Raw genomic sequence first — 115,343 nt, 5'->3', positions numbered from 1 at the left:
TCATGGTATCCGTGCTGATCGCATGAAGACCGGTACGCCTGTGCGCATTGACCGCCGTTCAGTCCACTTTGATGAGATGGAACCACAACCGGGAGAGACGGACTATCATCAGTTCTCCTTCTATGGTCCACATCGCCATCTGCCACAGTTGCCTTGCTGGACATGTAACACGAATGAGGAAGCGCACGAGGTGTTGCGACGTGGAGTGGCTGACTCTCCCCTATTCAATGGGCAGATTAAGAGTACAGGGCCACGCTATTGTCCTTCGATAGAGACGAAACTTGTAACCTTCCCAGACAAGAATAGCCATCCTCTCTTCCTCGAGCCAGAGGGTGTTGACACGAATGAAATGTATCTGAATGGCTTCTCTTCGAGTATGCCTTGGGATATTCAGTTGGAAGCTATACACAAGATTCCTGCACTGCGTGACGCTAAGATCTATCGTCCTGGCTATGCTATCGAGTATGATTACTTTGATCCTACACAGCTGAAGCAGTCTTTGGAGTCGAAAGTCATCGAGGGTCTGTTCTTTGCTGGGCAGGTGAACGGTACGACAGGATACGAAGAAGCAGGCGGACAAGGCTTAGTGGCGGGTATTAATGCTGCCCTACTCTGCGCAGGTAAGAATCCTTTCGTAATGAATAGAGACGAGAGTTATATCGGTGTGTTGATTGATGACCTTACTACAAAGGGCGTTGATGAACCTTATCGTATGTTTACTTCGCGTGCAGAATACCGTATTCTCTTACGCCAAGACGATGCAGATGCGCGACTGACGGAGCGTGCTTATAACATAGGTATAGCTAAACAGGACCGTTATGACTGGTGGATACAGAAAAAGGACCATATCAATCGTATCCTTGACTTCTGTAATAACACTTCTGTTAAGCCCGAGGTTGTCAATGGATTCTTGGCTCAGTTGGGCACTTCTCCTATCAAGGGAGCAACGAAGATAGTTGACCTTGTTGCACGTCCACAGGTCAACTTTGAGAACCTTTCGGCTGTTGTTCCAAGTTTGAAGGAGGCTATCGAGGCTTCTCCTAACCGTAAAGAAGAGATTGCCGAAGCTGCAGAAATAAAACTAAAGTACAAGGGATATATTGAACGTGAACGTGTGTTCGCAGAGAAGATGCACCGACTTGAAGATATAAAAATCAAAGGACACTTCAAGTATAGTGAGCTGCATGACCTCTCAACAGAGTGCCGACAGAAGTTAGAACAGATTCAACCGGAGACGCTCGCCCAGGCAAGTCGTATCCCTGGGGTAAGCCCGAGCGATATTAATGTGCTCCTTGTCTTGATGGGGAGATAATGTCTTCGGGTCTCAACAGTACAAAAATGTGAACAAGAGAGGCCTCAGATAAGGTAGAGAAAGGCCTCGTTTCACGTGAAACAATTGCATAAAACAAAACTATATAACAATCTGAAAATGAACAAAAAACTATTATTAGACAACCTGAGATATATCCCAGATTGGCCTATCAAGGGAGTTAATTTCCGTGATGTGACTACCCTATTCAAATCGCCAGAGGCTCTCAAGGAGATTACGGACGAGATGGTCGACTTATACAAGGATAAGGGTGTGACCAAGATTGTGGGTATCGAAAGTCGTGGCTTCGTCATGTCTTCTGCCGTTGCCACCCGTTTGGGTGCTGGTATCGTACTCTGTCGTAAACCGGGTAAGCTTCCTTGTGAGACTATTCAAGAGAGTTACCAGAAGGAGTATGGCGTAGATACGATAGAAATTCATAAGGATGCTATCGACGAGAACGACGTTGTTCTGCTCCACGATGACCTCCTTGCAACAGGTGGAACGATGAAGGCTGCATGTGACTTGGTTAAGAAGTTCAATCCTAAAAAGGTGTATTGTAATTTCATCATCGAACTCCATTCGGAATTTCCTAACAGCCGTGAACAGTTTGATAAGGATATTGAAATTAGCTCTTTGCTCCAATTCTAACAAACAGACTGTGATGAGAAACGTTCTTTCCTACCCCATATATATAAGGTGAAAAAGCTGAATTATATAAAAGGTGAGAATGAGATAAATTCAAATCAATGAGGAGCAGCCAACACTAAGGGTCGCTCCTCTTTGCTTTAAGAAGTTGTCCAAGAAGATAGAACTTGTCCTCCTAAAACAAAGATAAAGTCCCCTATTATCCTCGCTGACGCTTAGCAGGATTCATAACAACGTGAAACACGATTCATGTTCCACGTGAAACAAATCGTCTTAAAAGCCCTTTATACAAAGGAGTTACGCCAAATGAATAAAGAAGAGAACTTGAAGCGAATAGCTTACCTTAAGAACATTGTACTCAATATGCCAGAGAAACCGGGTACATATCAGTTCTATGATAATGAGAAAACAATTATCTATGTGGGTAAAGCGAAGAACCTTAAACGGAGAGTATCATCTTATTTCCATAAAGAGGTAGACCGTTTCAAAACGAAGGTGTTGGTTTCTAAGATTCACGACATCTCATATTCTGTTGTTAAGACAGAGGAAGATGCGCTTCTAATAGAGAACCAACTTATCAAGCAATACAAGCCGAAATACAACGTGTTACTCAAAGATGGCAAGACTTACCCAAGTATTTGCGTAACGAATGAGTATTTTCCTCGTATCTTCAAAACACGTACTATCAATAAACGCTATGGTACTTTTTATGGTCCTTATAGCCATATTGGTAGTATGTATGCTATTCTTGATATTATTAAGAAGGTATATAAACCGCGTACTTGTCGTTTCCCTATTACGAAAGAAGGTATCGAACAGGGTAAATACAAACCTTGCTTAGAATATCATCTACATAACTGTGGTGCGCCATGTATCAATAAACAGAGTTATGAAGATTATCAAGAAGCAATAAAACAAGCACGAGAAGTATTGAAGGGAAATACGCGTGATGTTCAAAAACTCCTCAAACAAGAAATGGAAAAGTATGCCGAAGAATTGCAGTTTGAGGATGCAGAGATATGTAAACAACGTTATCTGGCTCTCGATAACTTCGCAGCAAAAAGCGAAATAGTAAGTTACACGATTACAGATGTTGATGTTTTCACTATCGTAAGTGATGATTCAAGAAAGAATGCGTTTATTAATTTTATCCATGTAACTAATGGTGCAATTAATCAAAGCTTTACTTATGAATACAAGAGAAAACTCGATGAAACCGATGAAGAGTTGCTTAACGAGGCTATACCAGAGATTCGAGAACGCTTCAACAGTACTGCAAAAGAGATAATCGTACCCTTTGATCTTGACTTTAAGGTAAAAGATGCGGAATTCTTCATACCTCAACGTGGTGATAAGCATCATTTATTAGAACTCTCTGAGATGAATGCTAAACAGTATAAGTTCGACCGATTAAAACAGACTGAGAAGCTTAATCCTGAACAGAAACAGACTCGCTTGATGCGAGAACTGCAAGAAAAGCTGAAATTATCGAAGCTCCCTTACCACATAGAGTGCTTTGATAACTCTAATATCTCTGGTTCGGACGCTGTCGCAGGATGTATTGTTTATAAAGGGATGAAGCCTTCTAAGAAGGATTACCGTAAATATAACATCAAGACAGTGGTAGGTCCTGACGACTATGCGTCCATGCAGGAGGTCGTAAGACGACGTTACAGCCGTATGCAAGAAGAAGGAACTCCCCTACCCGATCTCATCATTACTGACGGTGGAAAGGGTCAAATGGAGGTTGTTAGAGAGGTTATTGAAGACGAGCTCCACCTGAATATCCCTATTGCCGGACTGGCTAAAGACGACCGTCACCGCACAAACGAACTCCTATTCGGCTTCCCTCAGCAAACAATAGCACTCGACATCAAGGGCGAACTATTCAAGGTTCTTACACAGATACAGGACGAAGTGCATCGTTTCGCTATCTCTTTCCATAGAGATAAACGCTCTAAATCACAACTACACAGCGAGTTGGACGATATAAAAGGTATCGGACCGAAGACAAAGGATGCATTATTAAAGGCTTTAAAGACCGTGAAAAGAATCAAAGAAGCTGATATTCAAGTACTTACAAACGCCATCGGAGCAAGTAAAGCAACCATTGTATATAATTATTTCCATGCCAATCAGTAACTAATTAAAATAAATATTGTACATTTGCGATATGAGAACTGTAATACAACGGGTCACCCAAGCGTCTGTTACTATCGGTGGACAAGTAAAGTCTTCCATAGGGAAAGGATTACTGATCCTATTAGGCATTGGGAAAAACGATACTGAAGAAGATATAAACTGGCTGGTAAAGAAAATCATAGGTTTGCGTATTTTCGACGATGAAATGGGCGTAATGAACCGCAGCATCATGGATGTTAATGGTGAAATACTCGTCGTCTCACAGTTCACACTCATGGCAAGCTATAAGAAAGGGAACCGTCCAAGCTGGATTCATGCCGCCCCACACGAGCTCTCTATTCCACTCTATAATCGTTTCTGTGACGCTCTAAGCGAAGCTATAGGGAAACCAGTAGGCACAGGAGAGTTCGGTGCTGACATGAAAGTAGAGCTCCTCAATGATGGTCCTGTAACAATCTGTATGGATACAAAGAATAAGGAATAGAAGGCAGATACCTTATTTCCACACATTTAATAGATACTGATTAAAGTGCTTTGAAGGCAATATAACAGCCAAAAACAACGATGGATTCGATGATTTCTTATCGTTATTACCAACAAAGACTGCAAACCCTATGTTACCTTTCAAGCACAGAGAAACTACGTAAAACATTCATCCAATAAATAAAGAAATCATAGACAATGACAATAGAAGAAGCACAACAAGCCGTTGACAAATGGATAAAAGAGAACGGCGTACGCTATTTTAGCGAACTAACAAACATGGCCTGCCTCACAGAAGAGGTTGGCGAATTGGCACGTGTAATGTCCCGTACCTACGGAGACCAAAGCTTCAAAGAGGGAGAAAAAGCAAACTTAGGAGAAGAAATGGCTGACGTTCTATGGGTACTTCTATGCCTCGCCAATCAAACTAATGTCAATCTCACAGAGGAACTACGCAAGAGTTTCGACAAGAAAACTATCCGCGACAAGGAAAGACATAAAAACAATCCTAAGTTGAAATAGGTCTATTATAGCCGATAAAATAGACTATAATATAAATACCAAGGGTCATTTAGGGGAAAGAAAAGGCTGGTCTTGGCAACAACAAAAGCTATCCTTAAATTTAAAGGATGGACACAACGCACGTTAAAGAATGCAAGTACACCTCTACCCCACCCTCATTCTATACAGAACTAAAAATAAACAATATAATTAAAAAGAATCATGGGAACAATTAAAGACACTGTTTCAAAAGACATCCAAGCTCAGAAAGCCGCTGGGATAGTCGAAAAGAGCGAGTACGAGCAAGCCTTATCTCAGTACAACCTTAACATTACTGACGAGGAAGTAAAGGCAGCTGTAACAAAGATAATAGCTGAGAAAGTATCAGAGAACGACAATCTCGAAGTAAAGAAATTCCTATTGGGTAGCGTTGAACTTACAACCCTCAGCACAACAGACACAGAAGAGAAAGTACTCGAAATGGTAGAGAAAGTGAACCGTTTCGACAGTGAGTACCCTGATCTTCCTCATGTTGCAGCCCTCTGTGCCTACCCTTGTTTTACTAAATTAATGGCAGACAGCCTTGAAGTAGACGGTGTTGACATAACAAACGTGACGGGTAATTTCCCTTCATCCCAGACCTTCTTAGAGGTAAAAACCATAGAGACAGCACTCGCAATAAAGGATGGAGCAACTCATATAGATATCGTTATGCCTGTAGGTAAGTTCCTTTCTGGTGATTACGAGGGCGTATGCGACACCATCAATGAGCTTAAACAAGTATGTGGAGACGTACCGATGAAGGTTATTCTTGAGACTGGTGACCTTGGCAATGCACGTGCTATCAAGACCGCCTCCCTCCTCTCAATGTATGCTGGAGCAGACTATATAAAGACAAGTACAGGCAAGGAGAAGATTAGTGCAACGCCTGAGTCTGTTTATGTAATGTGCCAGGCTATTAAGGAATATTACGATAAGACAGGCATACAGATTGGTTTAAAACCAGCCGGAGGCATAAATACAGTAATGGACGCAGTCATCTATTACACCATTGTTAAGGAACTTCTCGGTGAGAAATGGCTCACCAACTATTGGTTCCGCATGGGTACCAGCCGTCTGACTAACCTATTACTAAGTGAAATTATCGGTACTGAGACCAAATTCTTCTAACCTTTTCTATCATCTTGTCTATGCAAAGCAATAGCATAGACAAGGATAAGGTAAAATAAAAAGAACTATCAAGGGGCATCCACAAGGCATGCCCCTTTGTTGTATATAAGCATGAAAGAAAACGACAAATAAGCCAACCTTTAGAAAAGAAGAAATTTGATTATATTTTATAATATAGTCTATAATATGATTATATATGGTTTATATTATCGAAAAAAGTCGTAAAAAAGACCATAGAAAACCGTCCGTAAAAGAGGAGAAAAGGCCAAGAAAATTACACAAAAATAGTAAGAACAACTATAAAAAAGCATCTCCTTTACCCTTGTGTAGAGTAAATAAGACAACACAGAAAAGCCTTATAGAACTCACTAAAGAACATTATTAAAATTAGATGATAGTCAAATAATATCATTATAAGCACATATCACTATCAACTAATCAATAGAATATATTGTAAAAGATGATGATCAGCACTGATGTTAAACCATCTGTCTCCTTATGTAAGGCTATTCTCCTTATCTTACAAAGTCCTAACACGTATATTATCAACAAATAGTCCTATAAATATTAGACAACAGCTACATCTATAAAAGGTATCAAAAGAAATTCTCTTTATGAGATGTATTACACATCAACATAAAGAGAATCCATTATAATCACCCCAAAAAATAACCTTATTAACGATGAAAAGGGACTTTTTAGTATTGCGATAGCCTAATTACTTCTTCCTTTTAATAACATAATCAAGGTAAGCCTGCAGCGAAGACCGAATACTATCACTCTTCACATAGTTATCAATGAAGGTCTGAGCTTCAGCATGAAAGTCCCACATACGACGTTCTGCATATTCAATACCCCCGTTTTCCTTCGCAAAACTCACCATTTTGTCGATTTCATCGCGTGTCACTTCACGTGACTTAACCTTACGAGCTAAATTCAACATATCCTCGTTTTTTGTCGAATTCAACGCATATATAATAGGTAGGGTAAGTTTCCCTTCCGCCATATCATTCCCCGTTGGTTTACCAATCTCAGCCTCAGAGTCATAATAATCAAAGATATCATCACGAATCTGGAACACTATTCCGAGGTGTTTACCAAATAGTCTTGCAGCTTCAACCTCCTCTTCAGAGGCATTGGCCGACTCAGCCCCGATAGCAGCACATGCTTCAAAAAGCGCAGCCGTCTTACGTTCAATAATCTTATAGTAGACCTCTTCCGTGATAGTCTTACTCTGAATATTAGAAAGCTGAAGAATTTCTCCATCACTCAACGTACGCCCTAACTCCGCCAAACGCCGTACGATAATCTCAGCATGCGTGTAACTAACATGTAACAAGGCCGTTGAGAGAACATAATCACCCACCAAGACAGCCACCTTATTATCATAGTCAGCATTCACACTTGCCTGTCCCCTGCGTGCATCAGCTTCGTCGACAACATCGTCATGAACAAGTGATGCAGTATGCAAAAGCTCCAATCCCACAGCTGCATGCTGTGTTGCTTGAGAGACCTTACCAAAGTTCTTAGCCATCAGGAGGATGAGAATAGGGCGCATACGCTTCCCAGCACGTTGCTTAATATGGTTAAGTACCGTCTGCAACAAGCCATCCTCATGGTCGAGAGCATGATTGAAAAGGTCGATGAAATCGGCTAATTCTGTCTCAATTGGCTGTTTTATGAGTGAAAGAGTATCCATTTTTGACTTGAAATTTGATACAAATTTACTCATTTTATCGGAGATTATGGAAGAAAATTAGTAATTTTACAGCATAAACAGAATAATTAGTTATGTCGAAACTCTTTCTTATTGATGCCTACGCGCTCATCTATCGTTCCTATTACGCATTCCTTAGGAACCCTCGTATAAACTCGAAAGGACTGAATACATCCGCTATCATGGGCTTTTGTAACACACTTAATGAAGTACTTACAAAGGAGAGTCCAACGCATATCGGTGTAGCCTTCGACCATGGAAAGACTTTCCGCCATGATGCCTTCCCTGAATATAAGGCACAACGAGAGGAGACGCCAGAAGACATCAAGCTCTCTGTGCCTCTTATCAAGCAGATACTTGAAGCGATGCACATCCCTATTCTACAGGTAGATGGCTTTGAAGCTGATGATATCATCGGTACTGTAGCAACACGTTTTGGCTCCGATGGAATCGAGACTTTTATGCTTACGCCCGATAAGGACTATGGTCAACTCATCGGTCCTAACGTCTTTATGTATCGTCCTCGCCATGGTGGCGGCTATGAGATAATAGGAGAAAAGGAGGTAGGAGACAAGTATGGCATCCCTACCCCAGCCCAAGTCATCGATCTCTTGGCGTTGATGGGCGACACAGCCGACAACTTTCCAGGTTGTCCGGGCGTCGGTGAAAAAACAGCAGCCAAGTTAATTAATCAGTTCGGAAGCATTGACAACATGCTTCAACACACCGACGAGATAAAAGGTAAACTACGTGAGAAAGTAGAGAATGCCGTTGAAGACATAAAGATGTCTAAGTTCCTCGCCACGATTCGAACTGATGTTCCGATGCAACTCGATTTGGATGAACTCAAAGTAGAGCAACCTGACGAGGCAAAATTGCGTACGATATTTGAAGAGTTAGAGTTTAGGACACTTATTAACAAGTTTCTTAACAAAGGTGAAGTAAAGTCAAAAACCGACAACAATCAGCTTGATTTATTTGCAGAAAACACGGCCAATGAGTCAAGTGAACCCGAATTTGCGAAATATGAAAGCATAAAAACAACTCAACATGAGTATCAACTCATTGAAAATGAGGATGAATTACGTCGAATATGTGACTTTTTTATTACAAAAGAGTTTGTTAGTATAGACACAGAAACGACCTCAACCGATGCAATTAATGCTGAATTAGTAGGTTTAAGCTTCTCAGCTGAAGAAAGCAAGGCCTTTTATGTCCCCGTACCAGCCAATTACGAAGAAGCGTTAAAAGTCGTTCAAATATTCAAACCGCTGTATGAGTGCGACAAAATCATGAAAATCGGACAGAACATCAAGTATGATTATGAAGTGTTAACCCGATATGGTGTGACCATTCAAGGTAAGATGTTCGACACGATGATTGCCCACTATCTCATCCAACCAGAGTTACATCATAACATGGACTATCTGGCTGAGACCCTTCTTGGTTATCAAACGATACACATAGAAGAGCTACTCGGTCCGAAAGGAAAGAAGCAGAAGAATATGCGCGACCTCTCTCCTACTGACATCTATGAGTATGCAGCGGAGGATGCAGACATCACCTTGCGACTGAGAAACGTACTTGAGCCTCGATTAAAGGAGCTTGGCGTCGAAGAACTCTTCTGGAATATAGAGATGCCTTTGGTCCGTGTATTAGCAGATATGGAACTAAACGGCGTCTGCTTAGACACTGAAGCACTGCAAGATACGTCAAAGATATTCACTGAACGTATGAAAGAATACGAGCAGGAAATATACAAGGAGGCTGGTGAAGAGTTCAATATCTCAAGTCCAAAACAAGTGGGTGACATCCTCTTTGGTAAGTTGCAGATTATGGACAAACCTAAGAAGACAAAAACAGGACAATACGTGACGAGTGAGGAGGTGCTTCAGAGTCTTGAAAATAAAAGTCCTATTGTACGTAACATACTCAATTACAGAGGAATAAAGAAACTTCTGAGTACGTATATTGATGCTCTTCCAAAGTTGATAAACCCACGTACAGGACATATCCACACATCGTTTAATCAGGCACTTACAGCCACAGGGCGACTCTCTTCGAGTGATCCTAACTTACAGAATATACCTGTACGCACGGATGATGGTAAGGAGATACGTAAGTGTTTCATTCCAGAAGAGGGCTGTATGTTCTTTTCAGCAGATTATAGTCAGATAGAGTTGCGCATCATGGCCCACCTTTCTGAGGACGAAAACATGATGGAAGCCTTCCGTGAGGGGTATGACATCCATCGTGCAACGGCTGCAAAGATATGGCATGAGGACATCAATAAGGTCACTGACGCACAGCGAAAGAAGGCAAAACAAGCCAATTTCGGTATTATTTATGGTATCACCACCTACGGACTTGCCCAGCGCATGGACATCTCAAATGCCGAGGCAAAAGACCTCATACAAGACTACTTCCGCACATTCCCAAAGGTACAAGCCTATATGGAACATGCGAAAGAGGTGGCAAGAGCCAAAGGCTATGCTGAAACACTCTTCCATCGCCGCCGCTATCTGGCTGATATCAACAGCCGTAACGCCACCGTACGTGGGTTTGCTGAGCGTAATGCCATCAACGCACCGATACAGGGAACGGAGGCAGATATCATCAAAGTAGCAATGGTACGCATCTGGGAACGCTTTAAGAAAGAAGGAATCCGCTCAAAGATGATTCTTCAGGTACATGATGAACTTAACTTCTCCGTCTACCCTGAAGAGCGTGAACAGGTGGAGCGCATTGTCATTGAAGAGATGCAGAACGCATATCCACTGAACGTCCCACTGATAGCTGATGCCGGATGGGGCAAAAACTGGTTAGAAGCACATTAAAAAGAAAAGGCCTCCCCCTGTCCCTCTGAAGGTAGGGGAAGGCTTACAAAAAGAGGTATAAGGAGTATATAGAAAATCAAATAATGCTTCTTTTATAGACTATAATAAGTATAATAATAGACTATAATAGTCAACTAAGCATAAAGAAAAGGCTTTATTACGTCCTTATAAAGCATCCCCATGAGTACTGATAAGGCCAATTAGATAGCTAAAAAATAGGCTATACTGTCGCAAAAGAAAAGGATTAAGACCCTACCCTACCCCTTTCATCGAATTTTGTTCATGACAAGAAAGAATTATTTTCACGACAAGAAATATTTATTTTCATGAAGAAAAGTATTTTTCTTCATGAAAATAAATTAGAGAGGGGGGCTGAAAGATGAGAATAAAGGAGGATGAAAAGTCACCTTACTAATCATGCACAGAATACAAGGAAAGGGTCATCATGCAGCTTAAAAGCAGTGTTAAAATATAGAAAAAGGCTACTCGTTTAGCTTTTTTGGCGTAATTTTGCAATTTAATCAACCAGAGAAATTGAATGAGTCTTACTAATATAGTAAACAAGTTGTACTTCCATCCACGACGTAAGGAGCTTGAGCACTACCTCACGGATGGAGAGGCTATCCAGCGGGAAGTCATGCAATACCTCGTTGAACGAGCCAAGGACACCGAATACGGACGCAAACATCTCTTCTCAACGATAAAGTCATACGAAGATTTCACACAGAACATTCCAGTCAACACATACGAGGAATTGAAGGGTGACATCGACCGTATGCGCCATGGAGAACGCAATATTCTATGGCCAGGACAGGTGAGATGGTATGCTAAGTCGTCTGGTACAACAAACGATAAGAGTAAGTTCATTCCCGTTTCCCACGAAGGATTACAGACCATTCATTACCAAGGAGGAAAGGACGTTATCGCTTACTACCTTAGTAATCACCCAGAGAGTAGACTCTTCAACGGTAAGAGTCTTATCTTAGGTGGGAGCCATTCTCCAAACTACAACTTATACAACTCACTTGTAGGCGACCTAAGTGCTATCCTCATAGAGAACATCAATCCACTCGCAAACCTGTGTCGTGTACCTAAGAAATCAACAGCTTTACTGAGCGATTTCGAGGTAAAACGCGACCGAATTGCACAGGAGACTCTCAAGCAGAACGTGACCAATCTATCCGGTGTTCCGTCTTGGATGCTCTCTGTCATAGTACGTGTTCTTGAATTGAGTGGTAAACAACACTTAGAAGAAGTATGGCCTAATTTAGAGGTGTTCTTCCATGGTGGCATTGCCTTCACACCCTATCGTGAGCAGTATGAACAGCTCATTACCAAGCAAGGGATGAACTATATGGAGACATACAATGCTTCTGAGGGCTTCTTTGGAATACAGGATGACCCAACAGACAGCAGTATGTCGCTCATGCTCGACTATGGCGTATTCTACGAGTTCTTACCTATGGACGAGTTTGAAAGCGAACATCCGAATATCGTCCCACTGTCGGGTGTGGAGATAGGGCGCAACTATGCGATGCTGATTAGTACTGCTTGTGGCCTTTGGAGATACGAGATAGGAGACACAGTACAGTTCACTTCGACCAATCCTTATAAATTTGTTATCACCGGAAGAACCAAGTATTTCATCAATGCCTTTGGTGAAGAGCTCATCATGGACAATGCCGAGAAGGGTCTCGAAGCCGCTTGCAAGGCCACTGGCGCACAGCTGTCTGACTACACAGCAGCCCCAATGTATATGGATGCGAAGGCTAAATGTCGTCATCAGTGGCTCATTGAGTTTGCGAAAGAACCCTCTTCACTTGACGAGTTTGCCAAAGTTCTTGATGACAAACTACAAGAGGTAAACTCTGACTATGAGGCGAAACGTTTTCATAACATTACCCTTCAACCACTTGAGATAATAGTTGCACGCAAGGATCTCTTCAATGACTGGCTCAAAATAAAGGGTAAGCTCGGTGGTCAACATAAGATTCCACGCCTTTCAAACAGCCGTAACAACCTTGAAGAACTACTGAGTATGAACCAGCAAAAGACTACAGAGTAAAAAGGATAAAACAACCTTTATGAGGTAAAAAGCAAAAGGGTAAACAAGTAAAACCAGCGATATGAAGAAACAACAACAGAGATATTGCCAAGAAGTTATGGGTGGAAGGGATGGCCTTTCAGCTAAGGTTAGTCCTTACCTTGCGGTGTTCTACCAACCAAAGGTTTTACTTCTTTTCCTTTTTACCATACTCCTTTTAATGCTGTCGTCCTGTGCGAAGATGAGACAACCAGATGGTGGATGGTACGATGAGACCCCTCCAAGAGTGTTGGCTGCCTCCCCTTCTGAACGAGCAACTGATGTAAACAGTAAGAAGGTGAACATCTATTTCAACGAGTTCATCAAGTTAGACAACGCATCTGAGAAGGTTGTCGTATCGCCTCCACAGATAGAAGCACCCGAAATAAAGGCTACAGGAAAGCATATCACAGTGAGTCTGCAAGACAAGCTACAGCCAAACACCACCTACACCATCGACTTCTCTGATGCAATATCAGACAATAACGAGGGCAATCCATTAGGGAATTACACCTACAGCTTCTCTACTGGCGATCATATTGACACACTTGAGGTGTCTGGCTACGTGTTAGAAGCAGAGAACCTGGAGCCTGTAAAGGGTATTCTCGTGGGTCTTTACAGTAATCAGAACGACTCTGCTTTCGAGAAACTACCTATGCTTCGCGTCTCACGTACCGATAGTCGTGGTCGCTTCAGCATACGAGGTGTTGCCAAGGGAGACTACCGCATTTACGCTTTACAGGACATGGACGGTAACTATAGGTACAATCAAAAGAGCGAGAAATTGGCCTTCACGCCCGAAGTCATTATGCCTTCATGGAAGCCAGACATACGACAAGACACGCTCTGGATTGACTCTTTGCATATTAAAGACATCAAACAGGTGCCTTACACCCATTTCCTTCCAGATGATGTGGTGCTGAATTCCTTTACACCTACACAGACTGACCGTTTCTTCCTCAAGTCTGAACGCAAGGAGCCAAACTACTTCACGCTCTTTTATAGCTATGGTGATGCCGACCTCCCGCAGCTTAAAGGACTCAATTTCAATGCTAAAGATGCCTTCATAACAGAGCCAAGTCTGAACCAAGACACCATCATCTATTGGCTTCGTGATACGGCCCTTGTCAATCAAGACACGTTGCGAATGCAGATGACCTATAACATGACGGACAGTATGGGTAAACTTGTGCCTAAGACAGACACGTTAGAGATACTCTCAAAGGTGCCCTACGCAAAGCGTCTGAAGCGTCAACAAGAAGAGTACGACAAGTGGTTTAAGAAGCAGGAGAAGGCCAAAGAACGTGGAAAAGACTTCCAAACGGCTATGCCAGTCACACCTTTAGAGGTAAGATACAATGTCTCCTCGCAAATGGACCCAGACCAAAACCCAACGTTCGAGCTCCCTACTCCACTTGAAAAGACCGATACCTCCAAGATACATCTCTATGAGAAGATAGACTCTATGTGGTATCGAGCGAAATACAGCTTCGGTGCCGAACCTGGTAGACCACGGTTAATGAAACTCGTCAGCACCTGGGATCCGGGTCATGAATATAGTCTTGAGGTCGACTCAGCAGCCTTCACGGATATCTATGGAAAGGTGTCTGCAAAGTATAAACAGGGCATCCGTATCCCGTCAATAGACGAGTATGGCACGTTGATGATGACCTTACAGGGCATGGAAGGTAAGAATTGTCTATTGCAACTACTCAATGAAAGCGACAAGCCAGTGAAGGAGACGTATGCAAAGAACAATCAAGCGACCTTCCACTACGTAAAGCCTGGGGTCTACTACCTACGTGTCATCGTCGATGAAAACGACAATGGTAGATGGGATACAGGTGATTATGCGACCCAGCGACAGCCCGAAGCCGTCTATTACTACCCCAAGTCTATCGAGTGTAAGGCCAAGCGTGACGTACAGGGTACGTGGAATCCGCGTCTACTCCCACTCTACAAGCAGAAGCCGGGAGCCATAACAAAGCAGAAGGCTGATGCCCAGCGCAAGATAAAGAGGCGTAATGCCGAACGCGCTCGCAGTCTTGATATCCCTCTACCTGCCGACCTCATCAACACAGCTCATTAGAGACAATAGAAATAATAACGCACGAAACGCTGGTTTATCACAACCTATCAATACCCATAAACGCCCTCGTCTATCCCCTACTCTATTAAGTTTTAGGGTCGACGAGGGCATTTTTAATTCTTATATATATCCCTGTGTAATGGTCAAACCAATTATCTACATATCGTCCAAAGATAAACAACCAAGACTTAACTTATAGGTCCGAAGCTCTGAACAGTTCTGCAATAGATTATCTACCTTAGCCCGAAGGATAGCCTCGTCATATTTGTTAGCATTGCGTTTCACCTCATACACCCATGCAACCTTATCTATTTCGTTCACTGCAATAAGGTCTATTTCATTCTCGCCCTTGCGGTCCCAGTACTTTCCTATCCGTGTATAATCACCTGTCTCACGCAGTTTACGCTCAAAATACCTTTCTAACATGAAGCCTTCAAGCATGTTGATATCACGTTCGATAAGGCGTGCAAGTTGCTTCAAAGCACCATTCTCAACGAAAGCCTGATACTTGAAGAAGAAACGAAACCACAATGTAAGAAAATTATCGCATAGTGTGTAGCGCACCTTCCGAGAATTACTCTTTGCGAAAATAGGCTGATGACGTTCTATCAAACCATAATACTTCTCCAGTCGTTCAAGGTAGCTTCCAATGCCACTGGACTCCATTCCGATCTTATTCTCTATCTCTTTACGCATAAGTTGACCCTCAGATATACAAATAAGAATAGAAAAGTAAATGGAATAATCAGCCCCAAACTCCTCTATCAAAACGTTCTTACCCTCATTGATAAAAGGCGAATTGACCTCCGTAAGCATACTGTATATCGTCTTTCTTACCGTCCGCTTGTTATCCATCAGTAAACTGATATACCATGCTACCCCGCCCGATACAGTGAAGAGTGCCAACAAGTCCTCTGCAGTATAGGATGGATTAAAGTCACGAAGAATCTCCTTTAAGGTGTCAGTAGTAAAAGGCTGCAGATTAATAATGCGTCCTGCACGTGAGAAAAGTGGCTCTCTACTATCCTCAAATAGCTTATGCATCATCGAATAAATCGAACCACTAACTATCAAATTAAGGTGACTTCCACCCTTATTCAAGTCCCACTCACGTTGTAACTCACTGAATATAGAGGAATTAACACGCCCGAAGTCCTGAAACTCATCGATGATTAAAGTGAAAGCACGTGTCTTAGACAATTCCATCACATGATGAAAGAGCTTTGAAAAAGATGTATATCGTCCAATAGGAACCTGCAGTGTCTCTTCTATCACAGCACGAAAATCATCACACAACAGTGCTTCCGACTTACGTGCTACGAAGAAATAAAGCAGCGTAAGGCGCTCTCCACTCTTCAAGGTAAGCTCGGTCTTGCCAATACGTCTACGACCAATCAGCACCGTCATTTGGGCCTCTTGGTGGCTCAATAGCTCTACATCAGAGAGCAGTTTTAGTTCATTAATTCTATCATAAAACCTCATAAACATTCCTTTTTAGTAATAGCTATTACCGTAATAGTCATTACTTTATTTTGCAAAGATACTCTCTTTTATTGATAAAAGCAAGTAAATCAGTTACTTTCAACCCTCATCAATATTGCATACAAGTATCAACAAACACCTCGAAATAGGCTTTTAGGTGTGATAAAAGTAAGGTAAACAACCCATAAGATTTCTTTTCATGAATTTATTTTCATGAAAAAAAATATTTTTCTTCATGAAAATAAATATTTCTTGTCATGAAAAAAATTCTTTCTCTTCATGAAAATAATTCGATAAAGCGTATCAGTTCAAGTTTATATCACACTGTTCGGCTATTGAGTAAACATGGGGAAAGAGACATCAAAAGACCTATAAGGAGTGCTTAGGAAGCCAAAGAATAAGACAGACAGCACTCAATAGGAACCATTAACATGGCGTTAAAAATAGAGAAACAACAACATATCCGTCCTTGTCAAGTGTTACCAAGAAGATAGCATACATACGAAGATTGCGATTTTCAGCTTTCTTTTGTCTTATTTCAAGCGTTTTATCTGTTCGCCTTCAGCATACCAAACACCATCACAACCGGTTTTCTCAGCCTTTGGAAGCAAAGATTTCAACTGATTTCTGTTTGTTATCTCTTCGTTAAGGATAGTTTTTGGCCATTGATAACCAGTCTGTTGAGGGACAGAATAACCCCATCCAAAAGCCTCGAAGGGAATCACCCAGAAAGAAGAATATTTTGTTTCGCCTGTATTTAAATGTATCACCATCACCTTGTTTACTGGTCGGTCGCATTGACTAACGATACTCTTTGCCATCCGTTCGCCCGTATTTCCCGATAGCCAAGAGGCATAACCGTGATGGAGTAGGGTAAAGGTAGCTGTCAAAAGGTAGAGCAAAGCTGATAAAAACAGGGCTTGTCTGTTCTTAATGCGTTCGCATAGTAGGGCTATCATCAGCGTTACAAAAGGCAGGACAGCATAACAGTGCATCATTGAGAAGACTGTCATAAGATTTACGAAAGCCCCAATAAAGAAAGATAAAAGCAGTACTACGAGTGTTTTCTGTAGCCTAAAAGAACGCAGTAGGAGCCAAAGAAAGGGTAGGGGGAGGAGCCCTGTGATTACAACAACTACAAGATGGCGATGTTGCGAATGGATAAGACTGGCATAATCGATAGGGTAGAAGGACATTCCTAACAGTAAACAAAGATTGCGTAATAGCTGTTTTGCAGTAAAAACCATGTACGCATTGTTCTCAAAATGAAAACTATCAGTCAGCAAAATACGGCAAACAAGATAAAAGACAAACACAAGACAGCCACAAAGAAGCTGCTTTAGCGTATGCTTAAAACAGTCTTTTCCTGTACTCCACACGACGAAGGGTGGGAAAGCAAACCAAATATAGCCTGACTCTTTAGCGAAGACAGATAGCAGAGAACAGAGTAACCACAAGGCAAGCTTTCGATATCCAAACAGGCTGATGTAGCTATATAAGGCAAGAAGTCCCCATAGAAGCGAATAGACTTGGTTTAGTGAATCAATATTTAGGACCGCCCCCAAGGTGCCTGACGACAAATAAAAGAAAACGACGGATAGGTTGCGTGACAACGTACTAACCCTAAACCATTGCAGAATCCTATAGACCAACCATGTGTTAAGGATATGCCCCAATAGGATGAAAAAATGGTTTAAGAAGGGAAAAAGTCGGTAATTAAGTCCGAGAAGATGCCCAAAGAGTACATCAAAAGGGCGCCAATAATTACCATCAGGGAGCAGATTTTGAAGCGTAAGAGGCTCTGTCTGCGGTACGGTATAGTAGGTCCAATCATCAAAGGTAGGCTGAAGTTGACAAAGCAACAGCAATGCCAACGGAGCAGTCAGTAGTATCCAAAAGATTGGGTTACGCCCTATCTGTCCTTTCATTGACATCATCAATTAACGATTGCGACCTTACAAACGGTTCCGTTATCGCCATTCTCATCGGCAGTCTGTACCATATAAACACCTGATGCAACACGCTTTCCGTTCCTATCCTTACCATCCCAAACGAAAGAACCACCATTGCTGGTACCTTCAGCAACGAGGACTCCATTCGTTGTTACAATCTTCACATTCGCATTCAACGACAAACCAACTATCGTGATGGGCCCTGTATAACCTGGTTTCACAGGATTTGGGTAAGCGTATGTAGTCTCATCATTAGGCGAGTCAACAGCCCTTGTAGCATCACTCATATAGGAACAGAGACCATTATCAGTAGCAAAGAACACCTCACCAGTGGCGTCATTGAGGGAAATAGACTGAATAGTGTTAGAGAGTAAAGGGCTGTTAGTAGTGGTAAAGTGCTGCAACTGCGTCATATTATCCGCACTGATAAGATAGACACCATTGCCCTTCGTACCAAACCACTTACGTCCTCCGCCATCAACAGCCATAGCAGTAATATCCAAGCCAGCAAGGAGATAGTCTGCAAGATTGGTTCCATCGTTACGCGGAACCTTAACTTGTATGAAGCGATAGTTCTCTTGGTCGTTCATTTGAGACCGCTGAAGGACCATCGGACCAGCCGTTGTTCCCACCCAGATATTGTGTTCTAAGTCCTCTGCCCAGCAATGAACAGCAGTAATATCGACGTTAGAACCGTCCTCATTGACAAATCGAGTATAAGCATTAAGTTTATCTTTTTTAGGATCATAAGAGAACAATCCCGGTTGAATCCAGTAGTCATTACAGAACCAAAGGAGGTTGTGACTGTCCAAACGCATCTGTGACAAGCCAGAGAGCCCCACACCATCTTTCATCAGCTCAGGTTTACTAAAGGATGTCATCAGCCCATCTTTTGACACACGAATAAGGTTTTCTTTCTTCGTTTGGTTATTGAGTACCCATAGATTACCATCTCTATCGTAAGCCAGACCATAGACAAGTACATATTCATTCCCAAGCTGTTTACCTCTGTCTATGGCTCCTTGTAGAATGCTATTATCCTTGTTATAGAAGGCTACCATCTTACCCAATCTGAACTCATAGAGGCCTGTTCGTGTACCTACAAACACATGATTACCATCATGAGGGTCTATCGCCACGGCCTTTGTCCCTATATAGACATAACCCGTTCGAGTCGATAAATTATCCTCGAAAAAGGTCCATTCATCACCCTCTAACACCTGTACTATACCTGGATTCTCCCAGTTATTAGCAGTAGGATTAAAGTTCCCTCCGGTACCATAAAGACGGTTATTAATGAAGGTAGTCCATACAAAGGTGTTACGCTCTGGACCGCCGGGACGAAGCGACTTAGCCTGTGCCAATAGGGTAGCATCAACACTTCGTGACCGCTCTACAAACCCTCCTACGTTCGTCCAGTTGTTTCTGTCGAGGAGATTAGCAGCCAAGTCAGCACGATAAAGTCCCTTACTACGACTGGCAGCATAGATATACTTGCCCTCAATATAGCTGTAATTAACAGGGAAAAAGAGCTTATAACTATCGCTTATCTCCGCCTTAGAAACATTGAGTTTGGCAAGTCCAAAACCCGTAGAAAGGTAACAATAGCCACCATACATATCAATACCATTAACAGTCTTGTCCTCCATTGAGGTCTTTAAGTAGTAGTCTGGCACATTAAGAACATTCCCTCTCTCGTCCAGCAGGTCGATATTATTATCCGAATAGACGATAACCAACCTACGAGCAGACTTGTTCCAGCCTATAAACCGGATATCCGTATCGTTCAAACCATTGACCTTATCGTAGGTCTTTATACTCTGATCGTTCTTGTTATAGGTATAAAGGCTATTGGAAGCAAGCACATACAACTTGTTACTTCCTTCTTCAACCCACTGTACATCACTGTAAGCAAGATAATTCTTCCATGTTCCTACACCGCCAGCAAGGGCATTACAGTAAGCTAACAAGATGAAAGCCGCAACTAAGAGATATCGTTTTATTGTCATAGAGTATTCTTTTCGTGATGGATATAATACATCAGTTTGTATACATTAAACAAGAAAATACTGGGATTATTGCCTTGAAGATGTTTCTTTATGCGTTGTCCTACAAGGAAATAAGCTGCATTAACCAGCTTTTGTAGGTGTAGTTTCTTTATTTTCTCAGCAGTTTCAAGCAGTTTAGAATAACCTTTCAGTTGGTTACGGAAGGTATATAGTGTGCGAAGAGACTGTTCTGTTTTATCTAAGAACTCACTGTTTGATTCAAAGAAATCAAGTGTTATGGGGTTATCAATATGTGTGATTGCTATATGATCCATGGCAAGTGACTTACCAAAGAGTACATCTTCATAGCCGTATTGGACGAAATTCTCATCAAAAGAATGTTCCGTCATGATGTCTTTATGTGCTAAGAAGTTTGTCGTACGAAAGTGTTTTGTAGCATGACACTGCCTGTCTTGCGGTGTATTCTTCTGTTCATACGCCTTCTCATAGCGGTATCTAAGGTTGTCTTTCCACCTGTTTAGGTCTCCTCCTATCCTTATTCCACCTACAACAACATTCCTTTTGGCCTGCAGATAACGATGAATAAAGTGTGAATTGTCTAATGTTAGATCTCCATCTATGAAGAGAAACCACTCTCCTTGTGCTTGCGAAATAAGGAAATTACGGATAGCTGAACGCCCAACGTTCTGCTTTCTTGTTATATAACGTACCCCATCCAACCTCTCTATACGTAAGTTATGCTCTATATAGCTTGCCACAGAAGAGCCATCATCAGCTACAATAATCTCAAATTCAGTACCACATTCCACGCACTGTCGCTGTAACTCTGTCACCAAAGCTACACAGCTGCAATTGTAAACGGGAAGAAGAATAGACAACATAACGGCTATCAAATGATTAAATACATATTCCTTATAGGCGATACTTACGCTATCTGGCTCCAAAGGAAGACTTATCAAGATGGTTGACATAGTCCTCCTCTGCCTTTATAACAGCCTATTAATGGTATAGAGAACTCCCGCCTTCAATTTTTTTTCATGAAAATAATTCGATAAAGGGGATTTCTCAAAGTGTAAAAGGCTCTTTTTAGCATTTTACTTTCCTACCTCCTCCATTCTTGAAAAGCCTCTTTTCACCTCTTATTCTTTTAGTTTTTCAGCGTTATCAAGTACTCTGCTAACTTCTTTACAGCCCTTGCACGATGAGAAATCTGGTTCTTTATCTCCTCACCCAACTCTGCAAAGCTCTTGTCATAACCCTCTGGAATGAAGATAGGGTCGTACCCGAAGCCCTCTGTACCATGCTTCTCTGTAGCGATTCTACCCTCTACCTTACCTTCAAACTGATGTTCTACACCATCAATGATAAGTGAGATAATGGTGCGAAAGCAGGCTTTACGATTGGCTTTCCCTTCTAAGTTTGCCAATAGCTTACGCATATTCGCCTCGCTATCGTGGTCGGTTCCCTCTGCATAACGAGCTGAATGTACACCGGGTTCACCACTGAGCGCCTCCACCTCAAGTCCTGTATCATCAGCAAAACAGTTCTGACCGTAATGTTCAACGACGTAAGAAGACTTCTGACGTGCATTCTCTTCCAGTGTTGCTCCAGTCTCAGGGATATCCTCATGACAGCCTATTTCAGCCAAGGAGACGATTTCAAAGTCCTTTCCAAGGATGTCCTTAATCTCCTCGAGCTTATGTTTATTATTCGTTGCAAATACTATTTTCATCTTCGTAAATCCTTTCCTTACTATGAAAAAACTATGTTATCACATCAAGACCCTTGTCAACACGACAGGGACCCACCACTCATGTGCTCGCAAAAGATTACAGCCATTGAACACACGAGTCATGTGTCCCTGTGGTATAGCATGTGGAACACAGCCCTTCTGCTTATTTATTTCTGTTCATTCGCAGGCTTTTTCATGGCTTCAGCCAACTTCTTTTCCTGCTTTTTCATTTCCTTTTTAGCCTTAATCTTTATCTGATCAAAGCCTTCACCATAGACACCGATAACCGAACTCTGGCTTACAAAGGCGGTAGGGTCAACCATCTTGATGATACGGAAGATAGTTTTACTCTCGTTACGCTTTGCCAACAAGCAGATAACCTTCATATCATTGCCAGTATACCAGCCGTGTCCGTCAAGGATAGTCAGCGCATGCTCGGTCTCCTCAACAATCGCTTTGGCTATTTCTTCATGTTTCCAAGAGAAGATCATGAACTGTACTGACTCGCGCCTCATATTCATCACGTGGTCTAACATAAAACACTCGATGAACATCGTACAGTAACCAAAGACCATCTTATGCAAGCGTTCCATGACATCACCAAACTGAGGAAAGAACAAACAGCTACCCACAATCAGAATATCGACGCCCATTAAGACTTGTCCTAACGAGATATCATGATACTTATTGACGCAGGCAGCAATGATATCCGTACCTCCCGTACTTCCATTATTTAGGAAGACAATAGCCAATCCCGTACCCGTTAGACAGCAACCTATTATCAATGACATAAAAGCCTGGTCCTCACCAAGCATCTTGACCAAGTGCCCTGCGGAATCTTTCGGCATCAAGTCCTGTGCAAAGATAAGCATAAAATAAAGGGCAAAGATGGCATAGATGGTCTTCATCAAGAACTTAAAGCCCAATATCTTCAGTGCAACAATCAGCAAGGAGACATTGATGATGATATAAGTGTTTTGTATCTTAAAGCCTGTAGCATAGTAGATAACAGCCGACATACCCGTCACTCCGCCCGTAACAATCTCATAAGGCATGAGGAAGATGGTAAAGGCTGCTGCATAGATAAGTAAGCCAACGGTCAAGAAAAAATAATCTTTGGCTTCAGATCGGATAAGTTGTTGATCAATAGTCATAGGCTCTTAGAATGGTTATAATGAAGAGGATGTATCGAAACACAGCTGTAGCGGTTCTTCACAAACGCACCTCACTTTCGTAGATGGCTCCCGCTTATAGAGAAACAAGCCAACAGCCCTGTTTCCATACAGCCTCTTCTATGGTTTATTGAATAGTTATTTGCAAACGATATTGATAATCTTCTTCGGCACAACGATTATCTTTACGATTGTCTTACCGTCGATATAGTGCTGGCTTCGTTCGTCTTCTAAAGCCTTCTTCTCAATATCTTCCTTCGTTGCATCAGCTGGGAAAGTCATCTGGAAACGTGCCTTACCATTGAAAGATACAGTCAGCTGCACCTCATTTTCTACGAGATAAGACTCGTCCCATGCTGGCCATTCAGCATCGAAGACACTCTTTGTCTCACCACCCAACTGCTCCCACAGTTCTTCTGCCATGTGAGGTGCGAATGGAGCGATGACAATAACCATCTTCTTCAATAGTTCACGATTAGCACACTTCTGCTGTCCGAGTTCGTTGACACAAATCATAAACGCTGAAACAGCTGTGTTGTAAGAGAACTGCTCAATATCGCCTGTCACCTTCTTGATAAGCTTATGAACGCTCTTCAATGAATCCTTTGAAGGCTCATCATCGTTGAGTTCCTGCTGATAAAGCTTCCAGAACTTCTTCAAGAAACGGAAACAACCATCGATACCATTGGTATCCCAAGGCTTACTTGCCTCTACAGGACCAAGGAACATTTCGTAAAGACGGAGTGTGTCTGCGCCATACTGCTCAACAATAACATCTGGATTGACAACGTTGAACATTGACTTTGACATCTTCTCTACCGCCCAACCGCATTTGTAGGTGGGGGGTGTTGGGTGGTGGGTGGTGATGAGATCTGATGATGATGTACCATCTTCGAAGATGAATTCAGCATTGTTATACTCTGGACGCCATGCCTTGAAAGCCTCAACATCCAATACATCAGCATGAACGATATTGACATCAACATGGATAGGAGTAGTATCATACTTGTCTTTCTGACCTAAGCTGACAAAGACTGGTGCCTTTGAGTGGTCGTCAGAATTGATACGATAAACGAAGTTAGAGCGTCCTTGGATCATTCCTTGGTTCACCAACTTCTCGAAAGGCTCCTCCTTACAGCTGCAACCACAGTCGAAGAGGAACTTATTCCAGAAACGACTGTAAATCAAGTGACCTGTTGCATGTTCGGTACCACCGACATAAAGGTCTACATTCTGCCAATACTCGTCTGCCTTTTTACCCACAAGTGCTTCGTCATTGTGTGGGTCCATATAGCGAAGATAGTATGCTGAACTACCAGCAAAGCCCGGCATCGTATTCAACTCCAATGGGAATACGGTCTTATCGTCAACCAATGACTTCTCAACAACCTTACGCTCAGCCTCATTCCAAGCCCAAACCTTTGCACGACCCAATGGTGGTTCGCCGCTTTCTGTTGGTTCGTACTTGTCGATTTCAGGCAGTTCAAGAGGCAAACACTCCTCTGGTATCATGTAAGGCATTCCCTGCTTGTAATAGACAGGGAATGGTTCACCCCAGTAACGCTGGCGTGAGAAGATAGCATCACGCAGACGATAGTTCACCTTCACACGACCGATACCCTTCTCAGTAACAAACTGCTTGGTCTTGGCAATAGCCTCCTTCACCGTAAGACCATTGAGAGAGAAGCCGTCCATGCTCTCTTTTCCTGCAGCAGGAGAGTTGGTTACGATTCCTTCCTTTGCATCAAAGCTCTCTTCTGAGACATCAGCACCCTCAATCAATGGGATGATTGGGAGGTTGAAATGCTTTGCAAAGGCATAGTCACGACTGTCGTGAGCAGGTACAGCCATAATCGCTCCTGTTCCATATCCAGCCAAAACATACTCTGAAATCCAAATAGGAATCTGCTCGCCAGTGAATGGATTGATACCGTATGAGCCTGAGAAGACACCTGTTACCTTACGGTCAGACATGCGCTCCAGCTCTGTGCGCTTCTTTACATACGCCAAATACTCCTCTACCTCAGCCTTCTGAGCCTCTGAAGTAAGCTCTGCAACGAGTTCTGACTCTGGTGCCAATACCATGAAGCTAACACCAAACATCGTATCAGCACGCGTGGTAAAGATCGTGAACTTACCCTCTTTCTGACCTCCATCTGCTACTGGAGTCTGGTACTTGAATTCAACCTCTGTACCCTCAGAACGACCAATCCAGTTCTTCTGTGTCTCTTTAATAGAGTCAGACCAGTTGACAGTCTCCAATCCATCAAGCAATCGCTGTGAATAGGCAGACACACGAAGACACCACTGCTTCATCAACTTCTGTACGACAGGATAGCCTCCACGCTCACTCACACCATTGACAACCTCGTCATTGGCAAGCACTGTGCCGAGTCCCGGACACCAGTTTACCATCGTCTCACCGAGGTAAGCAATACGATAGTTCATTAACTTCTCCTGCTGTTCCTGCTCGTCCATGCTCGACCAGTCACGTGCTGAGAAAATCAGTTCCTCACTCTGTGCGACATTAAGGTTCAGTGTTCCTTCTTCCTCAAAGTGGCGAACAAGGTCCTTAATAGGCAATGCCTTCTGTTGTGTATAGTCATAATAAGACTCGAACATACGCTCGAAAGCCCACTGTGTCCAGTGATAATAACGTGGGTCACAGGTGCGTACCTCACGATCCCAGTCGAAACTGAAACCTATCTTATCCAACTGCTCACGATAACGAGCAATGTTCGTGTCGGTTGTCAGCTGTGGATGCTGACCCGTCTGAATGGCATACTGCTCAGCAGGAAGTCCGTAAGCATCATATCCCATAGGGTTCAACACGTTGAAACCCTTCAGTCGCTTATAGCGTGCATAGATGTCACTTGCAATATAACCCAATGGGTGTCCAACGTGCAATCCAGCTCCTGATGGATAAGGGAACATATTAAGCACATAGAACTTCTGCTTGTTCTCGTCTTCAACAACTTTGTAGGTCTTATTCTCAACCCACTTCTGTTGCCATTTCTTCTCAATGTCTATGAAGTTGTATTCCATTCTTATTTTCTATTATAACTAATGTGCAAATTTACAAAAAGTTTCCGTAAAACACTTCGTTTCGATGGGAATTATAGAACGAAAAAATATAATATTCTTTGTTTACTTAGGCTAGAATAAACCCTTTATAACGATAAACAGCTCTTATCTCAACTGCATATTGCATAACTTTCACTCCTCCGCACCACCCGTGCGAAGCGTTCGCACCATTGGTGCGGAGCCTCAGCACCACTTGTGCTAAGCCTCAATACGTCAGTCGTTAAGGGTAGGGACAGGGCGTTTTGTTGTTACATTAAACCATTGGTAAGGCTCTATTGACATACAGATATAGACAAAATCTTATCAAACCCCTATTAATCAATATATTAAAAGAGGATTCATTCTGTTTAACAATCTACTTTCTAACCGAACACTATGCACATTTCTGTATTGTAATCTTCTTGCATATTAATAAATAAAAAGCACTAAAAAGGATTAAAATATGGGACATAAGGACAAGAATGTAAAAATACTTTTGAAATAAATTGCAACTTATTAAGAAAAAACATATATTTGCATCATATTGATAACTATAAACTTAACGCTTTGACTATGTGGAATAAATCAATACTATTACTCACTGCTTGCATCTCTGCAACAGCCCTATCAGCCCAGAATACAACTAAAACAGACTCCACAAAGACACAGAAGTTGGAGGAAGTCGTCGTAGCACAAAGGCGCCAGCTTATCAAGAATGATATTGACAAGCTAACGTATGACGTGCAACATGACAAGACAGCACAGACAAAGACGACCTTAGAAGTACTCAAGAAAATACCCCTTGTCACCGTTGACGGACAAGAAAACATCAGGGTTCAAGGCTCTACAAGTTTTAAGGTGTATAGGAACGGACATCCTGACCCAAGTCTTTCAGGGCAGAACCTTAAGGATATTCTCAAGGCAATACCTGCTTCTACGATCAAAAGGATTGAGGTTATCACTGATCCCGGTGCCAAGTATGATGCTGAAGGGACTACAGCTATCCTCAACATCGTCATGATGAGCAATACTAAACTACAAGGAATATCAGGCAATGTAAACTCTGATGTCGACACTCACGGCTCTGTAAGGCTTGGTACTTATCTAACAACAAAGGTGGGAAAGCTTACGACATCCGTCAATTATAACTATGCAGATCAGAACAAGAAACAGACAGAAAATTATAGAGAGGAAGCCTACAACTACGTTAAGACTGGCGAACACACGCATGAATATGGTAAAAACAGCACGGGTGCAACAATACATTTCGGCAATATCAATGCCAGTTACGAGATTGACTCACTCAATCTGATGACCGCATCAACCAATTTCTTCGGCTATAAAGCCGATGCTAACACACAGAGCACGAATGAACGGTGGGACAAGAATAACCAACTGATTTACAAATTCAATAATGATATGACCACACCGGGTTACTCATATGTTAATCTTGGAGGACGTTTTGACTATCAACACAAGACCCATTTAGATGGAGAAGTGCTTACACTCTCTTATATGTTAGCTGCCACACGACAGCACACTACATTCCGTCAGGCATATAGCAATATGGTAAACTTCCCTGTCAGCTATACAAGTTACGACCGGAACACCCGTGAACGCTTCACAGAACATACCTTCCAGATTGACTATGTACGACCATTTGGAAAACACCATAAGATAGAAAGTGGAACAAAATATATCCTTCGTTACAACAATAGTACGTCATTAATGGACTATCAAGGGACTACCCCTGACATGGAAAGTAAGTTCAAGCATAACGCACAAGTGGCTGCTGCCTACCTCTCATATATCTTCACCGCTGGCAAATGGGCTGCCCGTGCAGGATTGAGATACGAGTTTACTCGCATGAAAGCATCCTATCCCGATGGTAGTAATGCCGATTACCATGCTAATCTCAATGACTGGGTACCATCAGCAAGCCTACAATACAAGATTAGCGATGGTCAAACACTGAAGTTTAGCTATAATACCAGCATCAACAGACCTGGCATCGGCTATCTCAATCCAGCCATCATTAGCACACCAACGGCAGTCTCTTTCGGTAATGCAAACTTAGGAAGCAGTCGCAATCAAAAGCTACAACTTGTGTATATGTTGGTTACTTCAAAACTTACTTTGCAATTAAGTCCCTATTATTCATTTACCAACAATGGTATAGGTCGTATCTTGTATGAACAGAATCGTAAAGATGTTTCTACCTTTCAGAACATTCTGAAAAGTAAAATATTCGGTATTTCATCCTACACAGAATGGACTCCATTAACTGGAACATCGTTTACACTCAATGCTTCCATGCGTTATGCCCGAATCACCTTACCCACACCTTATCTCAAGAACAGCGGATGCGGTGGTGGTATCTACTTTAATTGGGAGCAGAAAATACCATGGAAATTAACGGTGACAACCAGTATTGGAGGTGAATATGGCAACAGAGTTTACAATCCGTATGCCATTGAGGGGCATTGGTTCTACTATGATTTCACCTTGACACGTCGCTTTTTAAAAGATAAGCTAACAGTATCTTTATCAGCAGAATCACCTTTCATCAAAGAAAGATCAAGTACCTATCGTATCGTTCGAGGCGATTATACTGGTTATGAACGCTCCGTTATGTACCCTCGATACTTTAATATCGGATTTTCATGGAGCTTTGGTAAGTTAAAAGCAAACGTTAAGAAGGCAGAACGAAGCATTCAGAATGATGACTTAGTGGGTGGAGGAAAGAAGTAGAAACAGATCGTTAGGACTGCATACACAGCAACTTAACGCACCTATTTTTAGGTTCTTCCGTTAAATGTGTGGATACTTTTCGTATCGCTTTAACGGAAGAATCGAAGTTACTCATTAAACAAAAACCATGGCTAAGACAATCAACTTTATGTCCTCTTATCATCCTCTGACATTGAAAATCATTTCTTTTTAGACTTCGAAAATAGGTAGATAAGGATTTGAAAAATCATTACATAATTTCAAAGAAAACATCAATAAATAACGGCAAAAACACATATAAGAAGCAGGTTTGCAACCATAAGGAAATCAATCAGTTATAAAGTAATAAGTAAAAGGTGCTTAATTGGACTTCAAAAGGGCGTTAGTAAGGGTCTTAAAGGGCGTCTTCTGCAAGCCAAAAGGGCGTCTTTTAGAAGCCAAAAGAGCATGTATTCAAAATCATGATGTGAAAAGTTATGACAAAGTAACAGGCTATTAGCCCTATTAGGCTTATTAGGCTAATTAGCCTAATAAGCCTAATAGGGAATAAGTGGTTTGTAGAAGGCAGATAGACATCACTTGTTAACCCGTCAATCCGTTAACTCATTAACTTTCTGCCACTATCTTTTGCCATTATAATAAAAAGGAGTATCTTTGCGAAAGACAAATATAGATACCCTTTAGACAAGTATTTCTCCTCCTTCTCTACTCGAAAGAGAGGAGTAAGAGTGGATATTTTACGCTTATGGCAACACATCCTTTATGGTCTGACGACTACTGGCTACTACTCCTACAGCTTTATCTTAAAAAGCCAGAGGGAATGAAACCGATGTATTCACGTGCGTTGGTAGACCTCAGCTTGGAACTACACATACCACCAAAGAACCTCTATGAACAGCTTTTTAAGTTGCGACACCGTGATATGCCCATCATTCATCTGATTTGGGAGACGTATGGAGAGAATACAAGAAAGCTCAACAAAGACGTAAAGAAACTGCGTTCGATGAAGGGATTTGGCCAACCAAGGGAGTTCTACGATGGTGTGAAGGTGCGTGAAACATTTGAACATGACTTCCTTCCAGTGGCCGACGACACAGAGCTGAGGCCCTTCATGCTCATTATGATTCTCGACCTTTATTTCCGACTCACCCCTATTACGATGGTTGAGGAGACACCAGAGGTCATAGAACTGGCCAAGCTGATGAAAATAAAACCACGAATGATAGTTGAGGTGATGGATGTGTTTCAATTCTGCGACCCTTATCTCAATCGTGACGACCTCCTTATCTCCCCTTTACTACCATCTTGTCAGGAGGTGTGGAACCGTTATGGAAATGATAACCCACAGAAACTTTCTGCCTTAGCAGCACAATTAAGGGAATATTTCACTTGATTGTACTTGTTTTTTAGTACTTTTGTAGCACAATTCAGGTAAACAATGGCACAGGAACAAGTACAGATTCAGACCCAGAAACAGCAACAGGTGCAGCGTCTCTCACAACAGCAGATGCTGCAAGTAAAGTTGTTGGAGATGCCACTGACAGAATTAGAGGAAAGTGTTAATGCTGAACTCGACGATAATCCTGCCTTAGAAGCAGGAGGGGAGGAGACCGATAGCATTGACAACAACGATACTGTAGAGCATTCAGAAGACGATGATTTCGACACACTTCAGGAACGAGAAGAACGACAAGATGCGCTCGACTCGGCACTGGAGCGTATGCGTTCGGATGATGATCTTCCTACATACGATTCAAGACAGCAACGAAATAATGCTGAATATGAGGAGATTGTGTATGGAGATACAACATCTTTCATCGATAAACTCAATGAGCAGGTGGGAGAAAGAGAGCTTACTGAAAGGCAGAAGAGTATCTTGGAGTATCTTATCGGTAGTCTTGATGATGACGGACTCTTGCGAAAAGACCTCGATAGTATCAGCGATGAGTTGGCAATCTACTATGGAATTGATGCGTCAACTAAGGAATTAGAAGAGGTACTGAAGATTCTGCAGGACTTTGACCCAGCTGGTATCGGTGCAAGAGACTTGCAAGAATGTCTCTTGTTACAGATAGACCGAAAGGTCGAGAACGGTGAGTGGGAGAAAGACAGTCATCTGTATAAATACATCTACAACATCCTTTCACATCATTTCGATGCTTTCAAAAAGAAGCATTGGGATAAGATTCAAAGCGCACTGTCGCTGTCTGACCTTCAAGTAGAGGCGCTACAGCGTGAGATTCGTAAGTTAAATCCGAAGCCGGGGTCGTCTATGGGGGAGACACAAGGACGTAACCTGCAACAGATAACACCTGACTTTATCATTGACACAGAGGATGATGGTACTGTTACTTTCAGCTTAAACCACGGCAATCTACCAGAGTTGCACGTTTCGCAGGCCTTCAACGATATGATGGAGACCTACCGAAACAACAAAGCTGGTATGAATCGACAGGAGAAGGAGGCGTTGCTTTATGCCAAAGAGAAGGTGGAAAAGGCACAAGGATTTATCGAAGCGGTAAAGCAAAGACGCCATACCTTACAGGTGACGATGAAGGCTATCATCGATATTCAGCGTAAATTCTTCCAAGATGGAGATGAGGCTGACCTCAAACCAATGATTCTTAAAGACATTGCCGACCGTACAGGATTAGACATCTCTACCATATCACGTGTGAGCAACATCAAGTATGCACAGACACGATGGGGTACATTCCCTCTGCGTTTCTTCTTCACTGATAGCTATACAACGGAAGATGGCGAGGAAATGTCTACTCGTAAAATCAAGTTGGCACTCAAAGAAGTAATCGACAAAGAGGACAAACGTAAGCCGCTCAGTGATGATGCGCTTGCAAAGGTGATGAAAGAAAAGGGCTTCCCAATAGCTCGCCGCACTGTTGCTAAGTACCGCGAACAACTCGGATTACCTGTGGCAAGACTGAGGAAGGAGTGATGTAATTAGGTGTTGGATGTTAGGTGTTAGGTGTTAAAGTATGAACGAAAAGAACATTATATTAACAGCAAGGGTTGTGAGTATGGTTCTCACACCATTCTATTTACCCGTTGTGGGCATATTGGCTATCTTTACTTTTAGCTATCTTAGTATGTTCCCATGGCAGGCAAAGCTGTCGTATGTCTTTTTGGTTTACGCTTTTACAGTGCTTATCCCTACCTTACTCATCCATATCTACCGTGAGTACCATGGTTGGACACCTATCCAATTAGGACAAAGAGAGCGAAGAATGGTTCCTTACGTGATTTCTATTCTTTGCTACTTCACGTGCTTCTATATCATGAACATCCTACACCTGCCTCACATGCTGACCTCAATACTCATCGTGGCATTGGTGATACAGATTCTATGTGCTATCATTAACGTGTGGTGGAAGATATCAACACATACGGCAGCTATCGGTGGTGTGACAGGTTCTTTGATAGCTTTTTCACTGCTATTCAACTTCAATCCGATGTGGTGGCTTTGTCTTACGCTCATCGTTTCAGGCTTTGTAGGTAGCAGCAGAATGATTCTCAGGCAACATTCATTGGAGCAAGTGGCATCGGGTTTCTTCTTAGGTATCATCTGTTCGTTCGTTACTATCATCCTTATATAGAATGTATAAGGGTCGAGAAGACTACCCACTATGAAGAAATAAACGTCTGACTGACAGAGAGGAGGAACTCTCTTAATAAGATATACATACAATACAAATAAAGAATATACACTTAATACATTAAGAATATGAAGCCATTAGTTAGTATTATCATGGGTTCTACAAGCGATCTACCTGTTATGGAAAAAGCTTGTAAGTGGTTGGAAGAACAAGAGATTCCCTTTGAAGTGAATGCTCTCTCAGCCCATCGTACACCTGACGCAGTAGAGTCTTTTGCCAAGGAAGCAAAAGGTCGTGGCGTAAAAGTTATCATTGCTGCGGCTGGTATGGCTGCTGCTTTGCCTGGAGTTATCGCTGCTTCAACACCACTCCCAGTAATTGGTGTACCTATCAAGGGCATGCTCGACGGTCTTGATGCTATGCTTTCTATCATTCAGATGCCTCCTGGAATACCCGTTGCGACCGTTGGCGTTAATGGAGCACAGAATGCTGCTATCCTCGCAGCAGAGATGATTGCACTCGGGGATGACGTTATCGCACAGAAAGTTGACAGCTGGAAAGCTTCATTAGGACAGAAGATTGAGAAGGCAAACAAGGAGTTGGCCGAGCTTAAAGACTATAAGTTTAAGTGCTAAGACTGTCCCTAACTTCTCCTGAAAAGGAGAGTTACTACGGAAGACTATAATTGTCAAGGTCGTTACCACTTATTACCTCTTATTTTACCCCTTCTCTCGAAGGGGCTAAGAGAGGTGTGATATCATCTCAAAAGGGCTTGGGGAACTGCCCCATTATCCATATATAACATGATAGATTTATTCAACTTTGAACGAAGAAAAACCTCTGTCACCCATGTTGGTGCACTCAACATTGGTGGAGAGAACCCTGTACGCGTACAATCAATGACAACTACTTCTACGGACGATACCGATGGAAGCGTTGCACAAGCTAAGCGTATCATTGATGCAGGAGGAGAACTTGTACGCCTCACAACGCAGGGAAAGCGTGAGGCAGAGAACTTAAAGAATATCAATGCACAACTACGTGCAGACAATTATATGGCTCCGCTCTGTGCGGATGTTCACTTCAATGCGAATGTAGCAGACGTTGCTGCACTCTATGCAGAGAAGGTTCGTATCAATCCGGGTAACTATGTCGACCCTGCTCGTACGTTCAAAAAGTTAGAGTACACCGATGAGGAATATGCACAAGAGCTACAGAAGATTGAGGACAGACTGATTCCTTTCATCAATATATGTAAGGAGAACCACACCGCTGTACGTATTGGTGTCAACCATGGTAGCCTCTCTGACCGTATTCGTAACCGTTATGGCGATACGCCAGAAGGTATTGTAGAGAGCTGTATGGAGTTCCTCCGCATCTTCCGTAAGTATGACTTCCATGACATTGTCATCTCTATCAAATCCTCAAACACGGTTGTTATGGTTCGTTCCGTACGCCTTCTTGTGGCTGAGATGGACAAGGAAGGTATGCACTATCCGCTCCATCTTGGTGTTACCGAGGCTGGTGAAGGTGAAGACGGACGTATTAAGAGTGCCGTAGGTATTGGTGCCTTACTCGCTGATGGTATCGGTGACACGATCCGTGTATCACTGAGTGAAGAGCCAGAGTGCGAGATTCCAGTGGCTAAATACCTTACTTGGTATCTTCGTAGACATGAGAAACATCTCCTCATCCCTGCCGAACAGTATGCTGACTTTGATTATCTCCATCCTAACCGACGTGAGACAGTGGCTGCAGGCAATATCGGTGGCGAGAATGTTCCTGTTGTTATTGCCACTCGAAAGGCTGATCAAGCAACTGCCGAGGTATCATCACCAGAGCTACCAAAGCCCGACTATATCTATGTACAGGGTGAATTGCCTGAGAAAAGGGCAAAGAAACAGAAGTATATACTTGATTATGATGCCTATTTAGACCTTGCCAACAGTGGTAAGCAGTCCTTAGAGAATGTCTATCCAATCTTCCCTGTGACGGGAATGCCTTTCATCAGTGCGATAAACAGTGATGTTAAGTTCCTCGTATTAAAGTTCGGTACACCTTCAGAGGAGTTCCTTGCTTGTCTGAAAACACATCCAGAGGTGGTTGTGGTATGTATGACAAGCCATCAGAACCGCCTTGGCGACCAGCGTGCATTGGCGCATCAACTGATGATAGCAGGGGTAAAGAACCCTATCATCTTCGCCCAGATGTATCAGCATTCAACTACCGAAGAGAAGGAAGAAAGCAGTAACAGCCAACAGGCTGAGACAACTACGGCTAAAGAGAAGTTCCAATTAGAGGCTGCAGCAGATATGGGTGCACTCATGATGGACGGACTTACTGATGGTATTTGGCTGATGAACAATGGCAACCTCTCACAAGAGGATGTTGAACAAACGGCTTTCGGTATTCTTCAAGCAGGTAGATTGCGCATGGTAAAGACCGAATACATCTCTTGCCCAGGCTGTGGCCGTACGCTCTACGACCTCCGCACGACGATTGCCCGCATCAAAGAAGCTACCAAGGGAATGACAGGACTGAAGGTAGGTATCATGGGCTGTATCGTGAATGGTCCTGGTGAGATGGCTGATGCAGACTATGGATATGTGGGTGCAGGACCTAAGAAGGTGAGTCTCTACCGCAAACAGGTATGTGTTGAACATAATATACCAGAAGAGGAAGCAGTCGAACACTTGCTTGCACTTATCAAGTCAGACCAAAACAAAGCCCAAACCAAGGATTAAGGTTTGATAGACAAAGGTCATCATCAGCGTAGGTCGCGATCTAACCAACGGTGGGAGCGTCCCTCCCATCTCGTTTCCTACCATGGTGCTAACGCCTAATACAAGTGATGCTAACGCTCAGTACCACCCCGTACTAAGCATAGACACCAATAGTGCAGGGGCCTAACACCATTGTAATCAATGGTTCACTCCATGCTACGACAGCCAATATTGATACAATATCAGTCAATAGTTTAACTGTCAAAAAGCATGCACTTTGTAGGAGGCGATAACAGACAAGAGGCTTAAAGATTGAGAATAAATAGTAAATAAAGATTAGATAATCAGACTGAAAACGACGATTAATCTGATTGAAAGATTGTACCAACTGGGCTAATTTGCCTAACAAGCGCAACAATACACCCACGTAACAACTTGATTTACCGATATTTATCCTCAATGTTAAAACTAAACAAAGTACGAATGTAGCGTAGATTCTGCTTGTTTCTTTCCTTATAAAAGACTATCTTTGCACTATGAAGATATTGGAGGAGATAAAGAAACTATGCCTGAGTCGCTACAACCTGTTCGTTATTGGCGTACAGGTAGCCATTTATGTACTTCTTGTTTCTATCTGGTCGTTGGTGATTATGTTGCTTGAACACGATGTCAAAGCAGCAAAAGAGTCAATGTGTGTCAACTCCTTTGTACTCTTCTTACTGCTGATAGTCTTCATGGTCAATTTCTATCTACTTGTTCCTTACCTCTTTGAAACGAAGAATAAGACCAAACACTGGGCCTTCTGGATTATCAACCTACTGTTCATAACTTTGTGGAACCACCATATCTTCAGCATATATAACGAAGACATGCCCAATGCTCCTATCCGAGTAGGGTTCTATCAGTTTGGTGTTATGTGGATGATCCTCAACTATACGATGGTAGTTGCTGCTATCTTCGTAAGGTATTATATCCGACATAACATACTGAGAAGGCAACTTAGAGAGGAAAAACAGAAGATGACAGAGGCCGAATTGGCATGGCTTAAGAACCAACTGAACCCTCACTTCCTCTTTAACACACTCAATAACATATCGTCGCTCACCCAGACAAGTCCCAACAATGCCCAAAAGGCTATCGAACAACTGTCTGAACTGCTGCGCTATGCACTCTATGAAACGCAGCCGAAGGAGGTGAGTCTGAATGGTGAGATAGCTTTCATCAAGAACTATATCAACCTGATGAGAATACGGTATGGCAGTAACGTAGAGATAAAGAGCCAATTCGTCATCCATAACTCACAGTTGCTCATTGCGCCATTAGTATTCCTTACGCCCGTAGAGAATGCTTTTAAGCATGGTATAAGTGCAAATAAACCATCGTTTGTCCACATCTCTATCACAGAAGACAACGGTAAGATAGTATTCCTTTGTGAGAACAGTAACTATCCAAAAAACGACACTGACAAGAGTGGAAAGGGTATCGGATTAGAGAATATGTACCGCCGTTTAGAGCTGATTTACCCTGATAGGTACCACATTGAACAGCGTATTACACCAGAGGTTTACCACCTCAAGATTATTATTAAGCCGTAAGATAATTGCAATCAGCACTCCCTCTCACAATTCATCACCACCCATCATTCAACACCAAACACCCATCACTCCAACACCCAACACCCATATAAACAATTCATCAACACCCAACATTCACCACCCAACACCCATCACCCTATCCCCACCCATGTTACTCCATAATCAAACACAAGCTATTCAGCGCATGAACACGCTGGCCAAGGAAGGTAAAGACTTTATCTTTATCATCAATTATAAAGCCGATAGCGCCTACATAGAGGAATTTACGAACATAGACCCACGTGAACTGCTTTTTTCTTTCCCAACTCTTTCTAATATACCAGAGGCCGAAAGCTATAGCAGTGAGGCTGTCGAATGGAATACTGAACCACCCACAAGAGAAGACTATGAGCACCGCATCAATCTTGTCAAGCAAAGAGAGCGTGAAGGCGACAGCTATTTAGCCAACTTGACCTGCAAGATTCCCATACGAACAAACCTCTCTCTGCATGATATCTTTATGCGATCAAAGGCGTTATATCGCTGTTGGATGAAAGAGAAATTCGTTTGCTTCTCCCCTGAAATATTCGTTCGCATCAATAGAGAAGGACTTATCAGTTCCTTCCCAATGAAGGGTACGATTGATGCAACACGCCCTGACGCTGAGAAGGAACTGATGGAGAATAAGAAGGAGGCGGCCGAACACGCTACTATCGTTGACCTTATCCGTAACGATCTGAGCATGATAGCAGAGAAGGTGCAAGTGAAACGCTATCGATATGTCGACCATCTGACGACTAACAAGGGTGAAATCCTTCAGACAAGTTCGGAGATTACAGGACAGCTCCCTACAGACTATCGTGAAAACATCGGTACGCTTCTCTTCCGTTTGCTCCCTGCTGGCTCTATTACAGGTGCTCCTAAGCCTCGTACAATGGAGATTATTGATGCGGCTGAGGGGTATGAAAGAGGCTTTTATACAGGTGTGATGGGTTGTTATAGCAAAGGACAATTAGACAGTGCAGTGATGATTCGCTTTATTGATCAGGATAAAAACGGACAGCTCCACTACAAGGCTGGGGGTGGCATTACGGCTCAGAGTAATAATGATGACGAATATAAAGAGGTGATAGAGAAGGTTTATGTGCCAATATATTGAGACAATAAGGGTGGTAGACGGCTGTGTCTGTAATCTTGCCTACCACGAACAGCGGATGAACCGCACACGTAAGGAAATGTTAGGATTGACAGAGCCATTGCGTATAGTTGACCTTCTGCAGGCTGTTAGCTTACCGATGGAATGCTCGAAGCTACGCTTTGTCTATGATAGAAAGGGCATCCATGATATCACTTGTACACCTTATACCTGCAGAGAAATCCGCTCCTTGCACCTTGTCTATGACGATAACATTAGCTATCCCTACAAGAGTACTGACCGCTCGGCACTTAACGAACTAAAAAAACAGCAAGGCGACTGTGACGAAATACTTATTGTTCGTAACAATCACCTCACAGATACATCCTATACTAACATTGCTCTCTATGATGGCGAACAATGGTTTACACCCTCTACACCACTCCTCTGCGGTACAATGCGGCAACGACTGCTTGATTGTGGACTGCTTCAAGAGCGTGAAATCAGTGTTTCAGACATCCCTAACTATCAGTATATAAGCCTCTTCAATGCCATGATTTCATTGGGAGAAATTATCCTTCCTATTGATAGAATTAGGTAAACAGCGAATTACTTTCACGACAAGAAATATTTTTTTTCATGACAATAAATATTTTTTTCATGAAGAAAAATATTTTTCTTCACGAAAATAATTCGATAACAACAGTTGCCTTTATGACCAAAGTAAGGGAGAACCCTACTCACAAACCTACTTTTTAGCGCTTATCTACGTGACTTAAAATACATGAAAATAAGTATAATCGCAGCGAAAATGATAATCTTCACTATAAGAGAAAAGATACGTCTCGACTTTTCTCGTGGGTCATAAAAATCGCCACTTATGGTTCCACGCTGTCGACATGTGCTACTATCATCTGGAAAGATGGTACTTTCTCTACTCCTATCTTTGCTTGGATTAGAAAGATACTTACCCATATAAGCCTTATATGCCACCTCTTTTATCTCTCGTTTATTTGTTTGCTGTAAAGCAGTATAACGGCTTGCAAAACGCTGATAGAGTGGGTCATCGGCTCCACGCACCATCTTCATGTAGTTCAGTTTACCCCTCAGAACAGCATTAAGAGGTACACAATGCTGATGACCCTTTGTCTTTCCATGCTGCTGCCTGTAGCTCTTCCACGCAGCCCGACAGGCATCTTCATAGCCATAACGCTCCCAGATATACAGCAAGGAACGGATTTCACGCACATAACGGCGGCTTACATTCACCTTTTCAGTTACCATCAAGCCTGTTACCTCCTGCCGCTTTCCACGGCGTTGTAGGTGGGTTTTCGCTTCGTTCAGTCGGAAACCATAACGCTCAACGATAGCCTTAACCTGCTGTACAAGCTCTCCCTGTGGACGAAGGACGTCTGTATCAGCACTGAAAGTGAGGTCATCAGCATAGCGGGTAAAGGTAATTCCTTGTGCAGCAGCTATGCTCGCTATCTCCTTATCCATCTCCCGACAAATAAAGTTCGACAGTGTTGGCGATGTAGCAAAGCCCTGTGCCAATACCTCTTCATTGTTCTTTGTTCGCACAGTAGCCAATCCAGAGATGAGTTTTGCAGCCAATGACGAGAAGCCAAAAGGCTCTGCCGTCAGACAGTCAGCCACCTGCTGGCGTGTAATAGTGGGGAAGAAATCCTTTAAATCAAGGTTTAGAATATAACGTTTTCCCACATGTGGACGTGCATTATCAACCACAGAACGACCACAGACAAAGCCAAACGCCCAAGGAGTAGGCTCATCATAGGTTTGCAGCACTATATTCAATGCCTGTAAGACACCACGCAGAGCTCCTTTCGGAGCAGTAATCTCACGATAGCCACCGTGCTTCTTACGAAGTCGGAATGTCTTGCAACGTCGTTGGACATTATTGGTATCAGCAAAGAAACTAAGCTGCTTCCCACGAAAGTCAGAATATATTAATGGTTCTTTCAGTTCGTTCAGCAGTGTAGCAAGTTCTTTCGAATCATTTAAATAACGCAACCGATTCTCAAAATCAGCCTTTGTGTATTCTCTTCCGTTTACTGTTCTGGTTGCCATAGTGCGCTTGTTCTAAACAAAAAAATAGGAACGCTGTAAGGGAATTACTTTTATCGTGAACCTTCGTTAACGATAGTAACGATACTTCGTATCAAACTCCAGCGAATACGCCAGAAACTACTTCTAATTCTTTCAGACGTTCCTATCTGTGGCAAAGATAGATATTAATATCAGAACATCAAAACTTTTCAAGCATTAAATCATATCTATAAGGCTATTTATTAGGTGTTTGAAGACTGACTATCACGCCTTACTCACTAAAAGAGAAGAATGTTAGACAGCATTAATCCTTATATCTTTTATCCTTACTCATCTGTTTATAGAATGTAATCATGATGTTGTTAATCATTGATAACTAACACTTTAAGCGGGGAGAATAACCTTGTTTGACAAATAAATAAAAGCTTCAAAGACTTGTATCTATGGGTATAAAACAATACTTTTGCACTCGAAAAAGAAAGAATTTTAGCTCTACAGTGTAGTTTTTAACCCACTACGTGCGTCTAAAAGACAAAAAACAACCTATCAAAAGATGGACAACCTACAAAATGAACAAGACTTCTCGCGAATCGTAAGAGAACATAAAAGTACGATTTATACCGTATGCTATATGTTCTCGAAGAATGAAGACGAGGTGAACGACCTCTTTCAAGAGGTATTGATAAACCTTTGGAAGGGTCTGCAGAACTTCCGAGGAGAAAGTGATGTACGCACGTGGATCTATCGTATCAGTCTAAACACCTGCATCTCATGTGACCGAAAGAAACGGAAACGGAAAACGATTCCACTTACGATGAATATCAATCCTTTTACGGATAGTGATGAAGACAGCCGACAGGTACAGCAACTTAATCGTCGTATCAGCCAGTTAGGACCTTTTGACCGAGCCATTATCCTGCTTTGGTTGGAGAATATGAGCTATGAAGAGATTGGCGAAATCGTCGGTATCAGTACTAAGAATGTATCTGTAAGACTGTTTAGAATTAAGGAGAAATTAAAGAAAACGAATGTAACAACAGAGGAGTAGGGGAGAAGACTGTTAATATTATTGGCCTAATTAGCCCTATTAGTCTAATTAGCCTAATATACCCAATAACCTACAAGACTTAACAATCATATTAAAAAGAAAACTACAATGGAAACAAAAAATACAGAGTTAGAAGAAATGCGACAGCAGTTAGGAATACTAAAGAGTAAACTTGACAATCAAACACTCGTCAACGATAAGCTTATCAGACAGTCAATGCTCAATAAGATGTCGTTTATGAAGAAGTACACATGGGTGTCATTCTTAGCGTTACTATTTATTTATTACGTTTACAATGATATTCGAATAACGTTTAACCTATCGTGGTGGTTCTATGGAGCTACTGTAATATTTATGACTTTCACTGTTTGTTTCGATGCTTATATCAACCGTTTCAATAAGGAAGCGTTCCTTAATGGTGACCTCATAGCAACATCCTTACAAATGCAAAGGATGAAGAAATTACGCAAAAGGTCCTTATTATATGGTATCTTCTTTATGACAATATGGGTTTCTTGGTTCGTTATCGAGTTATACAATGGTTCAGGTGCTGCGAATGGAGGAGAAAATACATCCATGTTCTATGGTATGCTGGTTGGTGGTGGCGTTGGCTTAATCGCCGGAGTAGCCATCGGTATATGGTTATACCTTCGTATGCAACGCATTAACTCGGATATTATCCAACAGATTGATGAACTTAAAAAAGAGACAGAGTAAAGAAGAATAAAGACAGAGTAACATATAAACAAAGTACAGGGTAACATAAGAACTTATTGCTTGTTCCTATGTTACTCTGTTTTTTTAACCTTTTATTCTTCCCTTAAATCCAATGAACTATAGCAGCAATTAAAGAATTGTTATACCCAACAAATAGATATTTTACACCCAGCGGTTGGGTACGATAGGACTTATTCGCTGGGTTGTCTGGAGCTTTTTAGTAAAAGCTTAGGAGCTTTTCAGTAAAAACTTAAGAGTTTTTTAGTAAAAGCTTAGGAGCTTAAAACAAGCAATTAATAAGGTCTTTTCCAACTTTTAAGACAATTTATTGTATTAAGGGGGTTGGGAAAATCCTTCCTCATTCGTTATAAAGATGAGAACAGATAAAAACGAATAGATATCTATGTTAAAAGAAGAAACCATTGAGCACCTGTTCCGAATGCACTACGGTGCAATGTTCAGACTGGCAGTAGCAATGCTGCACGATTCTGATGAGGCAAAAGATGCCGTGAGTGAGGTGTTTGCACGATTATTCCGTGACAATACTTACCTGCCTAAGAAAGGAACAAGTGGCTATCTGCTTGTAAGTGTACGCAATCAGTGCTTAGATATCATCAGACAGAAACAGTTGAGAGAGCGTGTTAATAAGCTGTTGACAACAGAAACAGAACCTGACTTATCGCACGTACAGCACCAGACTGATCGATACATGGCATTATTGGCATTTGCTGATAGTAAGCTGACATCACAGACGCGCACAGTCTTCCGTCTACGCTTTGACAAGCAACTGTCCTATAAAGCCATTGCAGAACAGGTTGGCATCAGCGAAGCTGCTGTCTACAAGCACTTGATACAGGCAATTAGGAAGATGAAAGAACAATTTAATCCCAACCAGAAATGAAAAAAGATAGTTACGGACAGATGGAAAGGTTGCTTGACATGATGGAGCATCCTGACCAATATACTGATGAACAGCTTAATGAACTGTTGCGTGGTGATGAGTTGAGGCAAACATATCAACTTATATCAGACACTACCAGTGCATACGAGTACAGACGGACTTCCGATAAACTGACAGATGAAATCATAGAAGAGGAATGGAACAAGGTAATGGAAAAGAAGTCTACTTCCAGACCTATATACCGCTATTACAGACAGATAGCAGCAGTAGTCATTGGTATTCTCACTGTATCGGGAATTGCCATTGCTGCAGTTAGCATTGTCAAAGGTAGTAGAAAACAGTTGGCAACGGATTCAGCTGTTACAGTCACAAACAACATAGTTCATACAAAAACATTAAGGGAAAAAGACTCTACACGCACAACTGCCACATATAGCAAGCTGGAAGAAAAGAGAGTAGGAGAGATACTTCCTCCCAAACAGTTTGATAATGTTATGTTACAGGACATTGTTCAAGAAATATCAGATTACTATGGGATAAAAACTGTCTGTCGTAACCCAGAAGCAGGACAGCTACGTTTGCGCTTTCTTTGGAACAGAGACCAAAGTGTAGAACACGCAGTAAAGACACTAAACATGTTTGAAAAAGTACAGCTAACTTTGGCTGACAGTACAATCACCATAGAATAAAACACTATGAGAAAGCATCTCTTTCTTGGTATACTGCTACTGATTGTCTGTGGTGTACAGGCGCAGCATATTACCCGAAACTATAATAATACATCCCTACCACATGTGCTGACTGATATTGACAATGCCAGCCAAAGGTATACAATCAACTTCATATATAATGAATTAGAGGATTTTACAGTCACTGTAAACCTACGTAACCGCACCGTTCCCGAAGCAATACGAGAGGTATTGGGTTTCTATCCCATGCGCATGACCGTCAGTGATAGCCTTATCTTCGTAGAATGTACACAGAAAGTACCTACAAAGGTCATTGGACACATTGTTGATCAGCACAACCAGCCTGTACCGTTTGCCAATGTAGCTTTGTTGAATCCATCGGATTCCAGTTTCATCAATGGCGGAGTGACCAATAACGGGGGAGACTTTGTCATACCATGTAGTCAACGGAAGGTCTTACTACGAGTTTCTTTCGTTGGATTCGCTACCTACTATAAGCTGATTAATGTCGGCAATATCGGTACTATCCGTATGAAGACTGACCCATATACACTGAAGTCCGTGACAGTAAAAGGTATGCGCCGAGTTATTAAAAATGATGTTGACCGACTGCAATATCTCGTCAGTAATGACCCTTTCTCCAAGGGGATGAATGGTATAGAAGTGATGGGGCGTGTACCAATGCTAAATGTCAGTGACGAAAGTGTCAGCATCGTAGGTAAGGGCATTACCCATATCATGCTTGATGGACATATCCTTGAAATGACTGCCGATGCTGTAAAGGCAAAACTCCGCAGCTTGAAGGCAGAAGATATTGAGCGTATAGAGGTGATAACTATTCCACCAGCAAAATATAAGGCAGAAGCCAATGCGGGATACATCAACATCGTCATGAAGCGTGACCAGTCGAAAGGGTGGAGTGGGAGTATCAGCGAGGAGGTGCAGCGGCAGTACCGTGGGCGGTATTTCCAGGATATAAACCTCAACTATGCCGGCAGGAAATTTGAGCTGTCCACAGGTCTGGGAATGTCTTTGGATAAAGTAATCAACGAGTCTTACTGTGTCTATGACTTCAAAGACGGTCATCAGCGCAGTACAAGAAAGCGGACCATAGCCCCCTGGCCGTCGTATAATGCAGATGCCATCGTGAAATATCATGCCACCCGGCGGTTGGAACTGGGTGTTATGACATCATTCTATACCGATCACACCTCTCCCGATCACACGTTTGTCTCAATCAACAGGGACACGACATTTACGACAGCCCATGCCCCTGCTGTCTGGAACAACAACATAAGTACGACACTGTATGCAGAATACAAGCTCGACTCATTGGAGAAGACACTCAATGTGAACTATAATTTCTTCAACAGCAATGCTCCCACACAAAGCGAAAACGTATCGGTAACAAACGGAATGACTGAATCACTACGCAATAAAAGCAAGGCAAATTACAAGATAAATGCCTTAAAACTTGATTTTTCCCTTCCCTTCAAGCATCTCTATATGGAGACTGGGGTATCTTTCTCAGCCATCCGCAATAAAACAAGTCTGATGCTGGAGAACCTTGCCAACGGACAGTGGAGATACAATGCAGATGAAAGTAATGAATTCTTGTATAAGGAACGAACCCTCGCTGCCTATTTATCGGCAAAGAAACTGCTCACAGAAAAAATCCAGATACAAGCTGGACTACGCTACGAACATACATGGACGGAAAGCAACCAGCTTACACAAAGACAAATCAGTCGCAGTCATTACGGACGCTTCTATCCCACGCTGCACCTGAACTGGCAATTGAAAGGGAATCAGAATATGGCATTTGCTGCCAACTGGGGGATAGAACGACCCGATTTCAACGACCTCAATCCTTTCCGTATCTATACATCCACCACTGATTACATGACAGGAAACCCTTATCTCGCAGCTGCCTATACTCGCAACATGGAGATAAACTACAGCAATGGGAAAGGACTTTATGCCGTTCTCTACAGCAGTCATGGCAAAGGGGAGACAGGCTGGAGAACCACATTCCTCGCAAACGGAAGTCAGGTAACCGGTCCCTATGACGGCCTGCGCCATGAAAAGACAGGTATCTATGCTAATTATAACCGCAATGTCCTGACATGGTTGAACCTTAACATAGGAGGAGAAGTATATTACTATGATTCCCATTCTGATTATCAGACGGACGTGTTACAGGTACATGGATGGGGCAAACGGGCTGAAGGTTCGCTCTCTTTCATGCTCAACCATCAGAAGACACTTATTGCCGAAGTTAACTATCACCACTGGTTCAGAGAATACTTTGCACAAACTCAAAGTAAATCTTATGCTTATCTGCAGATGAACCTTAAATATAGTTGTTTAGACGACCGTTTAAAAATAAGTTTTACCATTGGCGATCCTTTCCATCAGAATATCAATCGAAACACCATATTTTATAAGGATTATACTAATACGAACCAATTTGATAATCATTCCCGATATATCGGACTTCGTGCTACATGGTCATTTGGTGGCAAACAGGTTCATCGTACCTATCATGACAACCGTGATACAGAATCACAGCGCGCAAAGTAGGAAAGAGAATAAGTAAAAACTACAGAGTAGCACACAAAAGATGAGACAGCAACAACATTAAGCGGCATGAGAAATAACTCTTAGCTTTAGACTATAATCATTTTTCCTGTCACATCTGTCAATATTATAAAATACATATATATCTGGAAACTAAGCAAATAGTCTTAAATGTTAAAAGTGACAGCAAAATAGAATTAAAAATGTTCTTGCATATACATTAGTTCAATATTACTTCACAGTATTGTACAGTTGTGAGAATTATCAGAATAACTAAGTTGGATCAGAAAAAGCAAATTCTTATTTCTATGACATGATAAAAAGACAAGGTAACAAAGGAACTAATCTGAGTTGTTCACTTTGTTACCTTGTCTTTTTATGTTCTTTTTTCTCTTATCAATCTATTCTTTCAATCATTATTTGAACATTTCAATTCTCGCAAGTTTTTGAAGAACTTGCAAGAATTGGCAGGTGTTTGATAGATTGATTAAGCCTTACCCTTTCAGTATCTTCTTAATATCATTCAGCTTATTAAGGGCTTCAACAGGTGTAAGATTGTTCACATCGAGACCAAGGATTTCGTCACGAATCTGACTAAGGACAGGGTCGTCGAGTTGAAAGAAGGATAGTTGCATACCATCTCTACTCTGATCAAGATGCTCAACAGCCGCCTTACCGACACTACCTACTTGTGAATTATCCTTTTCAAGTTCCTTGAGTATAATGTTTGCACGCTTAACAATAGAACGAGGCATACCCGCTATCTCCGCTACATGAATACCAAAGGAATGCTCACTACCACCTTTCTCTAACTTACGAACGAAGATTATCTTTCCATCCACCTCCTTAACAGAAACATTAAAGTTCTTAATACGAGGGAAATTCTTCTCCATCTCGTTCAATTCATGGTAGTGTGTAGCAAAGAGGGTACGTGCTTGTGCACGTGAATGTTCGTGTAGATACTCTACAATCGCCCACGCAATGCTAATACCATCGTAGGTACTTGTACCACGTCCTAACTCATCAAAGAGTACAAGAGAGCGTGGAGTGACGTTATTAAGAATGTTTGAAGCCTCCGTCATCTCAACCATAAAGGTTGATTCTCCTAATGAAATGTTATCCGAAGCACCTACTCGTGTGAAGATTTTATCCACCATTCCGATGCGTGCTCGTTCAGCAGGAACGAAACAACCAATCTGTGCTAACAGTACGATGAGGGCTGTCTGACGCAACAAAGCAGACTTACCTGCCATATTCGGACCCGTAATCATCATGATCTGTTGGTGTTCCGTATCAAGCAGTACATCATTAGGCACATACTGTTCACCTATCGGTAGCTGCGTTTCTATCACTGGATGGCGACCCTGTTTAATGTCTAACACCTCCGAATCGTCCACTACTGGACGCACATAACGCTGCATCTGCGATACCTTCATAAATGAAAGCAGACAGTCAAGATGGGCTATAAGATTGGCATTAATCTGTATCTGTGGGATAAACTCCTGCATATCCTGTATCAACTCCATATAAAGCTGAGTCTCCAAAGCCAATATCTTCTCATCCGCACCAAGTATCTTCTCCTCGTATTCCTTAAGTTCAGGGGTGATATAACGCTCTGCCTGCGCTAATGTCTGCTTACGAATCCAATTCTCAGGCACCTTATCTTTAAAGGTATTGCGCACCTCCAAGTAATAACCGAACACGTTATTAAATCCTATCTTTAGTGAGGTAATACCCGTCTGTTCTACTTCCTTCTCTTGAATCTCTAATAGATACTGCTTTCCATTATCACGAATAGAACGCAAGTCATCAAGCTCCTGGTTATAACCCAAGGCTATCACATTACCTTTCGCAACTAACTGTGGAGGGTCGGCCTGTATCTCCTTTTCTATTCTATCACGTAAAGACTCACAGAGATTCAGCTGTTCTCCAATCCTCTTCAGCGTATCGCTCTTCGCATAAAGGCAAGCAGTCTTAACGGGTTGGATAGCCATAAGGGCATTCTTCAGCTGTACTACCTCACGAGGTGACACACGACCGACAGCTACTTTTGATATAATACGCTCTAAGTCACCAATGCGATGGAACTGTTCATTGATACATTCGCGGAAATCTGGCTCTCGGAAGAGATAATCAACCACGTCTAAACGCTCATTGATAGGCTTTTCATCCTTCAGTGGGAAGACCATCCAACGGCGCAACATACGTCCTCCCATCGGCGTAACCGTATTGTCTATGACATTCAAAAGCGATGAACCATCCTCATTCATTGGGGCTATCAGCTCCAAAGAACGGATAGTGAAGCGGTCCATACGCACGTATTTATCTTCTTCAATACGTGCTAAGGAAGTAATATGATTGATGTGTGTGTGCTGTGTTATCTCTAAATACTGCAGAATAGAACCTGCTGCAACAATTCCATTATTGAGATGGTCGACACCGAAACCCTTTAAGTTCTTTGTTCCGAAATGCTTTAATAGTTTCTGACGTGCCGTCTGGTCAGTAAACACCCAATCGTCCATCTCGAACGTACAAAGGCGTGTACCGAAGTAGCGTTCGAACTCTTGTTTCTTCGCACGGTCGAAGAGTACCTCCTTAGGTTGGAAATTTCCTAATAGCTTTTCGACGTAGTCAAAGGTGCCTTCACCTGTCAGAAACTCTCCTGTAGATATGTCTAAGAAACTGACACCACATGACCCTTTACCAAAGTGTACCGCTGCAAGGAAGTTATTCTCCTTATAGTTCAGTACGTTATCGCTCATGGCAACACCTGGAGTGACAAGTTCTGTGATACCACGCTTCACCATCTTGTCCATTGCCGACAAACCCTTCTTGCCTTTGATAGCCTCACGTTTCTTCTTTGGGTCTTCTAACTGATCGCAGATAGCCACACGCTTTCCAGCACGAATAAGCTTAGGAAGATAAGTATCAAGGGCATGATGCGGGAAACCAGCCATCTCTATCGAGTCGCCACTCCCCCCATTATTACGACGTGTAAGGGTAATACCGAGTATTCTTGCTGACTCCACAGCATCTTCACCATACGTCTCATAGAAGTCACCACACCTAAAAAGCATTAATGCACCAGGATGTTGTGCCTTCATTGAGAAGAACTGTTTCATCATTGGGGTAAGTCCCTTATCGTCTTTTGCCATATCTTTTACTTCCTTATTAAGTCTTTTCTTATTTTATCCTTAGACTTACAAAATTACAAAAATAAGGAGGAAAGCCCAAATAATTAATTACCTTTGTCTAAAATAAACACAAACATGGATATATTAATTATAGGATTAGGAGTTATCGGAACAACTTATGCTTCTGTGTTTAAAGAGGCTGGACACAATGTTGAACATTATATTCGGGAAGGAAGTAATAAGGAATATATAAGCAATATTGAAGTTACATTATTAGATGGAAGAGAATCATCAAAAGGTATTCAAGTCAAAAAAGAATATACTGTAAATCCACATTCAAAGAAAGAATATGACATGATTTTCGTAAGTATCTCACAAGGGAAGATTGCCAATGTGATGGAGATACTACGAAAAGAAACATTCAAAGGCACAATACTCTTATGCTGTAATCTATGGTATGACAAGCAATATCTTGATAAAATTATGCAAGGATATGATTATATCTTAGGCTTTCCCGTTGCTGGAGGTTGCATAAAAATAAAAAAGAAGAGCTTGCTACTAAAGCTGAACTTGATTGTTGTTTATTCGACCATTTCATGATAGAGTCTAAAAATAAGACAATCATATCAAATTATGAGGCTATTTCTAATCTATTTAAGTCCTCTAACATAAAACTTGAGAACCCTTATGACATGTTGGAATGGATATGGATACACATGGCTATCAACGCTGCAGTTATCTCTGTCATAGGTAAAAATGGAGACATAAATGACAGTATAACATCAGTTCATAAACTTATGAATTCTCTAAAGCTATTGGCAACTACGATTAAAACTATTCGTGAGACAACAAAAATAGCTGCTTCACGTGGTATTAATATGAAACATTACAGAAATGAATTATGGGTATATAAACTACCAGCTCAACTTTCTGCCATTTTCATGAAGCGTATGTTTGCCACAAATAATCTTACAAGAAGGATTATGGAACTACATGGGAACATTGACGACTTGTTGTATATTTGCAATAGCGTATATAAAGAAGGAAAAATAAATAATGTTTCAGCTCCACTTTTTTATCAGTCTTTAGAAGATATTACAAGAAGAATTACAAATAAATAAAACAATTATAAGGAAGAAAAAAGGTTCTTCCGTTAAATGTGTGGACGCTTTTCGTATCGCTTTAACGGAAGAACCGAAGTTACTCATTAAACCCAAATCGGTCATTAGACTACAATGTTTCAGGAAAAACATTTCATTTAAGACTTCGAAAATCTGCTGATACAATTTAGAAAAATCATTACATAATTTCGAGTAAAACATCTATAACTAACAGCAAAACCACATACAAAAATCAAGTATGTAATCAACAGCAAATCAATTAATTATAAACAGTAAAGTAAAAGGTGCTTAACTGGACTTCAAAAGGGCGTTAGTAAGGGTCTTAAAGGGCACCTTCTGCAAGCAAAAAGGGCGTCTTTTAGAAGCTAAAAGAGCATGTATTGGTTTTGAACCACACGAAAATAACTTACAAAACTCAACTAATAAGGGAATAAGTTGTTTGTAGAAGGCAGATAGACATTGCACCTAATTACGTTTATTCTGTAGTTTATGCCCCGTTCTAAAACCATCTAATCGGGGGGTAATCATACCATATATGTAGATTACATTTAATGGAAGAACCCTAAATTAGACATTAATTACTATTCATAAAACAAATTGCACGAATACTCATTGATAAGGAATATTCGTGCAATTAGCGTAATTCGTAGTCGAAAGCGAGTTATGGTAGTTTTCCTTCTTTGCCTCTTGAGCGCAGAATTGACCATACACCGAGGGCAATAAGAGGAATACTTAGTATCTGTCCCATATCGATTGGCAGACCTGCCTCAAATGCTTCCTGTATCTCCTTTGTGTATTCAATGAAGAAACGGAAGGTGAAGATAAGTGTAAGACAGAGTCCGAAATAAAGTCCTGTACCCACTTTCTTAGGATATTTCCTATACACGAAATAAATAAAAAGGAAGATAATTAAGTAGGCTATTGCCTCATAGAGCTGTCCCGGATGGCGTGGTTTATCGTCTACATTATAGAAGATAAAAGCCCAAGGAACGTCTGTTACCTTACCAATAATCTCTGAATTCATCAGGTTTCCAAGGCGAATAAAGCAGGCTGTGATACCTGATACGATACCGAAGAAGTCAAGTACTACCCACGTATTCATCTTCGTCTTGCGAATATAAAGGAAGAGGGCAATCAGTAATCCAGCCACTCCACCATGGGATGCGAGTCCTTGATAACCCACATACTTCCATGAACCGTCAGCCATTTCACGAATAGGAATAAAGATAGTCATGATTCCTTTCCAAGAAGTGAGGAACTCCTCTGGTTCATAAAAGAGACAATGACCCAAGCGGGCACCAATCAGTACGCCAAAGAAGACATAGAGGAAGAGTGGATCAAACTGTGATGGAGGAAATTTATGACGCTTAAAAAGCCACTGCATCATAAAGAATCCCAAGGCAAGACCTACCAGCCAGCACATGCCATACCAACGAATAGGAAGGGGACCAAGCTGGAAAATCACTTCACTTGGCTGCCATGCAATATAAAGTAGATTATTCATAGTTATGCTATTAAAAGTGAAGATAGCACCAATAATTATCCCCTCTCTGAGCAGAGAGGGGTTAAATAGGGGCTATACATTAAATCTAAAGTGCATGATGTCACCGTCTTGTACAACGTATTCCTTACCTTCGATACCGAGTTTACCAGCCTCACGAATAGCTGCCTCAGAACCATATTTAATGTAATCGTCGTACTTGATGACCTCTGCACGAATAAAACCCTTCTCAAAGTCGGTATGGATAACACCCGCACACTGCGGTGCTTTCCATCCTTTATGGAAGGTCCATGCCTTTACTTCCATCTCACCAGCGGTGATGAAGGTCTGGAGGTTGAGCAGATGATATGCTTTTTTAATGAGTCGGCTCACACCACTTTCTTCCAAGCCAAGCTCGTCAAGGAACATTTTCTTATCCTCATAGCTCTCCAAAGAAGCGATATCTTCCTCTGTCTTAGCAGCGATGATCATTGCTTCAGCACCTTCTTCAGCTGCAATCTTCTCAATCATCTGACTGTATTCATTACCTGTCTTCGCACTTGATTCGTCTACATTGCAAACGTAAAGTACAGGTTTTGTAGTCAAGAGGAATAGGTCGTGCGCTGCTTGCTGTTCTTCCTTGCTTTCAAACTCAACGCTACGAGCATTCTTACCCTGCTCTAACACTTCCTTATAAGCCTCCAAGACAGATACCATTACCTTAGCATCTTTATTGCCTGCAGCAGCAACCTTCTGCTGTTTAGCAAGTTGTGCCTCGATGGTTTCAAGGTCTTTGAGCTGCAACTCTGTATCGATAATCTCCTTATCTTCAATTGGGTTGACTGCCATACCACCCTCACGTACCACGTTATCGTCCTCGAAACAGCGGATTACATGAATGATAGCATCGCACTCGCGGATATTACCAAGGAACTTATTGCCCAATCCTTCACCCTTTGAAGCACCCTTAACGAGTCCTGCGATGTCGACAATCTCACAGGTAGCAGGTACGATTCGTCCTGGATGAACAATCTCAGCGAGCTTATTCAAACGCTCGTCAGGAACGGTGATAACGCCGAGGTTCGGCTCAATCGTACAGAAAGGGAAGTTAGCTGCTTGTGCTTTGGCACTGCTCAAGCAGTTGAAAAGTGTGGACTTACCTACGTTTGGCAGTCCTACTATACCACATTTTAATGCCATATCTTAAATAAACGTTTATTTCTTTTGTACTTACATGAGGCAAACAAGGCCAAAGGAAATTGTCTTTCTATTTGCTCTATGTTGCTTATTAGCTGCAAAATTACATAATAAATTCGATATAACCGAGAAGAAGAGGAAATAAGGTAGATTACTCATAAAGTCCATCTCTTCTCTATCCTACGATTATAGGGATATAACGCATGTATTACGCTATATCCCTATAAGTAGGAGGTAGGATTCTATATAAAGCTTTATAAGAACCTATCCTTTATATATATAAGATAAGACTATACCTAAGTCTTGCTTATTTCACCTCTGATGTAATCGGACTGTTGATACCCTTCATTGAAACAAGGAACGCCTTGGCAGAACCGAACTTCAGACGCATATCAAGACGAACAGGGATATGGTTGCTATCATCCGTTACATAGAAGTTAGCTATTTCACGCCATTTATCATCCTCATATTCATAATAAGTGAGACGCAAACAACGATACTTATGATCATTATCAGCTTTAATGTTCTCCTTACCACCATAGACAATGCGAGCAGTATGACGGCTATTACCATCCACGATAGGGAACTTCACTACCTCACCTTTCTTCCAGTTCTCTGGGTCAAAACTACGTGCACGAAGGAAGATACTCATCATATCGAAAGAACAATCATCATGAGTATTTTCCATCCATTGATGTTTTCCTTCATGATTAATCCTATGCTGACGTATCTTACATCTACCATTTGGATAAGAGTAGAACACCTCATCCACCGTATAGCGCTTTCCTTCCCTTGCTCCCTTACGGAAGTATAGCGGCTCCATCTGCTTTGAGTTGTATGCAAGCAACGTATCTCTCAATATAAAGTAGTCATCAAGCTTACCATTACCACGTGTTGTCAATGAAGCACGATAAGCCGGAGTACCCTTATAAGTAGAGGAGACTGTGTACCAAGAAGCCGTACCTGCCTTCACCCATATAAACTTCCAGTTATAATAAAGGTTGTATGTTAGATACTCCCCACTACTAAAAGCCGTATTACGAAATGTACACTGTGCGGTGCTGCTGACGGCTATCATCGCAAACAAACATACTATATAAATCTTCAACTTTCCCATATTCTCCGTTTTATCCGTTCAACTTTAATATTATTCTTTATTTCTCTCTAAAAGAAAAAAGAATGTTTTAGTATGATGGCTTGTGGATTAGTGCAGAACTTTTCAGCCGTTTTCTTGCCTGGAAACTTATCAAACTTAGAGGTTACTTTATTAACAAGTTATTCCCATGTCTACCGTTTGATATTCAGGTACTATACTGAGTTATCAACATTATCCACAGTTGATGCAAAGATAATAAGTTTATATCTTTTTTGATATGTTAGTTGTGTAAAACTTCTATAAAACTGCATTAATAACCCTGTGGATATCCACAAAGAACCTTCTTCTCCTATTGCTGTGTGGATATCCACAGACTTATAAAGTAGTTATCAACATAGTTTTCCACATATTTATCAACAGTTATTGACGAAGAAGTTATATGTTTTTATGCGATACTGATTTCTTCTCTATGTTAGTTATGTGTGTTTTAAAATCCATTCTAAAAACTTTTATTTTCTTCTCCGATATATGGAATGATAAAGACTACCTAACACAAGATTTTATAACAACTTATACAAGATTATTTTTTATATTTAATTGCTGTTATTTTTAATATTTCGTGTAATACTACTGACTATTAATAAGTTAAGTGATAAGTTTTGATGACAGTAATGACAGCAACTTTTGTTTTGCTTGGAAATACTTCTTATCGGTACATAGTGACAACTTGATGTAATCATACTTAGCTAAGCACTAATCTTGTTGAGGTTTAATGATAATATAAAAGGTGTAGAAGAAAGATAGAATATGTGTTTAATAAAGTATTAGACAACCAAAGGTTGATAACAGTCCCTTGGTATCTTCCATTCTGATAGTTAGATAGATATAAAATAAAAGTTCACAATTAAGAATTATAATAAGCTTCAATTCTTAATATTATGGTAAGGATGATTTCCTTTCATAATACCCGAAATAAACAATTATAATTCTTAGTTGTGAACTATCTGATAGTGATAACGCTTTATAAGTCGTCCACTAAAGCAGTGCTTTTAGCGTATGCTGTACTCTTAGCCTCAAAGAAGTCGGTCTTTACCATATTAGCGTTAGAATACTGTCCAACCCACTTCATGTTTTCAGGTTCCTTCTGGTTGTCTTCATAAAGGAAGCCGAAGCCAAGTCCAGACCAGCGGAGATTGCCCAGATAACGGATGTAATCAGACACCATCTGTTTGTTAAGACCTTGCACATCATTGCCGATAACATACTGACCCCATGCTATTTCCTGACGAACACCTTCACGCATCATATCCTCATACACCTTTACCTTCTCAGGAGTAAACATATCAGGCTCCTCTTTCTTCAGCTCAAGAATAATACTGCGGAACAACCACAAGTGCGTATTCTCATCCCTATTGATATAACGAATTTCCTGAGCTGATCCCGACATCTTGCCGTTTCGACTTAGATTATAGAAGAACATGAACCCACTATAGAAGTAGATACCTTCAAGGATAAAGTTAGCAATGAGCGTCTTCATCAAGCTGAACTTATCTCTCTTCTCATGGAACTCATTGTAACAGTCGCCAATAAACTTATTACGGTTTAAGAGGTGCTCATCTGTCTTCCATTGATAGAGGATATCGTTACGCTCTTCAGGACTGCAGATAGTGTCGAGCATGTAGCTATAACTCTGACTATGAATACACTCTTGGAACGCTTGAATATGCAAACAAAGGTTTACCTCGTTAGCAGTGATGTATTCACTGACTGTTGGAAGATTGTTACTTTGAAGTGAATCAAGGAAGACAAGGAAACTAAGAATCTTGTCGTATGCTGTGCGTTCAGCCTTTTCAAGACGTGGATAATCCTTAAAGTCCTGTGAAAGATTGATTTCTTCTGGAATCCAAAAGTTATTCATTGCCTGTCTATACCAGTCACTTACCCATGAATACTTCATGTTATTGAAGTCATTCAGATTAGTAGTGTTACCCCCAATCATTCGTCTCAAGCGTAAGTCTGTATCGCCTGAAGGGTTGAATAAGGTATTACGTTTTAATTGATTGTCCATCATTTATACGTTTTCTTTATTGTTTTTATGTTTTTTATCCTATATCTTCCTTAGTCTCTTTAGCTATTGTCAAGATTCTTATTCCTATTCTTAAGAAGAACAGCTCTCGCACTCTTCCACCTCTAAGGACTTACTACGCACATAATAGATAGTCTTAACACCCTCTTTCCAAGCAAGTAAGTAAAGGTCGAGTATTTGGCGCATTGTAAAGTCATTGGTGATATAGAGGTTCATACTCTGTGCCTGGTCAATATGACGCTGACGCACACCAGAAGCACGCACACTCCACTTCTGATTGATAAGATAAGCACTCTTATACATCCAGTAAGTCTCGTCTGAAAGTTCAGGAGCGACACGTGGCAGCATACTTCCCTTCTTCTCTTCTAAGAAGAAACGCTTCATGATTGGGTCTAAACCAGCTGTTGTACCCGCAATAATACTTGTACTACTGGTTGGAGCGACTGCAAGTAGATAAGCATTGCGCATACCCTGCAAGGCAACAGTCTTACGAACGTCCTGCCATTCAGCACTGTCATAACCACGCTTATCGAAGTAAGCGCCCGTTTGCCAGTCACTTCCTTCAAAGAACTGATAGCTTCCTTTCTCCTTAGCAAGGTTTGAGCTGGCAAGAATAGCTGCTCGGTTGATAGTCTCGAACACCTTATCCATAAACTCCAAATGCTCTTCGCTCTCCCACTTAATGCGACGCTTAGCAAGAGCATGGTGATAACCACTGATACCCAAACCAATAGAACGATAACGCTGGTTGGTTATCTGTGCGTAAGGGACAGGATAGAAGTTAAGGTTGATAACGTTGTCAAGTGCACGAACAACCGTTGCCACTTTCTCTTGCATCTGTTCCTCGTCCTCTAATGGGAGCCTACCAAGAGACAGACTTGCCAAGTTACATACAACAAACTCACCTGGGCGAGTAGTTGTAACAACGATAGTATCGCCGTCTTTTGTCTCTACTTCCTTTGAAACAGTCTCTATTGGAGCCATGTTCTGAGCTATCTCTGTACAGAGATTAGAGCAGTAAATCATACCCTTATGGGCGTTAGGATTAGCTCTGTTGACCGTGTCACGGTTGAATGTAAATGGTGTTCCGGTCTCAACAGCAGAACGGAGAACCAATCTGATAATGTCCTTAATACTAATAACTCGACGTGAGAGACGCTGGTCGTTGACACAGTCAAGATACTTACGTTCCCACTCCTCGCCATAACAGTCCTCAAGACAATAGCCTTTAATACGCATGATTTCGTTCGGACAGAAGAGCGACCAGCTCTGATTAATGTCTTCTTCGGCCATCTTCCAAAACAGGTCTGGATAGCAGATAGCTGGGAAGATGTCGTGAGCCTTCATACGATCGTCACCATTATTGGTACGTAGTTGAAGGAACTCAGGTAAGTCTTTGTGCCATACATCTAAGTAAACGGCTACGGCACCTTGGCGCATACCCAACTGGTCGACGGCTACGGCTGTGTCATTAACAAGTCTCATCCAACGGATAACACCACCTGCTACGCCCTTGAAACCACGGATATTGCCACCTGTAGCACGTACCTTACCGAAGTACATACCCATACCACCGCCAAACTTGCTCACCTGTGAGAAGTTATCTAAGCTACGATAAATACCATCCAAACTGTCTGGTACGGTATCAATGAAGCAACTTGAAAGCTGATGACTTGGCTTACGAGAGTTAGAGAGGGTAGGGGTTGCCATCGTTACTTCCAACTTACTAAGCAAGTCATAGATGCGACGTACCCACATAAGACGGTCTTCCTTCTCTGGCATAGCAAGGTGAAGAGCAATACCAAGGAACATCTCTTGTACGCGTTCAATCACCTTTCCAGAGTAATTCTTGATGACATAACGCTTTAAGAGAAGGTCGAGTCCAGAATAATTAAGTAGTTTATTGCGTTCAGGGTCAATGAAGGTAGCAGCTTCATTGATTTCTTCTTCGCTATAGTTCTGAAGGATATAGTCGCCATAAAGGCCCTCTTCGGTCATGTATTTCAGCTTTCTATAGAAGGTTCTGAGCCCCATCTCCTCCTCTAATCGGCTGATATTCTTTTCTGAACGATATGAGAGAATACGAGCTGAAATCATCTCCCAAGACGGAGCCTCAGGTGTTGTCAATTCTACAGCAGCCTTGATGAGGGCGTCGATAGCGTCCTTCTGTGACATACCAGGCTTACTGAAGCTTGAAAACTTCTCCTGAAGAGTCACCATACTATACGACCGCTCGCGGTATTCGCGTGCCACGCTTTGTAAGACATCAGCCAACTTACGGTCGTCAGCTGCCCACGCAATGTAGTTGATAGCTTGTCGTTGCTCATTACGTTGATAGCGGAAGAGGATGTAGTTCTTCGCCTCGTCGTAATGACCATGAGCCATAAGACACTTCTCTACACGGTTTTGAATATCCTCAACAGTGCGTAGTTCGGGATTGTCAGTGATGAACTGTTCTACTTCACTTACCATTCCGGCTATCTCACTATCTGAGACTTCCTTCCCAGTACTGATGAAACTCTTTTTAATGGCTATCGAAATCTTGTTGTTATCATAGACTTCTATCTCTCCATTGCGCTTTGTTATATCCATTATTTATTATGTATAGTTTTCTTTTTTATTCTACTCTGACTACTTTATCACATTTACTTATTTCCTAATAAGTATCACTCTCTCAATTGGTTATCTTATTTAGTAGTTTTAATTAGCGACAAAGTTAAGGAAAAAAAACGAGAAGAAGTTATCCAGAATGGAATATTTTCAGCACTTAATCACTTTTAATTATTCTCTAAAAAAGATGATTTCTGACTACTCATTATTAGTGAGTTTGATACTAAAAATTGCTGTTTATACAAAGAGAAAAGTACTGTTTCTAAGCCTTAAAATTCTGTTTTATCCTCGTTATCAGTTCTTTTCATCTGCTTCCTCACTTTCTCCTGCGAATTATTTTCATGAAAAAAAATATTTTTTTTCGTGAAGAGAAATATTTTTTTTCATGAAAAAAAATTCTTCTTCTCGTGAAAATAAATCAGTGAAGACAAGAGGTTACCATGGAAGAAGCATTGTTAACGTAGATTATCAGTCCTCCTCAACCTTCTTATCGATGGTTAATAAGCACCAAAATCAATGTCTTCTTATAGAAAGAATATCAGAGATTTATTGTAACTTTGCAATAGTTTCCACAGAAGAAAGGTTTCTGCTGTATATGAAAATACTATCAGTAGACTTGAAACGATAGGTTGTCAGCTGAATAGGACTGTGTAGGATAGCTTTCTTTCGATAGTGGAAAATAGGATAAACAAAGAGACAGAAGAGAAATGATATTACTAAGTTTCGATACGGAAGAGTTTGATGTGCCACGCGAACACGGGGTAGACTTCTCGCTTGAAGAGGGAATGAAGGTGTCTGTGGTAGGTACGAATCGTATCCTCGACATACTGAAAGCGAATAAGGTCTGTGCTACCTTCTTCTGCACAGGTAACTTTGCAAGACTGGCACCAGAGGTCATGGAGCGCATAAAAAACGAAGGACACGAGGTGGCTTGTCATGGTGTTGACCACTGGCAACCCAAACCAGAGGATGTCTTTCGGTCGAAGGAAATCATCGAGGAGGTGACGGGTTTGAAGGTTGAGGGTTATCGTCAGCCACGTATGTTCCCTGTGTCAGAGGACGATATAGAGAAGGCTGGCTATCTTTATAACTCCTCTCTTAATCCTGCTTTCATACCGGGTCGATACATGCACCTCACTACTCCACGCACATGGTTTATGCAAGGTAAGGTGATGCAGATACCTGCCAGCGTCAGTCCTCACCTACGCATCCCACTCTTCTGGTTGTCATTACACAATTTCCCAGAGTGGTTCTATCTTCGCTTAGTTCGACAGGTATTACGCCACGATGGCTATTTTGTGACCTATTTCCACCCATGGGAATTTTATGAACTCAAGTCGCATCCAGAGTTCAAGATGCCTTTCATCATCAAAAACCACAGTGGACAGGAGTTAGTAGGACGGCTCGACCGCTTCATCAAAGCGATGAAGGCAGACAAACAAGAGTTTATTACCTATACCAACTTTGTGCATAGACAGAAGCAATAGGCGCTAAAAAAATATGATAAAACTTGCAACGGTCTCTCCTTGTTACAATGAGGAAGAGGTTTTAGAACAGTCGGCAGCACGGCTCATGGAGCTTTTCGACGAACTTATCAGTCAAGGGAAGATTTCCGATGACTCAATGATTGTATTTGTCAATGACGGTAGTCGTGACCGGACATGGGAGATTATCCAACAGCTCCACAGCCAGTATCCACGTATAAAGGGTATTAACCTCGCCCATAACGTGGGTCATCAGAATGCTATCATGGCTGGTATGATGACAGTAAAAGACTGGGCTGACGCTGTTATCACACTCGATGCCGACTTGCAAGACGACTATAAGAAATGTATTCCACAGATGGTTGAGGCCTTTGAGGAAGGTAACGAGATAGTCTATGGAGTGAAGGTTTCGCGCAAGGCCGACCCTGTGTTGAAACGTATGTCAGCCCAAGCGTTCTATCATCTACAGGAGAGAATGGGCGTGAACAGTATCTTTAATCATGCTGACTTCCGTCTGATGAGTCGTCAATCCTTAGAGATACTCTCTCATTATAAGGAGCGCAACCTCTATCTGCGGGGTCTCATCCCATCTATCGGACTCAAGTCAACGACTGTCGACGACCGTATCAGCGAGCGTACAGCTGGTACTTCGAAGTACACACTACGTAAGATGCTTGGGTTGGCATTAGATGGCATCACGTCATTCTCCGTCAAACCAGTCTACTATGTCATCTATCTTGGTATCGCTTTCTTGCTCATCAGCCTGTGTATAGGTATCTATGTCATCCATGCTTTCATAAATCATACGGAGGTGGCAGGCTGGGCTTCGCTCATTCTGAGCATCTGGCTCGTGGGTGCTATACTGATGATTTCAATCGGTGTAGTAGGTGTTTATATTGCGAAGATATATGAAGAAGTGAAGCAGCGTCCGCTTTATAACATCAGTCAGATACTCGATTAAGGTTCATTCTATATGTCGACACGCATCAAAGAGCTTTGGCAGCGATGGCAAAAAGACTTCTGGCGACTGTTCCGTTTTGGTATAACAGGAACGGTGTGTTCGCTTATTCACTATGGAGTCTATTGTCTTTGTTTGCTCTTTACGAACACTACTATAGCCTATACAGCTGGCTATGGCGTAGGACTTCTTTGTAACTACGGACTGACAACCTACTTTACTTTTAAGGGAAAGCCGTCAAAGCGTAATGTAGCAGGCTTTGTAGGCAGTCATATTCTCAACTACCTTTTGGAGATAGGACTGCTCCAACTCTTTCTTTGGTTAGGTGTTAGCAAATGGCTGTCGCCTGTCCTTGTGATGGTGATAGTCGTGCCTATCAACTTTGTTCTACTACGTCTTGTGTTCGTGAAAAGAAAGAGGTAGATGGGTGATGGGTGTTAAGTGTTGGGTGATGATGGTTAGTAAGGTGGTTGTTGAGTATTCACAGGATAGGTGTTGACTTATACCACGGTATTAGATGAGCGGTAGGACATTAATAGAAAAGAATAAGAAAAGAGTTATCCCCAAGCACTTTCTGGAAAGGAAGGCGCTTGGGGATAATACTTTACACCTTATTATATACCTCAAGAATCTGTGAGGCTACATCTTGATTCTCAAATCGTTTTACGTAGTGTTGGCTCTTAACGACTATTTCCTGGCGATGCTCTATCGCTGAAAGGATTGCAGCTGCATTGCCATCGACGTCGTCTGGACCCACATAAAGGCAGTCTGGACCACCTGCTTCCTCTAAGCAACTACCCGTGGCAGCCACTACTGGGAGTCCACTCTGTATGGCTTCGATGATAGGAATACCAAAGCCTTCATAGCGAGAAGGATAGATGAAGGCTTCAGCCTGATTGTAGATAGCTGCAAGAAGGTCGTTGGGAACACCCTGTAAGAAATGGATTCGGTTGCCAATCCCTAATCGTCTAATTTCTGCATCGAGCTTCTTCTGATATTTCGTCAGCCTGCCTACGATGACAAGATGGAGGTCGGAAGGTAGTTTTGCCATAGTTTGAATACCCAAGAGGATATTCTTTCGCACTTCTACCGTCCCTACATTTAATATATAACGTTGTGGAAGTTGATACTTACGACGGGCCTCTTCAATCAGTGAAGGACTGACCGACTGACTGAAACGGGTGCTACAGCTTTGATAGACAAGGTCTATCTTGTCTTCTGGGAAGTCACCATAATATAAGATGTCACGCTTCGTACATTCGCTAATCGCAATGATACGGCTTGCCTCCCGTAGTGTTTGATAGAACTTACGCTTGTAGAAGAAAACGTCAATAGGGGGATAGAACTCCGGATGACGTAGGAAGATAAGGTCGTGAACAGTAACTACACTGGGGATGCCGGCTGCTGCCAAGCCAGAAGGGAGTTCGCCTGAAAGACCGTGATAGAGCTCTACTCCATCTTTCTTTAAGTCTTTTACTACCCCTTTCACACGCCACCAGTCGCGCTGTAGACGGAAACGAAGGTGGTTGGGGTAGCAGAACTGTATGTTATCTCGCAGTTCCACCTGATTGCGAAGGTCGTCACGTCCAGCATCAGGAGCATAGAGTCGTAAGTTTGTGTCAGGCATTAACGGAGCAAGGTCGTTGATGAGTGTACGCCCATAGCTGCCTAATCCAGTGCCATTCCTTACTATTCGTTTGGCATCATAACCTATTATCTTCTTATTCATGAGCGTTAACCTTTTCTATTGGGGTATAGTCCTTTGTGCATAACTCGTAACAAAGCCACAGCCAAACAATACTGATAGGAAGTGCACGGAGCGCATAGGTCTGTATATAATCATGTCTTATCGTCTTTGGAATGAGGTCGCAATTACCCATGCCAGATAGGATGAAGACAAATACCATTAGTGCTATCGCCCACTTACCACGCTTCCAAGGAGCTGCGGTGTACCATATACAAACGCCTAACAAGGCTATCACGTAGCCGCTGGCTTCGCTACCTGTACTAAAGAGGATGACAAACAAGAGTACAGAGGCGAGTATGGTCTCACGGAAGGCAAGGTTCTTATACTGTGAGAAGCGTAGGTAAGGAAGGGCAAAGAGTGCCATTCCAGGGATGATAAGCCACAGGTCTGAATAGTCCGCATGCCCTGTTGTACGACGAACAAAGCCTAATAATGAGATGTTTTGAGCAAAGGAATTGAGGTTATGTGTGTTCTTCTCCACAAGACAAGTGAACCACTCGTGGTATTGTCCGATGACATAATCGGGCGAACTGATGGCCATTGGGGCTAAGAAAAGTATTACCGACCACACTGCTAACCATAGTGTCAATCGTAGCTTATGCCGTGAAAAGAGAAAGAAGGCCAATCCCACAATGCCATAAAGCTTCACCAACGTACCTAAGACGATGAAGAAAGCTGCCCATCCTTCGTGCTCCTTCTCAATAAGAAAGAATGATGAGAGGATAATAGCGGCAATAGCTATGTTGAACTGCTGCATGAATAGGGCTGTTAACAATGTGAATCCGCAGAACCAATAGATGTAGACTTGCTGTGATTTACGCAGTCCTGACCAATAGATAGCCGCAAACAACCAACCAGATAAGAATAGTAACCACAATAGCATACCAGCCCATTCGGGTAAAAGGGCAAAGGGGGCTATGATTAAAGAGAATAGAGGACCGTAATGATTGACGTCGCTATACTCTGACGGATAGGCTGCATAGAGTGATGTTCCGTTCACTGTGTGCCAGTAAACACCCTTAAATATAAGGAAATTATTGTGACTACGATGCAACTTCAGCATACCTACTAATGATAGTAGAGTCCATATACCTAAGAGAACACGGCGGTCGGAGAGAAAGGGGAGGGTAAGGAATTGTTTTATTCTTTCTTTCATATCAAATTCGTTTGCTTGCTTTATATGCGAATAACAGCACAAAAGTAACAATAAAGAATGATATATATGCCATTAATAACCTATTATTTATGAAAAGCCTACCGACTCAATAGTGTTCTCTCATAGTTATTTCGGGCTGTAAAGGCTTTTTTCATAAGAAAAGAGAAAGCTATACTCTTATTTAGAAAATTATTATATATCTTTGTAGGTATCATCATTTATTACCCTTTATACGGCTTTAAGCTGTGATACAACTGATAAAAAGAATTTATGACAACCGAGAGAAAAGATAATATCAAGCAAGGATTCATTTATTATGTCCTGTCGACTCTTACATTGGCTATTATATTCTTCTCCTATATCTTTAATGGGCAGAGTACGGAAGTGATGGATTGTGTGGGTTGGATCTACTTTGTTTCGTCATGTATTACGCATGCTGCATTGTTTACGCTTGTTCCTTTTCTTATCCTGCAAGTGCCCTTGTCTGCTGTTGGTTGCCGTCAATGGATTACAAGAACTATTCTTTCAATAGTCTATGCCTTACTGTTTATCATTGCTGTAGTGAATAGTTATGTTTATGGAATCTACCATTTTCATATCAATGGGCTTGTGTTGGAAATGCTAACAGGGCCTGGTGCATCAGAGATCTTTGTGTTTAGTGTGTGGGCATATATGAAGGCCATTGGTCTTGCCTTAAGCTTTGTCTTGCTTAGTATAGGACTGGCTTTCATTGCAAAGTTTATTTCTAAGCGCCTTATAATTAGACATCTCAATCGAAACATATTGTTAACACTACTTAGTTTCGTACTTCTCTCACAAGGAATACATATCTATGGAGGGGCAACGATGCAGAGTTCTATCATTGAGTCGACTGACGTTTTACCTTATTATTTCCCACTTCGCGCTAACAAACTACTGGAGAAATTAGGACTCATAAGCATTGAGAAGATTAATCAAATACAACTGAAAGGAGGCGTGAACAAATTGCGTTATCCATTAGAACCGCTTAAGACGAGTCGTATTGACCATCTTGGTAAACCTAATGAGAAATATAATATCGTCATCCTATGTATTGACTCATGGAATCCACGTACTCTTACACGTGAGTGTACACCAAATATCTGTGCGTTTGCTGACCATGCAGAGACATTCACTAAGCACCTTAGTTCGAGCAACGCAACCAGTGGTGGCATCTTTGGAATGTTCACTGGGATATCTGCATATTACTGGAAAAGCTTCGAATCAAGCTGTATGCAGCCCTTACTCATTAAGCAGTTGCTTAAAGAAGGGTATCGCGTGCAAACTTATCCAAGTGCTACATTAGAGTATCCACCCTTTGCTAAGATGCTGTTCCGTGATGTGAAGGGACTTAACGTAAGTACTCCGGGTAAGACAACGATTGAGCGTGACAACCGTATCACGCATAACTTTATTACTGATATTGATAAATACGATGGTAAGAAACCTTTCTTTGCCTTTGTGTTCTACGATATTGCCCACAATATGGACCTCCCTAAGAGTAAGCAATATCGGTTCAAACCATGCTGGGAGTACGTGGACTACATGAAACTTAACAACGATACTGATCCAACACCATTCTTTAATCTCTATAAGAACTCGGTTGCTGAAGCTGACTCGCTCATCGGTTTGACTCTAAACAAGCTCCGAGAGAAAGACTTACTACGCAATACAGTGGTCATCATAACTGGTGATCATGGGCAGGAGTTCAATGAGAACCATAATAACTACTGGGGTCATGCCTCTAATTATTCGTTATTTCAAGTTGGAACGCCGCTCATTTATTATTATCCCGGCTGTAAACCCGGTAAAAGAAACTATCGAACAACTCATTATGACATCTCTCCAACATTGATGCACAGTGTGTTAGGTGTGACTAATCCGCCTTCAGATTATTCAATGGGGACATATCTTGATGACCCTTCCCCACGTGACTGGCATCTTGTAGGGCATGAACTCTATTATGCTTTTATCCGTTCTGACGGTACAATCATTGAGAAGCAAGGAGCAGGAAACCTAAAGATAATGGACCCAAAGATGCACGTCATACCGAATTATCCGCTCAAACCAAAGGACTTACAAGCTGTTATTCAGAAGATGAATAGGTTTTATAAATAGCATACAGATACTGTTTGGCTATTTAACCAACTGAGTCCATGATTTCTTGTTAAGCGTAAGTTATCAATCTTCCCAGATGTTCTTAATACGGACATCACGCAGAACAGTAAGTACTTTCTTTATCTTACTGCGGAAAAGGTCGGCCTTTAAGCGAGCCGACATATCCTTAACTTCATTATAAGGTTCGCCTCTCTGAAGGATATCACGTAAGAAGGAAGATGAGGTTATACCCCATTTACGAAGGAACTGTGTGCTTCCATCGTTCTTTACTATTCGATGAGTAGAACGTGCTTCGAAGTGATAAACGCGGCTACGGTCTATTCCTTTGAACAGACGAACACCTGCTTTCCATAGCTTAGCAGAGAAGTCTGGGTCAGAATACATACCTGGGCTGAACTCAATACTATATCCCCCTACAAGGTCCCACACGTCACGATGGACGATATTTGGTGGCCATGTCGAACCTTTCCAATCCCCATGTGGCAACGTGGCATACTCCTTCAGCAATCGAGACTCATCAAAGTCGTCAACACTCTCACCATAGTTAGCAGGTGCAATCACGCTCTTATCATAGAAAGGACGTGGCTGAATGAGTGTTGAAGAGAAGAAGAACATATTGTCAGGCAGCTGCTGTATCTCCTCAAATAAGGCTTTATCCCACTCAGGACACACATACATGTCATCGTTCATATATAGGATATAGTCCGTTGATACCAATGGGCGCAACCTATTTAAGGCAAAGCAAACACCTACATTCTCATCAGAAGCTGTGTACTTCAGCCCTTGTTGCTCTACCCACTCACGTGTTCCGTCACTTCCATCATTGATATGAACGAGTATTTCATGCTCATAACAAGAGTTCTTTCTGATACTTTCAATGCACAATTTAAGGAATGACAGATTATTCCAAGTAGGTATTAAAATCGAGAAAAGAGGCTTAACTGTATTGTCCATACTTATTATTGTAGTGTTAACCAAACTATTCCTCACCCGAAGATGAGGCTATTAAAAAATCTAACAATACCACCCGATGTACATAACACTTAGCTATTACAAAGGAAATAGTGCTATATCTTCGCTTATGTTATCTGTTTTATAATAAAGAATATAATGTTCTCTCTTTCAGTTAACATGGTGCAAAAGTACAGAAAAAAATCGTATCTCTGCCCATGAGAAGCTGAAAAAGAGATATTAGTTGTACGTTTCTATGCTTATATCCACTATTGTTTAGTTACTGTTCAGTCCTCCAATACAAGCCAAAATACACCTGTCGCAGTAGGTTGCGGGCTGCCGTGAGTCGCTCAGCTTCCTTTTTATAGGTAGGAACAGACTCTATTTGGTCAACGTTTGCACTATAATAAGTACTGTCTGGCACGGTGGTATCTAAGAGATTATGGCCCATCTTAAAATACTTAGTATCATGGAAAGCAAAGGGAGCCAGCGTCGCTAAGATATCGTCATGGCTTCCCCAACGATTAGTTAGCTTGTTGTAAACCTCCTTCCGTAGGTAAGTTGGCAGGTAGATATAGAGCGGTACGGAGTGTTCATACCGTTTGTCGACAGCATCATAGTCAAGGATAGAACGCACGTTATGGTCGCCTGTGATAACGAGTATCGTATTCTTTGCCGCAGCAGAAGCCTTGAAGCGGTTGAGAAAGTCGTTTAACACCTTATTATAATAGCGAAATCCTGTGAGATACTTATCCAACACCTTACGATTATGCTCTGCAAAGCACTTCTTAGCATAGAACGACTCTGGTAGAGGGGGGAGTTTCAAGTCTTTTGGGAACTCAAAGGGTGGGTGATTGGTTGTTGTCATCACTGCAATCATCTGGTGTTTCTTTGATGGTTTCTCCAGCCTGTCTAACAACGCTTGAAAGAGATATTCGTCGTAAACACCAATGCTATTATAAGTAGCATGAGGATAGTCTTTCAAGAGAGAGAACTTATCATAGATAGCATCAAACTGTTGATGAACCAACGCTTCGGCACAGTTTTCCCATGCAGCGTCCATTCCCGACATGAATGTCGTTGTGTAATTGCTGGCTTTGAAAGGTAGGGCTATCGACGTAGGGAGAGTCTTAAATCGATAAGCCGAGGCAAAGAAGCGTGGGAAAGGGGTAGAGACATAGAGGTTCTCAAGCGATGCTACCGTACCATTCTGTACTGATTGGAAGTTACGAAAGAGTAGGTCGTCCTTGAAATGACGCTCTAATCCGAAATACATCTCCGCATCCTTCTGTTGGAGATTGAACAGATAATTGCTCCAACTCTCGCTATATATGATTACAATATTTGGTTGAGGCTGTTTCAGACTGTCGCCTACTTCTTCGAAGAGAGCATGCTGCAGCGCTGTTAGCGTGTCGTTCTTCGCTATCTTCACTTTCCCGTCTGTGTAGACATCCAGGGCTTCCTGCAAACTCTTGAACTTATATTCATGCAGTAAGTCGTCTGTCTTTGCTATCTTGAAAGCGTTGTTCTTCTCCTTATAAGCCTTTTTTAACATGTAAATAGCATTCGGAACAAGGTCGTTCAGAGGTTTCTGATTTGACACAAACGTGTCTTCTATCTGTAGAGGGAAGCGCCATACTGACCCACGCAGACCGATGACTAAAAAGGCAATATACAATAGGATGGTAGCCGACAGTTTAATGACTTTGAGGCGTGAAGGTCGCTGTCTGCTTGCCGAATGGAGAGCGTTACGAGTGGACGACTTGTCCAACTCAATTTTACGGATAAGTAGAAGGATTGGTAGAAGGATAATAAGAAAGGCGATAGCCTCGTAGACACAGTGATATTCTTCCCATATTGTTTGAATCAAACTCATTGGTCCTTCATTGAAGAAGTCGAAGAATGTGAGGTTGATATGGCTATTGAAATTGGCGTAAAAGCCCATATCAATACCGCTAATAGCCAACAGAAGTGCGCAGACAATAGAGAAATAAAGTCTACGGAACCGACTTAACACACGTTCTGTCCATGGTTTTCTAAGGGCTGCAAAGACGAAAGTTAGAACCGTAGGAAGTAACAACACGTAGCATACTACTTGCACATCAAAACGCAAGCTATTGAATAGTAAGCGAGGAAGAACAGTTAGGTTACTACTGATAATACTCATCGGGACGAACGCAATGGCAAAGCAAATGCGCACGAAAAATAGGATGACAAGGATTATAGCAGAATGCTTTATGAGATATGATAAGTTCTTATACATTATTTCTTTTGACTTATTTCGGGTTTAAGATAGGGTTCTTTCGATAAGAGTGGAGCATCGACAGCCATCGTTTTCGCCGTCATCTCTACTCGTAAAAGGCCTCACGAATAGGCTTCCTTATAGTTTATAATCATTTTTCTTCACGATAAGAAATATTTATTTTCATGAAAAGAAATAATTATTTTCATGAAGAAAAATATTTTTTTTCATGAAAATAATTCGCACTTGACACGCTGTTAGAATATTCAGACACGTAAGAGTGGAAGAGGGAAGGCGGTCTAAACAGCTGTAAAAGAGCTATTTTAGGGGGATTAAATACGGTGTTTTTCAATTCAACACCTAACATCCAACACCCATCACCCACTGTTTTATGTGTATTAACCATTGTGTCTTTCAATACAGCTTGTGTCATGTGGATGGTTTATCTTTTATGTTTATGATGTGAGACGACCAGTAGAATTGCATTCTTTCCGTTATGGTTTTCTATGTTTTCGAGCCCTCCCGCCCCTTTAGTCGATTGTGGAGAGATGTGGTTCTGTTATGTTCTACGAAGTTATGTAAATCATTTCTTACCTTCTTTCAATCGTACTTTACCATCCACCTCTTCAAAGTTTTCTTCAAAGTAAGCCCGTGTACGCTTCCATCTATTGTGACTCCAAAGATAGATTTCAGGCTGACGACGAATCGACTTCTCCAACTCTTGGAAGTAAAGATCGGTTATCTCGTAGTCGGGCAGTCCCTTTGTTTCTTCTCGGATGATGCGAAACTCACAGTTATAATGCCCACGGCTCGTGCGTGTCATGTCGCCATAAACAAAGACTTGGCGTGTGTGCTTCACAATACGTTCGGCCCCTGTGAGCACAGGAGTCTCCTGATTCATGAACTGAATCCAGTGATGTATGCTCCACCAGAAGGGTGTTTGGTCGGAGATATAACCAACGACAAGAGGCTTACCGTTGCGTCCAAATTGTATAATCTTACGTAGTGACTCCTGCATAGGGATACAAAGCGCACCTTGTCGTTCGCGAACATACTTGAAGAGGCGGTCGAAGTATTCGTTTTCTAATGGGTGGTAAAGCTGACAGCAGAGGGCATTGTCCACCCAATAAGGGAGGGAGGTAATCCATTCCCAGTTGCCTAAATGGCCCAAATAGACGCCTGCCGACTTTCCTTCAGACAGAATTCTGTTTAACTCTTCAGTCCCCGTAAAGGTCATACGCTTCATCAGCTGTTCTTTGCTCATTGTTATCAACTTCAGTGTCTCAACAATGTAATCACAGAACCAATGGTAGAAACTTCGTTCTATCAGGCGTAACTCATGGTCAGTCTTCTCTGGGAAGCTGTTCTTAAGGTTCTTCCATATCACCTTGTGGCGATACCTCACCACTCGTGACATTAGTAGATAAAGGCCATCGGAGAGTAGATACAGCACTGGAAAAGGCAGCAGTGCTACCAGATACCAGAAGCCGTAGGCGATGATGTAAAGGGTCTTGTTGAGGGCTCTTTTCATTGATCTTCAGGGTTATTAATCGTTGGGTACATCTTATCGTGTACCATACGATACATATACTGATAGATGATAGCTTTCAGTTCTCGTTCCATCTTTGCCTGCTCAGGCACGTGTCCGAGAAGATTGTGCTTCATCAGTGCGTCGGTTACTCGATAGATAGCTTTAGTCTGTTTACCGTCCCATTGGAGTACATAACCATACTTAACGTATTGATAGATACCGTTCAGATAATTGACAGCCCAAGTGTCCTTCGCCGGTGTATGTAGTAGGTCTTTACCGAAAGCGAGGTATGGTGTTGCGTTATAGCCTATGTGGCATAGTAGTGTTGGCATAATATCAATCTGCTGCGCCACGCCATCTACACGTCCTGGCTTTATCTCTCCGGATGGGTCATATATAATAATAGGTGAACAGAAGCCGCCTATGTCGGTCTTATACTGCTCATGGTCACTCTGGTTGGTATGGTCGCTCGTGAGAACGAAGATAGTATTCTTAAACCAAGGCTGCTTGCTGGCAGACTCAAAGAACTTGCCTATCGCCATGTCGGTATAGCGGATACACTTTTGGATAGGGAGGTGTTCCTCCTTATAGATGTTCTTATATTTCTCTGGAACAACAAATGGGTCGTGACTTGAGACGGTAAAGAGAGCCGTCATGAAAGGCTGCTTCATTTCGCCCATCTTCGCACAGTAATACTGCAGGAAAGGTTCGTCCCAGATGCCCCAGTTGCCATCGAAGTCCTTATCCCCACCAAAGCGAGGGTCTTCGTCATAGTCTTGTCGACCATAGTAGTGCTGAAATCCAATCTTATTAGCAAATGCAAGGAACCCCATAGAACCACGATTAGCACCATGAAAGAAGGCCGTTTGATAGCCCCACTTACTAAGGAGTCCAGGCATACCAGTATAGTTGTTCATTGAAGCTGGGGTCAGGATGAAGGGTTCTCCGAAGCGAGGAATACTGCAGAGGATGGATGGCATGCCATCAATACTCTTACGTCCATTACAGTAAGAGAAGCGGTAGACGAGGCTCTTATCGATGAGTTTGTCTACATTCGGGGTGTATCCCTTGTATTTACCACCGAAGAAGTCACGATTAAACCCTCCTATATACTCACGTCCGAAACTCTCGACAATGAGGATGACGATGTTCTTCTTGTTAGGAAGACGTACGTTTGAGCCTGGTCTTGGAGCCTTATAAGCCATCCACATAATAGGGTTGTAGACCTCGCTGGCAGCCGCCAAGGATGGGAAATAATTAGGGACAACAAAGTCGGACTTGCCTATCGTGCGGATTAACGCAAAGGGGGTATTAAGCACCAAGGCGCAGTCAGTAGGACGTTCTACGTACTGGTTGGCGTTACTGATGGTTATTGGGCGCACACCCGACTGTAGTCCACCTCGACAACCAGCTACGGTAAGGACGGCAGCTACGGCAAGGCATACGAAAAGTTGTGCTCCATAGACTAAGCGTTGACGCAGACTTTTATAGTGACTGTGGTCGGTATGTGGCATAACATACAACTTATTGGCAAGCCAAAGAACAAGAATAAAGATAATGATAAGGTACCAGTGTGTTATAGCATTGTGGAACAAGATGCCAGCAATGTTGTTTTCATTATCAAACTCACGGAACACACTGGTTGTAGTGCGGCGCAATGTGAAAGGGAAATACACCGAATCGGCAAGGTTAATGGCAAGTGAAAGCGCATTAACAACCATGAATATCCACTTACAAAACCTGTGATAGGCTTGGTTCTCCTTCCTCCATAGCGGCAAGAGCATCATTACAATGTAGAGAATATGCGTATAAAGGATAGCTGTTGTATCAAAGAGAAGACTTCCTCTCACCCACATCCAGAGTGAAGAAGCGCTAAGTCCGTCGATGAAATAACTGTAATTGACAAAAAAGTATGTCAATCGTGCTACAAAGAAAATGGCATACGCCAATAGCAAGTTGAGCACTAATGCTATTGGCGAACCAAATGTTGTTGTTAATAATCTCTTCATATCTTTCAATCCTTTTGGACCTTTATATCTCTTGCATGTCATGTAGTTTCTTGTAGTAACCTTCGATGTCCATAAGCTCATCGTGCGTTCCCCGCTCTACAATCTCACCTTCATGCAGTACGCAAATCTCATCACTATTCTTAATGGTAGATAGGCGGTGGGCCACTGCTATGGTCGTTCTTGTCTTCATAAGCTTATAGAGTGCATCCTGTACAAGGCGTTCGCTCTCCGTGTCGAGGGCTGATGTAGCCTCGTCAAGGATAAGGATAGGTGGGTTCTTAAGGATAGCACGCGCAATACTCACACGCTGACGCTGTCCGCCAGAGAGGCGTCCTCCACGGTCGCCGATGTTTGTGTCGTATCCTCTCTCACTCTGCATGATAAACTCATGAGCGTTGGCAATCTTCGCCGCTTCGGCTATTGCCTCGTCAGTTGAGCTGACTCCGAAGGAGATGTTGTTCTTGAAACTATCGTTGAAGAGGATTGCCTCTTGGTTTACATTACCTATAAGCTGGCGGAGATCATGTACTCCTAAATCCTTGATGTTTATTCCGTCAATGAGAATTTCACCTTCTTGTACATCGTAGTAACGTGGGATAAGGTCGAGTAAGGTGGACTTTCCACTACCGCTCTGGCCTACCAAGGCTACGGTCTTACCCTTTGGGATAACGAGGTTGATATCCTTTAATACCCAATGGAGCTCTGGGTTTTCCTCGTCATCTTTACCATCAGTATAGGCAAAGCTGACATGACGGAATTCAATCTCATGTTCGAAATTATCGATATGGACTGGTTTTTCAGGGTCATTTATCTTTACTTCTGCCTTTAGAATCTTATCAATACGCTCCATAGAGGCAAGTCCTTTAGGGATGTTATAGCCTGCACGGGAGAATTCCTTTAATGGATTGAGAATGCTGTAGAGGATAACAAGATAATAGATGAAGGTTGGTCCGCTGATAATCGGATATTGTCCTAATACGAGAGTACCGCCAAACCATAGTACAACAACTATCATGACTGTTCCAAGGAACTCACTCATCGGGTGGGCTAATTGCTGACGAATGTTCACGCGCATGATGTCGTTGCGGTATTCTGAGTTGATCTTATCGAAGCGTTCATTCATCATTCCCTCAGCACAAAAGGCTTTGATGACTCTTAATCCGCCTAAGGTCTCTTCTACTTGGCTCATTGTGTCACTCCATAACTTCTGGGCTGTCATACTGTTCTGCTTTAGCTTTCTACCAACAAAGCCCATGAACCATCCGAAGATAGGTACGAAGATGAGCGTGAAGAGTGTCAACTGCCAAGAAATAACAAGTAGTGTGATGAAATAAATGATAATAAGAACAGGGTTCTTAAAGAGCATGTCGATAGATGACATGATGGAGTTGTCAACCTCTTGGACGTCACCACTCATACGGGCGATAATGTCTCCCTTCCTTTCCTCGCTGAAGAAGCCTAAAGAAAGGGATGTTATCTTCTCATAGAGTTGGTTACGTATGTCACGAACTACGCCTGTTCTGATAGGAATGATTGAGGCAGAAGATAGGAAATAGGCTCCTGTCTTAAGGAAAGTCATAAAGGCAAGAATTAAACCGATGGCCAACAAGACGGTTGTTGGTCCCCAACTGGTGATGTATATCTGCGTGTAATAATCTGCATTGTTCGATAACACCTCCTTAAAAGAGCCTTCACTCCATGACATTGCACGCATCGCACCCGTTCCTGCATCTACCTTAAAGAGTATTTGAAGGAGTGGGATAAGGGTTGCAAAGGAGAATATGTTGAGAAAAGCTGACAATATATTGAAAATGATTGACAGCACAAGATACTTCTTATAGGGCGGTACGAACCTGCGTAAAACGTGTATAAATTCCTTCATCAACTAATCTTCTTATCTGTTTATCAGTTCTGCAAATATAGCTATAAATAGTAAAACCGCAAAAAAGATTTGCGGTTTTATATCCATACATATAGTATATTTACACTTCTTCTCCAAAGAGTGTGGCACTTGTTGAGCCTGTTATGCGTACACGGACGGTCTCACCAATATGGTGATTGCCCTTTGGCATGACTACAGCCTTGTTCTGTGGCGTACGTCCCATTAGCTGTTCACGACTTCGTTTACCAAAGCGCTCGATAAGAATATCAAACTCTTTGCCCTCGTCTTTCTTGTTCTGTTCGGCAGAGATCTCGGTCTGAAGGCGAATTAACTCATTCAAACGGCGTATCTTCTCTTCCTCAGGAACATTGTCGGGGAGGTGCTTTGCTGCGTAAGTACCTGGTCGTTCAGAGTACTTAAACATAAAGGCTGAATCGAAGCCTACCTCTCGCATTAATGAAAGCGTTTGTTGGAAGTCTTCTTCTGACTCGTTGTGATATCCAATGAAGATGTCAGTTGTCAGTCCACAGTCTGGTATAAGCCTACGAATAGCAGCCACTTTCTCAAGGTAATCCTCACGAGTATATTTGCGATTCATCACCTTCAACACACTATTACTACCACTTTGGGCAGGGAAATGGATATGGTTACAGAGGTTAGGTTCGGTAGCTACCGCCTCAATGATGTCCTCTGTCATATCTTCTGGGTTGGAAGTCGTGAAGCGTACACGCATGTCTGGAACGCTTTGTGCCACCTTATGCAACAGTTCTGCAAATGAAACGCCATTCTCAGGACGCTTACCATTAGGCAACAAGCCGTATGAGTTGACATTCTGACCTAATAGTGTTACCTCCTTAAAGCCTTTATCATGTAAATCTTTAACCTCCTTCAAGATGCTTTCCACATCTCTTGAACGCTCCCGACCACGGGTAAAAGGCACGATGCAATAGTGACAGAAGTTATTGCAACCACGCATGATACTAACGAAGCCTGACACTCTATTGCCACCAATACGCTGTGGGATAACATCACGATAGGTCTCCGTAGTAGAGAGTTCGATATCCATAGCATTCGTGCCGTTCTCACACTGCGCTATCATATCAGGTAAGTTTAGGTACGAATCAGGCCCACAAACAAGGTTGGCATGGTGGTTTTGGATCAAATCGTTCCTTACTCGCTCTGCCATACAGCCCAACACGCCTAAGATAAGGTCACGACCTTTCTTCTGCTCAGCGTGCAATGCCTCCAAACGGTTGTATATCTTGTTCTCTGCGTTCTCACGTACAGAACAGGTGTTAAGGAAGATTGCGTCTGCTTCCTCCTCTTTTTCGCATACGTCATAGCCTGCCATTTTCATGACAGAAGCCACCACCTCTGAGTCTGCCACGTTCATTTGGCACCCGTATGTCTCAATATATAGTTTCTTCATTCTGCTGTTATCTCGAAAAATTTAGCATGCAAAGTTACTAAATTTATCGCATACAACCGAAGAACCATCTGACTATTTGATGCTTAACAATGCCTGACACGTTCTTTTTTGCAAAACTTACAAAGTCCTTTACGGCCTTTATCGGATATTTTCCGTACCTTTGCAGACTGAATGGACACTGTCTTAACAAATAAAGGATAGCTACAGGTCAGCTAAAGCATAGGGTTTAGTCTACGAAAGGTTACAGATAGCCTGACTGCTTGATAACTGCCTGGTAATGACAATAAAACAATGAACAAAAATACAAATGATTATGAGATAATGGCACCTGTGGGCTCTCGTGAGTCGCTTGCAGCTGCCATCAACGCTGGAGCTAACTCTGTTTACTTCGGTATAGGGAAGCTGAATATGCGTTCACATTCGGCTAATCACTTCACTATCGACGACCTCAAGGAAATTGCCGAGACCTGTAATGAAAAGGGAATACAGACTTATCTGACTGTAAACACTGTCATCTATGGCGAGGATATTGAGACAATGCATGAGATTATCGATGCTGCTAAGGCTGCAAATATCACCGCTGTCATCGCCAGTGACGTTGCTGTAATGATGTATTGCCGTCAAGTGGGGGTTGAGGTTCACCTCTCAACACAGCTGAATATCTCTAATATTGACGCCCTGAAGTTCTACGCTCAGTTTGCTGATGTTGCCGTATTGGCTCGCGAGCTGAATATGGATCAAGTGAAGGAGATACACGAGCAGATTATCAAACAGAATATCTGCGGACCAAAGGGACAGCCTGTTCGTATTGAGATGTTCTGTCATGGTGCTTTTTGTATGGCCATTTCGGGTAAGTGTTATATGAGTCTTCACGACTCTAACCGCTCTGCCAATCGTGGTGCCTGCACCCAGATATGCCGCCGAAGTTACACGGTTACAGACAACGAGACGGGCAATCAGTTAGAGATAGACAATAAGTATATAATGAGTCCAAAGGACTTAAAGAGCGTACGCTTCATTGACAAGATGATGGACGCAGGTGTTCGGGTGTTTAAAATAGAGGGACGTGCACGTGGACCAGAGTACGTCCACACCGTTGTTAGCTGTTATAAAGAGGCTATTGAGAGTGTTCTTGATGGTAGCTTTACCGAAGAAAAGAAGGACAAGTGGGACGAACGGCTCTCAACAGTCTTCAATCGTGGCTTCTGGGATGGCTATTATCAAGGACAGAAGATGGGCGAATGGACCAAAGACTATGGTAACAAGGCTACTGAGAAGAAGGTTCTTATTGGCAAGGTGATAAAGTACTTCTCACGTCTTGGTGTGGCTGAGGTGGCCGTTGAGGCTAATACTTTCGTAAAGGGGGAAAAGTTGCTTATCACAGGTAACAGTACTGGTGCTATGTTCCTCAATGCTGAAGAGATTCGATACGAGCTTAATCCTGTTGATAAAGCCGAACAAGGATGGCGTGTTTCTATCCCTGTTCCCGACAAGGTGCGCCCGAATGACAAGCTATTTAAGCTGGTAGTAAATTAATGTAGAATACGTATTTCAGAGGTGATAACAATGTTCTCTGAATTAGATAAACTGATAGTACAATGACAATAAACGAAGCGCAAGATGCAGTAATTGGTGAGTTCGAGGACTTTACCGACTGGATGGACAAATACCAAATGCTCATTGATTTGGGTAATGAGCTTGAACCATTAGACGAAAAGTACAAGAATGAACAGAACCTCATAGATGGTTGCCAGAGTAGAGTATGGCTACAGTGTGATAATGTAGAGGGTAGACTCGTCTTTACAGCCGACTCTGATGCACTCATCACAAAGGGTATCATCGCTCTTCTCATACGTGTATTGAGCAATCATACACCACAAGAGATTATTGATGCCGACCTCTATTTCATTGATAAGATAGGCCTTCGCCAACATCTATCACCAACCCGCAGCAATGGACTACTCTCTATGGTGACAAAGATTAAGGCGTATGCAGTAGGCTTTAGCTTGCAGTAAAAGAAGTCATCTCCAACCCCTCTGACGGGGAGGGAGGGCTGATAAAAAACATATACAGGCTAACATTCTAATTTATAAGGCGCTTAAAAGAACGCTCCACTATATCGGGCTATCTCGCTATTCACGCTCTTCCGTATGGGAGAAGGGTAGGGGGAGGGCCTATTAGTGGGTTCTGCAGTGTGGGCATCTTTCTTATTGATTATGAGAAAACTACGTACAATCGAAATGAATCGGCTCTCTGTTGAGGAGTTTAAGGAGGCTGATAAGTTACCACTCATCGTTGTCTTAGACGATGTGCGGTCGTTATATAATGTGGGAAGTGTCTTCCGTTCGGCTGATGCTTTCCGTGTTGAGGCTGTCTATCTATGCGGTATCACGGCCACACCTCCTAATGCTGAGATTCATAAAACAGCACTTGGTGGAGAGGACTCAGTAGACTGGCGTTACTTTGAACGTACTGAAGATGCTGTCGAAGAACTCCATCGTAAAGGCGTGTTTGTATATAGTGTCGAACAGGTAGAAGGCTCAACAAAGCTACAGGAGCTTAACACTCAACACCCTAATCGTCATCACTCATCACCCAACACTTCATCATCTATCACTCAACATACCATCAACACCCAACACTCAACACCCAACACCCACTACGCCATCATCATGGGCAACGAGGTAAAAGGTGTAAAACAAAGTGTCGTAGACATGAGCGACGGCTGCCTTGAAATACCTCAATTCGGTACCAAACACTCACTGAATGTAAGTGTGACAACCGGTATTGTTATTTGGGAATTTGCCCGTCAAATACTCTTAAAGTAAGCATCTAACAACCTATATCAGCATATTTTGGGGGCTTTTTAGCCCCCTTTTCTTTTACAACTCATGCGCTGTACAGCTATTAAAGTTGTCCTTTATCCATCGTAAAGTTTGTTTTTCTACAATTTCTTTTCATGAAAATAATTCGTAGTTGACTGTATTTATGTAATCTATAAGCGCCTGTAAGGTCTTTTCTATAGAGTGTTTTTATGATGTTAAGAGGGTTTTCAAAACGGTTTGTAGGTATTCTTTAAAAGCGAAGGAATGCCCTACCTTGTGTAAAGAAAGTTGAGACTAAACACGGTCGAAGCGTATGAGAGAGGCATTAGGACACTACAAAGTAGTCTTTCTGCCCAACTGTTTCTTGCAAAATGTGGGTTAATTCTGTTGCTATCGGTCTGAAACATAAGTACTAAATATGCTCTACCTAATACGGTCAGCGTTCCTCTTCCGCCTTAAAGAGATAGAAAGAAGAGGTGTAGAGGCCCCTGAAGACATAGCGTTCTATCCATGGTTGGCACTCCTTCTAAAAGTCTTTTCCGGCATACGCCAGCCCTGTAGCGGTTGAAAGCACAGCTCCTGCACCAGCCAGTAGATAGTCAGTCTTGTCAATAAGGAGCTGTAGTTCGACAATACACTCAGATAAGCTGTTGGTATAAGGCATAATCAGTATCTTTGAAGACATTGAAGATGACGGTCTTTACATGCCGTCTTGGGTATTCCTTAACAGTCTTAACAGCTATCTTGGCAGCTAACTCTTGTGGAAATCGAAATGCTCCTGTAGAGATACAACAGAAGGCAATACTCTCCAAGGAGTAGTCTTCTGCGAGCTTGAGCGATGAGCGATAGCATGAGGCAAGGAGCTCTTCCTGTTCCTTAGTTGGTTTTCCGTTGGGGATGATAGGACCTACAGTATGGATGACATAACGTGCAGGAAGGTTGAAGCCTGGTGTTATCTTTGCTTGTCCCATGGCCTCTTTGTGTCCTTGTGCTTGCATTATTTCGTTGCAGTAACACCGAAGTTGGATGCCAGCAGCCGAGTGTATGACATTATCAATACAAGCATGTAAAGGCTTAAAACAGCCGAGTAGCCTACTATTAGCCGCATTCACAATAGCATCTACCTTTAGTCTGGTTATATCTCCTTGCCATAGATGTATCCCTTCCTGCCTTAGCTCCACGACACCTTTCTCTTCTCTTTGTGCTGCCAGCTCCTTGTCTTGTGCGTCGATAAGCTCTTGTGAAGGTTTGTCGGGCTGTCGAACATTTATCAACGAACGCATGAGGCGTTGTTTGAGGGGCAAGGTGTCTGGGTTAGTCCATCCTGTTTCCATTTCTGAAAGCATGATGTTAATAGCATTGTCAATGTTTTTTAGTCTGTCCATCATTTATCCTTTCTTTGCGAATTGTTCACCTACAAAGCCTTTACTTTCCGTATGCTCAATGAGATTGAAATGTCGGTAAATAGGTAGAGTAGGGTGTAGGTCATAGTAATTAAGCCTTGTTTCGATTACAAAGGTATATTAAGTTTTCCATTACTACAAGAAAGTAGCTTTATGTTTCATACTTACCAAATAAAAAGAAACGGATAGTTAAAGAGGGTCTTAGAATAGAGTTTAACAAATAGGGAGTATCAGTAATTTCATAACTGATGTTCTTTTCTTATTTTTATAATCCAAAGTTTTATTGTAATGACTGGTAAGAACATCAATCTTTCCTATTTAACTTGCCCTATATGGTGGGTCATCAGTCGTATTGGCGACAAATGGTTAATGTTCGTTCTATACGTTATTATTGTAAGTACAAAGGCTATCCTACATCTCAATTAGGCTTCTTTGGAGTTTAGACGGATGATATTTATAAAATAAGAAGGAGGCGATTACCCTTCTAACACGGCAACTCTTTGTTTCATCTAATGGCTCTTTTTAGTATATGGAGTTAGGTGTTTTGTAAAACAATCTGCTCCTGTTTGCAGCAGATAATAGTTCCCCTCTCCGAATTATTTTCATGAAAAAAAATATTTTTCTTCATGAAAATAAATATTTCTTGTCGTGAAAATAAATCTTTCTCATCATGAAAAGAATTTAGAGGCATCGCATTGTTCGGTTGCTTAACGTTGTGGGGATGGTTCGTTTAGATGCTTGTTTTCAGTGTGCTTTAGGGTATATAAGAGCCTTAAAAACAATTTTTTAGGGTCGATTTAGTTGTTTATTTAAAAATAATTCATACTTTTGTAAAAGACTAAAATCTATGTAGAAGGAGGGTGTGAACCGAAGAGTTGATATCTGAATATTACTTAACTTAAAACTATTAATGGTATGCTTATGAAGAAACGATTATTGTATCTACTCGCTTTGCCAGTAGTTATGTTGCTATTGGCAAGCTGTCATTGTGAAGAGGACGACTTTATTGATAGGCCAGATCCTAAGAGTTTGATTATTAAAGGGGTTGCTAAAACGCCAGATGGACAGCCTATTCCTAACATAGAAGTGAAGTTGGATTATATGATTATGTCTGGTATTTTTTCTACTAAGGTATATCATAAGGCCAAGGCAACGACGGATAAGGATGGTGACTACATAATGTTTTTCAACTTAAGTAACAAAGAAATAAAGTCTTTGACCACTGATTCAGCTGAAGTAGGCACCGACTACTCTCTACAGATGACGTTGGATTTGAGTAAGTTGGATGATAAAGTGTATCTATTACCTACTGATATCACAGCAGTACATCCGTTGAGTGAGAAAAAGATCTTCTATTCGTATTATATAATGCCGGGTCGTTTACAGAAAGGGCAGGTGTATGAGCAGAATATATTCATCCCTCGCAAGCAGCTTGTGAAGGTAAGGATAGAAACGAATGGGACTATTAACGAGAAGGATAGCTTTGCCATTTGTAATAAAGTCTGGTATGGTATGGAGAATCAAATACCGGAGGATTTTAATCAAGCAAGAGGCTATTTAAACTTTTACCAACCCGTGAAACTGAAGAATACACATAGTCAGACAGTGCAGATCTCATGTGCAGTTGAGCAGAACAGTAAGCTTAGCTTGTATCGTCTACCATATGGAGAGTATAATTATAAGGAGTATTCTTCGGAGGTTGAGGTCCCTGTGATGCAGACAGGAGGTGAGTTGATACTTAGGATGCATTAGGCTTATTCTGTGGCTGTTTAGTCTTAGTAGGGCTAAGACTCATGGGTATAGTAACAAAAATAGGGGCTGAGTGCTCAGTCCCTATCACCTTGTATTGTATTTGTATTAAATAGCTCGAAGCACCACGGCAATGGTCTTCATGCGCACATAGTTCTCACTCAAGAACATAAAGCCACCGTAGCGATTGGCTGTTCCCCAGCTATTTTTGCAGAGGAAGAAGCGACGGCCGTGCTGGTCGTGAGCCAATCCAACGATTTCCATAACGTGATCATCCGTCGTACGATGTGCCTCAAAAGAAGCTTGTCGACGCTCAGCAGTCACCTTTTTGTCTTCATGTTTCAACACAGCAAAGCCATTTCCAAATAAGAAACCAGGCTCTGAAATGTCGCCTTCCCAGCACACTGGGTGTCCAGAACGTAGGTTTTGTACGATGCGATTCAGCATCGTGTCGAGTGGAACATTTAGGAAGCTGTTATGGAAATAGTTGTCTGGTACTTCCAAAGGGAAGCGTTGTCCGTATGGATGATGCGTGAAGCTCGTCATAGCTAAGTATTCATCATCTGTGCATACACTGTGGGCAAACTCCAAGGGAGTGTATAGTGCGCCTAACATAAAGACCTGCTTCGGTAGCGGTCCGATATATTTATCTAACAAATCCTCCGTGTTCTTGCCATAATCCAACTTACGACAGAGAACGTTATAGTCCATATCAGGCCTGTGATGATAGGCATCATAATGCTGCAAACCGTATGTCTGTATAAGGTCGAGTGCCATGGTGCTCATACCACGAGTTGTAATGTCTTGCTCCTTCTGAAGCATCTTGTGGGGCAGAAACCGACGTCGAGCAACCTGTTCACTAAGGTACATACGTGCCACAAAGTCGGGACTTAGGTTTATAGAATCACCCCGCATGATGTGTTCAGTCTCAAGGGTTGCAAGCATGCCATAGACCCAGCAGAGTGAACTCGACCCTTGATCTTTCACTGGAGTAGTAGGGAGTCGCAGATCAATAGTGAATTTCTCCTTTGGAATATCCACCCTACTCCGTTGCTGCCCACAGCTTACTAACACTAAACATGCCAAGAATATAAAGATACCTTTCTTCATTCTTCAATCCAATATTACCGTTTCTGTCTTGCACTTGGTTCTTGATAATGCTGCATTATCCCATAACCAGCACTAAAAACAATCGCTAAGTTAACTATAGAACATTTGTCTTAACTCCTCTCACTCCCTTTCACTCCTTAACTCCTTAACATCCTCTCTCCCTCAATACTCCACCATCTTGGTCCAAGCCTCAGCCACTTCCTTATCTAATGGTGGAACAACAGCAGGGATAGAGAAGGTCCAAACGCTGTTCTTCTCCTTCTTTATACGTTTGAGTTCACTCTCAGTAATGGTCATACGGTCCGACACATAAAACTCACTCCATACGTCAATTCGCTCGTCATCGTCCTCTCCACGGTAGTGAGCAAAGAAGGTTTGATGCTTCTGTGAGGCAAGGAGAAGATTGTTAGAGAGGTAACTCTCGCTCTCATCATACTGCGTCATACGAGCCACGATACCATACATACGCAGCTGACTCATATCTATTTCGTGCTTTGGTTGTCCGACAAGTTCGTCCATCTCAAGGGTTGTCACAACCTCTGTCTTCCCATTAATCTTCCGCTTCTCCTTGCTTATCTTGCCACATTTATCAGCCCATCGGTACACATCTCCATTGTTGCGAGTGGAATACTCTTCACTGTCAATACTCTTAAGGAGGGTCTGCCGTTCCAGATTAGGGAGTGATATCTGTACAAAGGTATCGTCACCATTGGCTTTCGGAGCCTTACGACGACGTTCACCAAGGAATTTTCGTTCAACAAAAGGCGATCCTTTCTTCCCTTCTGAAGCCTCAGTAGCAGTGTCAGAAAGCGGTATATAAAACTCCATCATACCATCAATAAAATAGCTAAGCATAGAGTTTGTGGTCTGATAGACACGATAATAACCTTTCAGACGAGTGTATTGTCGTTCCTGCGCCTGCGTATTCACAACTGCAAGAATGAGTATTAGGGAGAGCAAGCAACTACGTTTAAACATTTCTTTTAGGGTTTATATGAGTGCAAATTATATGTATTCCATTAGGATTCCCCACACGGCTATAATATGACAAATGCTACCTACGAGTACGAAGAAGTGGAATACTGTGTGCATATACTTACGCTTATTGAGCGAATAAAACAATGCACCGGTGATATACATGACTCCTTCTGCAAAGATCCAGACGAGCGATTGCGTTTCCAAAGCATCGACTAATGGCTTGAAAGCGACCAATACTGATAGTCCCATACCAATGAATGTCAACGTTTCTAAGTTACTATGGTCACGCAGTTTACGGAAGGATGAGATGGTGCCAAGTATCGCACAAAGCCATACAAAGGCAAACAAGCCCCAGCCCCAAGCACCTTGATTGCGCAAGGCTATCAGTGTTATGGGAGAATAAGAACCTGCTATATGCCAATAAATAGCAGCATGGTCCCACTTCCGCAATCGTTCTTTCCATACAGAATGAGCAGAGAGGGCATGATAGACGGTCGATGTGATATAGCTGAAAAGCATCCCGACAAGATATAATATCACACCTGCTGTTGCCCAACCAGACCGCTCCTTAGAGCACCAAACAAGGAAAATCGTACCGAACACTACGCCCAGTACGATTCCTCCACTATGACTCCATGAGTTCCATAGTTCCTCTTTGTGTGAAAAGAATATCTTTCGTTTCACCTTATATATTACTTTCTTCTGCGGCTCTTGCTACCTCGCTTGCTGTTCTTTCGGTCGTTCTTCCTATTTACAGCATACTCAGCAGCAGCCTGCTTAGCCTTTAATGGGCGACCATCATCAAGTGCGAAGTCGAGTTGTCTACGCTCTAAATCAGCCTTAGCCACCTGTATGCGGATAGGATCACCAAGTTGGTAGACGTGGTGACGACGACGACCAACGAGACAATAGTTCTTCTCGTCGAAATCGTAATAGTCATCGTCGAGGTCACGCATTGGTATCATACCCTCGCAATGGTTCTCGTCTATCTCCGCATAGATACCGAAACTCTGAATACCAGATATGTGTGCATCATAGCATTCACCGATATGCTCGCTCATAAACTCAACCATCTTATACTTGATAGAGTCGCGTTCTGCATTCTGTGCAACGAGTTCCATGTCTGAACAATGCTCACAAAGCTCCTCGTAATGTTCCTTATTAGCCGAGCGACCACCGTTCTGATAGCGTGTTATCAAGCGATGAACCATCGTGTCGGGATAACGACGAATAGGCGAAGTGAAGTGGGTATAATAATCGAAAGCAAGTCCGAAGTGACCGATGTTATGCGTAGTATACTTCGCCTTCATCATCGAACGGAGTGCAATCGTCTGTATCACTTTCTCTTCACGTTTGCCTTGTACCTCTTCCATCAGCTTGTTCAACGCACGAGCTGTAGCACCCTTCGTACTTGCAGACTTGAGTTTATAACCGAACTTAGCTGTGAACTCACGCAAGTTCTCGAACTTCTGTGGATCAGGATTATCATGAACACGATAAGGAAGGGTCTTTGCTTTCTTGCCTTTCTTCACGATTCCGACGCTTTCTGCTACTGTCTTATTAGCCAAGAGCATAAACTCTTCAATCAACTTGTTGGCATCCTTTGAGCGCTTAAAGTAACAACGGATTGGCTTACCCTTCTCATCAATGTCGAAGTGGAGCTCTTCTGAATCGAACTTCACGCTTCCTGCCTTCATACGACGACCACGAATCAGCTTTGCAAGACGGTCAAGTGTAACGATTTGTTCAGCATTCTCGCCTTTATATCCAGCCTTTCCTGGGTCAGGAGCAGGCTCACCTGTACCATCAACAACACCATTGTCTTCTAATATCTGCTGTGCCTCTTCGTAGGCATAACGACGGTTAGACTTGATAACGGTGTGCACAATTCGATAAGCCTTTACGTTTGCTTCATCGTCAAGGTTGAATATACAACTGAAAGCAAGCTTCTCTTCATCTGGACGGAGCGAACAGATAAAGTTACAAAGGCGCTCGGGAAGCATCGGGATAGTGCGGTCTACGAGATAAACTGACGTCGCACGCTGTTGCGCTTCACGGTCGATAATATCTCCTTCCTTGACATAATGCGACACATCAGCGATATGTACGCCCACTTCCCACAGTCCACTCTCTAACTTTCGGATAGAAAGTGCATCGTCAAAGTCCTTTGCGTCGCGTGGATCTATCGTACATGTCCATACGTCACGGAAGTCTTCACGCTCCGCATAGTCCTGCGCTGTAATCTCAGCACTTATCTTCTCGGCAGCGTCCTCGACACGTTTAGGATACTTATAAGGCAATCCGTACTGTGCAAGGATGGTGTTCATCTCTACATCATTGTCACCAGCTTCACCCAAGACGTCCACCACTTCGCCCACAAGGTTCTTATGGTCAGCATCAGGCCACTTCGTTATCTTCACCAAAGCACGGTCGTCTGTCTTTCCTCCCTTTAGTTTCTTCTTAGGGATAAGGATGTCATGAATAAAGAGATTCTCCTGAGTTACAAGAAAGGCAATGTCCTTCTCGACCCGCAACCTTCCAACGAAGGTGTCTTTCTTCCGTTGCAGTATCGCGATGACCATTGCCTCTTTTATATGATTCTGACGGCGTGCCATGAACTGAACCCTTACCTGGTCGCCATTCAAAGCTGCCATAGAATTACGCTCAGAGACAAAGACTGGTGTACCACCATCCTCTGGCAAGAATGTATTCTTACCATTTGCTTTGCGGATAAAGGTACCTTCTTGCACCTGTCCCTTGGTGTTCAATATATAAGCACTGTCTCCTACCTTTGACAGGAAATCGTCCCATGCCAATTCCTCCATCACATCTATGGCCAACATCTTAGCCGGATGAGTAGTAAGCTTGAGTGCATGAAATATCTGTTTGAAGCTGAATGTCTCTTCTGGTTGCGTCTGAAAGAAACTCATAAGTTTCTCTGCAAGCTGCTTCTTAGTCAATCGCTTGCTGCTTTTCTTTTCTTTCCTCATAGTGGAATTAGTAGTTTGAAGCTCAAATAAGGTTATCCTAAGCAGTCGAGAATACCATCAGTTAGTTTTGTCCGGAGGCCCCGGACAAACTGTCCGGAGTAGCCGTAAGGGTTGTCCGAAGCCTTCGGACAAATTGTCCGGAATAGACGTAACAACTGTCCGGTAGGTCAGGACTATACGAGTTGAGGCTTAGTTGCTATGTAGTTCATTACATACAAAACATCTAAAAACCATTACTTGAGTTTTATTATTTTCTACAAAGTAACGAAAAAGTTTGTATCTTTGCAAACGTTTGGAACGATTTTTTTAATGAAAAAGATACTTATAACTGGCGCATCAGGCTTCATCGGCTCCTTTATCGTGGAGGAAGCACTGCGCAGGGGTATGGAAACTTGGGCGGTAGTACGCCGTACTTCCTCACGAGAATACCTCCAGGATGAGCGGATTCATTTCATAGAATTAGACTTCTCATCTGTCGATAAACTAAAAGAACAGCTCTCTGGACATCAGTTCGACTATGTTGTTCATGCCGCTGGTGTGACAAAGTGCTTGAACAAGGAGGATTTCTTCCGTGTCAATAGAGATGGTACGCACAACTTCGTACAGGCGCTACAGGAACTTAATCAGCCTTTGGAGCGTTTCGTTTTCCTCTCAAGCCTTAGCATCTTCGGTGCTATCAGAGAGCAACAACCTTATAAGGAGATTGAGCCAACAGATACTCCACAGCCTAACACAGCTTACGGTAAGAGTAAGTTGGAGGCTGAACAGTTGTTGCCTTCATCCTTCCCTTATATCATCTTGCGCCCAACTGGCGTGTATGGACCACGTGAGAAGGATTACTTCCTGATGGCAAAGAGCATCAAGGGGCATAGCGACTTCGCTGTTGGTTATAAGCAGCAGGATATTACCTTCGTATATGTTAAGGACGTGGTACAGGCTACCTTCCTTGCACTTGACCACGGAAAGATAGGCAGTGCCTACTTCCTAAGCGATGGGAAGGTCTACCAGAGCACTACTTTCAGCGACCTTATCCACGAGGAGTTAGGTCGTCCTTGGTGGATTCGCATCACAGCTCCGATATGGGTATTACGTGTTGTCACTTTCTTTGGTGACCTTATTGGACATGCGACAGGTAAGATTTCGGCTTTAAACAACGACAAATACCAGATTCTAAAGCAGCGTAACTGGCGTTGTAACATCCGCCCTGCGATTGAAGAGTTAGGCTATAAGCCTGAATATGACCTCCAACGAGGTGTGAAAGAGACTATTGAATGGTATAAAAAAGAAGGCTGGCTGTAATTTAGCTTATTATTATTAGCCTTATTGGCCCAATTAGGCTAATAAGGCTAATAGGCCTAATAAGCCCAATAACAACAAACAATGAAACAATTCATCATAGACTTATTTAAATTAGAAAAGAAGCCCGTAAAGGGTCTTATGGCATACGAATGGGTGGTAATGGCTTACTTGGTGTTGACACTCATCGTCATCTTCTTTATGTACACCACCATTAACAACCCGCAGGCAATGATCTTCGGTCGTCTACGCATCGTCGCTTTAACGGCTGCTATGTGGGTGGTTTATCGCTTAGCTCCCTGTAGGGCGACTTGTTTCCTACGTGTTGGCGTACAGTTAGGACTGCTTGCTTGGTGGTATCCTGACACCTTTGAAATCAATAGACACCTGCCCAACCTCGACCATCTCTTTGCGCAATGGGAGCAAGACCTCTTTGGTTGTCAGCCAGCATTGCTCTTCTCAAAGGCTTTGCCGGGTCCTATCTTTAGCGAGTTGTTCGACATGGGCTATGCTGCCTACTATCCAATGATAGCCGCAACGGCTGTTTATTACTTCGGGTGGTATTATAAGGAGTTTAATAGAGCTACCTTTATCATCCTCTCTTCCTTCTTTATTTATTACGTCATCTTCATCTTCGTGCCTGTAACAGGACCTACCTTCTATTACAAGGCGATTGGTTTACAGAACGTGACAGCGGGTATCTTCCCTAATGTTCACGACTACTTCAACCATCATCAGGAGTGTTTACCAAGCCCCGGATATACTGATGGCATCTTCTATCACCTCGTTGAGGATGCTAAAGCAGCTGGCGAGCGTCCTACTGCAGCCTTCCCAAGCTCACACGTTGGTGTCAGCACCATCTGTATGTTGCTCCTTTGGCACGACCGCAACTATAAACTTTTAGCTATCCTTGCACCTTTCTATCTTCTGCTTTGCTGTGCCACTGTTTATATTCAAGCACATTATCTCATTGATGCCATCGCTGGTTTCATCACTGCAGTTATCCTCTTCGCCATCCTCCTACGCATATCACGTAAAATGATAACAGAATAATGCTACACTATGGATAAGAAATAAGACTATAATAAAGTCGATTAAAGGCGTCAAGTCAATAGTTTCTTCGTATAAGAAAAGTATGTAATACGATAAAAACTATTGACTTGACGCCTTTTATTTTATGCCTTTTCTGATTCTTAAAACATCATTTTCCGTTGAAACCACTTGGCAAAAACAGGGTCAGTAATAGCCAACTCCGTCCCACGCTTTTCTATCAAATCACGCTCAAGGAGTGCTTTCTGCAATCGGTTGATATTCGAGTAACTACCCAACTGATATTTCTCTCGTATCTTTGCAAGTCCAAAGTCTTTCGTTACACCAGAGCATAAGGCACGCAGAAAGTTAAGTTGATACTCCGAGAGGGGTTCAACCATCTGCATAAAGAGTACCTCATTTGTCGCTAAGAGGTCGTCTGTTGCCTGTTTGATATCGCTCTCATCCACTGTCTCTCCTTCTTCCTTCTGTGTATAAACGAGCCAAGATAACTGCTGAACATAGGCTGAATAGTTGTCGGTGAAGCTGCATATCTCCTCCGCAAGGGCTGAACTGATAGTCCTCTTACCATCTGCAAAATGACTGACAATATACTCCACCCACTCAGTCGATGGTATCTTGTCGAGCACTATCAAGTCGCCAAACTGATAGAAAGGCATACTGCGGTGTAGAAAGATGCTACTCATTAAGTGATGCTTACTACCGAAAAGACAGTAAGATACGTGCTTCTGATGTTGCCATACACTCCTTAATCGTGCCTGTACATGCTTGCTATCGGTCATTTCACCTATCTGTTGAAACTCATCAATACAGACAACAATCTGCTTTCCTTTCTTTATAGCAATCTTTTCAACCATCTCAAGCACTTCTTCTGGCGTATGTGTCTTCGGAGTTATACCCAAAGAAATAGCAAAATCACTGTTCGGTTCGGGACTAAATGATATCTTTGGCGTAAGTCTATACAAGAACTCCTTTGCCTCCTCGAGCCACATACTCTGCTTTGATGCCGTCTGCTTCAGTACTTCTGATGCCAAACGGTTGTAAAAGTCATATTCGCTCTTACAACCAAAGATGTCTAAATAAATCGTTATAATATCTTCTGACTTCATCTTTTCACACACACGCATCACCAAGGAGGTCTTTCCCAGTCGACGAGGAGACATCAGAATGGTATTGATACCACCTCTGAAATTATTCATCAATCGGTTTGTTTCCACTTCTCTTCCTATGAAGTTATAATCGGAAACAGCTACTCCATAAACAAATTTCTTGCACATAACGATTACAGTTTTAGCTTGTCTTACGACTGCAAATATAGTAATAAAATAGCAATCACACAAGTTTGTGTCATACAAACTTGTGTGACACAAACTTGTGTGACAACTAACATGCTTAAAAGCAAGTATTTATAAGATACAAGGAAAGGAAAAAGCGATATCAAAAACACCTTGATATCGCTTCTTTTTTATACTCTTTTTACGTAGAATAGACATGTGGGAAAACAACATTCTACGGATGTTTATCCTACAGAAAGACCACAACTACGAATTCTTTTCATGAACGAAAAGAATTATTTTCACGCCAAGAAATATTTTTCTTCATGATAAGAAATATTTATTTTCATGAAAATAATTAGTTGATAGGGACTACATACCGTTGCCAGTACCCATTCCAATACTGTTCATTTGTTGGTCATTCTTCTTTTCTTGATAGTCATTTGTAATCTTACTCTCATGTGTTTGGAACTGCTTTTTAGTGTTTCCAAAGTTCCAAGTGAGGGTTAATGCCACGTGTTGTGCTGGTATCGTGATGTTCATGTGGTTCTCGAAATCAGCACCATGGCTGTATTGTTTGATGTGCATCTTGCCTGTCAACGGAACGAAATACATCAAACTAAGGTTGAGTTTGTCCTTGACAAAACTCTTTGAAAGGGTTGACGTGAACATATTAAAGCCCCCGCTATATCCCTGCAATGAACGTTTCTTTGTCAGTCCACCCATAAACACACTCCAATTCAGCTTCCATGGGAAGGTTTGTTGTACGCCCAAGAATGCGCTTGCTTGCCATCCAAAGTTGTGTTCGCCCAACTGCTCCGAACGAATATCTCCATAGTCAACTCCTCCATTGAGCATGATACGTGTCTTAGGGGTGACTGCATAGTTCATAAACATACTGAAGTTGGTCCAACGACTACGCACGATATTACCATAAGTTGTATTCAGCACTGTTCCATTCATAAATGAATATTGCTCAATCTGGTTGTTGGCAAAAGCCTCACCAAGCGTCATATTCATCATAAACTTTGGTGTGAAGTAATTGAATACTAAGCTAACGTTGTGGCTTTTCTCAATCGATAGGTCCGGATTACCATAACTCAAGACTGTTGGATTAGAACGATCGATATATGGGTTGAGGTAACTAATACCCGGACGACTGATGCGCATGTTATAATTCAAGCCTAAATTAACTCCGCCAGAGATATTATAACTGAGGCTGGCAGAGGGAACAAGACTTCCATAATTCTTCTTAAAGTCGGCACCAGAACCGACAATAAAGTTCACCTTCTCCCACGTATGTTCATAACGTAAGCCTGCCTTTGCACCAAACTTACCCATCGTTGCACTATACTCAGCATACTCAGCCAAGATACTCTGTGTGTTCTTATAGTTCACACTGTTAACTGCATTATAGACCTCTGTACCACCTGTGATGTCATAGAACTTAGAGTCAGACGAGTTGCGATGAGAGATAAACTTCAAACCAGTACTCAATGTCTGTCCTTTTCCTAATGGAGTCGTAAAGTCAACCTGCACAGTATGCTCCGTTCCACGTGTCTTTGCTGTTGAATAAAGGTCGGATAAAGGAATCGTCACACCTGCTGGAAGTGCGTCATAAGTGCGTCGGTTATTACTCTCAGCAGGGGAAGTAGTGAAGAGGTAACTCAATGTCAAACTACTTGTATGTTCCTTATTGAAGAAGCGTTGATAGTCAACACTTCCGTTAAACGACGTACTCTTATTCTCCATCGTCATCTGATTGCCATACGTGAAACCGGTTCCGTAGCTTCCACCAGAGAAGGTTGTCGTAGGGTGACCATCGTTTTTTATCGTGTTACCAGTCAACCCGAAGGTAGCACCAATATTACTCATAGAGTCGAGTTCATAGCCTAAGCTAACATTACTCATCGTAAAGTTAAAATTCGTATTACCCCTCTGCCAATAGTCCATACGTGACCCATCAGATGAAGTACGGCGCATCTCTGTTTCTGTTCCGTCTGCCTTACCCTTTGAAACCATCAGGTTAGCACTGTAAGTGAGCTTTCCTTGCTGTCCACTCAAGAAGGTTGAACCACGATATCCCTTGTTGCTTATGGTGGCAGCAATACTACCGTTGTATCCGTTCAACTTCGTTTTAGCCTTTCCGTCAGCATTATTCATAACGATATTCAGCACACCACCGACACCCTCTGCATCATATTTTGCACCAGGGTTTGTGACTACCTCGATTGACTTCACAGCCGAAGCAGGCATCGCCTTGAATATCTGTGAGGGATTAGAAGAGAACATTACGTTAGGTTTTCCGTCCACATAGACCTTGAAGGAACCTTGTCCATTGACGGTGATGTTGTCCTGTCCGTCTACTGTTACCATCGGAACCTTACGCAACATATCAAGTACGGTGTTCGTCTTGACATCATTGTCGCTCTGAACATCGTATGTCATCTTGTCGGTTTCCATCTTTACAAGCGGCTTCTGTGCTACAACCTCGACACCCTTCAACTGCTTTGTATCGTCTTGTACAAGGAGGTTTCCGAGGTCGATAATACCTCCAGCTTCCGTGAGTTGTACCCTACGCACAATCTCTTTACGACCCATTGAAATAAAGGAAACAATATAGCTGCCCTGTCCTGTTACCTTTTGAGAGAACTTTCCGTCCTCTGCTGTCACCGACATAGCCACCGGTGTCTCGCTTTTCTTACCTTTGTAGACTCTGATAGTGGCGTATGGTTCGCCCTCATGGGTCAAAGAATCGAGCAATACACCCGATATCGTTGAGGTCTGACCATGTGCGGTAATGGCAATAGCCATCATACCCAAAGTAAAAATTAACCTATTCATTTTCATGTTCTCTATGTTTTTACGGCTGCAAAGATGATATAGATGTAATACAAAGTTGTTTCCCATTACGATAAACAACATCAATAAAATCATTAGTAATCACCTAACCATTCGCGTTTTACTATATTGTCTATGTGCGTATTATACGATGCAAAGCTAACGAAAATATTCTAATAAAACAAGTTTTGAAAGTAAAAAAGAACAATTTAAAATAGGATTCTTTCCTACCTCTTCTATGCTATACAATAACTATACTAACAACGTATTGCATCGTGTTTAATCCTCCGCACCTTCCGTGCTAACGCCCCGCACCACTCGTGCTAAGCCTCCGCACATAATGTGCGGGATATCAACACGGAGATAGAAAAGCATTATGAAGAATCATTATTGGCATGATAAGAGATATAATAAGCCATTAATGACCAACTTCGTAAGGATAGGCATTTGCCCAATAGTACAAAAAGAAGATGATTACCAAACCCCGATAATCTTGTTATCAAGGCTTGATAATCATCTTGGAAAGTATTTTCTTACTTCAAACAAACCAACTGAATGGCAAAACCACCACTCTTAGCCAAGTGCAAGTTAAGTATTGTTTCGTTGTTAACCATCTGCTGTTCGATCGTCATAGAGTAAGGGTTCTTATCGTATTCAGCATCTGGGCCATCCTTATAGATGATAGCCTTGTAGCTTTTACCAGGTGAAAGGAAGTCGAGTTTCAACTTGATATCACGTGCATTCTCGTCACTCATACCTCCAACAAACCAGTTCTCACTATCGCGATCCTTACGTGCAGTAACGATATACTTGCCTATCTCCGCCATTGGAATCACAGTCTTTTGCCAGTTAGAAGGCATCGCCTCGATGAAAGCGAAGGCTGGTTGGTCCTTGTAGTTTTCGATTTCGTCGGCTGCCATCTGCCATGGAGTATAAATAACAACATACTCAGCCAACTGCTTAACAAGTGTTGTGTGCGGATGCGTATTAGGATAAACCCTACCTTCAAGGTTGAAGATTCCGGGTGTAAAGTCTATCGGTCCAGCTAATTGACGAGTAAAGGGAAGCACACAGAGGTGGTAAGGTGGGTTGCCACCATTGCCATCCCAAGCATTCCATTCTTGCCCTCTTACACCCTCACTGGCGATGAGATTGGGGTAAGTACGCTGTAAACCAGATGGCATAGCAGGCTCATGATTGACAATCATGAGGTGGTGGCGGGCTGCAGCCTCTATCACCTTGCGATAGTGACGCACACCATATTGAGAGTGCTGGTGCTCCTTATCGTCCATTAGATTATTGACATAACCCGTCTTAACAGCCTTGATGCCCATCTTCTCATAGAGAGAGAAGGCTTCTTCTAACTGGTTCTCATAGTTCTTTGCAGCGCCACCTGTCTCGTTGTGAGCGATGAGTGAGACACCCTTTGACAGTGCATACTTCTGCAATCCCTCAAAGTCATAATCAGGATAAGCCTTTGTGAAGTTGAATTTATCACCTTCCTTACCCCAGTCGTTTTCCCATCCATAGTTCCAACCTTCAACTAATACGCCCTTGAAACCATGCTGTGCAGCAAAGTCGATGTAGCGTTTTGTATTCTCGGTTGTGGCACCATGCTTAGGACCTGGAGCCCAAGTGGCTGTCTGCATGTGGTAAGACCACCATACACCAACATACTTTCCTGTTGTAATCCATGATGTATCCTTAATCTTACAAGGGTCGTTGAGGTTCAACATGACACGGTTTGTAATCAAACCGCCTACCTTATTCTCCACTGACAACATACGCCAAGGACTGACGAAAGGAGCTTTTGCACGTACCAAGTCGCCATTTGACCATGGAACTAACTCTGCCTTCAATCTTACATTCCCATCTTTTGTCTCTACAGGCTTAACATTCAGCGAAGAATAGTCTGTCAGATTTGCCTCGTGAAGCATCATATAAAGGTCTGGTTTTGCCTCGATAGTAACAGGGGTGCATACCTTTCCCTTCTTACTTAAGTGGTCCTTTGTCCACAGTCCCTCATAGTAACCAGCATCATAAGGCAATGTCCATGCCTCTGAATCGCCCTTAAAGCAGAACTCTGTAGCCTCATCCGTAATGACAAAGTCCTTCAACTGCTTTTGTTCAGGGAATACATAACGGAAGCCCATACCATCGTCAAAGACACGGAAGACGATATTCAGCTGTCGCTGCTGTCCTTTCTTCTGTGCCAACTTCATAGTCAACTCGTTATAATGGTTGCGTACATCGACTTCTTCTCCCCATGGCTGGCGCCACGTTTCGTCCTTTGTAGCTCTTGCAAAAGCCACAACACGGAAGTCACTATCAAGACTTCCATCTTTCAGTTTCATGCCCAAAGCTGAAGGGAGAAGGATTACCTCCCCACCACGACGCAAAGAATAATAAGGTCGTCCAGCATTATCAACACCCACTGTCAGCGTCAGATTGCCCGAAGGTGAACTTACCGTAGCTTCCTGCTTTGCCATCATTGCCATTGGAAGGAGTGCAAAGCACAGCACTAAAAAGAGATTTTTAAAACGTTCTGTTTTCATTTATTGAGATTTTAATAATATTAATTCTTACCATTAACAGCATCTAACAATGCCTTTGCCTCAGCCGTCTTCAACTGTACAAGGGCGTTATAAGCCTCCTTAACCTTCGCATTATTAGGTTGTGCAACACGTGCTTGATACCAGCGATAGATAAGTTCTAAGTCGGCTTGCTGATAGCTTACGCCAGTGAACTTCTGCAACATAAGGAGGTATTTATACCCATATTCCAATGTTGGTTCAATAGTAGTTCCCTCGCCATAGTCGTTCCATGTGCTTATTTGCAGATACTTCAGACCTGCCTGTCGGGCTGCATCAAGCTGTCGTTGGAACAACGCTCCGTTCTCAGCACTGTATGTCTGATAGCCTGTACCGCCCTCACCTTCTTTGTAATAGTCCCAGAAACCAGGCATAGCACCGCCTACAAAGCACTTATAATCCTTTGCTATAGCATAGTTAGGATTAGGATTTACCCACGTATAAACACCTTGTGCATTGTCTGAATAAGTAGCATTATTAACGCTTCCCATCTTTCCTTCCAACACAAGGAACATTGGTTTTGTGGTGAGGATAGAGAAACTACGATACCAGTCTTTTGGCGATTCCATCTGAATAGGACCGAAGTCTAATAACAATGGACGACCCTCAACCTTCAAATAACTATCGTCCTTAAAGAAGTTCTCAGCTAAATAGCGGAGGTCCTGACGTACTGTTCCAACCTTATCCGTCACCCCTTCGAGTGTTCTGTCTTCATAAACGACAGACATCTTGAGTCCTGCACGCTTCAAGGCACGGAAGAGTGCTTCAGTATTCGACTTATGTAAGGCGATTGAATTATCACTATTAATACCATACCAGTCGACCATCACACCGTCTAAGCCGGCATATTTCATCAGTAAACACTGATAATCCAATACAGCCTCATCGCCACTTGCGTAAGGACCCGTCTGTGGATAATAGTGTGAAGCTATCTGTCTTTTGCCGTTAGCATCGGTCTTGTTAGGGTCACAGTTCTTCATTGTCCAGTGATAACCCCACTTTCCTTCGTTCTTAGGGTTGGATGTGGTGGTTTCAAACCAAGGCATATAATGTGCATACACCTGCATGGTGTTTGATTTCGTAACGGCAACAGGCACTACTTGCGTAGTCTGCTGACTGCCTTCAGTCTTCTTAGGTGCACCCTCATAGCTGTCTGCACAAGATGCAAAAAGCAATCCTGAGACAGCTGCAAATGTAAATACTGATTTCAACTTCATCTTGTTTAATGTTCTCTTAGCTGACTTTCTCGTTCTCGAAGTAGGTACTGACAGAGTCTTATCTGTCCTATTGATGCTGCCACGCTACGTGCTACCGCTGTGCAAAAGATGCCCTTTCGTAAGTACAAAGATAAACTTTAAATGCCGTGAAAAAGCACTTCGACAGTGTAAAACGTCATCTCGCTTGAATTATTTTCATGAAGAAAAATATTTTTTTTCATGAAAGGAAATATTTTTTTTCACGATGAGAAATATTTTTTTTCATGAAAATAATTCGCGTCAGACAGCTACCCTATAGAGGAAAGTCATGTTATTAATGTGATATTACGTGGGTTGTTCCATCATGGAGGAGGCTGTTCTTGTGTCACTTAGCGGTCTTTTTCAATCCGTTAAAGCCCTACTGATTAAAGCCCTCAATACCCAATGGCAACTGTATGGACCATCAGTCCCTACCGTACCATTGGGCATCTTCATAACACAAAACCCATCAAAGATTAATTCTCATAGCCTGGATTCTGCTTTAAGTTAGGATTTTTACTCAACTCCTCTTGTGGAATTGGATAGATACCCGTGTGCTTGTCGGCAGGATCGGCAGGCTTTTCCCACCACGGTTTGAAGTAAGTTCCGAAGCGGATGTTGGTTGTTCGACGTAGATTCTCAAATACAAACTCATGCTTCCATTCGTTGTCAAGGTCGTCGAGGGTGAGCGTTGTGAGGTCGTCGAGGCCTGCACGCTTACGAATCTGATTGATATAAGTGAGTGCTGTAGGGGTGTAACCTAAACGGAAGTTACACTCTGCTTGCATCATCAAAATCTCCGCATAGCGCATTAGTACCCAGTCGTTGTCACGCTCCCAAGAGTCATTAGCACTCCATTCGTACTTGTTCAGACGTGCACCAGCATTCTTTGCAGCATCGGTAAAGTTGTCTATTTCCTCTGTGTAGTTCAACGGTGAGCCATCATCCATCAGTACTTCAGAACCATCCTTAGCACTGTATTGCTGACCGATGAGCAGACTCTGGCGTCGAACATCCCTTGCGTCGAACGAAGAATAGAGCCCCGGTTGAGCACAGATACCGTTACCACACCACTGATAAACGCCAGCTGGGTCGAAAGCCAACTTCTGGTTATAGTGGTAGGTCATACTTGCAAGGTAGTTACCAACTGTTCCCTGCTTATGATCATACGGTATAGAGAAGATGATTTCAGGCGACTTTTCGTTCTGAATAGCGAAACTTGCCTTATAATTAGGCGTCAGCGAATAGCCTTGAACCTTATTACAAGCATCAAGACAATCCTGCCAACGAGCCGTACCAGTAAACACCTCGGCATTAAGATAGAGTCGTGCCAAGAGCGTATTGGCTACGTTCTGGGTAAAACGACCGTAGGTAATGCCAGAAGGCAAGAGTGGGATAATCTCCTTAAGTTCCTTCTCAATGAAAGCAAAGACATCCTTACGCGGAGTATTCGTTGGGAGTTCTTTCTGTGTGAAGTCGGTCACTACTGGTACATTCCCAAAGCAGTCGAGTAGGTTGTAATAGTAGTAAGCACGCAAGCCACGCAACTCTGCCTCCACTTTCTGCTTATCCTCTGTGGTCAGTCCACTCTGTTCTACTTGATAGATAATGGCATTCACCTTTGAAACACCAGTGAAGTTATATCGCCATACAGAGAGGATACCAGAGTTCTTAGCATCCCAGTTGTGGCGTTGGAACTGCTGATAGCGACCGCCATCATACCAGTCTGTACCACGGGTTGGGATACATGCCTCATCACTTGAGCACTCCTGTGTGAAGAATACATACTCACAAGTAGGATAACAGATGATACCTGCGCCCTCAGGAGTACCTGAACCATAGCCTCGGAGAGTAGCGTAAGCACCTCCAACGATGGTTGCTACCTCAGAAGAAGTCTTGCCATAGTCATCCTGCGACACCTTATCGTAGAGTTGCTCGTTAAGGTCAGTACAGGAAGCCAACGCCAAGAGCAGTCCTACTCCTAACCAAGCCTTCCGTGTGGGAAGGATGTTTGATATGTTAATATTCAATCGTTTCATAATAATTATGTTCTTATTAATGTTGAAGATTACGGTAAGATTAGAAGCCAATGTTCACACCCAATGAGAAAGTGCGTGGTCGTGGGTAACTGTTGAAGAAGTCAATACCAGGTGAGTTCAGTACGTTGTCTGGTACGCTTACTTCTGGATCGATACCCTTATAGCCTGTAATACAGAAGAGGTTTTCGCCTGTCACATAGAAACGTAGACGACTAAGACCCATCTTCTTCACTGCATTCATCGGAACAAAATAACCCAAAGTGATAGACTGTAGACGGAAGAAATCACCATTCTCTATGAAGTAATCAGAGAAAGTTGGATTATCAGTAATACCGCTCTTCATGAAGTCGTCGAGGGTGTTTTGTGATGGGAAGCGTGTTGGGTCATACATCACCATGCGGCTAACATTCAGTACCTTCTGTCCAAACATACCGTATGCAGCTACGCTTGCATCGAAGTCATGCCATGTTGCATTGAGTGAAAGACCAAGGTTCCACTTAGGCATTGCTGAACCTAAATAGCCTTCCTTCACCTTTCCATTCTCGTCTTTCTCAAGCATATACTTGCCATCGTCTGATATTCCTGTGCAATGAGGACCCCAGAAGGCACCTGCAGGAAAGCCCTCTTTGATGACCTGTGCGTAGGTGTTTGACATACCACGAACACTATGCAGAGGACCTGCTTGAAGTCCAACTGCCTGATATTGGTCGTTAGAAAGCTTCGTAATTTCCTGATGGTTGTAGGCAAGAGAGAGGTTAGCATCAAGTGTCCAATCCTTCGTGCGGACTGCTTTATAACCCAAAGTAAGCTCAAATCCCTTGTTTACTAAGTCACCAACATTCGCCAACATCGTACCCACAAGGTATGGAGGTTGTGGCACTGGATAAGTCCAAAGGAGGTCGGAAGTCTTCTTATAGTAAAGTTCTAACGTACCATTCAATCTATTGTATAGAGAGAAATCAACACCAAGGTTCCACTGTGCTGTTGACTCCCATTTGAGGTCAGGGTTAGGGTTTTGAATCTGTGTGTAGGAGTTCTTCCATGTTCCTGTAGTCCCATCGTAGTAGGCAGAACCTGCTGCAGAGAGGATAGAGAGCGACTTATATTCGCCAATACCATTCTGATTACCAGTCACACCGAAGCCTGCACGAAGCTTTAAGTTGTCGAGCCACTCACGTGTTGAAGCCATGAAAGGCTCTTCAGAGATACGCCAAGCCAAAGAAAGAGAAGGGAATACGCCCCACTTATGGTGCTGACCGAAGCGAGAAGAACCATCATTACGCAGCGTAGCAGTAAGCATATAGCGGTCCATCAGGCTGTAGTTCACACGACCAAAGAACGAAATGAGCTTTGATTCACCCTTATAAGAACCCACATCTCCCTGTCTGTGGTCTGTCCCTGCACCTAAGTTGTTATATCCGAAAGCATCAGAATCGAAGCCTGAGCGTGTTGAACTGAAGCCTTCATAGGTGTTATCGAGGTAAGAATAACCACCCATAAGATTCAAATGGTGGATGTCTGCGAACTTTTTATCGTATGTTAAGTAAAGCTCTAACTGCTTATTTGTATAGTCATCATAGATTCTTTGACCCCATCCATGCTCACTCTGTCCCTCCATTCGAGCATAAGTAGGCTTGTATAAGCCCGACTTAACAGAGTTGAATTCGTATGATGTATTGACCGTAGCAACCAATCCTTCGAGGAGAGAAAGCTCTGCCTTCAAGTAGCCTAAGAAGCGATGACGCTTACGGTCTTCGGTTCTGTTGTTGTTTAACTCAACTGGATTCTCTGTGTTTGTACCATTGAATTGAGCATAGCTGCCATCTTGATTATAGACAGGGAAGGTTGGTTGAAGGTTAGTCATACGTTCAAAGATACGGTTATCGACTGGATGCCAACTGTCAAAGTTGGTGTTGATGCCCTCATCCAAGCGTAAACGACCATTCATTCCAGTCTGATAAGCAGAGAGAGAACCAGCAAGTCGGTTCATAGTATTGTTCTTTATGACTCCTTGATTGTTGTTATAAGTGAAGCTGGCACGGTATCCATGGTTCTTCTTAGACGATGAGAAGTTGATATTATGCCCATGAGAGATAGCCATACGCATAAGTTCTTTCTGCCAGTCGGTGCTTGCTCCGAAGTCTAACGCACTCATATTACCTGTTGAACGAACATAACTACGCCACTGATTTGCCGATAGTAAGTCGAGTGTTTTGGCTGCAGAAGCTAAGGCAACATAGCCATTATACTGAACAGTATTCACCTCAGTGTCTGAGCCTTGACGATTGGTAGTGATGATGATAACACCATTTGCACCACGAGAACCATAGATAGCCGCAGCAGAGGCGTCCTTGAGAATATCCATGCTGACAATCTCTGAAGGTTGTACAGAGTTGATATCAACACCTGGAATACCATCTACAACAACCAACGGACCATTACTTGCCGACAAAGACGTACCACCACGAAGACGGATAGAAGCACCTGACTCAACAGCTCCAGAGCTTTGTACGATAGAAAGACCAGCCACCTTACCCTGCAACAACTGCTCAGTAGAGGTGATAACACCCTGTTTCATATCCTTTGAATTGACTGAGGCAATGGCACCCGTAAGGTCGCTCTTGCGCATCTTACCGTATCCAACGCCCACGATAGTCACCTCATCAAGTGTCTTGGCATCCTCTTCCATCACGATTTTCAGACCTTTTCCTGCTTGCACCTTACGACTTGTATAGCCCACATAAGTAACTTCAAGCATATCACCTGGCCTACACTGAATAGTGAAATTACCATCAATATCAGTGATAGCACCCACCTTACCGCCTACAACACTTACCGAAGCGCCAATAAGTGGCTCATGACCGCTATCAGATACCGTACCAGTAGCAGTGAAGTCCTGTGCTGATACCTGACTACAGAACATCATCAACGCAAAGAGGATGAGTCCCGATAGTTTATTTTTTATTGTTAGTTTCATAGATTTTAATGCTTTTATGGATTGAATAAGACGAGGAATCATTCTCTCCTCTTCCGTTATTAATCAGCCACAACGAGCGGTATTGTTGATGTGACAACCGTCTTATCGTGCTGATCCTTTACTGTTACCTTCAGCTCAGAAGCTTCCACACCCTGCAACTCCTTGTTCAAGTCGAGTGTTGCCTCACGCTTATCGCGCACGCCAGGCATAGTACCAGTAATCGTCTTTGTACCTGCCACGATAGTATATTTCAAGTCACCAGCCGTACGCTCATTGTATTCACGCGTCAAGGTAAGGATGTCCTTACTGCTTAGACGTGTTGGGAAATAAGAGAAAACAGGGTCTGGATAAGGAGTAGCCGTACCAGCCTTCTGCTTTTGGTCACCACTATTCACACCCCACTGGTTAGCTCCTGCAGCATCCTTTATGACCTTTATGATAAGATAAGTCATGTTTTCAAGCTGAAAAGCTGCCTTTTCATCGGGGTCAGCAAGGATGGTTGGCTTGTCTGCCTGACCTGCATCTTGTGGGTTATAAGCATAGTATTCACTTGGAACACCTACATTCCAAACGTACAAACCATTAGAAAGTTTCTTCAAACCTGTCTTTGCCAACACTGCAGGACGCCATACATCCAAGGTCTGTTGTACGGTCCAATCGTTCAAACCTGAGTGTGCAGCAAACTCAACGAAGTCGGCATCTTTTGCCAATTCTGTCAATGTCTTCTCACCTAACTTATATACATCAGGATTGAAAACTACCGTCAACGGCTCGTCTAAGGTGAACTTATCGGTGAAACCCTTATCTTTCTTGCCACTGAAGAAACGGATTCCATCACCCGATTTCTTAAACTCCTTGAACTCAGAACGGCTGTCAGGAGCTGCGAAAACACCCGACCACATACTACCATCTTTCGTCTTCAAACGCTGCCAAAAGCCTGGCCATGCATCATCTTCAAACTTAGACACATCACTGTTGAAGTATTGTGTCGGTACCATAGTCTTCTTATAGATGTTGTTACCAACGTATTCCAACTTCGCAAAGTCAGACGAATTACCGCCATGACCAGCGTCTGGTTCAGTCGGTTGCCATGCCCATAGATAGAGGTCGACTCCCTCTTGAAATCCTACATCGGTCATATCGTAGTAGAAAGTAACCTCTTCATCAGCCGTGAAGACAGCAGGAACTGTCCAGCACTTTGGTGCCTTCGGTAGTTCTACACCATCAGCAAACAATGCCAAGGGGAACAAGCACATCAATGCAAATAATATTTTCTTCATATTGATTCTGTTATTTTAGGTGAGACAGGAAGTTATGTCGAGTCGATGTAACTTAGTGCTTGGGCCTACAAAAGTCTATCTTTTGTAATAGCTGTCAGCTCAAAAGCACAAGAACAGATAACCTCCAGCCTCCGTATTTACTTTACTGCCTGAGTCAGATTGTAAGTGTAGGAGACAAAAGGCTGCCCATTTGTCTTACGTGTCAAACGGTATTCCAACGTCTTCGTATTACCCGGTACGGCCGTTACAGTGAGTGCTGTCTCAGCCTTTCCATCGTTGAGAAGGAGTCGACTTGGCGTGTTGTCGCTCTTAGTGAAGTTATAGTCCATCTTCCATGTACCACTTGTTGGCAACAGCATCGGTGCACTTCCTTCCACCGTGAAGGTCGATGGGTTGCCAGCTTCATCTTGGTTTAGATTGATGACAAACGTGTCAAAGTCGAGCAAATCAGTCAATGTCTTTGTGCGAGCATTCGCTTCATCAGTCTGCATAACAGAGTTAACCACCCACTTACCACTAATCTTCTCGCTCAGTGTTATCGGTGCTGTGTAACTTCCGTCATCAACTGTAGAACATCCCGTGAACGCCATTGCCGTAGAAAAAAGTAGTCCAATAGCGAACAAATTACCTGTGATTGTTCTCATAGTGAATCTTGTTTTTAGTTATTGAATAGTTGTTTTATAATTTCATTCTCTATTGGCAAAGTTAGCTATCAAATTCCAATAAGTAAAGAAAACTACCAATTGTATAAACATAAAAGGGTGATGTGAAAATGCAAATGACTGAAAATCAGTTCTTATCTGTTGCCCTTTAATTATAATGATATAACTCTAATATTACAGTTTTCAGCCTTGTTTAGCATGTAATTGAGCCTTTTCAATCAAAAAAACAGTCGATTTTACGTCTTTCTGTTGACGTTGATATTCATCCCACAGCGGTCTACTACGGAATTATTTTCATGAAAAAAATAATTATTTTCATGAAAAAAAATATTTCCACTCGTGAAAAAAAATATTTCTCTTCATGAAAAGAAATCGTTTGTGCACATTTTTGAATAGCTTAACAAGCGTCTATGACTATCGTGTTGAGCAATGAATAAGAATAAAAAGAAGGTCGAATGACATATCAGACGAGGCTTGTTAGGAGTGAAGAGAAAGCCGAACAGCAGTGGAGAGGATAAAAATATAGAGCCTATCTCACGACAGACTCCACACTCTTGAATTAACTTATAAAATGAGTTTAATTAATTCTATATTACTTAAATTACCCAAATAACAAATATATATACCAAATATTATAACGAAGTTCACACTCCTAAATAAACTAAACCTAATCCGTATTATTATTATATGAAGCTCTTCATTCCACTGAATAAGAAACCAAACAATCTGTTTCTATAGTCGAAAACGAAGCTGATAGACTTGTTTTCGGTTAGCGAAATTACAAAAAAATACATGGATGGCAAGTGGTTTAGATGATTGTCAATGACAAATATAAAGAATATGAACGGTAGATAAAGATGCACACCAATATAAGAAGCTGGTTTACAGATTGTTTGTGAAAAATGTGTACGTCATATAATATAAGCTTGTTATTTGATGAGAATGAAGGTAAAAACCCTTGTTAAGTGTCTTCTTGACGTAAGATAATCTTTGTATTAAGTTCAATTAATATTCGTTTAATACGTTGATTATCAGTAGTATAGACTCTTCGTGATGCGTAAACACTTAGAATTGGCTTTTTTAACTTCATATTGTAGTATGAAAACTCTATTTTTGTTAGCGTAAAGTCTAACCTTAAGACCTTATTAAACAAGAACTAAATCAAGTGATATGATGAAGAAAAAGTTATTAATCGCACTGACACTTCTATTGTCTTGTACAATGGTGTCAAAGGCTTCGAAGGCCGACGAGTGGAAGATACCATCGGCTGATGCCAAGGGACGAGTGGGTGCTTTGATGCCTTACACACGTTACGACTCAGAGACAGCAGCACTGGGAGGAGGCGCAACATTGAAGACCTCGCCTACATGGGACCGTAAGAACATTGCTTCGCAGGCTTCCCGTCAGTCGTATGTTGACCTCCCAACGAATGGTGCTTACGCCGAATGGACAATGAGAGGAGACGCTAATGGCGTCACATTACGCTTTACTATGCCTGATTCTCCTGACGGGATGGGGCTGAATGGTTCGTTGGATGTCTATGTAAATGATAAGAAGGTGCAGACAGTCAAGCTGACGTCTTATTATATGTATCAGTACTTTGCTGGTGGTAATCCAGCTGATAAAAATGACGGAGGAACGGCTTGTTTTGCCTTTGATGAGACCCATTTCCTTCTGAATAAAGCCCTTCGTGCAGGCGATAGAATCCGTATTCAGAGTTCTGGGGCCAATGGTTATGACTATGGAGTAGACTTCATAGAGACTGAGGTAGTGCCAGACGAGATAGAATGTCCTGCTGGTGCGGTGAACGTAACAGACGCCAAATACCGCAAGTATGTCAAAGGGAATGATTATCTCAAGGCTTTTGAAGAAGCATTGAAAGATGCAGATGCAGGGTCAAAGATACTTTATATCCCTGCAGGAACCTTCGAATTGAGTAGCATCTGGTATATCTTTGCCTCCGACGTAACAATTACTGGCGCTGGTATGTGGTACACTAACCTTAAGTTTACGAACCCTAACCCATTCGGAGGAGGTATTTCGGGTGGTAATGGCTCACACGGTAGAGATGGCTATTGTAGTAATGTTGAAATCTGTAACCTATACCTTAACTCCAATCTAAGGAGTCGACACAACCAGCAAGCAGTGTATAAATGCTTCATGGATGTCTTCAAAGACGGTAGTGTTATCCATCATGTATGGGAAGACCACTTTGAGTGTGGCTTCTGGATAGGCGACTATAATGGTGCTGTGGATTACAGCAATGGACTGAAGATAGTAGACTGTCGTATCCGTAATAACTTTGCTGACGGAGTGAACTTCTGCCAAGGAACATCTAATGCAACGGTTTATAACTGTAGTGTTCGCAACAATGGCGATGACGGTTTGGCAATGTGGAACGATCATACGATGGGGGCGGTAGACGAAAAGAACAACACCTTCGCTTACAATACCATAGAGCTTATCTGGCGTGCAGGCGGTATTGCCCTCTATGGCGGTGATGGTCATAAAATCTATAACAACTATCTTGCTGACATGTTCATGGCTTCAGGTATTCATCTGAATGATGTATTCTCTGGTCCAAAGTACACGAACACACAGAAGATTAGCTTAGACAACAACATACTCGTGCGTTGTGGTACTAACGATGACAGCTGGCATGAAGACTTAGCTGCCATTGATATCAAAGGTGGTGTACGCAATGTAGTCTTCAACAACACCAAGATCTATGACTCACCTTTCGATGCTATCCGTGTCATGTCAGGCCCATCAGGCATTGAATTTAAGAACACAGAGATTCTTGGTGCATCCCTTGCAGGACAGACAACAAAGTATTCTACATGGGAACACTCTACTGGTGCTATCCGTTTGGACGTCGATGGTGTGAAGTTTAGCAATGGTATTAAGATTGCAAACGTCGGCGAAGACAAGATAAAGAACAACCAGACATGGCCTGTATGGACAGATAATAACAAGGCACGTGCGGCAGCTATCGGTTATGAATACCTAAGTGACGCTACGTATAAAGTTCCTGATTTCCCAGAGGCAGACACCAGTCAGCAGGGAGGAATCGTCAATCCGTTAGAAGGAATCAAAGGATATGACGTCGATCTACAGGGTTTACGATGGGAGAATACCGATGGTAGCACCTCACTGAAGGAGGGAGATGCTGTTACCTTTAAGTTTGCTCTTACGAACGTAAGTAATGTTGACATTCCTGCAGGGGTCAATCTTGGCGTGAAGGTGACTGTCGATGGACAGGAGAGCTTCGTCACAACAAGTTATAAAAAAGGCTTGAAGGCAAAGCAGACTATTATCCTTACGACACAGACAGCATGGAAGGCAGTAGCCGGTGGACACGTGGTAAAGGCAGAAGCCGACTATCGTAACCGACTGACAGATGAGTTAACAAGAGACAACAACAATCGTGAGAAGAAATTTAATGTAGCTGAGAATGAGGACGATGGCGACTATACTCCTGTGACAGGAGGCTATGACCTCGTTGTAACAAAGGTTGCCTTCGACAAGAAAACCATTAACCCTGGTGATGAAGTACGCTTCACAGCGACGATTGTCAACGCTGGTGACAGAGACGTACCAGCAGGTACAAAGCTCGGTGTTCAGTTCCAGATTGATGGTAACACGAGTGTTATCACATGGAACGATAAGCACTATGGCGGTTTGAAGTCACATCAGAAGATAACGCTTTCAGCAACTGGTGGTACGAACGGAAAGAGCACTTGGACGGCAACAAACGGTGTTCATACCCTCACAGCATGGGTAAATGACACGCACGACTATAGAGACGAGGTGAATGGCAGCGATGATGCAAATAAGAAGAGTATTGAGTTGAAGATCCCATTGGGAGCTGTCAGATTCTTCTCAGCAAGTGAAGTCAGTTCGCCAGACGACTTGAATAACCTTAACCAAGCCAATGCTATTGATGGTGTGAAGGGTAGGACAGAGGCGGAAGGTGCCTACTATGACCTCCAAGGAAACAAGGTGGCCACAACAAAAGAGAACCTTAAGCCAGGGCTTTATATCCACAATGGAAAGAAGATCATCGTAAGGTAATAGCAGAACTAATCATGGGAAAGAGTAGGAAACACACTTTCCTATAAAAGATAAAAGTATCGGCCGTAAGAAAGTTACGGTCGATATTTTTTTGTAGTTATTAATAATTGTTTTATTTTTGCAGGTAGATTAGAAGGAAGGAAACCTTCTGATTGTCAATTAACAATACCTCAGATGAATACGCTTATGAAGTTATACCTGTCATTTCTATTCCTGCTTATTCCCTTGCTTGGCGTTGCAAACAATGGAGAATGGGAGAAGCGACTATACCAACTCGACCAAAGTTTAGAGAAAAAGAAGGTATATGAGCATGAAAAACTTGAGAATATCAAACGATTGAAACAACGTTTGAAAACGACTCCAAGGGCTGACAGATTTGATATTAACCGACAACTCTTCAACGAATATTCATCCTATCAATATGACTCGGCCTACGTCTATGCCAATCACCTGCTCGCTGAGGCTCACAGACTGCAAAACCCTAACTATGAAGTAGAGGCACGCTGCGACTTAGTCTTCTGTCTGTTGTCTGCAGGACTGTATTCTGAGGCCTTTAACGAACTACATTCTATCCACATCGAAGGGACAAGCGCCAACGTAAGAAAGCTTTACTTCACAATGGCATCACGCCTCTATTATGACGTGTCAGACTATACTCGCACCGAACCTTACCAGAGTCAGTATGTGAAGCAGGCTGGCGTTTATACGGACTCCTTGCTTCATTATCTCCCTAAGGGGTCGGCTGAGCGACTCTATGCCATAGGAATGAGACAGATGAAGGAACGGAAATATGAGGCATCACTCGATACTTTCAAGCAGTTTCTACAAGGAAGAAGAGTAGACCTGCACCATAAGGCGATTGTTACCTCTTGTATTGGATGGATTTATCTCTTCCTAAAAGAGAACGACCAAGCCATGGACTATCTTGCACAGGCGGCTATCTATGATAACGAAGGGGTTGTAAGAGAGACCACAGCACTATGTACCTTGGCTAAACTACTTTATAGGGAAGGTGACATACAACATGCAACCGAGTATGTCAGAGAGTCGCTTTCGAATGCAAACTTCTATGGCGCACGCCAACGAGTGATAGAGGTTAGTAGTGTGTTGCCCATCATCGAACAAGATAGATACAAGATAATGCAGGCGCAACGCAATGCCATAGCCATCGCAGCAGTCGTCTTCATCCTCTTTCTTATTGGTCTGTTGATGGCAGGATGGTTCATCCGTAAACAGATGATAAAGCTGAAGAAGGCACAAGCACTTATCGCACGGCGTAACCAACAGTTAGAGGCTAAGAACGAACAGTTGGAGGAGGTGAATAAAATCAAAGATGAATACATTGGTAGGTCGTTCTATATTAATTCGGAATACATTAATAAAGTGGAGAAGCTCTACCGTTCTATCGATCGTAAGATATCGATGAAACGATTTGATGACCTACGTTCCTCGTTGAAAGAAAGTGAATTAGGAGAAGAGAGGAAATCAATGTTTATTGATTTTGATGAGACTTTCTTAAAACTCTTCCCACAATTCATAGAGAACTACAACAAACTCTTTGACGAACCCGACCAAAGACCTGTTGAGAAGAGACAGCTCACGACAGAGATGCGTATCTTTGCCCTTATCCGATTAGGTATTACTGATTCTGAACGTATTGCATCGTTCTTAAACTATTCTGTACATACCATTAACACTTATAAGACACGTGTTAAGAACCGCTCAAACGTTGATAATGATAAGTTTGAACGCTATATAATGGAGATTAATTAGGGGTACTCTTTATGTGTGATGAGGCCCCGAATGTGCGTTAGTGTTCGTAAACTCCAATCGTGCTAAGGCTTTTCATTAATTGAGCTAAGGCTTTTCAACAATCGTGTTAAGGCTCTTCTTTAAGCAAGCTAAGGCTTCTTATCAATTGTGTTAAGGCTTTGTAGTAAACGTATTGGATGCAAGGTGTTGTATAGGCTTGTATGCCATCGAATGAAGGCCATCAAAGGAAAGAAAACAAACAAGCGTTTATAGGTGATGATAAGTAAATGACTACGGAATAATAGTAGTCTACTTATAACCAGCTATAAACGCCTGTTCTTATTGTGTTAAAACAGTATTTTAGGCATCAAAGGCCTCTTCTTCAGCCGCAGCAATGATAGCCTCGCGGTCAATATCCTTTGAATGAGAAATGTCTGAGAGGTCGAAAGTATCGGTGTTATCCCCTTCTTTCGTCTTCTCCGAAGCCTCCGTCTGCTCTACCTTCTTCTCATCAGCAGCCGATGACTTCTCATCAAACACCTCTGTATGGAAAGGATTCTCGTGTTTCTCGACATCTACTTCAGAACCAACGATAAAGTTCATGTCTTGAGAGGTCTCTGGAACATTGAGGACAGGTTCCTCTTCCATCTTTGTACGGTTGGCCTTTGCTACAAATATCTCGTCTATGAACTGAGGTTCCCGACGAAGTCGTTGTAGGGTGAGCTTGGATGCCTCTTGTTGACTTTCCTTCTTAGAATAACCATGACCTTCCCCACATGGGATATCCTCCATAATCACTTGGAAATGGAAAGTAGGACTCCCTTGTTTGTCTTTCTGGTTTTCAATCAGCTTGAACTCCATCTTAACCTTGTTCTTCTGGCTCCATTCGATGAGCTTAGACTTGAAGTTTACCTCCTTGTAAGCTACCTTATCAATATTGATAAGCTTACCAAGAACCTGCTGCTTCATAAACTTCATGCAAGCATTATAGCCGTGGTCAAGATAGAGCGCACCAACAAGTGCTTCGAAAGCATTACCACCAAGATAACTGTTATGCGAAGATGTGTGGCCGTTAGAGAGTATCAACTGACCGATTCCCATCTCCTTTGCCAGACGATTCAGCGTATCGCGTTGTACTAATTTAGAACGGGTGTTCGTTAAGAAACCTTCGCGCTTCCCAGGGAAATGCTCGTAAACAATGTCACCAACAATGGCGTCCAGTATAGCATCACCAAGGAACTCAAGCCGTTCATTGTTTACTGGCTTGCCTTTCTCGTTACGACGCGCTACGCTCTTGTGTAAGAGTGCAGTCTTATAATAACTGATATCGTGGGGGATAATGCCGATGATTTGATACAAAGACAAATAAAGCTCCTTCTCCTTACGGAAAGGGAGCTTTATTCTATCGATAATCTTATTCAGCATACTTCTTGAATATGACACAAGCATTGTGGCCACCAAAACCGAAGGTGTTGCTGAGCGCAGCACGTACCTCACGCTTCTGAGCCTTGTTGAACGTAAAGTTCAAGTTATAATCCAATTCTGGATCCTTGTCATCATCTTCATGGTTGATGGTAGGAGGAATGATGTCATCCTTAACAGCCATTACGCAAGCTAAAGCCTCTACAGCACCAGCTGCACCAAGAAGGTGACCTGTCATACTCTTTGTAGAAGAGATATTCAACTTGTAAGCAGCCTCACCAAACAAATCCTTGATGGCCTTTGCCTCTGAAATATCACCTACAGGAGTTGATGTACCGTGAACGTTGATATAGTCAATGTCCTCTGGCTTCATACCAGCATCTGCAAGTGCTGCCTTCATAACAAGCTTAGCACCAAGACCCTCTGGGTGAGAAGCTGTGATATGATGGGCGTCAGCTGACTCGCCTTCACCAACCATCTCTGCGTAAATCTTAGCTCCACGAGCCTTTGCATGCTCTAACTCTTCAAGGATAAGACAGCCAGCACCCTCACCCATTACGAAACCGTCGCGGCTTGCTGAGAATGGACGTGATGCGTGCTGTGGATCATCATTGCGTGTTGAAAGGGCGTGCATGGCATTGAAACCACCTACACCGCAAGCGCAGATGGCTGCCTCGGCACCACCACTAACAATGATGTCAGCCTTACCAAGACGAATCTGGTTGAATGCTGCAGCCAAAGCGTTGGTTGAAGAAGCACAAGCTGAGGTTGTAGTGTAGTTTGGACCGTGGAAGCCAAACTGAATACTAATCTGGCCTGAAGCAATGTCAGCAATCATCTTAGGGATGAAGAATGGATTGAACTTAGGACCATTCTCAGGATGCTGTGCATAATAAGTCACCTCATCTTCGAAGGTCTTGATACCACCAATACCTACACCATAGATAACACCTACACGGTTCTTATCAATCTTCTCCATGTCAAAGTTGGCATCCTTAACACCCTGAATGGCACTAACCATTGCTAACTGAGTGTAACGATCAAGCTTACGAGTCTCCTTACGATCAATATAATCATTGATGTTAAGGTCTTTTACCTCGCAAGCAAACTTTGTCTTGAATAAGCTTGTATCGAAATATGTAATAGGAGCAGCACCACTCTTGCCTGCAAGCATATTCTTCCAAGTCTCCTCAGGAGTGTTACCCAATGGAGTAACAGCACCAAGACCTGTTACAACTACTCTTTTTAATTCCATGTGTGAAATATAAAATAAAAAAGTAAAGTAAAAAAAAGCCAAGCAAAGGAATAGACGCTTTGCTTGGTTCTTTTATCTTGAGTAAACCTTACTTAGCGTTCTCCTCGATGTAAGAGATAGCGTCGCCTACTGTAGAGATCTTCTCAGCCTTATCGTCTGGAATAGAAATACCGAACTCCTTCTCGAACTCCATGATGAGCTCTACTGTATCCAAAGAATCAGCACCGAGGTCGTTTGTGAAGCTTGCCTCTGGTTTTACCTCAGCCTCGTCAACACCAAGTTTCTCTACGATAATAGCCTTTACTTTTGATTCAATTTCTGACATAATTGTAAGTTTTAAATTGTTTAATATTGATTTCCAAATTCAAAATGCGGTTGCAAAGGAACTGTTTTTTTCCATGTATGCAAGTTTTTTGATTAAAAAAGCACTCTCTATTGCACAAATCATATATATTTGTGCATCTTTTTATACGTTTTATCACATTATAATGCGGTAAATCAAACAATTATATAGTATTATTCTAAACTTTATTTATGCCTCAGATTTTAGCTGAATTAGTTTTATAAACTGGTACACCTTGATTATTATAAAGACAAAATCAAGGGCTTCAGACTTTTGGAGTGATAATGATCAGCCTAAACTTTAGGTCTCTGACGAAATGTTACACAGAGAAATGGAGAGTACGGAGGGATATCAAAACAAAGCACTGGTAGGCAAGGAGGCACCATCAGTGTGTGGAGCAATGGAGATTGTTTGTCAATTCTATGGTACTTCCGTTAAATGCGTAGATTGGAAATAGAACAAAGGCTTATGCACTTGCAAGGTATGCCTGTCCAAAATCACATGGTCTTACATCGGAAGATAAACTATAAGATAAGATGCAGAAAAGGCAAATTGATACTGTGTCTGTTCATTAGCATGTCTTTCTGCCTATACATACAAATTATTACCATAACATCGGTGTCTGTAAATATTTTTACGCAGTTCAAAACTGACACATACTCTTCTGGCTTCTTAAAGACGCCTGATTACCGTGCAATAGATGCTCTTTTAGCGTGTTACTAACGCCCTTTTGAAGTCCAATTAAGCACCTTTTAAGAATGACTTGATAACCAGTTGATTGGCTGCTGGTTATAAACTTACATTTTTGCATTTGTTTTTTATATTTGCAGATGATAAGTCTGAAATTATGTAATGACTTTTCAAACTCTTGTCTGTATTTTGAACGTATTAAAATGAAAAGGTTGTTTTGCATCGGAAGGTGATGATAGAATGGACAGTTGACTGCCTTGCCCATGTTTTTGTTTGATGAATTATTTTGGGTCTTCTGTTAAAGCTGTACGAAAAGCATCTACGCATTTAATGGAAGAACCAGAATAAATATGGCTTTGAATGTGTATAAGATATTAAACCTTTGTTATTTTGTGTTGTATCAATTGCTTTTATGAAATTATATGATTACTTTTGACAACGAAAATGACAACAGATTGCAAATCTTCCTCTTCTTCCAAAGAGCAAGACTGTTTTACAGCCACACGCAGAGGAGACTTCAAAACGTTGTTAGGGGTTTTCTCTTTTTTGTTTCTCATACGTGAGGGAAATTAAGATGACCTCGTTTTCTTATTTTTCTAACTACTATAAAATTATCTATCATGAGTTCATTTAGAGCAACATTGGAATTAGGTGGCAAGGAGTACGACGTACTCTATTCTAACTACGAGTTCAGTCGTACGACTGACAAGAAGGGTCAGCCTGCATCAAGTATCTCTGGTGGCCGTATCAGCGTCACTATCGAGTCTACTGATGACACTTCTACTATCGAGGCTATGCTCAATAGTCAGTTCAAACCTGTTGAGGGTAAGATTGTTTACAAGAAGAGTGAGGAGGATGCTAAGATGAAGGAGATTTCTTTCAAGAATGCTTACATCGTTCACTACAAGGAGACACTCGACGTAAACAACGAGGCGCCGATGACCATCGCGATGACCTTCTCTGCTGAGAATATCACCGTGGGTAATGCCGAGCTCGATAACCGCTGGCCTCGTTCATAGGTCTAAGAAACTTAAGGACTGTGTCGGGCTACGTGCTTGACATGGTCCTTTAGCTTTCTATTTAGGTCTCATCGC

Annotated in this window: 79 protein-coding genes (1 of these 79 running past the window's edge); 39 read left to right on the top strand and 40 right to left on the bottom strand. The window is 42.3% G+C overall.

From position 1 onward, the window contains the following. The 6 genes from mnmG to deoC form a co-directional block, all read left to right on the top strand. Positions 1-1,312, top strand: the 3' portion of a protein-coding gene (gene mnmG, locus HMPREF0666_RS11455) for a tRNA uridine-5-carboxymethylaminomethyl(34) synthesis enzyme MnmG (RefSeq protein ID WP_009012521.1). The gene continues 560 nt to the left of window position 1, outside the view; 1,312 of the gene's 1,872 nt are visible here — the last part of the coding sequence; its start codon lies beyond the left edge, outside the window; the stop codon is at positions 1,310-1,312. A 117-nt stretch (positions 1,313-1,429) separates the two neighbouring features. Beyond that, positions 1,430-1,960 carry an adenine phosphoribosyltransferase gene (locus HMPREF0666_RS11450; protein WP_009012520.1) on the top strand — a complete coding sequence of 177 codons (531 nt, stop codon included), beginning with the start codon at positions 1,430-1,432 and terminating at the stop codon, positions 1,958-1,960. Positions 1,961-2,263: 303 nt separating this feature from the next. Beyond that, positions 2,264-4,099, top strand: coding sequence for an excinuclease ABC subunit UvrC (gene uvrC, locus HMPREF0666_RS11445; protein WP_042856315.1), 1,836 nt, complete (start codon positions 2,264-2,266; stop codon positions 4,097-4,099). Positions 4,100-4,130: 31 nt separating this feature from the next. Beyond that, the gene (dtd, locus tag HMPREF0666_RS11440; protein WP_042856308.1) at positions 4,131-4,583 is read left to right on the top strand and encodes a D-aminoacyl-tRNA deacylase; all 453 of its coding nucleotides are present in this window, start codon (positions 4,131-4,133) and stop codon (positions 4,581-4,583) included. 197 nt (positions 4,584-4,780) lie between these two features. Then, positions 4,781-5,104, top strand: coding sequence for a nucleotide pyrophosphohydrolase (locus HMPREF0666_RS11435; RefSeq protein ID WP_009012517.1), 324 nt, complete (start codon positions 4,781-4,783; stop codon positions 5,102-5,104). A gap of 201 nt (positions 5,105-5,305) precedes the next feature. Continuing rightward, positions 5,306-6,253: a deoxyribose-phosphate aldolase gene (deoC, locus tag HMPREF0666_RS11430; protein ID WP_009012516.1), complete on the top strand. Its 948-nt coding sequence runs from the start codon at positions 5,306-5,308 to the stop codon at positions 6,251-6,253. 718 nt (positions 6,254-6,971) lie between these two features. On the opposite strand, the gene HMPREF0666_RS11425 is transcribed toward deoC, so the two are convergent. After that, entirely contained in the window at positions 6,972-7,952 is a 981-nt protein-coding gene (locus HMPREF0666_RS11425) for a polyprenyl synthetase family protein (RefSeq protein WP_042856307.1), read from the bottom strand. A gap of 92 nt (positions 7,953-8,044) precedes the next feature. Here HMPREF0666_RS11425 and polA point away from each other — a divergent pair, with 92 nt between their 5' ends. The 3 genes from polA (at position 8,045) to HMPREF0666_RS11410 (ending at position 14,979) form a co-directional block, all read left to right on the top strand. Beyond that, the gene (gene polA / locus HMPREF0666_RS11420) at positions 8,045-10,807 is read left to right on the top strand and encodes a DNA polymerase I (protein ID WP_009012513.1); all 2,763 of its coding nucleotides are present in this window, start codon (positions 8,045-8,047) and stop codon (positions 10,805-10,807) included. A 538-nt stretch (positions 10,808-11,345) separates the two neighbouring features. After that, the gene (locus HMPREF0666_RS11415) at positions 11,346-12,872 is read left to right on the top strand and encodes a GH3 auxin-responsive promoter family protein (protein ID WP_009012512.1); all 1,527 of its coding nucleotides are present in this window, start codon (positions 11,346-11,348) and stop codon (positions 12,870-12,872) included. A gap of 61 nt (positions 12,873-12,933) precedes the next feature. Next, positions 12,934-14,979, top strand: a complete 2,046-nt coding sequence (locus HMPREF0666_RS11410) for an Ig-like domain-containing domain (protein WP_009012511.1) — start codon at positions 12,934-12,936, stop codon at positions 14,977-14,979. Between the two features lie 156 nt (positions 14,980-15,135). Here the strand turns inward: HMPREF0666_RS11410 and HMPREF0666_RS11405 are convergent, their stop codons facing one another. The 7 genes from HMPREF0666_RS11405 to HMPREF0666_RS11375 all read right to left on the bottom strand — a co-directional run bounded on the left by HMPREF0666_RS11405 (position 15,136) and on the right by HMPREF0666_RS11375 (position 26,371). After that, complete coding sequence (locus HMPREF0666_RS11405; RefSeq protein WP_009012510.1) at positions 15,136-16,461, bottom strand: ATP-binding protein; 1,326 nt, start codon at positions 16,459-16,461, stop codon at positions 15,136-15,138. 533 nt (positions 16,462-16,994) lie between these two features. Beyond that, complete coding sequence (locus HMPREF0666_RS11400; protein ID WP_009012509.1) at positions 16,995-18,389, bottom strand: hypothetical protein; 1,395 nt, start codon at positions 18,387-18,389, stop codon at positions 16,995-16,997. 8 nt (positions 18,390-18,397) lie between these two features. Next, positions 18,398-20,422, bottom strand: a complete 2,025-nt coding sequence (locus HMPREF0666_RS11395) for a hypothetical protein (protein WP_009012508.1) — start codon at positions 20,420-20,422, stop codon at positions 18,398-18,400. Continuing rightward, positions 20,419-21,303, bottom strand: coding sequence for a glycosyltransferase family 2 protein (locus HMPREF0666_RS11390; RefSeq protein WP_042856314.1), 885 nt, complete (start codon positions 21,301-21,303; stop codon positions 20,419-20,421). The genes HMPREF0666_RS11395 and HMPREF0666_RS11390 overlap by 4 nt, the downstream gene beginning before the upstream one ends. A 266-nt stretch (positions 21,304-21,569) precedes the next feature. Next, positions 21,570-22,154 (bottom strand): non-canonical purine NTP diphosphatase, encoded by a 585-nt coding sequence (locus HMPREF0666_RS11385; protein ID WP_009012506.1) that lies wholly within the window; start codon positions 22,152-22,154, stop codon positions 21,570-21,572. Positions 22,155-22,321: 167 nt separating this feature from the next. Then, entirely contained in the window at positions 22,322-23,308 is a 987-nt protein-coding gene (locus tag HMPREF0666_RS11380) for a YitT family protein (RefSeq protein ID WP_009012505.1), read from the bottom strand. Positions 23,309-23,464: 156 nt separating this feature from the next. Continuing rightward, positions 23,465-26,371, bottom strand: coding sequence for a leucine--tRNA ligase (locus HMPREF0666_RS11375; RefSeq protein WP_009012504.1), 2,907 nt, complete (start codon positions 26,369-26,371; stop codon positions 23,465-23,467). A 591-nt stretch (positions 26,372-26,962) separates the two neighbouring features. On the opposite strand from HMPREF0666_RS11375, the gene HMPREF0666_RS11370 reads away from it, so the two are divergent. From HMPREF0666_RS11370 to HMPREF0666_RS11330, 9 genes are all read left to right on the top strand, one after another. Next, complete coding sequence (locus HMPREF0666_RS11370) at positions 26,963-29,140, top strand: outer membrane beta-barrel family protein (protein ID WP_050803244.1); 2,178 nt, start codon at positions 26,963-26,965, stop codon at positions 29,138-29,140. A gap of 724 nt (positions 29,141-29,864) precedes the next feature. Continuing rightward, positions 29,865-30,512: a hypothetical protein gene (locus HMPREF0666_RS11365; RefSeq protein ID WP_042856306.1), complete on the top strand. Its 648-nt coding sequence runs from the start codon at positions 29,865-29,867 to the stop codon at positions 30,510-30,512. Positions 30,513-30,557: 45 nt separating this feature from the next. Further along, the gene (gene rpoN, locus HMPREF0666_RS11360) at positions 30,558-32,072 is read left to right on the top strand and encodes an RNA polymerase factor sigma-54 (protein WP_009012501.1); all 1,515 of its coding nucleotides are present in this window, start codon (positions 30,558-30,560) and stop codon (positions 32,070-32,072) included. Between the two features lie 40 nt (positions 32,073-32,112). Next, positions 32,113-32,730 (top strand): phosphatase PAP2 family protein, encoded by a 618-nt coding sequence (locus tag HMPREF0666_RS11355; protein WP_009012500.1) that lies wholly within the window; start codon positions 32,113-32,115, stop codon positions 32,728-32,730. Between the two features lie 128 nt (positions 32,731-32,858). Continuing rightward, a complete protein-coding gene (gene purE / locus HMPREF0666_RS11350; RefSeq protein WP_009012499.1) occupies positions 32,859-33,365 on the top strand; it encodes a 5-(carboxyamino)imidazole ribonucleotide mutase in 507 nt (168 codons plus the stop codon). A gap of 168 nt (positions 33,366-33,533) precedes the next feature. After that, entirely contained in the window at positions 33,534-35,474 is a 1,941-nt protein-coding gene (locus tag HMPREF0666_RS11345; RefSeq protein ID WP_009012498.1) for a 4-hydroxy-3-methylbut-2-en-1-yl diphosphate synthase, read from the top strand. A gap of 515 nt (positions 35,475-35,989) precedes the next feature. After that, the gene (locus tag HMPREF0666_RS11340; protein WP_009012496.1) at positions 35,990-37,048 is read left to right on the top strand and encodes a sensor histidine kinase; all 1,059 of its coding nucleotides are present in this window, start codon (positions 35,990-35,992) and stop codon (positions 37,046-37,048) included. A gap of 148 nt (positions 37,049-37,196) precedes the next feature. Next, positions 37,197-38,186 carry an aminodeoxychorismate synthase component I gene (locus HMPREF0666_RS11335; protein WP_009012495.1) on the top strand — a complete coding sequence of 330 codons (990 nt, stop codon included), beginning with the start codon at positions 37,197-37,199 and terminating at the stop codon, positions 38,184-38,186. After that, the gene (locus tag HMPREF0666_RS11330) at positions 38,170-38,763 is read left to right on the top strand and encodes an aminotransferase class IV (RefSeq protein ID WP_009012494.1); all 594 of its coding nucleotides are present in this window, start codon (positions 38,170-38,172) and stop codon (positions 38,761-38,763) included. Before HMPREF0666_RS11335 ends, HMPREF0666_RS11330 begins: the two co-directional genes overlap by 17 nt. Positions 38,764-38,924: 161 nt before the next feature. Here HMPREF0666_RS11330 and HMPREF0666_RS11325 read toward each other — a convergent pair whose 3' ends face one another. Then, the gene (locus tag HMPREF0666_RS11325; protein ID WP_009012493.1) at positions 38,925-40,250 is read right to left on the bottom strand and encodes a reverse transcriptase family protein; all 1,326 of its coding nucleotides are present in this window, start codon (positions 40,248-40,250) and stop codon (positions 38,925-38,927) included. A 532-nt stretch (positions 40,251-40,782) separates the two neighbouring features. On the opposite strand from HMPREF0666_RS11325, the gene HMPREF0666_RS11320 reads away from it, so the two are divergent. The 5 genes from HMPREF0666_RS11320 to HMPREF0666_RS11300 all read left to right on the top strand — a co-directional run bounded on the left by HMPREF0666_RS11320 (position 40,783) and on the right by HMPREF0666_RS11300 (position 46,167). Next, entirely contained in the window at positions 40,783-41,277 is a 495-nt protein-coding gene (locus HMPREF0666_RS11320; protein WP_009012492.1) for an RNA polymerase sigma factor, read from the top strand. A 108-nt stretch (positions 41,278-41,385) separates the two neighbouring features. Further along, positions 41,386-41,994: a hypothetical protein gene (locus HMPREF0666_RS11315; RefSeq protein WP_009012491.1), complete on the top strand. Its 609-nt coding sequence runs from the start codon at positions 41,386-41,388 to the stop codon at positions 41,992-41,994. A 403-nt stretch (positions 41,995-42,397) separates the two neighbouring features. Continuing rightward, positions 42,398-42,895, top strand: a complete 498-nt coding sequence (locus tag HMPREF0666_RS11310) for an RNA polymerase sigma factor (protein WP_009012490.1) — start codon at positions 42,398-42,400, stop codon at positions 42,893-42,895. Then, positions 42,892-43,584 (top strand): DUF4974 domain-containing protein, encoded by a 693-nt coding sequence (locus HMPREF0666_RS11305; protein WP_009012489.1) that lies wholly within the window; start codon positions 42,892-42,894, stop codon positions 43,582-43,584. The genes HMPREF0666_RS11310 and HMPREF0666_RS11305 overlap by 4 nt, the downstream gene beginning before the upstream one ends. 6 nt (positions 43,585-43,590) lie before the next feature. Then, positions 43,591-46,167, top strand: a complete 2,577-nt coding sequence (locus tag HMPREF0666_RS11300; RefSeq protein WP_009012488.1) for an outer membrane beta-barrel family protein — start codon at positions 43,591-43,593, stop codon at positions 46,165-46,167. Between the two features lie 491 nt (positions 46,168-46,658). Here the strand turns inward: HMPREF0666_RS11300 and mutS are convergent, their stop codons facing one another. Further along, a complete protein-coding gene (gene mutS / locus HMPREF0666_RS11295) occupies positions 46,659-49,319 on the bottom strand; it encodes a DNA mismatch repair protein MutS (protein WP_009012487.1) in 2,661 nt (886 codons plus the stop codon). Between the two features lie 114 nt (positions 49,320-49,433). On the opposite strand from mutS, the gene HMPREF0666_RS18150 reads away from it, so the two are divergent. Continuing rightward, positions 49,434-49,898 (top strand): ketopantoate reductase family protein, encoded by a 465-nt coding sequence (locus HMPREF0666_RS18150; protein ID WP_009012486.1) that lies wholly within the window; start codon positions 49,434-49,436, stop codon positions 49,896-49,898. 116 nt (positions 49,899-50,014) lie between these two features. Next, positions 50,015-50,419, top strand: coding sequence for a hypothetical protein (locus tag HMPREF0666_RS18145; protein ID WP_232214100.1), 405 nt, complete (start codon positions 50,015-50,017; stop codon positions 50,417-50,419). Positions 50,420-51,080: 661 nt separating this feature from the next. Here the strand turns inward: HMPREF0666_RS18145 and lgt are convergent. The 5 genes from lgt to HMPREF0666_RS11265 form a co-directional block, all read right to left on the bottom strand. Beyond that, the gene (gene lgt / locus HMPREF0666_RS11285; protein ID WP_009012484.1) at positions 51,081-51,923 is read right to left on the bottom strand and encodes a prolipoprotein diacylglyceryl transferase; all 843 of its coding nucleotides are present in this window, start codon (positions 51,921-51,923) and stop codon (positions 51,081-51,083) included. A 72-nt stretch (positions 51,924-51,995) separates the two neighbouring features. Next, complete coding sequence (gene ychF, locus HMPREF0666_RS11280) at positions 51,996-53,099, bottom strand: redox-regulated ATPase YchF (protein WP_009012483.1); 1,104 nt, start codon at positions 53,097-53,099, stop codon at positions 51,996-51,998. Between the two features lie 304 nt (positions 53,100-53,403). Next, positions 53,404-54,213 (bottom strand): DUF3108 domain-containing protein, encoded by an 810-nt coding sequence (locus HMPREF0666_RS11275; RefSeq protein WP_009012482.1) that lies wholly within the window; start codon positions 54,211-54,213, stop codon positions 53,404-53,406. Positions 54,214-55,213: 1,000 nt separating this feature from the next. Then, a complete protein-coding gene (locus tag HMPREF0666_RS11270; protein ID WP_042856313.1) occupies positions 55,214-56,260 on the bottom strand; it encodes a ribonucleotide-diphosphate reductase subunit beta in 1,047 nt (348 codons plus the stop codon). 90 nt (positions 56,261-56,350) lie between these two features. Beyond that, positions 56,351-58,870, bottom strand: coding sequence for a ribonucleoside-diphosphate reductase subunit alpha (locus tag HMPREF0666_RS11265; protein WP_009012479.1), 2,520 nt, complete (start codon positions 58,868-58,870; stop codon positions 56,351-56,353). Between the two features lie 725 nt (positions 58,871-59,595). Here HMPREF0666_RS11265 and HMPREF0666_RS11260 point away from each other — a divergent pair. Genes HMPREF0666_RS11260 through HMPREF0666_RS11250 form a run of 3 tightly spaced genes read left to right on the top strand, consistent with a single transcriptional unit; the run spans position 59,596 to position 61,753 of the window. Beyond that, positions 59,596-60,375 (top strand): polysaccharide deacetylase family protein, encoded by a 780-nt coding sequence (locus HMPREF0666_RS11260; protein WP_009012477.1) that lies wholly within the window; start codon positions 59,596-59,598, stop codon positions 60,373-60,375. Positions 60,376-60,388: 13 nt separating this feature from the next. Next, positions 60,389-61,333, top strand: coding sequence for a glycosyltransferase family 2 protein (locus HMPREF0666_RS11255; RefSeq protein WP_009012476.1), 945 nt, complete (start codon positions 60,389-60,391; stop codon positions 61,331-61,333). A 12-nt stretch (positions 61,334-61,345) separates the two neighbouring features. Then, complete coding sequence (locus HMPREF0666_RS11250) at positions 61,346-61,753, top strand: GtrA family protein (protein ID WP_009012475.1); 408 nt, start codon at positions 61,346-61,348, stop codon at positions 61,751-61,753. Positions 61,754-61,934: 181 nt separating this feature from the next. Here HMPREF0666_RS11250 and HMPREF0666_RS11245 read toward each other — a convergent pair whose 3' ends face one another. Together HMPREF0666_RS11245 and HMPREF0666_RS11240 are read right to left on the bottom strand one after the other, a co-directional pair. Next, positions 61,935-63,059 carry a glycosyltransferase family 1 protein gene (locus HMPREF0666_RS11245; protein WP_009012474.1) on the bottom strand — a complete coding sequence of 375 codons (1,125 nt, stop codon included), beginning with the start codon at positions 63,057-63,059 and terminating at the stop codon, positions 61,935-61,937. Next, on the bottom strand, positions 63,052-64,233 hold the full coding sequence (locus HMPREF0666_RS11240; RefSeq protein ID WP_009012473.1) for a glycosyltransferase family 87 protein: 1,182 nt from the start codon (positions 64,231-64,233) through the stop codon (positions 63,052-63,054). The genes HMPREF0666_RS11245 and HMPREF0666_RS11240 overlap by 8 nt, the downstream gene beginning before the upstream one ends. Positions 64,234-64,503: 270 nt before the next feature. Here HMPREF0666_RS11240 and HMPREF0666_RS11235 point away from each other — a divergent pair, with 270 nt between their 5' ends. After that, the gene (locus HMPREF0666_RS11235; protein WP_009012471.1) at positions 64,504-66,369 is read left to right on the top strand and encodes a DUF3413 domain-containing protein; all 1,866 of its coding nucleotides are present in this window, start codon (positions 64,504-64,506) and stop codon (positions 66,367-66,369) included. Between the two features lie 63 nt (positions 66,370-66,432). Here HMPREF0666_RS11235 and HMPREF0666_RS11230 read toward each other — a convergent pair whose 3' ends face one another. The 6 genes from HMPREF0666_RS11230 to miaB all read right to left on the bottom strand — a co-directional run bounded on the left by HMPREF0666_RS11230 (position 66,433) and on the right by miaB (position 76,413). Beyond that, on the bottom strand, positions 66,433-67,323 hold the full coding sequence (locus HMPREF0666_RS11230; protein ID WP_009012470.1) for a glycosyltransferase family 2 protein: 891 nt from the start codon (positions 67,321-67,323) through the stop codon (positions 66,433-66,435). Between the two features lie 277 nt (positions 67,324-67,600). Then, the gene (locus tag HMPREF0666_RS11225) at positions 67,601-69,583 is read right to left on the bottom strand and encodes an LTA synthase family protein (RefSeq protein WP_009012469.1); all 1,983 of its coding nucleotides are present in this window, start codon (positions 69,581-69,583) and stop codon (positions 67,601-67,603) included. Positions 69,584-70,145: 562 nt separating this feature from the next. Then, on the bottom strand, positions 70,146-71,093 hold the full coding sequence (locus tag HMPREF0666_RS11215; RefSeq protein ID WP_009012467.1) for a lysophospholipid acyltransferase family protein: 948 nt from the start codon (positions 71,091-71,093) through the stop codon (positions 70,146-70,148). Beyond that, complete coding sequence (locus HMPREF0666_RS11210) at positions 71,090-73,102, bottom strand: LTA synthase family protein (protein WP_009012466.1); 2,013 nt, start codon at positions 73,100-73,102, stop codon at positions 71,090-71,092. The genes HMPREF0666_RS11215 and HMPREF0666_RS11210 overlap by 4 nt, the downstream gene beginning before the upstream one ends. Positions 73,103-73,124: 22 nt before the next feature. Beyond that, positions 73,125-74,984, bottom strand: coding sequence for an ABC transporter ATP-binding protein (locus HMPREF0666_RS11205; RefSeq protein ID WP_009012465.1), 1,860 nt, complete (start codon positions 74,982-74,984; stop codon positions 73,125-73,127). Positions 74,985-75,084: 100 nt separating this feature from the next. Then, a complete protein-coding gene (miaB, locus tag HMPREF0666_RS11200) occupies positions 75,085-76,413 on the bottom strand; it encodes a tRNA (N6-isopentenyl adenosine(37)-C2)-methylthiotransferase MiaB (RefSeq protein WP_009012463.1) in 1,329 nt (442 codons plus the stop codon). Positions 76,414-76,704: 291 nt separating this feature from the next. Here miaB and HMPREF0666_RS11195 point away from each other — a divergent pair, with 291 nt between their 5' ends. The 3 genes from HMPREF0666_RS11195 to HMPREF0666_RS11185 all read left to right on the top strand — a co-directional run bounded on the left by HMPREF0666_RS11195 (position 76,705) and on the right by HMPREF0666_RS11185 (position 79,241). Next, the gene (locus tag HMPREF0666_RS11195; RefSeq protein WP_009012462.1) at positions 76,705-77,949 is read left to right on the top strand and encodes a peptidase U32 family protein; all 1,245 of its coding nucleotides are present in this window, start codon (positions 76,705-76,707) and stop codon (positions 77,947-77,949) included. Positions 77,950-78,011: 62 nt separating this feature from the next. After that, complete coding sequence (locus tag HMPREF0666_RS11190; RefSeq protein ID WP_009012461.1) at positions 78,012-78,428, top strand: SufE family protein; 417 nt, start codon at positions 78,012-78,014, stop codon at positions 78,426-78,428. A 201-nt stretch (positions 78,429-78,629) separates the two neighbouring features. Next, positions 78,630-79,241: a TrmH family RNA methyltransferase gene (locus tag HMPREF0666_RS11185; RefSeq protein WP_042856312.1), complete on the top strand. Its 612-nt coding sequence runs from the start codon at positions 78,630-78,632 to the stop codon at positions 79,239-79,241. Between the two features lie 523 nt (positions 79,242-79,764). Here HMPREF0666_RS11185 and HMPREF0666_RS17415 read toward each other — a convergent pair. Both HMPREF0666_RS17415 and HMPREF0666_RS11175 read right to left on the bottom strand, forming a co-directional pair. Then, entirely contained in the window at positions 79,765-79,902 is a 138-nt protein-coding gene (locus HMPREF0666_RS17415; RefSeq protein ID WP_157600276.1) for a hypothetical protein, read from the bottom strand. After that, positions 79,877-80,626: a protein-ADP-ribose hydrolase gene (locus HMPREF0666_RS11175; protein WP_009012458.1), complete on the bottom strand. Its 750-nt coding sequence runs from the start codon at positions 80,624-80,626 to the stop codon at positions 79,877-79,879. Before HMPREF0666_RS11175 ends, HMPREF0666_RS17415 begins: the two co-directional genes overlap by 26 nt. Positions 80,627-81,562: 936 nt before the next feature. Between HMPREF0666_RS11175 and HMPREF0666_RS11170 the strand changes: the two genes are divergently transcribed. Beyond that, positions 81,563-82,393, top strand: a complete 831-nt coding sequence (locus tag HMPREF0666_RS11170; RefSeq protein WP_042856310.1) for a hypothetical protein — start codon at positions 81,563-81,565, stop codon at positions 82,391-82,393. 105 nt (positions 82,394-82,498) lie between these two features. Here HMPREF0666_RS11170 and HMPREF0666_RS11165 read toward each other — a convergent pair whose 3' ends face one another. The 4 genes from HMPREF0666_RS11165 to rnr all read right to left on the bottom strand — a co-directional run bounded on the left by HMPREF0666_RS11165 (position 82,499) and on the right by rnr (position 87,468). Continuing rightward, positions 82,499-83,500 (bottom strand): C1 family peptidase, encoded by a 1,002-nt coding sequence (locus HMPREF0666_RS11165; protein WP_009012455.1) that lies wholly within the window; start codon positions 83,498-83,500, stop codon positions 82,499-82,501. Positions 83,501-83,662: 162 nt separating this feature from the next. Further along, positions 83,663-84,478 (bottom strand): hypothetical protein, encoded by an 816-nt coding sequence (locus HMPREF0666_RS11160; RefSeq protein WP_009012454.1) that lies wholly within the window; start codon positions 84,476-84,478, stop codon positions 83,663-83,665. 27 nt (positions 84,479-84,505) lie between these two features. Beyond that, on the bottom strand, positions 84,506-85,162 hold the full coding sequence (locus HMPREF0666_RS11155; protein ID WP_009012453.1) for a hemolysin III family protein: 657 nt from the start codon (positions 85,160-85,162) through the stop codon (positions 84,506-84,508). 8 nt (positions 85,163-85,170) lie between these two features. Next, positions 85,171-87,468: a ribonuclease R gene (rnr, locus tag HMPREF0666_RS11150; RefSeq protein WP_009012452.1), complete on the bottom strand. Its 2,298-nt coding sequence runs from the start codon at positions 87,466-87,468 to the stop codon at positions 85,171-85,173. A gap of 309 nt (positions 87,469-87,777) precedes the next feature. Between rnr and HMPREF0666_RS11145 the strand changes: the two genes are divergently transcribed. Both HMPREF0666_RS11145 and HMPREF0666_RS11140 read left to right on the top strand, forming a co-directional pair. Further along, positions 87,778-88,767: an NAD(P)-dependent oxidoreductase gene (locus tag HMPREF0666_RS11145; RefSeq protein WP_042856305.1), complete on the top strand. Its 990-nt coding sequence runs from the start codon at positions 87,778-87,780 to the stop codon at positions 88,765-88,767. An 81-nt stretch (positions 88,768-88,848) separates the two neighbouring features. Next, positions 88,849-89,817, top strand: a complete 969-nt coding sequence (locus HMPREF0666_RS11140; RefSeq protein WP_009012450.1) for a phosphatase PAP2 family protein — start codon at positions 88,849-88,851, stop codon at positions 89,815-89,817. Positions 89,818-89,957: 140 nt separating this feature from the next. Here the strand turns inward: HMPREF0666_RS11140 and HMPREF0666_RS11135 are convergent, their stop codons facing one another. The 8 genes from HMPREF0666_RS11135 to HMPREF0666_RS11100 form a co-directional block, all read right to left on the bottom strand. After that, a complete protein-coding gene (locus HMPREF0666_RS11135; RefSeq protein ID WP_009012449.1) occupies positions 89,958-91,091 on the bottom strand; it encodes an ATP-binding protein in 1,134 nt (377 codons plus the stop codon). A gap of 369 nt (positions 91,092-91,460) precedes the next feature. Next, positions 91,461-93,938 carry a TonB-dependent receptor domain-containing protein gene (locus HMPREF0666_RS11130; RefSeq protein ID WP_009012448.1) on the bottom strand — a complete coding sequence of 826 codons (2,478 nt, stop codon included), beginning with the start codon at positions 93,936-93,938 and terminating at the stop codon, positions 91,461-91,463. A 524-nt stretch (positions 93,939-94,462) separates the two neighbouring features. Next, positions 94,463-96,484, bottom strand: coding sequence for a glycoside hydrolase family 97 protein (locus tag HMPREF0666_RS11125; protein WP_009012446.1), 2,022 nt, complete (start codon positions 96,482-96,484; stop codon positions 94,463-94,465). A 20-nt stretch (positions 96,485-96,504) separates the two neighbouring features. Continuing rightward, positions 96,505-97,737: a glycoside hydrolase family 71/99-like protein gene (locus tag HMPREF0666_RS11120; RefSeq protein WP_009012445.1), complete on the bottom strand. Its 1,233-nt coding sequence runs from the start codon at positions 97,735-97,737 to the stop codon at positions 96,505-96,507. A gap of 494 nt (positions 97,738-98,231) precedes the next feature. Beyond that, positions 98,232-99,794 carry a RagB/SusD family nutrient uptake outer membrane protein gene (locus tag HMPREF0666_RS11115; protein WP_009012444.1) on the bottom strand — a complete coding sequence of 521 codons (1,563 nt, stop codon included), beginning with the start codon at positions 99,792-99,794 and terminating at the stop codon, positions 98,232-98,234. Between the two features lie 40 nt (positions 99,795-99,834). Beyond that, positions 99,835-102,771: a TonB-dependent receptor gene (locus HMPREF0666_RS11110; RefSeq protein ID WP_009012443.1), complete on the bottom strand. Its 2,937-nt coding sequence runs from the start codon at positions 102,769-102,771 to the stop codon at positions 99,835-99,837. Positions 102,772-102,830: 59 nt separating this feature from the next. After that, entirely contained in the window at positions 102,831-104,051 is a 1,221-nt protein-coding gene (locus HMPREF0666_RS11105) for a hypothetical protein (RefSeq protein ID WP_009012442.1), read from the bottom strand. 137 nt (positions 104,052-104,188) lie between these two features. Next, entirely contained in the window at positions 104,189-104,695 is a 507-nt protein-coding gene (locus HMPREF0666_RS11100; protein ID WP_009012441.1) for a DUF5004 domain-containing protein, read from the bottom strand. Between the two features lie 1,188 nt (positions 104,696-105,883). Between HMPREF0666_RS11100 and HMPREF0666_RS11095 the strand changes: the two genes are divergently transcribed. Together HMPREF0666_RS11095 and HMPREF0666_RS11090 are read left to right on the top strand one after the other, a co-directional pair. Next, complete coding sequence (locus HMPREF0666_RS11095) at positions 105,884-108,787, top strand: right-handed parallel beta-helix repeat-containing protein (RefSeq protein WP_083822545.1); 2,904 nt, start codon at positions 105,884-105,886, stop codon at positions 108,785-108,787. Positions 108,788-108,961: 174 nt separating this feature from the next. Then, the gene (locus HMPREF0666_RS11090; protein ID WP_009012439.1) at positions 108,962-110,560 is read left to right on the top strand and encodes a DUF6377 domain-containing protein; all 1,599 of its coding nucleotides are present in this window, start codon (positions 108,962-108,964) and stop codon (positions 110,558-110,560) included. Between the two features lie 339 nt (positions 110,561-110,899). Here the strand turns inward: HMPREF0666_RS11090 and rnc are convergent, their stop codons facing one another. From rnc to HMPREF0666_RS11075, 3 genes are all read right to left on the bottom strand, one after another. Further along, positions 110,900-111,964, bottom strand: a complete 1,065-nt coding sequence (rnc, locus tag HMPREF0666_RS11085; protein WP_009012438.1) for a ribonuclease III — start codon at positions 111,962-111,964, stop codon at positions 110,900-110,902. Further along, positions 111,954-113,216, bottom strand: a complete 1,263-nt coding sequence (gene fabF / locus HMPREF0666_RS11080) for a beta-ketoacyl-ACP synthase II (RefSeq protein ID WP_009012437.1) — start codon at positions 113,214-113,216, stop codon at positions 111,954-111,956. The genes rnc and fabF overlap by 11 nt, the downstream gene beginning before the upstream one ends. An 88-nt stretch (positions 113,217-113,304) precedes the next feature. Further along, a complete protein-coding gene (locus HMPREF0666_RS11075) occupies positions 113,305-113,541 on the bottom strand; it encodes an acyl carrier protein (RefSeq protein WP_004358972.1) in 237 nt (78 codons plus the stop codon). 349 nt (positions 113,542-113,890) lie between these two features. On the opposite strand from HMPREF0666_RS11075, the gene HMPREF0666_RS18465 reads away from it, so the two are divergent. Both HMPREF0666_RS18465 and tssD read left to right on the top strand, forming a co-directional pair. Continuing rightward, positions 113,891-114,016 (top strand): hypothetical protein, encoded by a 126-nt coding sequence (locus HMPREF0666_RS18465; protein WP_255346428.1) that lies wholly within the window; start codon positions 113,891-113,893, stop codon positions 114,014-114,016. 853 nt (positions 114,017-114,869) lie between these two features. Further along, positions 114,870-115,268: a type VI secretion system tube protein TssD gene (gene tssD / locus HMPREF0666_RS11065; protein ID WP_004384141.1), complete on the top strand. Its 399-nt coding sequence runs from the start codon at positions 114,870-114,872 to the stop codon at positions 115,266-115,268. Positions 115,269-115,343 lie beyond the last annotated feature (75 nt).

This window comes from Prevotella sp. C561, from assembly GCF_000224595.1.
Lineage (GTDB): Bacteria > Bacteroidota > Bacteroidia > Bacteroidales > Bacteroidaceae > Prevotella > Prevotella jejuni.
Note: the sequence above shows the minus strand (reverse complement) of the source record. Positions and strands in the feature narration are given on the sequence as shown.

Coding starts and splice junctions, on each gene's coding strand:
- HMPREF0666_RS11450 (WP_009012520.1), top strand. CDS start 1,430: ATGAACAAAAAACTATTATTAGACAACCTGAGATATATCCCAGATTGG.
- uvrC (WP_042856315.1), top strand. CDS start 2,264: ATGAATAAAGAAGAGAACTTGAAGCGAATAGCTTACCTTAAGAACATT.
- dtd (WP_042856308.1), top strand. CDS start 4,131: ATGAGAACTGTAATACAACGGGTCACCCAAGCGTCTGTTACTATCGGT.
- HMPREF0666_RS11435 (WP_009012517.1), top strand. CDS start 4,781: ATGACAATAGAAGAAGCACAACAAGCCGTTGACAAATGGATAAAAGAG.
- deoC (WP_009012516.1), top strand. CDS start 5,306: ATGGGAACAATTAAAGACACTGTTTCAAAAGACATCCAAGCTCAGAAA.
- HMPREF0666_RS11425 (WP_042856307.1), bottom strand. CDS start 7,952: ATGGATACTCTTTCACTCATAAAACAGCCAATTGAGACAGAATTAGCC.
- polA (WP_009012513.1), top strand. CDS start 8,045: ATGTCGAAACTCTTTCTTATTGATGCCTACGCGCTCATCTATCGTTCC.
- HMPREF0666_RS11415 (WP_009012512.1), top strand. CDS start 11,346: ATGAGTCTTACTAATATAGTAAACAAGTTGTACTTCCATCCACGACGT.
- HMPREF0666_RS11410 (WP_009012511.1), top strand. CDS start 12,934: ATGAAGAAACAACAACAGAGATATTGCCAAGAAGTTATGGGTGGAAGG.
- HMPREF0666_RS11405 (WP_009012510.1), bottom strand. CDS start 16,461: ATGAGGTTTTATGATAGAATTAATGAACTAAAACTGCTCTCTGATGTA.
- HMPREF0666_RS11400 (WP_009012509.1), bottom strand. CDS start 18,389: ATGAAAGGACAGATAGGGCGTAACCCAATCTTTTGGATACTACTGACT.
- HMPREF0666_RS11395 (WP_009012508.1), bottom strand. CDS start 20,422: ATGACAATAAAACGATATCTCTTAGTTGCGGCTTTCATCTTGTTAGCT.
- HMPREF0666_RS11390 (WP_042856314.1), bottom strand. CDS start 21,303: ATGTTGTCTATTCTTCTTCCCGTTTACAATTGCAGCTGTGTAGCTTTG.
- HMPREF0666_RS11385 (WP_009012506.1), bottom strand. CDS start 22,154: ATGAAAATAGTATTTGCAACGAATAATAAACATAAGCTCGAGGAGATT.
- HMPREF0666_RS11380 (WP_009012505.1), bottom strand. CDS start 23,308: ATGACTATTGATCAACAACTTATCCGATCTGAAGCCAAAGATTATTTT.
- HMPREF0666_RS11375 (WP_009012504.1), bottom strand. CDS start 26,371: ATGGAATACAACTTCATAGACATTGAGAAGAAATGGCAACAGAAGTGG.
- HMPREF0666_RS11370 (WP_050803244.1), top strand. CDS start 26,963: ATGTGGAATAAATCAATACTATTACTCACTGCTTGCATCTCTGCAACA.
- HMPREF0666_RS11365 (WP_042856306.1), top strand. CDS start 29,865: ATGGCAACACATCCTTTATGGTCTGACGACTACTGGCTACTACTCCTA.
- rpoN (WP_009012501.1), top strand. CDS start 30,558: ATGGCACAGGAACAAGTACAGATTCAGACCCAGAAACAGCAACAGGTG.
- HMPREF0666_RS11355 (WP_009012500.1), top strand. CDS start 32,113: ATGAACGAAAAGAACATTATATTAACAGCAAGGGTTGTGAGTATGGTT.
- purE (WP_009012499.1), top strand. CDS start 32,859: ATGAAGCCATTAGTTAGTATTATCATGGGTTCTACAAGCGATCTACCT.
- HMPREF0666_RS11345 (WP_009012498.1), top strand. CDS start 33,534: ATGATAGATTTATTCAACTTTGAACGAAGAAAAACCTCTGTCACCCAT.
- HMPREF0666_RS11340 (WP_009012496.1), top strand. CDS start 35,990: ATGAAGATATTGGAGGAGATAAAGAAACTATGCCTGAGTCGCTACAAC.
- HMPREF0666_RS11335 (WP_009012495.1), top strand. CDS start 37,197: ATGTTACTCCATAATCAAACACAAGCTATTCAGCGCATGAACACGCTG.
- HMPREF0666_RS11330 (WP_009012494.1), top strand. CDS start 38,170: ATGTGCCAATATATTGAGACAATAAGGGTGGTAGACGGCTGTGTCTGT.
- HMPREF0666_RS11325 (WP_009012493.1), bottom strand. CDS start 40,250: ATGGCAACCAGAACAGTAAACGGAAGAGAATACACAAAGGCTGATTTT.
- HMPREF0666_RS11320 (WP_009012492.1), top strand. CDS start 40,783: ATGGACAACCTACAAAATGAACAAGACTTCTCGCGAATCGTAAGAGAA.
- HMPREF0666_RS11315 (WP_009012491.1), top strand. CDS start 41,386: ATGGAAACAAAAAATACAGAGTTAGAAGAAATGCGACAGCAGTTAGGA.
- HMPREF0666_RS11310 (WP_009012490.1), top strand. CDS start 42,398: ATGTTAAAAGAAGAAACCATTGAGCACCTGTTCCGAATGCACTACGGT.
- HMPREF0666_RS11305 (WP_009012489.1), top strand. CDS start 42,892: ATGAAAAAAGATAGTTACGGACAGATGGAAAGGTTGCTTGACATGATG.
- HMPREF0666_RS11300 (WP_009012488.1), top strand. CDS start 43,591: ATGAGAAAGCATCTCTTTCTTGGTATACTGCTACTGATTGTCTGTGGT.
- mutS (WP_009012487.1), bottom strand. CDS start 49,319: ATGGCAAAAGACGATAAGGGACTTACCCCAATGATGAAACAGTTCTTC.
- HMPREF0666_RS18150 (WP_009012486.1), top strand. CDS start 49,434: ATGGATATATTAATTATAGGATTAGGAGTTATCGGAACAACTTATGCT.
- HMPREF0666_RS18145 (WP_232214100.1), top strand. CDS start 50,015: ATGGCTATCAACGCTGCAGTTATCTCTGTCATAGGTAAAAATGGAGAC.
- lgt (WP_009012484.1), bottom strand. CDS start 51,923: ATGAATAATCTACTTTATATTGCATGGCAGCCAAGTGAAGTGATTTTC.
- ychF (WP_009012483.1), bottom strand. CDS start 53,099: ATGGCATTAAAATGTGGTATAGTAGGACTGCCAAACGTAGGTAAGTCC.
- HMPREF0666_RS11275 (WP_009012482.1), bottom strand. CDS start 54,213: ATGGGAAAGTTGAAGATTTATATAGTATGTTTGTTTGCGATGATAGCC.
- HMPREF0666_RS11270 (WP_042856313.1), bottom strand. CDS start 56,260: ATGGACAATCAATTAAAACGTAATACCTTATTCAACCCTTCAGGCGAT.
- HMPREF0666_RS11265 (WP_009012479.1), bottom strand. CDS start 58,870: ATGGATATAACAAAGCGCAATGGAGAGATAGAAGTCTATGATAACAAC.
- HMPREF0666_RS11260 (WP_009012477.1), top strand. CDS start 59,596: ATGATATTACTAAGTTTCGATACGGAAGAGTTTGATGTGCCACGCGAA.
- HMPREF0666_RS11255 (WP_009012476.1), top strand. CDS start 60,389: ATGATAAAACTTGCAACGGTCTCTCCTTGTTACAATGAGGAAGAGGTT.
- HMPREF0666_RS11250 (WP_009012475.1), top strand. CDS start 61,346: ATGTCGACACGCATCAAAGAGCTTTGGCAGCGATGGCAAAAAGACTTC.
- HMPREF0666_RS11245 (WP_009012474.1), bottom strand. CDS start 63,059: ATGAATAAGAAGATAATAGGTTATGATGCCAAACGAATAGTAAGGAAT.
- HMPREF0666_RS11240 (WP_009012473.1), bottom strand. CDS start 64,233: ATGAAAGAAAGAATAAAACAATTCCTTACCCTCCCCTTTCTCTCCGAC.
- HMPREF0666_RS11235 (WP_009012471.1), top strand. CDS start 64,504: ATGACAACCGAGAGAAAAGATAATATCAAGCAAGGATTCATTTATTAT.
- HMPREF0666_RS11230 (WP_009012470.1), bottom strand. CDS start 67,323: ATGGACAATACAGTTAAGCCTCTTTTCTCGATTTTAATACCTACTTGG.
- HMPREF0666_RS11225 (WP_009012469.1), bottom strand. CDS start 69,583: ATGTATAAGAACTTATCATATCTCATAAAGCATTCTGCTATAATCCTT.
- HMPREF0666_RS11215 (WP_009012467.1), bottom strand. CDS start 71,093: ATGAAAAGAGCCCTCAACAAGACCCTTTACATCATCGCCTACGGCTTC.
- HMPREF0666_RS11210 (WP_009012466.1), bottom strand. CDS start 73,102: ATGAAGAGATTATTAACAACAACATTTGGTTCGCCAATAGCATTAGTG.
- HMPREF0666_RS11205 (WP_009012465.1), bottom strand. CDS start 74,984: ATGAAGGAATTTATACACGTTTTACGCAGGTTCGTACCGCCCTATAAG.
- miaB (WP_009012463.1), bottom strand. CDS start 76,413: ATGAAGAAACTATATATTGAGACATACGGGTGCCAAATGAACGTGGCA.
- HMPREF0666_RS11195 (WP_009012462.1), top strand. CDS start 76,705: ATGAACAAAAATACAAATGATTATGAGATAATGGCACCTGTGGGCTCT.
- HMPREF0666_RS11190 (WP_009012461.1), top strand. CDS start 78,012: ATGACAATAAACGAAGCGCAAGATGCAGTAATTGGTGAGTTCGAGGAC.
- HMPREF0666_RS11185 (WP_042856312.1), top strand. CDS start 78,630: ATGAGAAAACTACGTACAATCGAAATGAATCGGCTCTCTGTTGAGGAG.
- HMPREF0666_RS17415 (WP_157600276.1), bottom strand. CDS start 79,902: ATGCCTTATACCAACAGCTTATCTGAGTGTATTGTCGAACTACAGCTC.
- HMPREF0666_RS11175 (WP_009012458.1), bottom strand. CDS start 80,626: ATGATGGACAGACTAAAAAACATTGACAATGCTATTAACATCATGCTT.
- HMPREF0666_RS11170 (WP_042856310.1), top strand. CDS start 81,563: ATGAAGAAACGATTATTGTATCTACTCGCTTTGCCAGTAGTTATGTTG.
- HMPREF0666_RS11165 (WP_009012455.1), bottom strand. CDS start 83,500: ATGAAGAAAGGTATCTTTATATTCTTGGCATGTTTAGTGTTAGTAAGC.
- HMPREF0666_RS11160 (WP_009012454.1), bottom strand. CDS start 84,478: ATGTTTAAACGTAGTTGCTTGCTCTCCCTAATACTCATTCTTGCAGTT.
- rnr (WP_009012452.1), bottom strand. CDS start 87,468: ATGAGGAAAGAAAAGAAAAGCAGCAAGCGATTGACTAAGAAGCAGCTT.
- HMPREF0666_RS11145 (WP_042856305.1), top strand. CDS start 87,778: ATGAAAAAGATACTTATAACTGGCGCATCAGGCTTCATCGGCTCCTTT.
- HMPREF0666_RS11140 (WP_009012450.1), top strand. CDS start 88,849: ATGAAACAATTCATCATAGACTTATTTAAATTAGAAAAGAAGCCCGTA.
- HMPREF0666_RS11135 (WP_009012449.1), bottom strand. CDS start 91,091: ATGTGCAAGAAATTTGTTTATGGAGTAGCTGTTTCCGATTATAACTTC.
- HMPREF0666_RS11130 (WP_009012448.1), bottom strand. CDS start 93,938: ATGAAAATGAATAGGTTAATTTTTACTTTGGGTATGATGGCTATTGCC.
- HMPREF0666_RS11125 (WP_009012446.1), bottom strand. CDS start 96,484: ATGAAAACAGAACGTTTTAAAAATCTCTTTTTAGTGCTGTGCTTTGCA.
- HMPREF0666_RS11120 (WP_009012445.1), bottom strand. CDS start 97,737: ATGAAGTTGAAATCAGTATTTACATTTGCAGCTGTCTCAGGATTGCTT.
- HMPREF0666_RS11115 (WP_009012444.1), bottom strand. CDS start 99,794: ATGAAACGATTGAATATTAACATATCAAACATCCTTCCCACACGGAAG.
- HMPREF0666_RS11110 (WP_009012443.1), bottom strand. CDS start 102,771: ATGAAACTAACAATAAAAAATAAACTATCGGGACTCATCCTCTTTGCG.
- HMPREF0666_RS11105 (WP_009012442.1), bottom strand. CDS start 104,051: ATGAAGAAAATATTATTTGCATTGATGTGCTTGTTCCCCTTGGCATTG.
- HMPREF0666_RS11100 (WP_009012441.1), bottom strand. CDS start 104,695: ATGAGAACAATCACAGGTAATTTGTTCGCTATTGGACTACTTTTTTCT.
- HMPREF0666_RS11095 (WP_083822545.1), top strand. CDS start 105,884: ATGATGAAGAAAAAGTTATTAATCGCACTGACACTTCTATTGTCTTGT.
- HMPREF0666_RS11090 (WP_009012439.1), top strand. CDS start 108,962: ATGAATACGCTTATGAAGTTATACCTGTCATTTCTATTCCTGCTTATT.
- rnc (WP_009012438.1), bottom strand. CDS start 111,964: ATGCTGAATAAGATTATCGATAGAATAAAGCTCCCTTTCCGTAAGGAG.
- fabF (WP_009012437.1), bottom strand. CDS start 113,216: ATGGAATTAAAAAGAGTAGTTGTAACAGGTCTTGGTGCTGTTACTCCA.
- HMPREF0666_RS11075 (WP_004358972.1), bottom strand. CDS start 113,541: ATGTCAGAAATTGAATCAAAAGTAAAGGCTATTATCGTAGAGAAACTT.
- HMPREF0666_RS18465 (WP_255346428.1), top strand. CDS start 113,891: ATGGAGAGTACGGAGGGATATCAAAACAAAGCACTGGTAGGCAAGGAG.
- tssD (WP_004384141.1), top strand. CDS start 114,870: ATGAGTTCATTTAGAGCAACATTGGAATTAGGTGGCAAGGAGTACGAC.